This is a genomic window from Rhizobium sp. M1, assembly GCF_002531805.1.
Classification (GTDB): Bacteria; Pseudomonadota; Alphaproteobacteria; order Rhizobiales; family Rhizobiaceae; genus Rhizobium; species Rhizobium etli_C.
The window spans coordinates 1-115,343 of record NZ_NWSW01000013.1; the positions used below are offsets into that span (position 1 = coordinate 1).

The 115,343-nt window shown below is 60.0% G+C and carries 100 protein-coding genes, 1 tRNA gene and 3 pseudogenes (1 of these 104 running past the window's edge); 50 read left to right on the forward strand and 54 right to left on the reverse strand.

The window, feature by feature from the left end:
• The 4 genes and pseudogenes from CO655_RS13875 to CO655_RS13890 all read left to right on the forward strand — a co-directional run.
• Positions 1-197 (forward strand): annotated as a pseudogene (locus CO655_RS13875) (trehalose utilization protein ThuA); the annotation flags it as partial.
• Between the two features lie 9 nt (positions 198-206).
• A complete protein-coding gene (locus CO655_RS13880; protein WP_097665111.1) occupies positions 207-1,250 on the forward strand; it encodes a Gfo/Idh/MocA family oxidoreductase in 1,044 nt (347 codons plus the stop codon).
• A gap of 92 nt (positions 1,251-1,342) precedes the next feature.
• Entirely contained in the window at positions 1,343-2,878 is a 1,536-nt protein-coding gene (locus CO655_RS13885; RefSeq protein WP_097665112.1) for a winged helix-turn-helix domain-containing protein, read from the forward strand.
• Between the two features lie 94 nt (positions 2,879-2,972).
• Positions 2,973-3,164 carry a hypothetical protein gene (locus CO655_RS13890; protein WP_097665114.1) on the forward strand — a complete coding sequence of 64 codons (192 nt, stop codon included), beginning with the start codon at positions 2,973-2,975 and terminating at the stop codon, positions 3,162-3,164.
• 18 nt (positions 3,165-3,182) lie between these two features.
• On the opposite strand, the gene CO655_RS13895 is transcribed toward CO655_RS13890, so the two are convergent.
• The 6 genes from CO655_RS13895 to CO655_RS13920 all read right to left on the reverse strand — a co-directional run bounded on the left by CO655_RS13895 (position 3,183) and on the right by CO655_RS13920 (position 9,412).
• Positions 3,183-3,578 (reverse strand): DUF1236 domain-containing protein, encoded by a 396-nt coding sequence (locus CO655_RS13895; RefSeq protein ID WP_097665115.1) that lies wholly within the window; start codon positions 3,576-3,578, stop codon positions 3,183-3,185.
• 130 nt (positions 3,579-3,708) lie between these two features.
• The gene (locus CO655_RS13900) at positions 3,709-4,821 is read right to left on the reverse strand and encodes an ABC transporter permease (protein WP_097665116.1); all 1,113 of its coding nucleotides are present in this window, start codon (positions 4,819-4,821) and stop codon (positions 3,709-3,711) included.
• Between the two features lies 1 nt (position 4,822).
• Positions 4,823-5,950: an ABC transporter permease gene (locus tag CO655_RS13905; protein WP_097665117.1), complete on the reverse strand. Its 1,128-nt coding sequence runs from the start codon at positions 5,948-5,950 to the stop codon at positions 4,823-4,825.
• Positions 5,947-7,704, reverse strand: a complete 1,758-nt coding sequence (locus tag CO655_RS13910) for an ATP-binding cassette domain-containing protein (protein ID WP_097665118.1) — start codon at positions 7,702-7,704, stop codon at positions 5,947-5,949. The genes CO655_RS13905 and CO655_RS13910 overlap by 4 nt, the downstream gene beginning before the upstream one ends.
• Positions 7,701-8,714 (reverse strand): secretion protein HlyD, encoded by a 1,014-nt coding sequence (gene hlyD, locus CO655_RS13915; protein ID WP_097665119.1) that lies wholly within the window; start codon positions 8,712-8,714, stop codon positions 7,701-7,703. The genes CO655_RS13910 and hlyD overlap by 4 nt, the downstream gene beginning before the upstream one ends.
• Complete coding sequence (locus CO655_RS13920; RefSeq protein WP_097665121.1) at positions 8,711-9,412, reverse strand: CerR family C-terminal domain-containing protein; 702 nt, start codon at positions 9,410-9,412, stop codon at positions 8,711-8,713. Before CO655_RS13920 ends, hlyD begins: the two co-directional genes overlap by 4 nt.
• Positions 9,413-10,185: 773 nt before the next feature.
• Here CO655_RS13920 and CO655_RS13925 point away from each other — a divergent pair.
• Both CO655_RS13925 and CO655_RS13930 read left to right on the forward strand, forming a co-directional pair.
• A complete protein-coding gene (locus CO655_RS13925; protein WP_097665122.1) occupies positions 10,186-10,500 on the forward strand; it encodes a hypothetical protein in 315 nt (104 codons plus the stop codon).
• Positions 10,501-10,625: 125 nt separating this feature from the next.
• Positions 10,626-10,898: a hypothetical protein gene (locus CO655_RS13930; protein WP_097665124.1), complete on the forward strand. Its 273-nt coding sequence runs from the start codon at positions 10,626-10,628 to the stop codon at positions 10,896-10,898.
• 500 nt (positions 10,899-11,398) lie between these two features.
• Here CO655_RS13930 and CO655_RS13940 read toward each other — a convergent pair whose 3' ends face one another.
• Entirely contained in the window at positions 11,399-12,415 is a 1,017-nt protein-coding gene (locus CO655_RS13940) for an NAD-dependent epimerase (RefSeq protein WP_097665126.1), read from the reverse strand.
• A gap of 272 nt (positions 12,416-12,687) precedes the next feature.
• On the opposite strand from CO655_RS13940, the gene CO655_RS13945 reads away from it, so the two are divergent.
• A complete protein-coding gene (locus tag CO655_RS13945) occupies positions 12,688-13,638 on the forward strand; it encodes an endonuclease/exonuclease/phosphatase family protein (RefSeq protein WP_010028922.1) in 951 nt (316 codons plus the stop codon).
• A gap of 13 nt (positions 13,639-13,651) precedes the next feature.
• Here the strand turns inward: CO655_RS13945 and CO655_RS13950 are convergent, their stop codons facing one another.
• From CO655_RS13950 to CO655_RS33850, 3 genes are all read right to left on the reverse strand, one after another.
• Positions 13,652-13,957, reverse strand: coding sequence for a hypothetical protein (locus tag CO655_RS13950; RefSeq protein WP_010028923.1), 306 nt, complete (start codon positions 13,955-13,957; stop codon positions 13,652-13,654).
• A 135-nt stretch (positions 13,958-14,092) separates the two neighbouring features.
• A complete protein-coding gene (locus CO655_RS33845; RefSeq protein ID WP_176539245.1) occupies positions 14,093-15,520 on the reverse strand; it encodes a mannose-1-phosphate guanylyltransferase/mannose-6-phosphate isomerase in 1,428 nt (475 codons plus the stop codon).
• Between the two features lie 39 nt (positions 15,521-15,559).
• Positions 15,560-16,984 (reverse strand): phosphomannomutase, encoded by a 1,425-nt coding sequence (locus CO655_RS33850; protein WP_176539246.1) that lies wholly within the window; start codon positions 16,982-16,984, stop codon positions 15,560-15,562.
• Positions 16,985-17,209: 225 nt separating this feature from the next.
• On the opposite strand from CO655_RS33850, the gene ung reads away from it, so the two are divergent.
• The 3 genes from ung to CO655_RS13970 all read left to right on the forward strand — a co-directional run bounded on the left by ung (position 17,210) and on the right by CO655_RS13970 (position 19,595).
• Complete coding sequence (gene ung, locus CO655_RS13960) at positions 17,210-17,911, forward strand: uracil-DNA glycosylase (protein ID WP_097604225.1); 702 nt, start codon at positions 17,210-17,212, stop codon at positions 17,909-17,911.
• Positions 17,912-18,046: 135 nt separating this feature from the next.
• Positions 18,047-18,979, forward strand: a complete 933-nt coding sequence (locus CO655_RS13965; protein WP_010029926.1) for a VOC family protein — start codon at positions 18,047-18,049, stop codon at positions 18,977-18,979.
• A gap of 10 nt (positions 18,980-18,989) precedes the next feature.
• Positions 18,990-19,595 carry an alpha/beta hydrolase gene (locus CO655_RS13970; protein WP_097665127.1) on the forward strand — a complete coding sequence of 202 codons (606 nt, stop codon included), beginning with the start codon at positions 18,990-18,992 and terminating at the stop codon, positions 19,593-19,595.
• Between the two features lie 153 nt (positions 19,596-19,748).
• Here the strand turns inward: CO655_RS13970 and CO655_RS13975 are convergent, their stop codons facing one another.
• A complete protein-coding gene (locus tag CO655_RS13975) occupies positions 19,749-20,000 on the reverse strand; it encodes a KTSC domain-containing protein (protein ID WP_037116620.1) in 252 nt (83 codons plus the stop codon).
• 362 nt (positions 20,001-20,362) lie between these two features.
• Here CO655_RS13975 and CO655_RS13985 point away from each other — a divergent pair, with 362 nt between their 5' ends.
• Both CO655_RS13985 and CO655_RS13990 read left to right on the forward strand, forming a co-directional pair.
• Entirely contained in the window at positions 20,363-20,680 is a 318-nt protein-coding gene (locus CO655_RS13985) for a hypothetical protein (RefSeq protein WP_245423799.1), read from the forward strand.
• Between the two features lie 73 nt (positions 20,681-20,753).
• A complete protein-coding gene (locus CO655_RS13990) occupies positions 20,754-21,545 on the forward strand; it encodes a metallophosphoesterase (RefSeq protein ID WP_097604228.1) in 792 nt (263 codons plus the stop codon).
• Between the two features lie 178 nt (positions 21,546-21,723).
• Here the strand turns inward: CO655_RS13990 and CO655_RS13995 are convergent, their stop codons facing one another.
• Both CO655_RS13995 and CO655_RS14000 read right to left on the reverse strand, forming a co-directional pair.
• Positions 21,724-23,052 carry a UDP-glucose/GDP-mannose dehydrogenase family protein gene (locus CO655_RS13995; protein ID WP_097665130.1) on the reverse strand — a complete coding sequence of 443 codons (1,329 nt, stop codon included), beginning with the start codon at positions 23,050-23,052 and terminating at the stop codon, positions 21,724-21,726.
• 320 nt (positions 23,053-23,372) lie between these two features.
• Positions 23,373-23,972 (reverse strand): transglutaminase-like cysteine peptidase, encoded by a 600-nt coding sequence (locus tag CO655_RS14000; RefSeq protein ID WP_097665131.1) that lies wholly within the window; start codon positions 23,970-23,972, stop codon positions 23,373-23,375.
• Between the two features lie 306 nt (positions 23,973-24,278).
• Here CO655_RS14000 and CO655_RS14005 point away from each other — a divergent pair, with 306 nt between their 5' ends.
• From CO655_RS14005 to CO655_RS14025, 5 genes are all read left to right on the forward strand, one after another.
• Positions 24,279-25,685 carry an O-antigen ligase family protein gene (locus CO655_RS14005; RefSeq protein WP_097665132.1) on the forward strand — a complete coding sequence of 469 codons (1,407 nt, stop codon included), beginning with the start codon at positions 24,279-24,281 and terminating at the stop codon, positions 25,683-25,685.
• Between the two features lie 307 nt (positions 25,686-25,992).
• Positions 25,993-27,204, forward strand: a complete 1,212-nt coding sequence (locus CO655_RS14010) for a polysaccharide biosynthesis/export family protein (protein ID WP_097604232.1) — start codon at positions 25,993-25,995, stop codon at positions 27,202-27,204.
• An 81-nt stretch (positions 27,205-27,285) separates the two neighbouring features.
• Positions 27,286-28,002 carry a sugar transporter gene (locus CO655_RS14015; RefSeq protein WP_170964928.1) on the forward strand — a complete coding sequence of 239 codons (717 nt, stop codon included), beginning with the start codon at positions 27,286-27,288 and terminating at the stop codon, positions 28,000-28,002.
• Positions 28,003-28,053: 51 nt separating this feature from the next.
• Entirely contained in the window at positions 28,054-30,330 is a 2,277-nt protein-coding gene (locus CO655_RS14020) for a polysaccharide biosynthesis tyrosine autokinase (RefSeq protein WP_097665133.1), read from the forward strand.
• A complete protein-coding gene (locus tag CO655_RS14025; protein ID WP_097604235.1) occupies positions 30,330-31,037 on the forward strand; it encodes a hypothetical protein in 708 nt (235 codons plus the stop codon). Before CO655_RS14020 ends, CO655_RS14025 begins: the two co-directional genes overlap by 1 nt.
• A 275-nt stretch (positions 31,038-31,312) precedes the next feature.
• Here the strand turns inward: CO655_RS14025 and CO655_RS14030 are convergent, their stop codons facing one another.
• Positions 31,313-32,020, reverse strand: coding sequence for an Ig-like domain-containing protein (locus CO655_RS14030; RefSeq protein ID WP_097604236.1), 708 nt, complete (start codon positions 32,018-32,020; stop codon positions 31,313-31,315).
• A 671-nt stretch (positions 32,021-32,691) separates the two neighbouring features.
• Between CO655_RS14030 and CO655_RS14035 the strand changes: the two genes are divergently transcribed.
• The 4 genes from CO655_RS14035 to CO655_RS14050 all read left to right on the forward strand — a co-directional run bounded on the left by CO655_RS14035 (position 32,692) and on the right by CO655_RS14050 (position 38,655).
• Complete coding sequence (locus CO655_RS14035; protein ID WP_097604237.1) at positions 32,692-34,245, forward strand: right-handed parallel beta-helix repeat-containing protein; 1,554 nt, start codon at positions 32,692-32,694, stop codon at positions 34,243-34,245.
• Between the two features lie 461 nt (positions 34,246-34,706).
• Entirely contained in the window at positions 34,707-36,470 is a 1,764-nt protein-coding gene (locus tag CO655_RS14040; RefSeq protein WP_097604238.1) for a type I secretion system permease/ATPase, read from the forward strand.
• 15 nt (positions 36,471-36,485) lie between these two features.
• Entirely contained in the window at positions 36,486-37,826 is a 1,341-nt protein-coding gene (locus CO655_RS14045; RefSeq protein ID WP_097605050.1) for an HlyD family type I secretion periplasmic adaptor subunit, read from the forward strand.
• 133 nt (positions 37,827-37,959) lie between these two features.
• Positions 37,960-38,655: an SGNH/GDSL hydrolase family protein gene (locus CO655_RS14050; RefSeq protein WP_097604239.1), complete on the forward strand. Its 696-nt coding sequence runs from the start codon at positions 37,960-37,962 to the stop codon at positions 38,653-38,655.
• 39 nt (positions 38,656-38,694) lie between these two features.
• Here CO655_RS14050 and CO655_RS14055 read toward each other — a convergent pair whose 3' ends face one another.
• Complete coding sequence (locus CO655_RS14055) at positions 38,695-39,171, reverse strand: glycosyltransferase (RefSeq protein ID WP_010030047.1); 477 nt, start codon at positions 39,169-39,171, stop codon at positions 38,695-38,697.
• Positions 39,168-39,629: a glucuronosyltransferase gene (locus CO655_RS14060; protein WP_097604240.1), complete on the reverse strand. Its 462-nt coding sequence runs from the start codon at positions 39,627-39,629 to the stop codon at positions 39,168-39,170. Before CO655_RS14060 ends, CO655_RS14055 begins: the two co-directional genes overlap by 4 nt.
• Before the next feature lie 211 nt (positions 39,630-39,840).
• On the opposite strand from CO655_RS14060, the gene CO655_RS14065 reads away from it, so the two are divergent.
• On the forward strand, positions 39,841-41,937 hold the full coding sequence (locus tag CO655_RS14065) for an acyltransferase family protein (RefSeq protein WP_170964916.1): 2,097 nt from the start codon (positions 39,841-39,843) through the stop codon (positions 41,935-41,937).
• A 429-nt stretch (positions 41,938-42,366) separates the two neighbouring features.
• Here CO655_RS14065 and CO655_RS14070 read toward each other — a convergent pair whose 3' ends face one another.
• The 11 genes from CO655_RS14070 to CO655_RS14120 form a co-directional block, all read right to left on the reverse strand.
• Entirely contained in the window at positions 42,367-43,707 is a 1,341-nt protein-coding gene (locus CO655_RS14070; RefSeq protein WP_097604242.1) for an O-antigen ligase family protein, read from the reverse strand.
• A gap of 24 nt (positions 43,708-43,731) precedes the next feature.
• Positions 43,732-44,715, reverse strand: a complete 984-nt coding sequence (locus tag CO655_RS14075; RefSeq protein ID WP_097604243.1) for a glycosyltransferase — start codon at positions 44,713-44,715, stop codon at positions 43,732-43,734.
• The gene (locus tag CO655_RS14080; RefSeq protein WP_097604244.1) at positions 44,712-45,596 is read right to left on the reverse strand and encodes a glycosyltransferase family 2 protein; all 885 of its coding nucleotides are present in this window, start codon (positions 45,594-45,596) and stop codon (positions 44,712-44,714) included. Before CO655_RS14080 ends, CO655_RS14075 begins: the two co-directional genes overlap by 4 nt.
• 126 nt (positions 45,597-45,722) lie before the next feature.
• Complete coding sequence (locus CO655_RS14085) at positions 45,723-46,667, reverse strand: glycosyltransferase family A protein (protein WP_097604245.1); 945 nt, start codon at positions 46,665-46,667, stop codon at positions 45,723-45,725.
• 81 nt (positions 46,668-46,748) lie between these two features.
• Entirely contained in the window at positions 46,749-47,570 is an 822-nt protein-coding gene (locus CO655_RS14090) for a galactosyl transferase (RefSeq protein ID WP_097604246.1), read from the reverse strand.
• Between the two features lie 12 nt (positions 47,571-47,582).
• The gene (locus CO655_RS14095) at positions 47,583-48,614 is read right to left on the reverse strand and encodes a polysaccharide pyruvyl transferase family protein (protein ID WP_097604247.1); all 1,032 of its coding nucleotides are present in this window, start codon (positions 48,612-48,614) and stop codon (positions 47,583-47,585) included.
• A gap of 31 nt (positions 48,615-48,645) precedes the next feature.
• Positions 48,646-50,148 (reverse strand): lipopolysaccharide biosynthesis protein, encoded by a 1,503-nt coding sequence (locus CO655_RS14100; protein ID WP_097604248.1) that lies wholly within the window; start codon positions 50,146-50,148, stop codon positions 48,646-48,648.
• A 151-nt stretch (positions 50,149-50,299) separates the two neighbouring features.
• Positions 50,300-51,202 (reverse strand): exopolysaccharide glucosyl ketal-pyruvate-transferase, encoded by a 903-nt coding sequence (gene pssM, locus CO655_RS14105; RefSeq protein ID WP_097604249.1) that lies wholly within the window; start codon positions 51,200-51,202, stop codon positions 50,300-50,302.
• Positions 51,199-51,705: an acyltransferase gene (locus CO655_RS14110; RefSeq protein WP_097604250.1), complete on the reverse strand. Its 507-nt coding sequence runs from the start codon at positions 51,703-51,705 to the stop codon at positions 51,199-51,201. The genes pssM and CO655_RS14110 overlap by 4 nt, the downstream gene beginning before the upstream one ends.
• The gene (locus CO655_RS14115) at positions 51,705-52,856 is read right to left on the reverse strand and encodes a glycosyltransferase (protein ID WP_010033694.1); all 1,152 of its coding nucleotides are present in this window, start codon (positions 52,854-52,856) and stop codon (positions 51,705-51,707) included. Before CO655_RS14115 ends, CO655_RS14110 begins: the two co-directional genes overlap by 1 nt.
• A 31-nt stretch (positions 52,857-52,887) precedes the next feature.
• On the reverse strand, positions 52,888-53,961 hold the full coding sequence (locus CO655_RS14120) for an endo-1,4-beta-xylanase (protein ID WP_097604252.1): 1,074 nt from the start codon (positions 53,959-53,961) through the stop codon (positions 52,888-52,890).
• 204 nt (positions 53,962-54,165) lie between these two features.
• Here CO655_RS14120 and CO655_RS14125 point away from each other — a divergent pair, with 204 nt between their 5' ends.
• Complete coding sequence (locus tag CO655_RS14125) at positions 54,166-54,540, forward strand: hypothetical protein (protein ID WP_010033696.1); 375 nt, start codon at positions 54,166-54,168, stop codon at positions 54,538-54,540.
• Positions 54,541-54,587: 47 nt separating this feature from the next.
• Here the strand turns inward: CO655_RS14125 and CO655_RS14130 are convergent, their stop codons facing one another.
• A complete protein-coding gene (locus tag CO655_RS14130) occupies positions 54,588-55,436 on the reverse strand; it encodes a DUF6030 family protein (RefSeq protein WP_097605051.1) in 849 nt (282 codons plus the stop codon).
• A 520-nt stretch (positions 55,437-55,956) separates the two neighbouring features.
• On the opposite strand from CO655_RS14130, the gene CO655_RS14135 reads away from it, so the two are divergent.
• The 8 genes from CO655_RS14135 to CO655_RS14175 all read left to right on the forward strand — a co-directional run bounded on the left by CO655_RS14135 (position 55,957) and on the right by CO655_RS14175 (position 62,616).
• The gene (locus tag CO655_RS14135; RefSeq protein ID WP_097604253.1) at positions 55,957-56,589 is read left to right on the forward strand and encodes a class I SAM-dependent methyltransferase; all 633 of its coding nucleotides are present in this window, start codon (positions 55,957-55,959) and stop codon (positions 56,587-56,589) included.
• 231 nt (positions 56,590-56,820) lie between these two features.
• Complete coding sequence (locus CO655_RS14140; protein WP_010029858.1) at positions 56,821-57,246, forward strand: helix-turn-helix transcriptional regulator; 426 nt, start codon at positions 56,821-56,823, stop codon at positions 57,244-57,246.
• A gap of 9 nt (positions 57,247-57,255) precedes the next feature.
• On the forward strand, positions 57,256-59,100 hold the full coding sequence (locus CO655_RS14145; protein WP_097665134.1) for a peptide antibiotic resistance protein: 1,845 nt from the start codon (positions 57,256-57,258) through the stop codon (positions 59,098-59,100).
• A 21-nt stretch (positions 59,101-59,121) separates the two neighbouring features.
• Positions 59,122-59,334 (forward strand): hypothetical protein, encoded by a 213-nt coding sequence (locus CO655_RS14150; RefSeq protein WP_010030628.1) that lies wholly within the window; start codon positions 59,122-59,124, stop codon positions 59,332-59,334.
• Positions 59,335-59,376: 42 nt separating this feature from the next.
• The gene (locus CO655_RS14155) at positions 59,377-60,552 is read left to right on the forward strand and encodes a YcaO-like family protein (RefSeq protein WP_097665135.1); all 1,176 of its coding nucleotides are present in this window, start codon (positions 59,377-59,379) and stop codon (positions 60,550-60,552) included.
• The gene (locus CO655_RS14160) at positions 60,549-61,256 is read left to right on the forward strand and encodes a TfuA-like protein (RefSeq protein WP_097665136.1); all 708 of its coding nucleotides are present in this window, start codon (positions 60,549-60,551) and stop codon (positions 61,254-61,256) included. The genes CO655_RS14155 and CO655_RS14160 overlap by 4 nt, the downstream gene beginning before the upstream one ends.
• Positions 61,257-61,358: 102 nt before the next feature.
• Entirely contained in the window at positions 61,359-61,607 is a 249-nt protein-coding gene (locus CO655_RS14165; RefSeq protein WP_010029702.1) for a hypothetical protein, read from the forward strand.
• Between the two features lie 520 nt (positions 61,608-62,127).
• On the forward strand, positions 62,128-62,616 hold the full coding sequence (locus CO655_RS14175; RefSeq protein ID WP_245423803.1) for a hypothetical protein: 489 nt from the start codon (positions 62,128-62,130) through the stop codon (positions 62,614-62,616).
• 354 nt (positions 62,617-62,970) lie between these two features.
• Here CO655_RS14175 and CO655_RS14180 read toward each other — a convergent pair whose 3' ends face one another.
• The 8 genes from CO655_RS14180 to ampC all read right to left on the reverse strand — a co-directional run bounded on the left by CO655_RS14180 (position 62,971) and on the right by ampC (position 75,061).
• Positions 62,971-63,177, reverse strand: a complete 207-nt coding sequence (locus tag CO655_RS14180) for a hypothetical protein (protein ID WP_003542083.1) — start codon at positions 63,175-63,177, stop codon at positions 62,971-62,973.
• 1,190 nt (positions 63,178-64,367) lie between these two features.
• The gene (locus CO655_RS14185) at positions 64,368-65,486 is read right to left on the reverse strand and encodes a glycosyltransferase family A protein (protein ID WP_097604259.1); all 1,119 of its coding nucleotides are present in this window, start codon (positions 65,484-65,486) and stop codon (positions 64,368-64,370) included.
• Entirely contained in the window at positions 65,483-67,234 is a 1,752-nt protein-coding gene (locus CO655_RS14190; RefSeq protein WP_097665137.1) for an ABC transporter ATP-binding protein, read from the reverse strand. Before CO655_RS14190 ends, CO655_RS14185 begins: the two co-directional genes overlap by 4 nt.
• Complete coding sequence (locus CO655_RS14195; RefSeq protein ID WP_097604261.1) at positions 67,227-68,309, reverse strand: glycosyltransferase family 2 protein; 1,083 nt, start codon at positions 68,307-68,309, stop codon at positions 67,227-67,229. The genes CO655_RS14190 and CO655_RS14195 overlap by 8 nt, the downstream gene beginning before the upstream one ends.
• The gene (locus CO655_RS14200) at positions 68,306-71,305 is read right to left on the reverse strand and encodes a trifunctional glycosyltransferase/class I SAM-dependent methyltransferase/polysaccharide deacetylase (protein WP_097665139.1); all 3,000 of its coding nucleotides are present in this window, start codon (positions 71,303-71,305) and stop codon (positions 68,306-68,308) included. The genes CO655_RS14195 and CO655_RS14200 overlap by 4 nt, the downstream gene beginning before the upstream one ends.
• On the reverse strand, positions 71,299-72,477 hold the full coding sequence (locus CO655_RS14205; RefSeq protein ID WP_097604263.1) for a glycosyltransferase: 1,179 nt from the start codon (positions 72,475-72,477) through the stop codon (positions 71,299-71,301). Before CO655_RS14205 ends, CO655_RS14200 begins: the two co-directional genes overlap by 7 nt.
• An 85-nt stretch (positions 72,478-72,562) precedes the next feature.
• Positions 72,563-73,516, reverse strand: a complete 954-nt coding sequence (locus CO655_RS14210) for an NAD-dependent epimerase/dehydratase family protein (RefSeq protein WP_097665141.1) — start codon at positions 73,514-73,516, stop codon at positions 72,563-72,565.
• Positions 73,517-73,900: 384 nt separating this feature from the next.
• Positions 73,901-75,061 (reverse strand): class C beta-lactamase, encoded by a 1,161-nt coding sequence (ampC, locus tag CO655_RS14215; RefSeq protein ID WP_176539247.1) that lies wholly within the window; start codon positions 75,059-75,061, stop codon positions 73,901-73,903.
• Between the two features lie 123 nt (positions 75,062-75,184).
• Between ampC and CO655_RS14220 the strand changes: the two are divergent.
• A pseudogene (locus tag CO655_RS14220) lies at positions 75,185-76,053 on the forward strand (LysR family transcriptional regulator).
• Positions 76,054-76,092: 39 nt separating this feature from the next.
• Here CO655_RS14220 and CO655_RS14225 read toward each other — a convergent pair.
• Together CO655_RS14225 and CO655_RS14230 are read right to left on the reverse strand one after the other, a co-directional pair.
• The gene (locus CO655_RS14225; protein WP_097604266.1) at positions 76,093-77,085 is read right to left on the reverse strand and encodes a sugar-binding protein; all 993 of its coding nucleotides are present in this window, start codon (positions 77,083-77,085) and stop codon (positions 76,093-76,095) included.
• Between the two features lie 44 nt (positions 77,086-77,129).
• Positions 77,130-78,110, reverse strand: coding sequence for an NAD(P)-dependent oxidoreductase (locus CO655_RS14230; protein ID WP_097665143.1), 981 nt, complete (start codon positions 78,108-78,110; stop codon positions 77,130-77,132).
• A 79-nt stretch (positions 78,111-78,189) separates the two neighbouring features.
• Between CO655_RS14230 and CO655_RS14235 the strand changes: the two genes are divergently transcribed.
• From CO655_RS14235 to CO655_RS14245, 3 genes are all read left to right on the forward strand, one after another.
• Positions 78,190-79,110, forward strand: a complete 921-nt coding sequence (locus CO655_RS14235; protein ID WP_097604268.1) for an ATP-binding cassette domain-containing protein — start codon at positions 78,190-78,192, stop codon at positions 79,108-79,110.
• 41 nt (positions 79,111-79,151) lie between these two features.
• A complete protein-coding gene (locus tag CO655_RS14240) occupies positions 79,152-80,150 on the forward strand; it encodes an ABC transporter permease (protein ID WP_097604269.1) in 999 nt (332 codons plus the stop codon).
• Between the two features lie 368 nt (positions 80,151-80,518).
• Positions 80,519-81,061, forward strand: coding sequence for a GNAT family N-acetyltransferase (locus tag CO655_RS14245; RefSeq protein WP_097604271.1), 543 nt, complete (start codon positions 80,519-80,521; stop codon positions 81,059-81,061).
• Between the two features lie 62 nt (positions 81,062-81,123).
• Here CO655_RS14245 and CO655_RS14250 read toward each other — a convergent pair whose 3' ends face one another.
• The 4 genes from CO655_RS14250 to CO655_RS14265 form a co-directional block, all read right to left on the reverse strand.
• Positions 81,124-81,450, reverse strand: coding sequence for a GYD domain-containing protein (locus tag CO655_RS14250; protein WP_097604272.1), 327 nt, complete (start codon positions 81,448-81,450; stop codon positions 81,124-81,126).
• Between the two features lie 193 nt (positions 81,451-81,643).
• Entirely contained in the window at positions 81,644-82,189 is a 546-nt protein-coding gene (locus CO655_RS14255) for a TlpA disulfide reductase family protein (RefSeq protein ID WP_176539248.1), read from the reverse strand.
• 34 nt (positions 82,190-82,223) lie between these two features.
• Positions 82,224-82,643 carry a hypothetical protein gene (locus CO655_RS14260; RefSeq protein WP_141514314.1) on the reverse strand — a complete coding sequence of 140 codons (420 nt, stop codon included), beginning with the start codon at positions 82,641-82,643 and terminating at the stop codon, positions 82,224-82,226.
• 56 nt (positions 82,644-82,699) lie between these two features.
• Entirely contained in the window at positions 82,700-83,113 is a 414-nt protein-coding gene (locus tag CO655_RS14265; protein WP_245423805.1) for a DoxX family protein, read from the reverse strand.
• A 90-nt stretch (positions 83,114-83,203) separates the two neighbouring features.
• Between CO655_RS14265 and CO655_RS14270 the strand changes: the two genes are divergently transcribed.
• The 3 genes from CO655_RS14270 to CO655_RS33400 all read left to right on the forward strand — a co-directional run bounded on the left by CO655_RS14270 (position 83,204) and on the right by CO655_RS33400 (position 85,206).
• A complete protein-coding gene (locus CO655_RS14270) occupies positions 83,204-84,103 on the forward strand; it encodes a LysR family transcriptional regulator (protein ID WP_097665148.1) in 900 nt (299 codons plus the stop codon).
• A gap of 228 nt (positions 84,104-84,331) precedes the next feature.
• Complete coding sequence (locus tag CO655_RS14275) at positions 84,332-84,865, forward strand: DUF2314 domain-containing protein (protein WP_176539249.1); 534 nt, start codon at positions 84,332-84,334, stop codon at positions 84,863-84,865.
• 134 nt (positions 84,866-84,999) lie between these two features.
• Entirely contained in the window at positions 85,000-85,206 is a 207-nt protein-coding gene (locus CO655_RS33400) for a hypothetical protein (RefSeq protein WP_141514315.1), read from the forward strand.
• On the opposite strand, the gene CO655_RS14280 is transcribed toward CO655_RS33400, so the two are convergent.
• Positions 85,184-86,539, reverse strand: a complete 1,356-nt coding sequence (locus CO655_RS14280) for a DUF882 domain-containing protein (RefSeq protein WP_097665251.1) — start codon at positions 86,537-86,539, stop codon at positions 85,184-85,186. The two genes, CO655_RS33400 and CO655_RS14280, sit on opposite strands and share 23 nt — an antisense overlap.
• A gap of 540 nt (positions 86,540-87,079) precedes the next feature.
• Here CO655_RS14280 and CO655_RS14285 point away from each other — a divergent pair.
• Positions 87,080-87,607 carry a YHS domain-containing (seleno)protein gene (locus CO655_RS14285; protein ID WP_010028772.1) on the forward strand — a complete coding sequence of 176 codons (528 nt, stop codon included), beginning with the start codon at positions 87,080-87,082 and terminating at the stop codon, positions 87,605-87,607.
• On the opposite strand, the gene CO655_RS14290 is transcribed toward CO655_RS14285, so the two are convergent.
• The gene (locus CO655_RS14290) at positions 87,604-89,517 is read right to left on the reverse strand and encodes an adenylate/guanylate cyclase domain-containing protein (RefSeq protein ID WP_097665149.1); all 1,914 of its coding nucleotides are present in this window, start codon (positions 89,515-89,517) and stop codon (positions 87,604-87,606) included. The two genes, CO655_RS14285 and CO655_RS14290, sit on opposite strands and share 4 nt — an antisense overlap.
• 870 nt (positions 89,518-90,387) lie before the next feature.
• Between CO655_RS14290 and CO655_RS14295 the strand changes: the two genes are divergently transcribed.
• Positions 90,388-91,746 (forward strand): phosphatase PAP2 family protein, encoded by a 1,359-nt coding sequence (locus tag CO655_RS14295; RefSeq protein WP_245423807.1) that lies wholly within the window; start codon positions 90,388-90,390, stop codon positions 91,744-91,746.
• A gap of 1,522 nt (positions 91,747-93,268) precedes the next feature.
• Positions 93,269-93,541, forward strand: a pseudogene (locus CO655_RS14310) (SAM domain-containing protein); the annotation flags it as partial.
• 7 nt (positions 93,542-93,548) lie between these two features.
• On the opposite strand, the gene CO655_RS14315 reads toward CO655_RS14310, so the two are convergent.
• From CO655_RS14315 to xylF, 4 genes are all read right to left on the reverse strand, one after another.
• Positions 93,549-93,625: transfer RNA gene (locus tag CO655_RS14315), tRNA-Arg, on the reverse strand.
• 205 nt (positions 93,626-93,830) lie between these two features.
• The gene (locus CO655_RS14320; RefSeq protein ID WP_097604281.1) at positions 93,831-94,613 is read right to left on the reverse strand and encodes an ATP-binding cassette domain-containing protein; all 783 of its coding nucleotides are present in this window, start codon (positions 94,611-94,613) and stop codon (positions 93,831-93,833) included.
• Positions 94,614-94,627: 14 nt separating this feature from the next.
• Positions 94,628-95,941: a sugar ABC transporter permease gene (locus tag CO655_RS14325; RefSeq protein ID WP_097604282.1), complete on the reverse strand. Its 1,314-nt coding sequence runs from the start codon at positions 95,939-95,941 to the stop codon at positions 94,628-94,630.
• 260 nt (positions 95,942-96,201) lie between these two features.
• Positions 96,202-97,242, reverse strand: coding sequence for a D-xylose ABC transporter substrate-binding protein (xylF, locus tag CO655_RS14330; protein WP_097604284.1), 1,041 nt, complete (start codon positions 97,240-97,242; stop codon positions 96,202-96,204).
• Positions 97,243-97,471: 229 nt separating this feature from the next.
• Here xylF and CO655_RS14335 point away from each other — a divergent pair, with 229 nt between their 5' ends.
• Complete coding sequence (locus CO655_RS14335) at positions 97,472-98,695, forward strand: ROK family protein (RefSeq protein WP_097665151.1); 1,224 nt, start codon at positions 97,472-97,474, stop codon at positions 98,693-98,695.
• Between the two features lie 331 nt (positions 98,696-99,026).
• Here the strand turns inward: CO655_RS14335 and iolG are convergent, their stop codons facing one another.
• Complete coding sequence (gene iolG / locus CO655_RS14340; protein ID WP_097665152.1) at positions 99,027-100,019, reverse strand: inositol 2-dehydrogenase; 993 nt, start codon at positions 100,017-100,019, stop codon at positions 99,027-99,029.
• A 199-nt stretch (positions 100,020-100,218) separates the two neighbouring features.
• On the opposite strand from iolG, the gene CO655_RS14345 reads away from it, so the two are divergent.
• Positions 100,219-100,503, forward strand: coding sequence for a hypothetical protein (locus CO655_RS14345; RefSeq protein ID WP_097665153.1), 285 nt, complete (start codon positions 100,219-100,221; stop codon positions 100,501-100,503).
• On the opposite strand, the gene CO655_RS14350 is transcribed toward CO655_RS14345, so the two are convergent.
• Both CO655_RS14350 and CO655_RS14355 read right to left on the reverse strand, forming a co-directional pair.
• Positions 100,504-100,974 (reverse strand): hypothetical protein, encoded by a 471-nt coding sequence (locus CO655_RS14350; protein ID WP_097665154.1) that lies wholly within the window; start codon positions 100,972-100,974, stop codon positions 100,504-100,506.
• Between the two features lie 151 nt (positions 100,975-101,125).
• On the reverse strand, positions 101,126-102,130 hold the full coding sequence (locus CO655_RS14355; protein ID WP_097665155.1) for a LysR family transcriptional regulator: 1,005 nt from the start codon (positions 102,128-102,130) through the stop codon (positions 101,126-101,128).
• A gap of 270 nt (positions 102,131-102,400) precedes the next feature.
• Between CO655_RS14355 and chvE the strand changes: the two genes are divergently transcribed.
• The 6 genes from chvE (at position 102,401) to araD (ending at position 110,722) form a co-directional block, all read left to right on the forward strand.
• Positions 102,401-103,465 (forward strand): multiple monosaccharide ABC transporter substrate-binding protein, encoded by a 1,065-nt coding sequence (gene chvE, locus CO655_RS14360; RefSeq protein ID WP_097604301.1) that lies wholly within the window; start codon positions 102,401-102,403, stop codon positions 103,463-103,465.
• Between the two features lie 98 nt (positions 103,466-103,563).
• On the forward strand, positions 103,564-105,102 hold the full coding sequence (mmsA, locus tag CO655_RS14365; RefSeq protein ID WP_038690642.1) for a multiple monosaccharide ABC transporter ATP-binding protein: 1,539 nt from the start codon (positions 103,564-103,566) through the stop codon (positions 105,100-105,102).
• Positions 105,099-106,304 (forward strand): multiple monosaccharide ABC transporter permease, encoded by a 1,206-nt coding sequence (gene mmsB, locus CO655_RS14370; RefSeq protein ID WP_097665156.1) that lies wholly within the window; start codon positions 105,099-105,101, stop codon positions 106,302-106,304. Before mmsA ends, mmsB begins: the two co-directional genes overlap by 4 nt.
• A gap of 117 nt (positions 106,305-106,421) precedes the next feature.
• Positions 106,422-107,417 (forward strand): AraD1 family protein, encoded by a 996-nt coding sequence (gene araD1 / locus CO655_RS14375; RefSeq protein ID WP_097665254.1) that lies wholly within the window; start codon positions 106,422-106,424, stop codon positions 107,415-107,417.
• Positions 107,418-107,486: 69 nt separating this feature from the next.
• Entirely contained in the window at positions 107,487-108,920 is a 1,434-nt protein-coding gene (locus tag CO655_RS14380) for an aldehyde dehydrogenase family protein (RefSeq protein ID WP_097665157.1), read from the forward strand.
• A 62-nt stretch (positions 108,921-108,982) separates the two neighbouring features.
• The gene (gene araD / locus CO655_RS14385; RefSeq protein ID WP_097604306.1) at positions 108,983-110,722 is read left to right on the forward strand and encodes an L-arabinonate dehydratase; all 1,740 of its coding nucleotides are present in this window, start codon (positions 108,983-108,985) and stop codon (positions 110,720-110,722) included.
• A gap of 402 nt (positions 110,723-111,124) precedes the next feature.
• Here araD and CO655_RS14390 read toward each other — a convergent pair whose 3' ends face one another.
• From CO655_RS14390 to CO655_RS14400, 3 genes are read right to left on the reverse strand one after another with little or no spacing between them, the layout of a single operon-like run.
• Positions 111,125-111,949 (reverse strand): transglutaminase family protein, encoded by an 825-nt coding sequence (locus tag CO655_RS14390; protein WP_097604308.1) that lies wholly within the window; start codon positions 111,947-111,949, stop codon positions 111,125-111,127.
• A 12-nt stretch (positions 111,950-111,961) separates the two neighbouring features.
• Positions 111,962-112,903, reverse strand: a complete 942-nt coding sequence (locus CO655_RS14395) for an alpha-E domain-containing protein (RefSeq protein ID WP_097604311.1) — start codon at positions 112,901-112,903, stop codon at positions 111,962-111,964.
• Entirely contained in the window at positions 112,903-114,312 is a 1,410-nt protein-coding gene (locus CO655_RS14400) for a circularly permuted type 2 ATP-grasp protein (RefSeq protein ID WP_097604314.1), read from the reverse strand. Before CO655_RS14400 ends, CO655_RS14395 begins: the two co-directional genes overlap by 1 nt.
• A gap of 535 nt (positions 114,313-114,847) precedes the next feature.
• On the opposite strand from CO655_RS14400, the gene CO655_RS14410 reads away from it, so the two are divergent.
• Positions 114,848-115,343 carry the 5' portion of a DMT family transporter gene (locus CO655_RS14410; RefSeq protein ID WP_097665159.1) on the forward strand. The gene runs 407 nt beyond the window's last position, so only the first 496 of its 903 coding nucleotides appear in the window; the start codon lies at positions 114,848-114,850; its stop codon lies off the right edge, out of view.

Below are 115,343 nucleotides of genomic sequence, written 5' to 3' on the forward strand. Positions count from 1 at the left end.
GCCACGAGACCTATCCGACCTATCACGACGCCAATGTCCAGAAGGTGCTGATCAACGGCGTCAAATGGGCCTACAACCCGCAAGCGGCGTTGACTGCTATTACCGACGCTCCAAATGTGCCGGTAGAAAAGGCACTGGAGCCGATCGTCGAACGCGGTCCGAAACTGCATCAGGCCGGCGAAGCCGGTTACCGCTGAGGAGCATTCATGCGACTACTCGTTCTTGGCACGGGCGTGATGGCGAAAAGCCAACTCACCCACTTCAGCAAAATCGACGGCGTAACGGTGGTCGGCGCCGTCGACACCGATCCCGACCGGCTTTCCGCCTTCGCCGACAAGTTCGGCATCGAAAAGCGGTTTCTGTCGCTGGATGAGGCGATCGCCTGGGGTGAATTCGATGCGGCGACGAACATTACGCCCGACCGCATCCATCACCCGACGACTCTGGCGCTGATCGCCGCCGGCAAACATGTGCTCTGCGAGAAGCCGCTGGCGGAGAACTATCCGAAGGCGCTGGAGATGACGGAAGCGGCCGAAAAGGCCGGCATCATCAACATGGTCAACCTCACCTATCGCAATGTCGCGCCGCTGCAGCGCGCCCGCGCGATGGTGCTGGCCGGCGAGCTCGGCACGATCAAACATGTCGAGGCATCCTATCTGCAGAGCTGGCTCGTCTCGCGCGCCTGGGGCGACTGGCGCACGGAATCGACCTGGCTGTGGCGGCTGTCCACCGGCCATGGCTCGAACGGCGTGCTCGGCGATGTCGGCATCCACATCCTCGATTTCGCCGCCTATGGCGCCGCGACCGACATCGATCATGTCTTCGCGCGGCTGAAGACCTTCAACAAGGCGCCGGGCGGCCAGATCGGCGAATATATGCTCGACGCCAATGACAGCTTCACCATGTCGGTCGATTTCGCCAACGGCGCGCTCGGCGTCATCCATGCCAGCCGCTGGGCGACGGGCCATCTGAATGAACTGAAGTTGCGCATCTACGGCGAGAAGGGCAGCCTCGAGGTCATTCATCGCCCCGGTGGTTCCGAATTGCGCGGCTGCCTCGGCGAGGATGCCGAGACCGCCACCTGGAGGGAGATCGAGGTGACGCCGGTGCCGACCAACTACCAGCGCTTCGCCGAGGCGGTAGCAAGCCGCATCCAGCCGGATCCCAATTTCCGCCACGCCGCCAACCTGCAGAAAGTTCTCGACCTCGCCATGGTCACCGAGCGTGAGCGGCGCGAGCTGAAGGTCTGATGCCATCTTGATGGAAAGCCGTCGCCCCTGCGGCGGCTTTCCCAAGCGTCGTGCCGCTTTCAGTCCGTGATATTTTCGCGTTATGCTTCCATATGGGCAGCTCGACGCTTTCCTTTGGTCCGTTCCTTTACGATCCCGTGACAGCAAGCCTGTGGCGGGAGGGTAGGGCCGTTGCGACAGGGCCCCGGCCGGCGGCCTTGCTTGGCCTGCTGCTGGAGGCCGAGGGGCGCGTCGTCACCAAGGCGGATCTGATGGATCGCGTCTGGCCGGGGCTTGCCGTGGAGGAAGGCAACCTCACCGTTCAAATTGCCGCGCTCAGGAAGCTTCTTGGTGCAAGGCCCAATGGCACCGACTGGATCGTCACCGTTCCGAGAGTGGGGTATCGCCTGCCGCGCCAGGAGGATGCCGGGGCGGCAACGGTGGCGCCGCAGCCGCCGAGCGTGGCGGTTCTTCCCTTCGTCAATTTCGGCGGCGACGCCGATCAGGATTATTTTGCGGATGGCGTGGTGACGGAGATCATCACGGCGCTGGCACGGTTCCGTTCCTTTTCGGTCGTCTCGCGCAACTCCGCCTTCGTCTACAAGGGTCGCACAGTTGATATGCGGGAGGTCGCAGCCGAGCTTGGGGTACGCTACCTCCTTGAGGGCAGCATCCGGCGGGAGAACGCGATGGTGCGCATCAACGTGCAACTGGTCGATGGGGCAACGGCGGCAAATCTCTGGGCCGATCATTTCGAAGGCGGCATAGGCAGCATGTTCGCCTTCCAGGACCACATCACCGAGCAGGTCGCTTCGATCGTCGAGCCGGCAATCGAGATCGCCGAGATCCAGAGATCGCGGCGCGACCGGCCGAACAGTCCCGCTATCTACGACCTCTATCTGCGGGCGCTTGCCGGGATCATCGACGAGTCGATCGCTGGCAACGCCGCCGCCTATGGCCTATTGCGCGAGGCGCTCGCCATCGAACCGGAAAACGCAATGCTTCTGGCGCACGCCGCATGGGCGCTCGAACATCGCATCACCATGGGTTGGCCGAGGCTCGGAGAGGACGACGTGGCGGAATGCATCGGTCTTGCGCGCCGCGGCCTCCAGCATTCAGCCGGAAATCCCCGCGTGATGGCCCATTGCGGCATGGCCTTGCTGCAGACGGGCAAGGATTATGAAGGTGGGGTCGCCGTGTTGGAGGCGGCAGCGGCCGCCAATCCCAACGATCTGCTCGTCGCTGCCTGCTCCGGCATCGCGGCTCTGCACTGCGGCGATATCGATCATGCGCTCGAACGCCTGCATCGCGCCGTAAGGCTTGGGCCGCGAGATCCGGATGCGCGTTTCTCGCTGACGGGGATTGCGATGGCGGAGATCTTCCGCGGCAATTACGAGGCGGCGATTTCATTCGCGTCGCGCTCGCTGGCGCTCAACGCGCATTTCGACCCGACCTACTGGATGCTGATCGCGGCCCATGCGCATCTCGGCAATATGGGGCAGGCGCAGCAGTTCCTGCATGCGCTGGAAGCGATCGCACCCGATGTGACGCTGGAAGGCATCGCGGCCGGCCAGCCGGCCAAGGATCCCAGGCGCTTTGCGCCGGTTCTGGAAGGGCTGGCGCGCGCCGGGATGAGGGCGCGTGCATAGGTTTTTGGAAGTTTTGCAGCTTTTAGCGCGGCCTTAAGGACCCAATCCGCCGTTTGAGCGAGGCTCATCCCGTCGACGAGATGGAGGATCGGCGATGCTTTCAACCATCCAGATTCTATCGCTCAAACAGGGCAAGCTCTATGGCGATCGCATTCCACTCGATGCGTTGCCGCAAGGGTTCACGATACCGCGACGCCTTGCCGGCCTGTTCACGCTGATCGGCATGGCGCAAGCAAACGAAAAAGGCCCCGCCGAAGCGGGGCCGGAGGTAGCCGAGCCGCAGTAGGCGGCTTCGGCGATCTTATTATTCAATCACCTGCACCACGCGGTGGGTGCGGGGCTCGACGATCACACGGCGATCGTTGACGACGGTATAGGCATATTTCGGGTTGTCGGGCACCGGAGTGACGACGACATCAGCCGGAAGCGGCTTACCGACGACGATCGGTTGTTCGACGACCACGCGAGAGGTCGGGGCCGGCTGCTGTTCGACATAGGTGACGACCTCGCGCGGCGGCGGATCGATAACGGCGCCGGCAACACCGCCGGCCACGCCACCAACGGCAGCGCCTACGGGACCGCCGACAATCGCGCCGGTGATGGCGCCACCGGCAGCACCGGTGACGGCTCCGTCAGCCAGAGCATTGGTGGCAAAAGACGACAGCGCAAGGGCGCTGGAGACAAGTAGAATCTTGTACATTTTGCTTCTCCTTTGCTGGGGTTGCGTCTCGTTAACGACGCCATCTATTCGATGTTCCCGCTGCAAAGAGTCACGCTTTGGAAGGCTGATTCACATTCTGTGAGGCGGCTGAAGCATTGCCGGACGTCGATTATTCCAGCCGCCGGCGGAAGAGCCAGGCGGCGGCGCTGAGCGTGACGGAGGCGATCAGCGCCAGCGGGATCGTCTGGTTTATCACCTCGCTCAAGGGGATATCCTTGAGGAAAACGCCTTTGACGATCACCAGGAAATAGCGCAGCGGATTGATGAAGGTTATCGGCTGCAGCCAGCCTGGCATGTTCTCGATCGGCGTTGCGAAGCCCGATAGCAGCATGGCCGGGACCATGAACAGGAAGGCACCGAGGATCGCCTGCTGCTGTGTCATCGACAGCGCCGAGATGAAGAGGCCGAGGCCGGCGACCGAGCCGAGATAGAAGATGGCGCTGCCGTAAAGCAGGAAGAGCGAACCGCGCAACGGCACCTCGAAGAGGAAGACGGCTGCCAGGATATAGACGGTGATGTGGAACAGGCCGATCATCATCGGCGGGATCAGCTTGCCGATCAGGATCTCGTGCAGGCGTAGCGGCGAGACCATCAGCTGATCGAAGGTGCCGAGTTCGCGCTCGCGGGCGATCGACAAGGCGGTGACGATCAGGCCGATCAAGAGCGCGATGCTGGCGATCAGGTTCGGCACCATGAACCACTGATAGGTGAGGTTGGGGTTGAACCAGTTGCGGGGCATGGTCGAAACCATCTCGGGGCCGGTGCGCCTGCCTGCCGGCGTCTCGGCGGCAAGGGCCGCGCTGATCTGCGAGAGGTAGCCGGCGACGATCTGCGAGGCATTGGAACGGCGGCCGTCGAGGATCACCTGCAGATCGGCCGGCGCTTCCGCCTCGATGTTGCGGGAGAAATCCGGGCCGATTTCGATCGCTGCGATCACTGTCTGGTTATCGATTGCCACCTGAACTTCGGCCTGATCGGCGGCAATCTCGATACTGCGAAAGGTCGGCGAGCCATCGATGCGCTCGATCAGTTCCTGGCCCCAGTGGCCGCTGTCGCGGTTCAAGATCATGACGTCGACATTACGCACTTCGAGGGTCGCCGCGTAGGAAAAGACCAGTAGCTGGACGATCGGCGGTCCGATCAGGATGGCGCGGCCCTTGGGGTCGCGCAGCACGGCGAGCAGTTCCTTGACGATGAGGGCGTAGAGCCTTGTCCATCCCATCTCAGCCGATCCTCTTTCGGGTGCTGCGCGCCGCGAGCATGAACATGATGGCGCCGATCGTCAGCATGACGGAGATTGCCTTGGCGAACATCGGCCAGATGTCGCCGGCAAGAAACACGGTCTGCAGGCTGGGGATCAGGTAACGCGCCGGCACGATGAAGGTGATCCACTGGATGATCTCAGGCATGGAGTTGATCTCGAACAGGAAACCCGAGAGCAGGAAGGCCGGCAGGAAGGCGGAGATCAGCGCCAACTGTGAGGCGAGGAACTGGTTCTTGGTTGCCGTCGAGATCAGCAAGCCCTGGCCGAGCGCCGGGATCAGAAAGGCGGCCGACAGGGCGTAGAGGGCGGCGACGGAGCCGCGGAACGGCACGCCGAAGAGAAAGACGGCAAGCAGCACGCAGAGCGTCATCGAGGTGAGGCCGAGCAGGAAATAGGGCAGGATCTTGCCGGCGAGCAGCTCGACCGCCGTCACCGGCGTCGCCATCATCGCTTCCATCGTGCCGCGCTCCCATTCGCGGGCGACGACCAGCGAGGTCAGAAGTGTGCCGACCAGCGTCATGACGATGGCGATCGAGCCCGGCACGAGGAAATTGCGGCTGGTCAGCTCCGGGTTGAACCAGAAGCGCTGCTCGACCGTGATGGCGGGCTTGGAGGTGGCGACATCCGCCTGCCTCTGCCGTTCCCAATTGGCAATGGCGCCCTGCGCATAATTCTGCACGAAGTTTGCGGTGTTCGGATCGGAGCCATCGACGATCGCCTGGATGTCGGGCCGGTTGCCGGCGGTGTAGCGCGTGGTGAAATCGGCCGGAATGACGACGATGCCGCGCACCTTGCCGAGCACGAGATCCTCCTCGAACAGGCGCCGGTCGCGGCCGATCGCCACATCGAAATAACGCGAGGCCCGGAAGCTGGCCGCGAGATCCTGCGTCAGCGGCGTCATCTCTTCCACGATCAACCCGATGCGGGTGCGGGTGGTATCGAGCGAGACGCCATAGCCGAAGAGAAAGAGCAGGATCAGCGGGAGCACGAAGGCGATGAGGATGCTGCTCGGATCGCGGATCGCCTGAAAGCTTTCCTTGCGCACAAGGGCAAAAAGACGCCGAAGCCGGCCGCCGGAAGCGTTCATGCCGCATCCTCCGCTTCCGACTGCTGCACCAGCGCGATGAAGGCATCCTCCATCGTCGGGTCCGGCTGCTCTTCGGTCGCCACCCTGGCCTTCAATTCATCGGGCGAGCCGAGCGCGATCGAGCGGCCGCGATAGATCAGCGAGATGCGGTCGCAATATTCCGCTTCGTCCATGAAATGGGTGGTGACGAGCACGGTGACGCCTTTTTCGACCAATCCGTTGATATGCGTCCAGAACTCGCGGCGGGTGATCGGATCGACGCCGGAGGTCGGCTCGTCCAGGAAGAGGGCGCGCGGCTCGTGCATGACGGCGCAGGCGAGCGCCAGGCGCTGCTTGAGGCCGAGCGGCAGATCCTTGGCGGCCTCGCGGCTATGGCGGCCGAAATCGAAGATATCGGCGATCAGCGCGATGCGCTCGCGTCTGTGCTGGCCGCGAAGGCCGTAGACGCCGGCGAAGAATTCGAGGTTCTGCATGACGGTGAGATCGCCGTAGAGCGAGAATTTCTGCGCCATGTAGCCGAGCTGGTTGCGGGCCTCGGCGGCATCGCGGCGAAGATCGAAACCGGCGACGCGGCCTTCACCGCCGGTCGGCTTCAACAGGCCGCAGAGCATCTTGAAGGTGGTGGACTTGCCGGCGCCATTCGGGCCGAGCAGCCCGAAGATCTCGCCGCGGCGGATATCGAAGCTGATGTCCTCGGCCGCGGTGAAATCGCCGAAGCGCTTGGTCAGGCCCCTGGCCTCGATCACCGGCCGATCGCCCTCGGCCTTCAGCGGTTCCTGTGCTTCGGCCAGCCTGGAGCGGCCGCCGGGGCCGCCGCCCAGCATATCGACAAAGGCATCTTCGAAGCGCGGCGGGGCGGCAGTGAGCGTTGCGCTGCCGCCGGCCGTGTCGATATCGGGTTTCATGTCCTTTGCCGCAACGAGACGGATCGCCTCGCCCTGGATCACGCCGTCGATGACGCCATTGGCTTCAAGGAGTTCGGCGAGCACCTGCCGGCGGCGACCTTTGACGCCGGATACTCTGAAGACCCGGTCGCTCATGCGCTCGGTCATCTCCATCGGTTTTCCAGAAAAGAGCAGCTTTCCCTGGTTCAGAAGCAGCACATGATCGCAGGCTTCCGCCTCGTCGAGATAGGCGGTCGACCAGAGCACGCCGATGCCTTCCCTCGTCAGGTTCTCGACCATCTTCCACAGGTCGCGCCGCGAGATCGGATCGACGCCGACGCCCGGCTCGTCGAGCAACAGCAGGCGCGGCTTTTTCAGAAGCGCGCAGGCAAGGCCGAGCTTCTGCTTCATGCCGCCGGAAAGTTTGCCGGCAAGCCGGCCGGTGAAGCGTTTGAGGTCGGTGAAGGTGAGCAGTTCGTCGAAGGTGCTCGCGCGTTCGCTCTTCGGCAGACCGCGCAGATCGGCGTAGAGATCGAGATTTTCCTGCACCGAGAGGTCTTCATAGAGGCCGAAGCGCTGCGGCATGTAGCCGATCGCCGCCTGGATGCCGGCGGCATTCTTCCTGGTGTCGAAGCCGAGAACCTCAACCGTTCCGCTGTCGGGCAGCATCAGCCCGGTCATCAGGCGGATCAGCGTCGTCTTGCCGGCCCCATCGGGGCCGACGAGGCCGGTGATCGCACCGCCGGCGATCGTGCCGGAGACGCTGTCAAGGGCAGGGGGCGCGTTGCCGAAACGTTTGGTGACGCCGTCGATCCGGACGAGCGGCTTGTCGTCCCAACCTGTCTGGGAGGTGGTCTCGACGGCGGTCATCGTCCGCCTGCCGCAGACGCCGGAGGCCGCACGGTGACCGGCATGCCTTGGCGCAGGTCCGGACCTGGCTTGTCGATGACGATCCTCAGGCGATAGACGAGATCGGTCCTGAGCTCCGGCGTCTCCACCGATTTCGGGGTGAATTCGGCGACCGGCGAGATGAAACTGATGGTGCCTTCATAGGGTTTGTCGGGCGCCGTATCGGAGGTGACGGAAACCTTCATACCGGGGTGGATGCGGCCGAGATCGGGCTCGGCGAGATAGCTGCGCACCCAGACCGGTTCGGTCAGGGACAGCACAAAGACGGTGTCGGCCGGCGAGACGATCGCACCGTTTTCCCGCACCCGCGAGAGGACGACGCCGTCATTCGGGGCGCGAAGCTCGGTATCTTCAAGCGAGGTACGGGCCGAGGCCAGTGTTGCCTCGGCTGCCTTCAGCTGCGCATCGGCGGCGGCAATATCCTCGACGCGCGAGCCTTCCTGCAAGAGCTTCAGCGCTTCGTTGGCGGACTGGGAGCGGGCGGCGGCCATCGCCTTCGCGGCGGTCGCCTGGTCGAGGTTCGCCTCGGAAATGGTGCCCTGCGGACGAAGCTGGCGGGCGCGTTCATAGGCGAGGTTGGCGTTCTGCAGATCCGCGAGGCTCTCGTCATAGGCGGCGCGTGCCTGGGCAATCTCGGTCGGCCGCGGGCCTGCCTTCAGCTTGTCGAGCGTCGCCCGAAGAGCAGCCGCATTGGCCTCCGCCGAACGGACGGCGAATTCATAGGGCGCGGCGTCAAGTTTCGCCAGCGGTGCCCCCCTCTTGACGACATCGCCCTCATCGACGCGGAGTTCGGAGAGGCGGCCGTTGACGCGGAAACCGAGCGAGACCTGACGGATATCGACATTGCCGTAAAGGACGAATTCGCGGCGCGCCTCAGGCAACCAGCCGAGCTTTTCGGGCAGGCCGTACCACCAGGCCGCGGCCCCCGCAGCAACGAAGAGAAGGAGAGCGATGGGAAGGCTACGCCTCATGCGGCACCTTCCTTCGGCTGGCCGAGCACATCGACCAGTTCGGCGGCCAGCCCGCGCAGGATCTGCACCTGCTCCGGTCCAATGACGTCCCACTCCATCTGGGCGAGCACGGCAGCGTGAGTGACACGAAAGACGAGGATGCTGCCGAGAAGGCTGAAGGTGCGCAGGCGTACATGTTCCGAAGCCGGATCCTCACGCAGGATGGCGCCGATCAGCCGCCGGCCGATCTCGATCATCGGCCGCATGATGCCCTGATAGACCCTGGCGAAGGCTTCCGTCGGCTCCATCTGCTCACGGATCAGAAAGCGCGCCCAGGATTCGGATTCCTTGCCGACGAAAAGCGTCACCATGGTCTGGAGAATGTCGGTCAGGAAGCGCCGGGCTTCGGCCTCGCCGAGCGGTTTGCCTGCGGCCTCCAGGCTCAGCAGATGCGTGCCGATGCGCGCTCTCATATCGCCGATATGCGTGTCGATGCGGGCCATCAGATATTCGGCGGTGGCGATATAAAGGCCTTCCTTGCTGCCGAAATAATAGGGGATGGCCTGCAGATTAACACCGGCCGCTTCGGTCAGCTGGCGGGTCGATGCGCCGTCGAAGCCGTAGCGGCCAAAGACGTCGAGGGCGGCGGAAAGCATCTTCTGCCGCGCGACATCGGCGCGTGCCGAGGCTGGTGGTGGATTGGCCTTTTCCTTGATCATGAAGATTTTGTAACATGGCATGAAAAATAAGTCAATCGATTGATTATTTTTGGCAGCGCAGCGCCGCTCGTGTTGAGCCCGCATTCGGTGACCGACGGCAGCGCGGATAAGCAAAGGCAAAGAGGCCCGTGGGAACGGACCTCTCAGGGCTCTCGGGGTGAGAAGAGGAACCAAGCCTCGATTTGGCTGCCAACAGGGTAGCGATGCGACTATCGCTAATTTTCACGACACTGATATGTCTGGCGTCGGCCGGTTGCAAAACAAGCGGCCGACGCTTTTTCGTTGCTTCCCGGCCATGTTTTGACACAAAACCGCCTTGCTCTTTCCGTACCGCCGGTTCGATGCGTATTCAGATCTATATTATCGCGCTCCTGCTGAGCGCCATTATGTGGTCGATCTCGTTCGACGCGGCGCGAGAGTCCTATCACGCTGCCCAGAGTGCGGGATTGATGCCCAATTTGCACATCAACAAGAAGCTGGATCGCATTCTGTAGACTGCGGGCCGGCGTTCACACCATTGGCATTGCGCGTTTGGTCGAGGCGGCGTATCGGCCGGCGGATGCGTTCGCCATGTGCCCGGGCGCCTCTCGGTCCTCAATCCGAGAAAGCCGGAGAAAGTCAAATTTCGTAAAATTTGACCGATCCGCTTAAAAGCCCTGCAAATCCTGGCGTGTAGAGTGGTTTCATGAAAGCGGCCGAGGCGTGGACAGACGCGTCGATCGTTTGGAGCCGGACGGAGCGAACGCCGGCCGATCCACAAATGGGGACCTGACATGCAGAGAGCACTTGCCGCCATCGCTTTGACTTTGACCGTGACTGCCGCTGCCGGGCCGGCCTTCGCCGTCGGCCCCGCCAGCCTCGCACGCGATCTGATGTACACGTCCGCCATCGGCCATTCGCCAGAGGTTCCGCTGACGACACGCGCCGGTTTCGTGCGCCCGGTCGTTCCTTTCGTTCTGCGCAGCCCTGCTGCGGTCGAGGATCAGGGTTACGAACTCAACACCTATTCGCAGAGCCTGGCCGCCGTTGTCGACTATGTGTTGTGGAAGACGGTTGACGCGGTGCAGGCGGTGACGTTTCTGCGCTGAGATCGCGGCCCGACCTGATGCGCGTGCTGTGGGTAGCGGTGATGCCCCGGGAAGGTCCTTGATGGGTTGCCAAGGCCCCCGCGCGCGCTCAAAAACATCTGGTCACCGGGGCGGAAGGCATCGCTATGGTTGATCAGATTTCTCTTTCCGGGCTGTCGGAGGAAAGCTGGCGGGCGGTCATCGAAGCGCTGGCAGCGGCAGGATGGTCCGTGCGGAAGGGCGGCGGCCTGGACTTCTCCTGGGCTGCAGTCGAACGCGACGGGATGCGGATCGATATGGAATATGATGCATGGCAGGAGGGTGAAATGGTCTTTGCTAAAGCGGATGCGTCCATAATAAGCGGCGATCTTCCTGCCCAGTTGATTGCAAAACTGGAAATCGGATCGTTCCCTCGTTGATGCGGAGCCGGACGGCGAGCGAACACGCATCTCATGACTATCGAGGGCTTGCGATTACAGAGGTCGACGCGCCCATAACCCCTCAACTCGTGGATCGTCGAGCGATGAGAAGTCTTGCACTTACAGTTTGCGCTGTCTTTTCAGTCCTGGCTCTGAGCGGCGGCATTTTCCTCGGCGCTTTCCTGATTATGAGTCCTTCAGGCGGCGGCTTCTTTCCCAACCTTGGCGCTGTTCTGGGGCTACTGGTCCTCGGTACCGGAAATCTGGTCTCGAGCATCTGCAATGGTATCTATTGGTGCTTCGGTAGAGCCCCTCGTTGGCTTAGAATGGTTACGCTGGCACAGAGCCTGCCCACACTCCTGTTTGCGGGCTTGCTCATATTTGGGATGGACCCCGTGTCGTGACTGGGGAGCGATATTGGTCATGGACCGGGCTTCCCAAAGACTGCCCAAACCACGCCACGGAAGCCGGTTACGAACGCGGCTGAAAATCATCCGGATCTAGCCGTCGAGCTGGCCGCGCACATCGAGATACCATTCGACGAAAGCCTTGACGCCGACGTCCAAGGTCGTTCCCGGTTTGTAGTCCGTGAGCGCGACAAGCAGATCGGGGGCGGCGAAGGTGCGCGGCACATCGCCCTTCTGCATCGCCAGCATCTGGCGAATGGCCGGCCGGCCGAGCGCCTTTTCCACCGTCTCGACGAAAACCATCAGGCTGACCGGCTGGCCGCCGCCGATATTGACGACGCGGAAGGGCGCCTGGCGTGAAAGCGTTTCGACCGCCGCGTCGTCGAGGCGATTTTCCTCGCCGGGCGCAATGGCCGACAGCCTGACGATCGCTTCGACGAGATCATCGATATAGGTGAAATCGCGGCTCATATTGCCTTCGCCGTAGATCTCGATCGGCTGGCCCTCGAGCATGTTCTTGGTGAATTTGAACAGCGCCATATCGGGCCGGCCCCACGGGCCATAGACGGTGAAGAAGCGGAAGGCCGTGGTCGGAATCTTGTGAAGATGGGCATAGCTGTGCGCCATCAGCTCCATCGATTTCTTCGTCGCGGCGTAAATGGTCAGCGGCTCGTCGGCGCGATCGGTCTCGCGGAAGGGGACGGTCGCGTTGGCGCCATAGATCGATGATGTCGAGGCCAGCATCAGATGGCGGACTTCGACCCGCCGGGCGATTTCCATGATATTCCACGAGCCTTCGACGTTCGAATGTATATAGGCTTCGGGATTTTCCAGGCTGTAGCGTACGCCGGCCTGTGCGGCGAGGTGGATCAGGATGTCGGGTTTGGCCGCGAGGACAGCCGCCTCCAGCGCCGGCCGGTCCTCGAGCATCGCGACGACCGGTTTGAAGGCCGGAAACTGGGAGAGGGCCGCATGGCGCATCTCCTTGAGCTTGACGTTGTAATAGGGCGTGAGGCCGTCGAAGCCCGTTACCTCATGCCCCTCCTGCAGCAGGCGCCTGGCCAGATGAAAACCGATGAAACCGGCCGTCCCTGTGATGAAGTAGCGCATTCCCACCTTTTCTTGGCCCCCTGCCGACGGCAAAGAGCCGATTCCGTATCACGTGCCCCCCCTTACAAGATAAGAAGAGGCCGAGTCGATAGGTCTTTGAGGGGGAAGGCTGCGACACCTATGCCGGTTTCACGGGCGTCGGCGCGGTCTGCTTGGCGCATGCCATCGATATTGCTCATCTGCCGGGATGAGGCCCGATCGTTATGTTGCGTTGCAACATGCCGGCCTGCATGTTATGCCCGCCCAGTCGTCGGCAAGCGGAATCAGGATCGATGCGAGACATAATCTATTGGATTCTCTGCGCATTTCTGACCCTTGCCATTGCCATCGTGTCGCTGCGCTATGTCACGAACTTCTGGCTGTTGTCCTTTGTCTACAGCTTTCAGATCCATCTCGGGGTCATCTTCATTGCCGCCAGTCTGGCAATTCTGGCGGTCAAAAGGCAGATCTACGGCTTGGTTCTACTGCTCGCCTCGCTTTTTCTCACCGCTCACGGTTTCGTCATGTTGCGCGAATTCGCGCAGGATGATCAGCAGACGGGTGCCGCGCCGCTTTTCCGTCTGATGTCGTTCAACATCGCGATCGACAATTGGAAAAACTCGACGGCCCTTGCCGACATGGTGATCGCTTCGAACGCCGATGTCGTCAATTTGCTCGAAGCCAAGCCGCTGACATTTCATCTGCAGCGATTGTTCAAGGCCTATCCCTATCATATCGGCTGCGACAACGGCAAAGATAGCTGCGATACGCTGGTCCTCTCCAAACGGCCGTTCGTGATGCGGCAGGTCGCAAGCATCGGCAGTCTCAGGAAAGACAGGCTGGTCGTCTCAAGCGTCGACTTCGGCGGCCAAGCCATCAATCTCGTGTCGGCGCATCTGTCCAAACCCTATTACGACGACTACCAGATGGGCGAACTGGATGATCTCGGCAAGGCGCTCGGTTCGATTTCCGGCCCTCTGGTGCTGTCCGGCGACTTCAATTCGTCGGCGATCGCGCCCAGCATCCAGGGTCTTCTGCGCGAACAGAAACTGAAGACGCTTGCACCTGAACCAGCGACATGGCCAATCGCTGCTGGCGCCTTCGGAATCGCCATCGACCACATATTCGTGCGCGCGCCGCTTCGCCTGATCTCACTCAAACGTCTCGACGACAATCTCGGCTCGAACCATTCCGGTCTGATTGCCGAATTCGCTCTCGACCAGGAAACTTCACCGGTGAGGTGACGCGTGCGGCAAGTCAGAATCTCGATCGGCCGCCTTTCCGGTCGATCATCTGAAAGGTCTTGCCGTCGGTCTTCACGCTGACGCAGTCCTTCGACTTGTTGGGAAACAGAACGCAGATCTGGCCGTTGTCTATCTTGTAGCCATTCTTGTTGCCCTCGCGATATTCGTAGCCGTTGCTGGCTTCTTTCAGCTCCGAGGTGCCGGGCAGGTGCTGGCGAATTTCCGCCTCGCTTGCAACGCGCATATTCGCTGTCTGGGCGAACGCCATTGCCGGCAGCATCAGTGAAAGAAATCCGGCGAGGGCGGGCAGGGTACGCATCAGGGGATATCTCCGGTCATGTCTGTCGGCGCCTTCATTCTACGAGAACCCCGAGAGGAAATTCAACAGCAATGCTGATCGCGGCGGAACGGCGGCGCGTTGCCTCGAGCCCGCCAGCCGTTCCGAAAGCCCGCCTTACGTTCTACCGAACTCGTCGACGATGCGGATGATGTCATCCTCGCCAAGATAGGATCCCGTCTGTACCTCGATGAGTTCGAGGACGATCTTGCCGGGGTTGGCGAGACGATGGACTTCGCCGAGCGGAATGTAGACGCTTTCGTTCTCGCGCAGCATCCGTACATTCTCACCAACCGTCACTTCGGCCGTTCCCTTGACGACGACCCAATGTTCGGAGCGGTGGTGGTGTTTTTGCAGCGAAAGCTTCTTGCCCGGCGTGACGAAGATGCGCTTCACCTGAAAGCGATCGCCGTTGAAGATGGAGGTATAGCCGCCCCAGGGACGGTAGGACGTCGGGTGCGTTTCGGTGAACTTCGCTGTCGCCGATGTGGAGGCCAGCATCTTGACCAATTGTCCGACATTCTGGCTGTCCTTGAGCGGCCCGACGTAGACGGCGTCCTCGCTGGCGATGACGGCGACATCCTCCATGCCCTGGACGGCAAGATGCACGCCATGGGTCATGACCAGCGAATTGCGGGTGTTGACCACGGTCGTGTTTGCGGCAGCGACATTGCCGTTATCGTCGCGTTTTCCCGATTTCCACACGGCATCCCAGCTTCCCATATCCGACCACCGGAACGGCGAGGGGACGACAGCGGCCTTCGAGGTCTTTTCCATGATCGCATAATCGATCGAGATATCCGGGCTCTTGGCGAAATGATCGGCATCGAGGCGGGTGAAGTCGAGGTCGCGGCTTGCCTTGGAAACAGCCTTGCTTGCGGCTTTGAGCACCTCGGGCGCATGTTCCTGCAGTTCGGCAAGAAGTTCCGTCACCGGGAACATGAAGATGCCCGAATTCCAGTAGAAGCCACCATCGGCGAGCATCCGCTGGGCCTCCTGCAATGCCGGCTTCTCGACGAAGCGGCTCACCTTGTGAGCGCCGTTCTCCAGCGCGTCGCCGATCTCGATATAGCCGTAACCTGTGGCCGGTTCGGTCGGATTGATGCCGAAGGTGACAAGCCTGCCGTCGGCCGCCGCCTCGCGGGCGATGCGAATACAGTCGAAATAGCTCTTGTCGGCGAGGATTTCGTGATCCGAGGCGAGCATCTGGATGATGGCATTCTTGCCGAACAGGTCGGCGGCCAGCGTCGCCGCGGCAGCGACCGCCGCCGCAGTGTTGCGGGCGACCGGTTCGAGCAGGACGGCGGCGAGCGGACGGGCGAGCTCGCGCGCCTGCTCGGCGACCAGAAAGCGGAACTCTTCATTGGTGACGACGATCGGGGCTTCGTAGAGCTCGGGATCGGAAACGCGTTCGAGCGTCTCCTGAAACAGCGTCTTGTCGCCGACGAACTGAATGAATTGTTTCGGCGCGGTGGCGCGGGAAAGCGGCCAGAGCCGCGTGCCTTTGCCGCCGGCCATGATCACGGGAACGATTTTCTGCGTCATAGGCGTGTTCCTTGAAATAAACGGCTTATTCGTTGCATGTCAGCGGGCGGCTGCCCAGCCTCTTATTCTGTCGAGCCCGCTGTGCAGCAGGTCGAGGGCGGCGGATTCGCTCGCTGCTTCGACGTAGCAGCGCATTTCCGGAGCATTGCCGGACGGGCGGAAGTGGATGATGCCGCCATCTCTCAGTGTCACCCGAAGCCCATCGATATCGGATTTTGTCGCTACCGCGCCGATCGGCTGCAGGAAAGAGGCCAGGTTTTCATCCGAGGCGCGCAGGTATTCCATCAATGCCGCGCTCGTCTCGACGGGGAAATTCTCCAAACGATCGGCGGCGGCAAAGGGCAGCTTATAGGAGGCGGCAATGACAGAAAGCGGCTGCCTGCGGGCGGCCGCCAGCGACAGGATTGCGAGCATGGGAATGAAACAATCACGCGTCGGCAATGCGCGCAGTTTTCGGCCATTGATCTCGAACGTGGTTGCCGTCAGCAGACCGCCATTGGCTTCAAAGCCCATGACGTGATCGTCGCCGGCGGCCACTGCCTCTTCCATGCTTGATATGACGAAGGGCGAACCGACACGCGTGCGCCTGACGGCAAAAGTGCCGGCGGCCTCGATGCCGGAATTGGAGGTCACGGGCGTCACCACCGTGCGGGCTCGCAAGAAGTTGGCTGCCACCAGGCCGAGAAGGTCGCCGCGCAAGGGCGTGCCGGTTTCATCGGCAACCAGGGGGCGGTCGCCGTCGCCGTCGGTCGAAACGATTGCATCGAATTTATGCTCGGAGACCCAGCGCCTCATCAGCGCGATCGTCTCGTCGGAAACGGCTTCGGTGTCGACCGGTATGAAACTTTCCGAGCGGCCGAGGGCGATGATCTCGGCACCGTAGTGGGCGAGGACGTCGATCAGGAGATCGCGAGCGACCGTGCTGTGCTGGTAGACGCCGATCTTCAGCCCGGAGAGCGCACCTTGCGGAAGCAGGGCCGTGTTGCGTTCGAAAAACAGCTGCCGGCAGATCGCCTCATGATCTTCCATCTTGGCCGGCGCCTCGACCAGCGCTTTGCCGCTTCGTTCGATTTCGGCTGCCTGTGCGGTGATCGCCGCCTCGTCCGATTTGTCGATCTCGCCGTCCGGGCGATAGAATTTGATGCCGTTGCGGTCTGCCGGGATATGCGAGCCCGTGACCATCAGGCAGGCGGCCTTGCTTTCGAGGCCATAAAGGGCGAGGGCCGGCGTCGGCACATTGCCGCAGTCGAAGACACGGAACCCGAGTGCCGTCAGCGCACCGGCACAGTTCGCCGAGATTTCAGGGCTCGAATCGCGAAAGTCGCGTCCGATCAGAATGATGTCGCCGGCCCGTGCCTTGCCGGTCTCCAGCAGATATTTGCCGAATGCGGTGGCGTAGAGGGCGGAGGCGCGTCCTTTGAGATCGACTGAAAGTCCGCGAAGGCCGCTCGTGCCGAATTTCATGTGAAGACAAGCTCCGATTGTCACGATCAAAGTTCTACTCAGCCCACCAGCCGGCGTAAATACCGAAGCAGGCTTATAGTTAAACACGGACGGTGAAGTCACCAACAAGGTTTGCGCCCGCTCGCCAGGTTTCGATGGTCGCCGCGAGACCGACAGCCATTGCGGCCTCGGCCTATTTTGTTAGAACCGTGTATCCATTGTTTGTCCCATATCGAAGGTTTGCCGATGAGCGATACATCCGTCAGTCTCGAGGAGAGCTGGAAGTCCGCCCTCGAGGGGGAGTTCTCAAGCCCCTACATGCAGCAGCTTAAATCCTTCCTGGTCGCGCAGAAGCAGGTCGGAAAACGGATATTTCCCAAAGGCAGCGAATATTTCCGTGCTCTTGACCTGACACCGATCGCCAACGTCAAGGCCGTCATCCTCGGTCAGGATCCCTATCACGGGCTAGGGCAGGCGCATGGATTATGTTTCAGCGTCCGGCCCGGCGTGCGCATACCGCCGTCGCTCGTCAATATCTACAAGGAGATGGAGGCGGATCTTGGAATAGTGCCGGCACGTCACGGTTTTCTCGAGCATTGGGCACGGCAGGGCGTGCTCCTGCTGAACAGCGTGCTGACAGTCGAGGAAGGGCAGGCGGCGGCCCATCAGGGCAAGGGTTGGGAACGCTTCACCGATGCCGTCATCCGCAAGGTCAACGACGAATGCGAATCCGTCGTCTTCATGCTCTGGGGTTCTTATGCCCAGCGCAAGGCCGCCTTCGTCGATACGGCGCGGCATATGGTGCTCAAAGCGCCGCATCCGTCGCCGCTTTCGGCCCATAATGGCTTTTTTGGCTGCAAGCATTTTTCCAAGGCGAATGCCTTCCTGCAGTCCCGCGGGCGGGCGCCGATCGACTGGCAGCTGCCGGTCGATCCCCATAAGTCCTGAAGTGAACACACATGGATCTGTGTTCACAAAAAGGAGACAATGCGTTTTGGTCTGCACGTCTATTCCGGAGGCCTGACCGAGCGCATTTATGATCCATCGAAAGCCCGCAAGCGGCGGGCGAGAAAGGGGTCTCACATGCTCGATCAAATCAAGGGTCTGCACCACGTCACGTCGATGGCGGAGGACGCCCGCACCAACAATCAGTTCTTCACCAATGCGCTCGGCCTTCGCCGCGTCAAGAAGACGGTGAATTTCGACGCTCCCGATGTCTATCATCTCTATTATGGTGACGAGACCGGTGCGCCAGGCACGATCATGACCTATTTTCCCTTCCCGAAGATGGCACAGGGCCGGCCCGGTACCGGTGAAGTGGGTACGACCGTGTTTTCGGTTCCGCAAGGTTCGCTCGGCTTCTGGAACGATCGCTTTGCCGCACTCGGCGTCGGCGGCCTGAAGAGCGATGAAAGCTTCGGCGAAAAGCGGTTGAACTTCTCCGGTCCCGATGGCGATGGCTTTGCGCTCGTCGAGGTCAGGGACGATGGCCGCCAGCCGTGGACGCATGGCGGCATCAGCGAGGATTATGCCATTCGCGGCTTTCACTCCGTCGCCATGCGGCTGCGGGATGACGGCGCCACCGCCGAACTGCTGAAGTTCATGGGCTATGACGTCGCCGAGGAAAGGGACGGGGTCAAACGGCTGATCAAGCCTGACGGCAATGGTGCGCATCTCATCGATCTCGAGACGATGCCGAATATTGCCCGCGCGCTTCCCGGCGCCGGCTCCGTCCACCATGTCGCCTTCTCGGTCGAAAACCGTGAAAAGCAGCTCGAAGTGCGCAAGGCGCTGATGGACACCGGCTATCAGGTGACCCCGGTGATCGACCGCGATTATTTCTGGGCGATCTATTTCCGTACGCCGGGTGGCGTTCTGTTCGAGGTTGCGACCAATGAGCCCGGCTTCGACCGCGACGAGGATACGGCTCATCTCGGCGAAGCTCTGAAGCTGCCGCAGCAGCACGCCCATCTTCGAGCGTTGCTTGAACAGCATCTGCAGCCGCTGGAAGCGTAAGGAGGGCGGCATGATGGAAATCGGATATGTGCACCGGCTGCATGCCGGCGCACCTGGCAAACCAATTCTGATCGTGTTGCATGGCACCGGCGGCGACGAAAACCAGCTGTTTGATTTCGGCCGACAGCTGCTGCCGGAAGCGACGGTTCTTGCTCCGCGCGGCGATGTTTCCGAACATGGTGCTGCGCGGTTCTTCCGGCGCAGCGGTGAAGGGGTCTACGACATGGTCGACCTTTCACGGGCGACGGAGAAGATGGCCGCCTATGTCAAAGCATTCGCTGACGAGTACCAGGCTTCCCGCATTTTCGGCCTGGGCTTTTCGAACGGCGCCAATATTCTTGCCAATGTGCTGATCGAGAAGGGTATCTTCGACCTGGCGGTGCTGATGCACCCGCTCATTCCGTTTCAACCGGAAGCCCAGTCGACGCTTGCGGGAAGAAAGGTGCTGGTGACGGCCGGGCGGCGGGATCCGATCGCCCCGATGGCCGTGACCGAAGCATTGTCGCAACACCTGAAAGGCCGCGGCGCCGAGGTCGGCACGGTCTGGCATCCTGGTGGCCATGAGATCGCGCCGCTCGAAATCGATGCAGTTCGCGATTTCTTCAGCGGCTATTGATCGATTTTGCCGCCAATCGGCGACGGCCGAATTGCGGGGCCGGTGAAAACCAGTCCCGCATCATCGCCAATAGAGGTTCCACCAAGTGCTCTAACTCATTAATTGAGAACAGGATTCAGATGTTAGGCCAGCCGGGCCTAACATCATCCTATTCTAGGGACGAGGAGGATATTTGCCCCTGATTGCCTTCATATAAAAATTCCCCGGCGACTCCGCCATCGTCAAGCCGACGACGACGCCTTTGGGAACCCCTTCATATTCTCGCCTCTGACCGTTGGTCAGATAGACCCGCAGATGCCGGCTGTCTTCGTCGTAGGTAATCGCCTCGATAAGTTTCGAATCAACCGCAGTTTCCACTTTGCACCCCGCAGTTTTGGATCTGAGATTCTTGATCAAGAATGTCATTCGCGCTCGCAACGCGCCATCTTTATGCGGTGTCGCAGGGTCGTCAAGCGTGATCTGCTTTAACGTTCATTTTTTCCTGACGCCTCTCGTTTTAGTTGATTAATACAGCTTTTTCGAAGACCCGGCCTGTGGAAAATTGACAGTCTCCGGTTCTTCCAGGCGCAGAAATATTGGGTGATGCAGCTAAATTTTGAAGAATCTGCTAAATAAACACAAGATTAACCAATCGTTAACCATCCTATATTAAGAGACTTGAAAATATTAATCGAAACATCTTCTCAATTATGGGTCAATACGACGTGCCGTTGTTCGTGGCAGCCGTTTTGCTATGCCCGCCGAGCGGTGTGAGGAACCCTGACCACGTGCCGCCGACAACCGACGGGCAGGCGAGATTCCTCGCATTCTCGTCGGTCCATCGCGACGCGAAAATCGTTCAAGCGCTTAGCGCCCAGATGATGACCGCGCAGGAGCCTCTTGCGCTTTCCATCGGGCGCGAGGAGGATGGACGATCGTCATTGCCCGATGTGCTGGACGCGCAGCATTCGGCCGCGACCAGCCAGGCGAGCCTGGTGCAGGCGGTTCAGCAAAAGGGCGATGGGTCCGTCGTTTTGAATGTGGCAATAGGTTCCGGCTACAATGTCGACGCGGCCGCGATCAGGCCAACTTCTTATGATCACTAAACTTCGTGCCGTTGCGGCGATGGGTGAGAAATGGATCAGTTCCGACAGCCCGCCACGCGGCCGGGTTTCACAAATGGGTTACATGTTTAACTATCTCGTCCCGTGGCGACAACAGATACCGATACTGACTGGCAGCCATAAAAAGCGCGATCGGCTGACATTTGCCGAAGGCGATTTCGCCGCGGTCTATGCGATGAGCGATGTCCACGGATGTTATAGCGAACTCGTCGAGGCGCATCGCCGCATCGAAGCGGATGCCGAGCGCATCCCGGGACCGAAACTCATTCTCCTGCTCGGCGATTATGTCGACCGCGGGCCGGATTCGAGCGCGGTGCTGGAATTCCTGAGCAAGCCGCCGCCGCCGGGATTTCAGCGTCTCGCACTATGCGGCAATCACGATGCGGAGCTGGTGAAGCTCTATCGCAAGCCGACGCGCCTTCTTGAATGGCTTGGTTTTGCCGGGACGGAGACGCTGAATTCATACGGCATCGACATCGAGCATCTGCTGCAATCGGCGGCCGGAAACGAAATGATCGCCCGCGTCATTCACAACATGATACCGGAGCGGCATATCCAATTCCTGGAATCGCTGCCGATCATGCTGCAGATGGGAAGGGTCGTCTTTGTCCATGCGGGCATCAGACCTGGCATCGATCTCAAGAGACAAAAGGACAGCGACCTTATGTGGATCCGCCAGCCCTTTCTGGACGAAGGGCCGCAGCTTCCTTTCCTCGTGATCCATGGACATACCCCGGCGCGAATCCCGACATTCGGTCCGCAACGCATCGGTATCGACACCGCGGTTTCGGCGACGGGCCGCCTGACCGTACTGACGATCAAAGGGACGCGGGTCGGACTGCTGTAGAACAGGAGGGCGTGGTGTCGTGCGATAATCGCCTGCGGTGTTCGCCGGCGCGCTTTTGCTGGGTTTTCACCCATGTCGTTGTCCCGGAGCCACTGCAGGCTTCCGCACGTCATGCATTAAAAAACGCCGCGGAATTTATGTTCCGCGGCGTCAGGATGTCAGATCTCAGCAGACCTTATCAGGAGTTGGTCGTTTCCTGGAAGAGATTGGTGCCGATGCCGGTGTAGGTGAAGCCGTGTTTGCGGACCTCGTCGCTGCGGTAGATATTGCGCAGATCGACCAGGACCGGAGCCCGCATCGACTGCTTCAGGCGGTTGAAATCGAGCGCGCGGAACTGGTTCCATTCGGTGACGATGACCAGCGCGTCCGCGCCAGCGGCTGCTTCATAGGGGCCGCTCGCATACTCGATATTCTCGATGACCTTGCGGGCGTTCTCCATGCCCTCGGGATCGTAGCCGACCACCTGGGCTCCATTGTCCTGCAGGGTCTGGATGATGGCGATTGCCGGGCTGTCGCGCATGTCGTCGGTATTCGGCTTGAAGGTCAGGCCGAGGATCGCGATCTTCTTGCCGCGAATGTCGCCGCCGACCGCCGAAATCACCTTGCGTCCCATCGCCCGCTTGCGGTTGTCGTTGATCGAGATCGTCGTCTCGATGAGACGGACCGGCGCGTCGAAATCCTGCGCGGTCTTGGCCAGGGCCAGCGTATCCTTGGGGAAGCACGAGCCGCCGTAACCCGGGCCGGCGTGCAGGAACTTGGCGCCGATACGGCCGTCGAGACCGATGCCGCGCGAAACGTCCTGGACATTTGCATCGACCCGTTCGCAGAGATCGGCGATCTCGTTGATGAAGGTGATCTTCATCGCGAGGAAGGCGTTGGCAGCATATTTGATCAGCTCGGAGGTGCGGCGGGAAGTGAAGACCAGCGGCGCCTGGTTGAGATAAAGCGGACGATAGACTTCGGTCATGGCTTCGCGGGCCCGGTCGTCGTTCAGACCGACGACGATGCGGTCGGGGCGCTTGAAATCTTCGATCGCCGCGCCCTCGCGGAGGAACTCGGGATTGGAAACGACGGCGACATCGGCTGTCGGATTGGTTTCGCGGATGATGCGCTCAACCTCATCCCCGGTCCCAACCGGTACGGTCGACTTGGTGACGACGACGGTGAAGCCTTCTACGTAGGTCGCGATCTCGCGCGCCGCCGCATAGACGTAGGAGAGATCGGCATGGCCGTCGCCGCGCCGGGAGGGCGTGCCGACCGCGATGAACACGACGTCGGCGCCACGAACGCTTTCGCCGACATCCGTCGAAAAGGACAGGCGGCCGGTGCTGGTGTTTTCGGCGACCAGTTGATCGAGACCTGGCTCGTAAATCGGAATGCGGCCTTCGCGAAGGGCCTCGATCTTACTCAGATCCTTGTCGACGCAGATGACGTCGTGGCCGAAATCCGCAAAGCAAACGCCTGAAACGAGGCCGACATAGCCTGATCCAATCATCGTGATGCGCATATTTCCCTCAAATCATTAGAGTAGAACGTCATGCTGCGTCGCAGCATGGCCCCGTCATACTTAATCTGGGCGAAAAGACAACATCGAAGATCGCCTGGTCGCCCAAATCGGAATTCCAACCCAGGGCGCTGCGGGGCGCGCCAGCTGCCCTGTCGACAGCAAAAACATAGGTTTGTGTGGGAGATATGACAAGTCGGGCCGCGCATCGGAGCCGGTTCGACTTCAACCCGGAACGGGTGGATTTAATTATTTGGATGTGGGCATTGCGGAGGCCAAGGCACTTCACGGCTTTGCCGGAATTGCCCCAGCCGCGCCCGTTTTTACAGGCGATACCAGACGTAGGGGTCGGTATCCGATTGAATTTTGTCCCAGCGCAGATCGGTATCGCGCCAGTTCTTGATGCTGCTTTTCCTGTTGTCGAGCACCAGGTCGCCCTTGTCGGTTCTGACCACAAGGACGGCGTGTCCTTCGCCGGAGGGCGTATAGGCCGTCGCAATTCGCAAAGCGCGCGATGACCAGCCCATTGCCATCAGCCGGCTGCGCTTGGTCAGCGCAAAATCCTCACAGTCGCCGCTGCGGACGTTCACCTTCCAGACATCGCCGTTCAGTTCGTTGCGCGGGTCGTTCCTGCCGATCATCGTACGATTGACGGAGTTGTTCACATCCTTCAGCTGCAGCATTTCCTTGTCAGTCAGCGCCAGGACCGACAAACCATTGTTGTCGCGGCATTCGGCCGGGTTCTGGGCGCAGAACAGCACCTGAGCGAAGGGCGGAATGATCGTTCCTTTTTCAGAGATATAGCTCACCGCCGAACCGCTGGTCAGGCCGCGGGCGAAACCTGCGGGACCGGCGGCAAGTGCAGAGCAGGCATTCGCTGCTGTAAAAGCCAGTGCCAGAAGTGTAATGAACGTCTTCTTCATCTCTTAATCCCCGTTCAGGGCAACCGATTGAGATCAGGCTTGCCTTTTTTCTCAGTCAATGGCATGGCGGATTGGTGATCTGCCAAGTATTGGGCACAGAACGTCTGTCCCGTTTCTGCCGCTTGAAGGAGCATAATCGGGGCCGGTCTCGATTGGCTTAAGCCGTTCGCAACAATTTTAAACGATGTGGAATTCTGTTGCACTTTAGCACGCAAGCGTTTGATATGCAACTTATGTTAGTCCGAGTATATTAACCGTGCTGGTTGTAGGCCCTTCATTCCCGCTGCTGCTGGTGAGCGAATTCAAATGTTGTCCAATCTCATCAACAGGCAGATCTTGCGAGAGGCGATCCTCGTTGCCTTCATCGGCCTGGTGATACTGACACTCATTCCGTTCGGAAGCGTCACGCCCTTTCCCTTCGCCTTTGCCGCAATCGGAATGTTTGTTCTGGCGATTATTTCGGGGCTGCTGTTCGGGGAGCCGAGGCAGACCAGATCGGTGTTCAGCATCACTCTGTTTCTGCTGATTGTGCTGACGGGCTGGATGTTCGTCCAGACGATCGAACTGCCAGCCCATTGGCTGGCAAACCCTGCCTGGAACGCTGCGCGTGACCTGGCAGGCGTGCAATACGCGGCGATCTCCGTCGTGCCGGCCGATACACTCGCCTCGATTCTGTGGGTGGCTCTGCCTTTCGTGACCTTCCTGACCGGGCTCGTCTTATGCGATACCGATCAACGAGCGCGGAAAGTTCTAGCCAGCCTCGGGCTTGCGGCGGGCATTATCGCCGTTTTCGCCCTGATCCAGTTTTCGATGTTTCCCCGCATTCTGATCGTTATCGAAAAACGTGCCTACCTCGACAGCCTGACGGCCGTCTTCGTCAACCGCAATACCGCTGCGACTTTCCTCGGGCTGGGAACGCTGTTGATGCTGACCCTGGTCAGGGATATTGCCCGTTCCTATTCAAGCCATCCGCCCGGCGAGCCGGGCCGAAACGTCCTTCTCTTGAGGACGTGGATCTACATTCTGCTTTTGTGCGCATGTTTCACCGCCCTGATGCTGAGCCGCTCACGCGCCGGGATATTCGCGACCTTTGTTGCCGCTCTTATCTACTTTCCATGGCTTGTCATCAATTGGAACAGCTCGAAGCGTTATAGAAGAACGACGCCAACATGGCGGTCGATATTAAAATTTGTCTCGGCGATTGCTTTCGTCGGGTGGTCGCTGATCATATTTGCCGGCCAGGCGATTTTGCGTGCGCAGGAACGGCGGCTCGAGGACGACGATCGTTTCTGCATCCTGCCGGGTATATGGCGTGCCATTTCGGATCATTGGCTGACGGGGACGGGTCTTGGCAGCTTCCGCACCGTGTTTTCTGCCTATCGCGATCCGGCCTGCGGCATTTTCGGGATCTTCGATCGCGCACATAATTTCTACCTCGAAGGTTTTCTGGGCCTTGGCATATTATTTCCGATCGCGGCGGCGATTGTCTTCTCAATGCTTGCCAGAGTGTTTTGGCGGGGGCTCGCTCAAAGGCGCCGCGGGAGACATTATGTTCTTCTTGGTGTGGCGGCGACGGTTTTGGTCACCCTTCATGGCGCGGTTGATTTTTCGCTGCAAATACCGGGCTTTGCGGTATTTTTCGCCGCTTTCCTGAGTGCTGTCGTTGCGATCAGCCTTGGACGCAACAATGGGGAAGCGCAACGGCAAATATGAGTGGTCGCTCAACAGCGAATGATCTGAAGGCGGTTTCGTGAAGGTTTTTCGAAAATGCCCATTGTGCAGTAACGCGCTGTTGACTCTGAAACGCAAGAGAACTTATAGCGGGTGCAGCCTTTAGATCGTTGCCGGCGGGAGAAAAGCCGGATTGGATCGTTTTCGCTGGATGAAGGGGCTTGGCGTTGCCAGCTTGCCACAGTTAGAGGAATGTTAATCCGCCTACAGTGATTATTGGTCGGCGATTGTCTTGTATTATGTGAGATTGCAAGGCAGTAGCTTCAGGGGCGTCAACACAGGTTATTCTATGGGTTGTTTTCCTATCGGTAGTACACGCGTCGCCATTGTTGTAGCGCTAACGAGTATATTGGCAAGCTGCACGTCGTTGCCAAGATCCGGTCCCGATCACAAAGATGTTGATCGAGGCGCGGCAGTGAAAGTGACAACGAAGGAGCGTCGCGTCGGTATCGACTACGCCCTGGTTGATCTCAGTAAGAACGTCCTGCCCTATTTCACCATGGCGCAGCCGACCTCCTTCAAGGGTTTCGGTGGGGGTCGCGGCAGGGCGCCTGAAATTCCGCTTGGTTATGGCGACGTCGTCCAGGTTGCTATCTTTGAAGCTCAGTCCGGTGGGTTGTTCATTCCGTCGGATGCCGGCAGCCGACCCGGCAATTACATTTCTCTGCCGGAGCAGACTATCGATAGAAACGGAACGATCACGATTCCCTATGCTGGTCGCGTTCCGGCCGCCGGTCGCCTGAAGGAGACCGTGGAGCAGGACGTGGAAGATCGGTTGGCCAGCCGTGCGATCGAGCCGCAGGTGGTTATTACCACGACGACCAACCGTTCCAGTCAGGTGGCTGTGCTCGGTGACGTCAACAATCCGCAGCGCGTCACGATCAGCCCTGCCGGTGAGCGCGTTCTCGATGTCATTTCCGCCGCGGGCGGTTTGACGACCAACAACATTGAAACGAATGTGACGCTGCAACGGCGCGGCAAAACCGCTACCGTCGCATACAATACACTGCTGAAGAACCCGGCGGAAAATATCTATGTCGCGCCGGATGATACGATCTCGGTCGATCATGAGCGCCGCACCTATCTTGCGCTCGGCGCCACCGGCGTTAGCGGCCGCTTCGATTTCGAAGAGTCCGACCTGACCCTGGGAGAAGCTATCGCCAAGGCAGGCGGACTGCGCGACGATCGTGCGGATCCCGCGCAGGTTCTACTCTATCGCCTTGTCCCAAAGAAAACGGTTGCCGCGATGCATGTGGATGCGACGAGGTTTGCGGGTGATACGGTTCCGGTGATCATTCGCGCCAATCTTCGCGATCCGGCAACCTTGTTTGCTGTTCAGCAATTCAAAATGGAAGACAAGGACGTTATCTATATCTCCAATTCGGACTCTGTTGAATTGGTCAAGTTCCTTGACATCGTAAACTCGGTATCGTCGACTGTTGCCGGTGTGTCGGACGACGCGAACGATACCCGTAACGCAGTCCGCGATCTTGGAAATTGATTAAAATGGGCGGGCCGGCGTCGATCGTGAAAGATCTCTGTCGGCGGCCTGTCTCAGTTAGCGGATTTGATGAAGGAAATTATGGTTATGGCAAGGTCGGCTGTTTATCGTAGGCTTGCATATGGCGGCATTGTGGTCGCAATCCTTACTGGCATGACTTCGAGCGCTTTTGCTGCTGCTTGTCTGGGACCAGCAAATTTAGCCCCGGTCGACATCAGCGGATTTACGGCCAATCCCGCCGTTCTGCTCGACATGTCCGATCCGTTGGTTTTGTCATCGCGCGTACGCGCATTGGTCGGCAGCAGCAACGACGCCCTGGCGCCGGTGATCGAGCAGGCCAAGAAGGCCAATGCTGCACAGATGGCAGCTATCGGCTCCGGCCTTGGGCGGGCTGCCAACAGCTGCCAAGTGTCGGACCCGCAATTCAAGCTCGCGATCGAAAAAGCGGTTGCCGAAGCGGCCAGCGCCGATCCGAATCTTGCGCCGCTGCTGACAGCCTTTGCAAAAGTTCTGGCTGAAGGGGCGACTGCGGCGCTCGGTCCGGGTACCGGCGCGCCTGCCGCAGCATCCGGAATCGGCAACGACGGCTCGATAGGCCAGACTGGCCCCGGATCGGATGGCGGTACACCTTTTGACGGCAGCGCCACGACCGCCGGTACGCTGCAGGTTTCGAATGCGGGTGACGGGGACAGTTCATCGACGAGCTCAACCACGATCATTATCAGCTCTGGTGGAGCGGGACAGTCGTCAACCGACCCGACGCAATCGACGAGTGAGAGCGTCCCCGTCACACAATAGCTGGAATTGCCTGTAGATCTTAGCGCTTGACGCCTTAGTTGGAGATCGAAATTGCTGTCGCCAGATAAACTTACGCCGCGTATCGACCCTTCCCGCGATACAGGAAACGAAGCTGATTTCATCGATTTCGACAAGCTTATCGCAATTGTCCGCCGGCAGTGGCGGATCGTGGCGGCGTGCGCTTTCGCCTTTGCCATCCTCGGTGTCGTCTATGTACTGACTGCAGTACCGGTCTACACAGCCGAGACCAAAGTGCTGATCGACCGCAGCGACAATCAGATGATTAACCAATTGGCGGCATTCGGCCAACTGGACGATGACGAGGGGACGGTTCTCAGTCAAGTCGAGCTGTTGAAGTCCGATGCGATCGCCTATGCGGTCGTCGACAAGCTGAAACTTGTCGACGATCCGGTGTTCACGGCACAGAAGAATTCACTCTTTTCTGTCGCAACTGTGAAATCCCTGCTGAATTTTCGCTCCTGGTTTGCCGATGACGTGGCGGCTGCTCCCGATGCGGAATTGAAGCGGCGATATGCTGCGGAAACTGTCGCCGGAAATATCGATGTTGAGCGTGTCGGCAAATCCTACGTGCTCGACGTCAGCTACACCTCGCAGTCGCCGGATCTAGCGCGTGATATCGCTGCCGCCATCGCCGATGTTTATCTGGTCGATAAACTCAATTCGAAATATGAAGCGACGCGCCGGGCCGGCGAGTGGCTGCAGGAGCGCATCGAAGAACTCCGGCAACAAGCGTTGGACACAGACCTTGCCGTGCAGAAATTCCGCAGCGAGCACGGCCTTGTCGAGTCCGGGTCTGGCAACTTGCTCAGCGAGCAGCAGCTTTCCGAGTTGAACAGCCAGTTGATCAAGGCTCAGGCCGAAACGGCGCAGGCCGAAGCGAAATATACCCGCATCAGGTCGATTATCGAGGCCAAGCAGACCGATGCGATCGTGACCGATGTGCTTGACAGCTCGATCTCAAATGATCTTCGCAAGAAATATCTGGAAGCGTCGAAGCTCGAGGCAGAAATCGAAGCCCGGCTTGGTCCGGACCACGTCCAGGCAGTTCGGCTTCGAGCGGAAATGGCCGAGTATGAACGGCTCATGTTCGACGAGCTGAATCGCATTGCCGAGAGCTATCAGAGCGAGCTAACGGTTGCGCAATCCCGCGAGAAATCGCTGCGCGATAGCGTTGACAAGGCAACGGGTGTGGCCGCAACCGCAGGTGAGACGCAGGTACAACTTCGTGAGCTCGAGCGGACGCGGGATACTTATAAGAATCTCTATCAGAGTTTCCTCGCGCGCTACCAAGAGGCGATCCAGCAGCAAAGCTTCCCGATTACCGCCGCCCGTATCATCACGACCGCGGAGACGCCGACGAAGCCGAGCGCGCCGAAAAGAAGCCTCGTCATCGCTTTCGCCATGTTCCTGGGATGCGCGTTCGGTAGCGGCATTGGAGCTTTCCGGGAGTTCCGTGATCGCTTCTTCCGGACTGGTGACGATGTCAAGGATATGCTCGACGTCGAATCCCTTGGTGTCATGCCGCTGATCGAGAACAACGTCGAGGATCCGACGCTCGTCGATCCGGGGAACCCGCGAAGCATCGCCAGGGGCGGCAAGACGACGACCTATGTCGAGGAGCATCCGCTATCGGCATTCGCCGAGACGCTTCGCAGCGCGAAGATCGCCATCGATATCAGTGCGGCGGATCAGCGCTGCAAGGTCATCGGCGTGGTGTCGAGCCTGCCGGGCGAAGGCAAGTCGACGACAGCCATCAACTTTGCCAAGCTTCTGGCAATGCAGGGCGCGCGTTGCCTGCTGATCGACGGCGATATGCGAAATCCGGGAGCGACGCGGGCCATCGGCCGCCATGCGGAAGCCGGCTTGCTTGAAGCGATCGTCGACAATCGCCCGCTGAAGGATCTCATCCTTCTCGATCCGAAAACAAAGCTCGCATTCCTGCCGACGGTGGCGCGATATCGCGTTCCGCATTCTTCGGAGCTGCTCGCTTCGCGCGGCATGGATCAACTTCTTGAAATGGCGCGCCAAAGCTTCGACTACATTATCATTGACTTGCCTCCTCTGGCTCCCGTGGTGGATGCGCGCGCCATCAACCCTAAGCTTGATGCCGTCGTTTTCGTGATCGAGTGGGGCAAGACATCGCGCAAGGTGGTTCAGTCAACCTTATTGTCCGAGCCGGATCTCTATACGAAATGCGTTGGCGCCATATTGACCAAGGTCGATCCGTCGCAGATGAAGCTCTACCGGACATTCGGCTCCAGCGAATATTATTATAAGCGTTATTCGCGATATTATACTGAAAGCTGATGCTCGGCCGCCGTTTCGTTTCGCCTATACGCATCGTTTTCGTTATTTTCGCCGCCATCTGCTCGGTGCTGGCTGGCCGAGAACTGTACGCTTCGATAAAAACGGCTAGCATCTCAATCGTCGCCGAAAGGATCGAGCGAGGCGAGACCATTACGAATGAGGTAGCGGCCAGATATGCGGCGCGCACCATGGAGGTGGTCGACGGACATTATTGCCGATCTGACATTGTCGCCGCCGGCGTCACCCTCGTTCTGACACAGCTCGACCGTCAGAAGGTCGGTGTCAACTACGATGCTTGGGCCACCGCGGCGTCGAATGCTCGCCAATATCTACAATATGCTCTCTCGTGCATGCCGACGAATAGCAATTTTTGGCTTCGACTTGCGGCCGTGCAGTCGGAAATCGCGGAGGAACCGGTCTCGATCGCGGAAATGATGAAGCGTTCAGTTGCGCTCGCGCCCCACGACCAAGGAATGATTCTGACGCGGTTTTATTTCTGGAACGATTTTACCAGCGTAACGCTGCTTACGGCGAAGAATGCACTTGAAAGCGATCTCACAACAATGCTGAAACTTGGCGATCGCTGCATGGTCAATGCCGTGATTAAAGAGATCAGTCCGCAACTCCGCCCGGTCTTCGATCGAACCTGGACGAGCCTCGGGGAAAGAGCGACGGCGCGGTTTCGACAGCGCTGTAGCCGGGGATGACAACAAAGCGCCAAAGCGTTTCCATTTTTTCGCCAGCCGCGACATTCGCGACCTACTGATTTGCGGAATTCGGGAGGCAAATCGCTCTCGCGCTTCTGCCGGAATAGTGTCAGAGAAGTAAGCTCAGCGTTTAAAACCAGCAATACCAGGGCAATCTTGAACTGTGGGCGACCGAGCCGACGCGGCATCGGGTTAGGCACACGCCTGCGGATGACGGGCTCACCCGGCTGCAACGCCCGCTGCTGTGCCCCGGGCGCTGCGTCTTGAGGGGCGACTCAGACCTCGGCGCCGCCGGAAACAACCTCGGTGCCGGTAATGTTCAGCGTCAGAATGCCGACGTCGGTGTGACCCGAGCCATCGGAGATCTTATAATACTGGACGGTTTCCGTGACCTGATCGCCCGGAGCGATATCCTGTGTCAGTTCATAGGTGAACGCGCCGTCCGCCTTAACATGGAAGGTACCATACGTGCCGGCGATATCGGTGGTCGCGCTCGGATTCCCGTTTACATTGGTGCCGTCGAATTGACGAAGGTAGAGCTGACCGGTGTCGCTGGCAAGGTCGTTGTCCAGAGCATTGCCGCCGATGAGGTCGCCTTCGTTGAAGCTGTAATGATCGTCGACTGCGACCGGCTTGACCTGGGCTACACCCTGAATATTCAGAGTGAACAGGCCCACATCGGTGTGACCGGCACCGTCGGAAATCTTGTAGGAAACCTTCTCCTGAAGCAATTCGCCGTTGGTGAAGCCGACCTTGGCAGCATCACTCAGAACATAGGTGTAGCTGCCGTCGGCCTTGACGTAGAAGGTGCCGTAGTCGCCTTGGATCGCCGTGACCTGGCCGGGCTGTTTGGCGCCGACGCCCTGCTGGTCGAAGAAGCGTAGGAAAAGGTTGCCGTCGGACGTGTCGTTGCTGAGGAGATTTCCGGAAATAACGTCGGTTTCCAGAAATGTTGCAGTATCGTCGGTTGCGTGAATAGCCATTAGTCTCTCTCCTTGAAATTGATCCTCGCCGGTCATTTTTGACTTCAGCAAGCCGCCCGATTAATGATATCTTAATACGTGGAGTCAAGTGCATGGTTAACAAGAGATTGACATCTTTGAGTGTATTTTATCAATAATAACACACGTACAATGTGCATAAGCTGATGAAAGACTTAGATATAATTGCTTTAATAATAAGTGATTGTCTCAATTTTTCATGCCGTGGTGGATGTTTCTTCTCACTGAAAGAATCTTTCTGCAGAAGCAAATGTAATTAATATGACGGATTGTTTATTCTGCTGCGGAGCGCGCGTCTAATCACTTTGGATTATAGGTCGTTTCTGAAAGCCCCCGGCAGAGCATCTGCAAGACAACGTCTATCATATTGCTATAATCTAGGTTTATCAGGGAAATTGACCTGCGGCGGCGTTACTCAGCCCAAAATCCCGCTTGCTCCGGATCACCGGGTGGTGCCTGCGTCCGGCCGAGTAAACCGGGTCTCCATCGCGGCGCTGCAACCTTGTCGCGATGGAGTATACTGAATACACCAAGTAATTTATATTAAAGGAGCAAGAATTATTGCGAGATATCGCGCATTTTAGTGTTTCATTTTAGCAGCCGGAGAGAGGTCCGCGGTTAGAAGATTTTCCATTACCCTGGGAGATCGCAGCATGACCGTCTATTACGTGAATTCGTTGACAGGATCCAACAACAACAACGGAACCAGCGAAAATTCTGCCTTTGCGACATTGTCTGCTGTTGAATCTTTAAGACTAAACCCGGGCGACAAAGTTCTGCTTGCTGCCGGAAGCGTGTTCAACGAACAATTCGACTTGAAGTATTCGGGCAGCGTCAGCGCTCCGATTACCATCGGCAGCTATGGCATCGGTGATGCGCCGGTCATTCACAGCAGTAACAACGGCATCCACGGGTCCAAGGCTTCAAATATCGTTATCGAGAATATCAAGATCGCCGATACCGGCGCTAATGCGATCTATGCTGGCAGTGTATCCAATTGGATCGTGCGGAACGTCGAAGTGTCGAATACCGGTCTGGCGGGAAAGCCCGGCTCGTTGAGCTTCCAGAGCAGCCAGAATATTACGATTGAGAACAGCACCCTGACCGGTGTGCATTCTGACGGCATTTGGATGGACAAGGTTAAGGGTATTACCCTTTTCAACAATACCGTGACCAACAGTCAGGGGAGCGTGGCTGACGCTATCCAGCTTAACGACAGCAGCAATATTCTGATCAAGGACAATCATCTCGAGCAGACGCAAACCAATAGCGCCAAGGGCGTTCTAGTGCTGATCAGGGCTCAGGATGCCGTGGTCGAAGGCAACACCCTTATCGGTGGGGGCTTCGGGCTCAGTGCTCAGGCGGGCACGAACATCGCCATCCATGACAATGACATCTCAGGATATGGCGGCTACAGCTGGTCTTACGGCATTGGCCTCGGCGATTCGGGCGATGCGAAAAACTACGATATCAGCGGCAACTACCTGCATGACGGCGTGTATGGCGTCTTGGTCAGCGCCGTCGGCAATCCCGGTTATGTCCGCGAGAATATCGTCGTCCACGACAATGTCTTCGACGGACTGTCCTCCTCGGCACTCAAGGTCGACAGATCCGCGTCGGGCTCCTTCTATGACAATATCATAGATAGTTCTGTGTCGACGCTGACGATGCCCGCTGCAATTGCAGCCCAAAAGACATTCACGATCGGCGAAAACAAGACACTTGAGCAAGCGCAGGCGGAGCTCAACAACGCCGCCGGCGGCACGACCGGTGATCCGCAGGTCAGCTCTCCTGCGCCTGTCGCGGAACCCCTGGTCTCCCCCGTGCCCGCCGCCACCGCAAAGATTGTCGCCGTACATGACCACCTGAAGATCACGGAAGATGCCGGTAGCGGCTATCACGGCAACCTGCTCGAGAACGACAATGCGAGCAACGGCACGATACTGCTTCGCCGCTTCGGCGACAGCGCGGTCGACAAGCACGGGCTGACGCTGACCGGGAAATACGGCGTCATTCACGTGGAGCGCGATGGCGATTACAGTTACACGGTCGATGCCACCAAACTCGCCGGCCTCAGCGGCAAAGTCAGCGAATCCTTCCAATACAAGATCTCCGATGGCGCCTCCCATATCGACGCCGACAGTTTGACCGTCTCCATCAATGTCGACACATTCCACAGCAGCCACGTCTCGCATATGCTTTCCTAAGGCCCCGGCATGTCCCCCGCCGAGGCCGCTCGATTTCCGTCCGAGTTCCGTCTGCCGGACTGGAGTGTGCGGGATGAGCGGCGGCAAAATGTTCCGCCGGCGTGAATAAATCGAACTATAGATTGCATTTATAGTTAACACGGTAGTAGCTACCGAAGCTAACGCGCCACGGTTTCGCCGCTTTGGACCATTATTGGGCGACTTGCGCTTTTCACTTGCTTGTGACGGTATGCTTATCGTACCGTTAAAGTTAGGGCCTCTGAAATTGTTCGTGATAAATTTGTATTTTTGGTCACGTTTCGGTGGGATTCATGTACTAGTGTAGGAGCGTGCCAACGGGTTCGGCGCCGATGCCGGGTCCGAGGGCAGCCATGTCATAATCGGGCCTGAGGGGCCTGCAACTGCAGTGTGTTTCGCGGCGTATTCGCTGCGTGCGCGATGCGGCAGGAGAGGATTGCTTCGTGTTTCAGAGTTCAACAGCTGACGTCAATGAACCGTCCAAAGCCTTGCGGAAATGCAAAAGTGGGCTGATCTTCATTGGCATAGCCAGCGCGCTTGTTAATATCCTCTACCTTACAAGTTCATTTTTTATGCTTGAGGTGTATGACCGGGTCATCCCCAGCAAAAGCATACCGACGCTGGCTGCCCTGGCAATACTGGCATTAGTTCTTTACGCCTTTCAGGGAGCGTTCGAAGTTCTGAGAAGCAGAATGCTCGTCCGCGTTGCCGGTGCCCTTGACGAGATGATGAACGGGCGGGTGTTTCGGGCGCTGATCAAGGCGCCGCTGAAGGTCAAGATCGGCGGCGACGGGCTGCAGCCCTTGCGGGATTTCGATCAGATCAGAACCTTTCTGTCCGGCATGGGTCCGACGGCGATGTTCGATCTGCCTTGGCTTCCCTTCTATATCGTGATCTGTTTCCTGTTCCATCCGGCGATCGGATATATCGCCATCGGCGGATCGCTGGTGCTCGCCATCCTGACGTTCCTGACCAACCAGGGTACGCGCACACTCTCTAAACAGCAGTCGGAAGCCGCCAATATGCGCAACGCTTTTGCGCAGAGCTCGATCCGCAACTCCGAGGTCATCCACGCCATGGGCATGGCGGGCACCATGGCCGAGATCTGGGACCGCAAGAACGGCGAATACCGGCATATCACCCGGCAGGCATCGGATGTCGGCAATGGATATGCGACGCTTTCGAAGATTTTCCGTATCGCCCTGCAATCGGCAACGCTGGCGACCGGGGCGATCCTGGTCATTCAGGGACAGGCCTCTTCGGGTATCATCATCGCCGGCTCCATCCTGACATCCCGCGCTCTGGCGCCCGTGGAAGCAGCGATCGGAAATTGGCGCGGTTTCGTGTCCGCCCAGCAGAGCTGGGGCCGGCTTGCGAACCTGCTGAAGACAATTCCGGAGATGCCGGCTCCGCTCGCGCTTGCGGCGCCTTCCAAGCAGGTCACGGTCGAGGGTGTAGCCAGCGGACCGCCGGCCGGCCAGCGGCTGGTCATTTCCGATGTCAGCTTCGGTCTGCGTGCAGGCAGCGCGCTCGGCGTCATCGGTTTCAGCGCCTCGGGCAAGTCGTCGCTGGCGCGGGCGATGATGGGCATCTGGCCGACGGTCAGGGGATCCATTCGCCTGGATGGCGCGGCACTCGACCAGTGGGACGGCGACGCACTTGGCCGCCATATCGGTTACCTCCCGCAGGACGTGGAGCTTTTCTCGGGCACCGTCGCGCAAAATATCTGCCGCTTCGCCAAGGAGATGTCGCCGGAGGCGGTGGTTGCGGCGGCGAGGGCTGCCCGCGTTCACGATCTCATCCTGCGTCTGCCGAACGGTTACGAGACCGACATCGGCGAGGGCGGTGCGGCGCTTTCGGCCGGTCAAAGACAGCGTATCGCGCTTGCGAGAGCGCTTTATGGCGAACCGTTCCTGGTCGTGCTCGACGAGCCGAATTCCAATCTCGATGAAGAAGGCGAGCGGGCGCTGAGCGCTGCGATCATGAGCGTGCGGGCACGCGGCGGCATTGTCGTCGTCATCGCGCATCGCTCCGGCGTTCTGGCTGTGTGCGACTTCGTGCTAATGATGCAGGAGGGCAGAATGATCGCATTCGGTCCCAAGGAAGAAGTTCTGGCGCGGGTGAGCCGACCGGAAGCGACGCGCACTCCGATTGCCGAGCGCGTGGCTCAGCTCAAAGTCGTAGTCGACGGCAATGCGGCCGAATAGGCCGGAAGGACGATGATGAGCAAAGTCACTATTGAATCAAAACGATCCCTCAACCGTCACGTCGCCGTTGTCGGCGCGCTGTCCATCGCGCTGGTGTGCGGCATCGGCGGCTGGGCGGCGACGACCGAGCTTTCCAGCGCCGTTATCGGCGAAGGCGTTGTCGTCGTCGACGGCGATGTCAAGAAGGTCCAGCACCCGACCGGTGGCGTCGTGTCGAAACTCCTGGTCGCCGAAAATGACCATGTGGCGGCTGGACAGGTGTTGATACGGCTCGATGGGACGGCGACCAGAGCGCAGCTCTCGATCGTCGAAAGCACGCTGGCGCAGCTTTATGCGCGTCGTGCCCGTCTGAAGGCAGAGCGGATCGGCGCCGATTCGTTCGAGGTCGAGGAAAACATCAGCGATTTGATGACATCCAGCGCTGCCGCATCCAACAAGGCGGCCTCCAGAAATGCCGCACGGGATCTTCTCGACGGCGAACAGAAATTGTTTGACAGCCGCAAGTCGGCGCTCGTCGGCATGAAGAGCCAGTTGGCGTCGCGCAAGGACCAGCTGGCCGAACAGATCAAGGGTCTGGTCGTTCAGATCAACGCCACCAATGATTCCCTCAGCCTGATCGAACAGGAACTGGAAGGCGTGGATGCGCTCTACAAGAAGGGACTGGTCACACTTCAGCGCTTGAACGCGCTCAAGCGTGCACGCGCCGACCTTCAGGGCAATAGCGGCCAGGAAATCGCCGCAAAGGCGGAGGCCGAGGGCAAGGCGATCGAAATCGATCGCCAGTCGATCCAGCTGGACGAGGATCGTCGTTCGGAGATTGCCAAGGAACTGACCGATGTCGAGGCGAAGATAGCCGAAAATGAAGAGCGCCGTGAAACCGCGCTCGATCAGCTCCGCCGCCTCGATATCACCGCGCCATTGAGCGGCAGGGTCCACGAACTTGCCGTTCATACGGTCAACGGCGTCATTGAGCCGGGCCAGACGCTGATGCTCGTCGTTCCCGAAAACGACGATCTGACCGTCCAGGCGAAGGTCGCCACCCGCGATATCGACCAGCTCCATGTCGGGCAATCCGTCGATGTGCGTTTCAGCGCCTTTGATCAGCGCACGACGCCCGACGTGCGGGCGGTGATCACCTCGATTGCACCTGATATCGTCAAGGATGAGCGCACGGGGATCAGCTACTATCCGCTGCGCGTCAAGCCGGAGGCGCAAAGCATCGCGAAGCTGAAGTCGATCAAGCTCTATCCCGGCATGCCGGCCGAGGTCTTTATCAAGATTGCCGACCGTACCGTCATCTCCTATCTCACCAAGCCGCTGACCGATCAGATGCAGCACGTCTTTCGTGAGGAATGATCGGCGGCTTCTGCGCGCCGCTGCTGCATATCGCAGCCTCTGAGGTCAGCTTTGCCCATCCGGCTGGGGGCAAAGCTTGCCTTGCGCCATGCTGGCGGGTGACGGATAGCGCCCGCCGCGATATGGTCCCTTCATGATATGTTTGCGGCTTTGGCAAGGGGTGCCGGTGGAGAGACGACTGGCATGGGCGCTGGTTCTGTTTTTGGCCGGCCTCGTCATGGTTTCAACGACGGGGAAGAGTAATGCCGACAACCTTCCGCCTGTGAAAATCGTGGCTTTCGGAACATCGCTGACAGCGCGCGGGGGATGGCAGGCCGGACTTGAGGCAAAGCTTGCCGCCTGCCTGCAGAGACCCGTCAGGGTCGAGAGCGTCGCCAAGAGCGGCGAGACGTCGGCCTGGGCCTTGACCCAGCTGGACCGCGTCGTTGCCGAGAAGCCGGATATCATCCTGATCGAGCTCTACGCCAATGACGCAACCGTGCACCGGTTCGTGTCGCTGGCGCAAAGCCGAAGGAATATCGGCGAGATCCTCGAACAGTTGCATCGGCGCCTGCCGCGGGCACGGATCATCCTCATGGCAATGAATCCGTTTTCGGGACTGCGGGGGCTGATCCGTCCCTTCGTCGGCAGTTATATCTCGGCCCATCAGGCGGAGGCACGGAAGCGCGGTGTGGAGTTCGTCGATCACCGGCCCGGCTGGGAGCGCCTGAACCCGGATGAACTGGCGGCCGCAATTCCCGACGGCGCGCATCCGCGGCCCGAAATTGCCGCCAGGATTATCGTGCCCGAACTCGTCGGACACATCGCCGGCCGCGATTGCGGAGACTGAATCTCCGCCTTCTCGAGAGGGTTGCGGCCGGTCGCGGGCTCAGCCGGCCGCGAGATAGCCCTTCAAATAGTTGACCAGCGACGCCCGGCCCGCATCGGACGGATCGTCATGAGAGGGACTGCTGAGGTCCTGAAGGAGATAATCCTTGAGCTCGTCATCGTCATGCGCGACATAGATGCCCGGCCGGTCGATGAGCTGGCTGACGGTCGCAAGCTGATGATCGTTTCGGTGCTCGCCAAGGGCTGCCTTGCGGGGAACGAGAATGATCGGTTTGCCGAAACGTTTCGCCGTGAGCACGGTGCCGATGCCCGCGTGAGAAACGATCACGCTCGCTTCGCGAAAGACCCTGTCGAAGTCGGCAGGTTCGATATTCTTGATCCATTTCATGTTTTCAGGCGTGTAGGTGCCCTTGCCGATCTGCGCCAGAACCGGCCGGGTCAATTCTTTGGCGAAGGCGTCGACCGCCTTGACGAGGCGATCGAACGGCAGCTGCGTTCCGACGGTGACCAGGATCAAAGGACAGCTCCTGCGTAATGCGGGCCGTCCGGCCGCGACAGATGTTGCCATTGCGTCAGCCAGAGCGTCGCGATATGGCCGGCCAGTTTTCCCGAAAGGGACAGCTTCTCGACATTGGCGACGCTATCGATCCAGATCGTGCGCTTGCCCATGAGCCTGCCGGCCAATAGGCAGAACAAGCCCGGGGCTGCTCCCGTGGACAGGACGACGTCGGGTTTCAGCTTGAATACAATGTAGAATGCGCTGAAAAAGCACTTGATCGACATAATGATCGAGTCGCGGCTGCAGTCAGGCAAAACCAAGCCATTGCTGATCTCGTATTTTTTCAAGAGACCGGGAATGGTGGTGGCAAAAAAAACCTCGCTGCCTTCGAAGGCGGCTCGCATCGCCATCATCTGTTCCCAGTGCCCACCTCCGGACGAAGCGGCAAGAATTTTCCGTCGTTTTCCGTCAGTCATATCAGTCCATCCTCGCAATATTTTACGGTACGCGCTGCTATGGGGATCTCAGCATAGTTAGATGTCACGCCGTTGCGAATCGTTCACATTTTGTGAACCATGCACTAGAGAAAATTTGCTATTGCAATGCATCATTTTTGAATGCAATGCAATGTGGCTCGACCAACACGTCCCCGCGAGTGACAGTGTATCGCCTCGAAAGGACAAACAGATGCACAACAATCCCGTACGTGCTTACCGTCCCGATATAGATGGTCTTCGCTCGGTCGCCGTCGTTTCCGTTGTGCTATTCCATGCCGGTCTGAGCTCATTTACGGGCGGATTCGTTGGCGTCGATATTTTCTTCGTCATTTCGGGATATCTCATTACAGGGCATATTTATGGCGACATTCTAAAATCGGAATTCAAATTCACAAGATTCTACGCCCGACGAGCCCGGCGGATATTGCCGGCCTTGTTCTTCGTATTGGGCGTCTCTTTTTTGATCGGTTTTTTGCTTCTGTCTCCTGGCGAATTCAGGAAATTTTCGCACAGTGCCATTGCGGCCATGTTGGGCGCCTCCAACATCTATTATTGGCTTTCCAGCAATTACTTCTCGCCGGCATCCGATCAGCTGCCGATGCTGATGACCTGGAGCCTCGGCGTGGAAGAACAGTTTTACATGGTTTTTCCGTGGATCATTTTGTTCCTGAACCGCTACGTCAAGCGGGTCATCCTTCCGGCAATCGCAACGCTTGTCGTACTTTCCTTCATATTTTCTGTCGTAGCTCTAAAGATCAATCCGGCTTTCACCTTCTACCTGCTTCCGACCCGCGCATGGGAACTGGGAATTGGTGGCATCCTCGCTGTCATGGAGACAAAGGGGATGCGTCTCGATCGAGGGAGAAGCGCGGTCGTCAATGCCATTGCTTTGATCGGCGCGATGTTGATTGTCGTGCCGATCTGCGTCTACAACGATTCCACACCTTTTCCCGGTGCTGCGGCGCTTTTGCCGGTTCTCGGGTCGGCGCTGCTGATTGCGACCCCAAGCTCGATCGTTGCTTTTGCGCTCGGTTCGCGGCCACTCGTTTTTATCGGCCTTGTCTCATACTCCTGGTATCTTTGGCATTGGCCGCTTTTGAGCTTCGCTAGCGTCGCGTCTGTCTGGCCGTTGCAGCAATCGAATGCTTTAGTCATCGTTGGGATCTCATTTATCCTGGCGGTTCTGACGTATTATCTCGTGGAGAAGCCGTTTCGACGCCCGGGTGTTTCCGATGACCGGACACTTTGGCGCTATGCAACCGCCCTGGCAGTTTTCGCTCTTCCTTTCGCGCTGAGCGCGCTGCTGGCCGGTATCCCGCAGAGATTTAACCCCCAGGTCGCGAAGATTGAAGAGATCGCCGGCGATCGTGAAGCGTGCCTGGTATCCTATGGCGCAACCTCCCCACTCATGGGTCGCAACTGCGAACGTTCAGGCAACGGCGAGCCTGCGATAGCCTTGATTGGCGACAGCCATGCGGCCGCACTTGCGCCCGGATTGAGAGCCGTCGCGCAAGAGCGGGGCTACCAGCTTTACGTCTTTACCAAATCATCCTGCCCGCCATTGACCGACGCCACGCGCTATATGCCCAACCACCCGCGCCATGCGGCGGAATGCTCGACCTATAATGCCAAGGTGATGGATTTGCTGCGTGAAAACGACGCGATCAAGAAAGTTATCCTGGCCGGATACTGGTCTGCTCCGATGCGTGAAGCAGAGAGCGGCTCCCGCTACATTCTGCCAGGCGCCGATGGCGCGGAGCAGGCCGAAAATAAAAATGGGCCGACCTTAGAGTCGGCACTTGCGTCGCAGGTCGCGCAATTGCGGGCAATGAATAAGGATGTCGTCCTTCTGCAAGACGTTCCATTGTTCAACTTTAACCCTGTTCGTGCGGTGCTGCAGCGTGCGATACCCTTCAGGTCGGCGTTTGGAGGATGGCTCGACGGTGATCGCGATTTGACACCGTACGATGCCCCGATGAATGCCGTCGCAAATTTCAAGGATCCAGTCAGGGATATCATCACCCGCGTCGCGGAGAAATCACCGCCTGGCGTCGTCCTGATCGACCCTTTCGACGCGCTTTGCCCGCGAGCTCGATGCAGTTTTTCCACTGTCGACGGAGCGCCGTTGTTCATAGACAATCAGCATCTATCGACTCTCGGTTCGGAAGTTGCTGCCCGGGCGGTCCTTCCGGTGGAGGATGAGGAGAAGATGAGGACGACGTCTTTTTCCGATAAGCAGTCTCGGCTGACTGGTGTTGTGAAAGACACTGATACGCCGGTGCGTTGAGCGGAATAATGCCGATCGCGCGTTTGAATGTACCCATTTTTCCGGAATTTGGGCCGCTGAGTTCGCCTACGCTTCCCGCATGAACAATGGGCGGCACTCACGTCGTCACATCCCGCAACGGATCCTTCCAGGGGCGATTCGATAGGTGTCCCTGTCATCGATGACCTCCGAAAAATTGGAGGCCATGGATTGAAGGTCGAAGAACAGCGAGCTTATGGTGCGCGAGAGCATGATGCCGAAGAGTGTGCACGACGGGCGACTCCGAAAGATCGCGGCGCGCTTTAAGCAGCAACAACCTTAGCTTTGAGCCTGGTCGATTTCAGGTGGCGCCCCACAGGCTTTTCGACGGACAGGTAAATCAGAGAGCTCTAACTTTAATTTGAAACAGAATGATTTTAGGCTGCCTCGTCTATCATTCGTTCTAGACTTCTATCCGCTGGGTGCGTTCGTCGATGAACCACCGCTCTTCAATCTGCTTATCGGAAGGGAGACAACGAGGTAAGGCCAAAGAATAACCGGTGCCAGCATCATTCCCGCCTCCGTCATTGAGCCAACCACGATCAGAAGAATGATTGCAACTTCTTTGGAGTGCGTGGCGCGAAGTTCCGTGGAACGTTGAATCGTCACGAGACGGCCAACCAGACGCTGAAGAACAAAAGCTGTCCAGGCAATCATTCCCGGAACCCCGATGTTGAGGGCAAGTTCCAAGTATGTGTTATGGGTGGAGCGCGCATCGAAGGTCAACTCGACATATTGCTCCATAACTTCCGGTTGACGGAAAACAGCGAAACCGTACCCAAGAAGAGGGCGGTCATATACCAGCGGCATCAGCTGTTCCCAAATATTGGTGCGCCCGGAAAAGGTAAGATCTTTTCCGAACGCGTCTGCAATCATCTGGGCAACGCCAAGATAGGCAAATGATGCTGCAGCCCCAATGAAGAGGCAGAAGAAGAAAACAATGAAAGAGCGCGCCAGCGAGTTTCTCACGGTTTGCATCATACGCGAGCCCATCAACGTGGCCACGCCGATGGCAACCATAACCACTGCCGTCGAAGATTTGGAAACAACGATGAGGAGGAGGGTAAACAGCAACGCCGCCCAGCGCAGGAGTTGGCTATAGCGCAGTGGTCCCTTCGGCATTCCTACCGAGAGCATGGTTATGAAACTGACGGCACAAAACTGACCGAGGCCGTTCTTGTGGTAGAACAGGCCCTTTACCATGCCGGCGTAGGATCCTGCCATGACAGCATATCTTGGAAGGGCAATGGTATACAGAACGTTCGCAAAGGCGGCGAAAATGCCAAAAGTCGCCAGAAGCCGGAAGGTTTCAACGCTGCCGTATCGATGTCTGTAAAGCAATGGCGGGATTGTCAGAACGGCCACAGCGGCAATGCCGCGTATGGATGCGCCAAAGCTAATCGAGACCGCAAGAGAAAGAAATGAAATTACAGCAACGGCGACAACCAGAATCGGTACCCTGCGAAAATAAGAAAGGAAACGATTTGGCTCCAGCACGAAGTAAAGACCGATCAGCGGAATGAGGCTGTACAGCATCATTTTCTGCGGAAACGGATCAACGGCTGCATCTTCATTGAAGTTTGTGGGATAGCCGTACCACATTCCGGTTGTCCGCAAGAGTGTCAGATAGAACATTCCCGTGAGGAGCACGCGGACGAGCGTTTCTTTTCTGATGCCGCGACGTGGCCGCGGGCGGACGGCTGGCCGAACGCTGATATCCTTGTCCGAAACGTAAGAATGGCCGAAACTCATCGGAGGGCACTCCCGCAAGCAGTATCAGAGGGCGGCATCGGGCCTGTATTCCTGGTATGCATGTCCTAGGATCCCGTTGACCATGCCGGCGCCGCGCAGAACATGGGTGAGCGCGCGCATGCCCCAATAGGGTGAAACCAGGATTGCCGGCAGCATGGCCAGTCCGAGTATCACTCTCGTCGCACCATAGGCCGCGCGATAGAGCCGGCGCTTGAGGTTGCCATGCAGGACTTCGCTGACAGCGAAGGTATTGCCGAGCCGGTATTGCCGCTGCAGCACCCACTTCCAGGTCATGCGGCTGGCCGGAACGATATCATAGACGAGTGCCTTGTCAGCCCAGAAAACCTTCATGCCGCGGCGAATAGCCTGATTGAAGAAGAGATAGTCCGTGCCGCCGGTGAAGCGCATCTTCTCTTCGAAGCGCAGGTTCCATGAGCGGATGAGTTGATAATCGAACATGACATTGTTCGAGGCCGCATAAGAAATACGCTGGCCATCCTTGTTCTTCTTGCGCTCGAAAACCCTAGCTTTGATGAAATATTCCGGCGGACTGTCGGGATAGACCGGCTGGACGGGACCGTAGACACAATCAGCGCCGTTTCTCTCCCGTGTCTCCAGCATCGCGTCCAGCCAACCATCGATCGGCCATTCGTCATCGTCGAGAAAGCAGAAGAGCTCGGTGCCGGCAGGGGCTGAATCCAAGGCACGGTTGCGCGCGAAGGGTATGCCCTGGTTCGGTTCGACGACATAAATCAGATCGTAGGCGTCTGTCCCGCCGAAGCCCTCGACCATTGTTCTTGCACTGCCGGCGGCATCATTGTCGACGATCACCATGGTGAGATGATAGGGGCGAGCCGGATGCTTTGTCTGGCGTGTCATCACGTCGAGCAGTTTGGCAATCCCGTCCAGACGCCGATAGGTCAGTACGCCGACGGCAATGCGCAACGGCGACGCGTTCGGTTGATCGGCGCCGGCAGATGAATGCTGAGAAATGTTTTGCTGGTTCATGACTGTCCTCTGCGCAGCATATTTCCCAAACGCTTGCGCGCTGCCATCAAAGCCACTTCGGTTGCGGCATCATCGCCGAACGGACCGCCGGCCAGGATGTTGCGAGCTTCGCTCCTCAGTTTCAAGAGCGATGTCGCTTCGGCAATGCCACCGGCTACGAGGCTCTTGCCGAGCGCATGCAGCCCGTCATAGCGGCGCGCCAGTTCCAATCCGGTCGCGATCATGATCCGCGGGCGCAGTGTTTTTGCCCTGCTCGTTCCCGTATAGCGGTTCGACGCATGGATGCGCTGAAAGGTCAGCGGTGTTTCGACGATGGCGCCGCGGCCGAGATAGGCGGCGGCAAACTTGATATAATTGTCGCTGAGGACGACATCTTTCGCGACAGACATTGGCAGGATCTGGGACAACAGGTTGCGGCGGAAGCTCAAGCCTGATGTCGGGACGGGAAGCGATGGAAAGCCGCCTTTGCGCAACGTTTCTCGCTTGTCGAACAGCGTCACTCGCAGTTGGGCGGGAGGCGGATCGCCTTCAGTGGTCGTCACGCGGTCGAAGCACCAATCGATCTCGTTGCGGTCATAGATCTCGGCGATGCGCGAAAGTTTGCCGGGCAGAAACGCATCATCGGCATCGAGGAGAAAGAGGATATCACCACTTGCGGCCGCAAAACCCGCGTTGAAGCTCGAAGCCTGGCCGCCGTTTTCCTTCAAGACGGTCAGGATTCGCTCGCCATAGGAGCTGAGAATCTCTCTGGAATCATCGGTGGAACCATCGTCGACCACAATTACCTCGAAATCGGGATAGGCCTGCGACAGAACGCTGTCGATGCATGCGCACAGGAACTGACCATAATTGAAATTGTTGATGAGCACCGAGAGTTTCAAACTACCGTCTCCTACAGCGCCGCGCGTCTTTTCAGATGCGCAAAAGGTGCCGTAACACTTTGAGTTGCTGCACAGTTTTATTCCCAATCGGTTCCGATTTAAGGAATTATGCAGTAGGCTAATCGATCATCTTGCCAGCGTCTGAGGCGCATATCGACGAATTCCGGCGCGATAGCCACGCATGTAGTAATATTTCCAGATTGCCCAGAAACGTTTCTTCGATTGCGGCAGGAGATAAAGCATCGCGGCCCGGAAGGCCCATTGCGCGCTTTCGATCCAGGTCGGAAGCGGAACTCCGCTTAACCTTACCCCTCCAGGAACCTCATCGGGAAAGAGCGCCGGCATGCCGTAGCCAAGCCGCTCGCCTCTCTTCTGGACCCAATCCTCCGTGACGCTCGATGCTGGAATCCAATGGTGAACCACGGCCTCGGCGCATCGATAGGATTTGGCGCCATTTGCCGCCAGGCGAATGATGATTTCCGCATCTTCACCCATGGCGAATATTTTTCCGGGAAGAGGACCGATATCTTCGCGATAGCGCACGCTTGTTCCAAGCAGTTCTCGCCGAATGATCGTATTCGGGCCCCAGACTTTTGTCGGGTCGCACGGCCCGCTTTGCGTTTCATCGACGATCGCAAAGGTGGAACCCATGGGAATCCACTCGATAAAAGGGTCTTTTGGCTCCTTTTCCCAATCGGGGACGATTCTGCCGCCGAAGACGCCATAACCCGGATGGGCAGCGGCGCAATCGACGATCGCTTTCAGCCAGTTGGGTTCGGCGCGAACATCGTCATCCGTAAAGACGACGAGATCTCCCTTCACCCGATCCAAAGCCAAGTTCAGCGCGCCCGACTTTCCCGGCTTGCGCTGCTGCAGGATGGTGATGGGAAGCTTGTCGCTATAGGATTTCAAAAGATCAAACGTGCCGTCATTGCTGTTGTTGTCGACGGCAATCAATTCCCACCGATCACGGGGCAGCTCTTGGCACACCAAGGAATCCAAAGTGTGGCGCAGACGGCGGCTGGCGCCATTGTAGGATGAAAAGAGCACGCTGACGAAGAGATCCGACATCATTTGCCAACCCTTTTGGTGAAGTCGAAAGAGAAAAGCATCATGTTTTGGCTGCCTATGCGATATTGGACGGATCGGTCTCTATGCGGGATTCGACCGCGTCCGGCCGAAGAATTCGCGTCGATAACCGTTGCCGAGAACCCTCAGCTTGCGAAAATTGCGCAACAACCGGCGCGGCTTAAGGAGTACGCCGCGATTGAGGAAATATTGCCGCATCAGGCTCGGCGCCCGGCTATGCGATCCGCCATGGGCGACACGGTAGACCGCGCCCCGGAAAGGAAGCTTGGTCAGCGGCGCGCCGCGTTGGGCAAGAATATCCGCAATGCGGACATGGCTGCCCAGCATCGCCTTGATCCAGTCGAGCGACGCGTCTTCAAACCGCTGCGGCAGTTCATAGAGATCGGCGCGAATGATCAGGGAGGTGCCGCAGAGATGGCTGAAATCGTCATGGCCGAGCAGAAAATTGCCGCCGTCATCCCAGATGTAGCCGTTGTCGATTGTCCATCCGTTGGCGTTCCGGTTTTCCGATACGTATTGAACGATCCGGGAACTGACGAAATCGTCGTCATCGACAATCATGAAAAAGCGGCTGTCTGCGGCATTCAGCATACCGCTCAGCACGCGCCGACCCTTGTCGGCACGGAAGGCATCGAGGAAGTCCTCCTTGCTGCCCTTTCCGAGTTCGTGCATGTCGTTCGGCGGAAACGTCACGCGGACGGCGGAGAATTTCTCCGGCAGATCAGGCAGGTCGGCCCCCTCGTTTGCGACGATGATGCCGCGCCAGTCTCCATTGGTCTGGTTGGAGATGGAGGCCACGGTCTGGCTGAGATTGGCCTTCAGCTTGCTCCAATCGCGGGAATTGTCCTGATGTCGGACCGGGATGATGAAGGTAACGAGTGGCATCGAATAACCCCCTTAAGCCCGCAAGCTCACAGCTTCTTTTTCGTCGACACGCCCCTTGGCCGCCTGTTGACGCGCCCACTCGATCCCGTCTTCGAGCGAGGTTGCCTTGTATGAAAGATCCGTTCCGCCGGAGAAAGCATTCATAAAGCGGCGAATCTTTCCATAACTATTGTCCAGCACCGCATGCGGGCGGCCGAGCAGCAGCGAGCAGATATGGACGTGCAGACGGTCGGTGACGATTGCGCGGGCACGCGAAATCTGACTGATGCCGCGTTCGAATCGGTTGTGGGCAGCCGCGTCCAGCCTGCGCAATGCAACTTCGCTGGGCTTCAATGCGAGATAGGCGGAAGCTACGCCAAGCTTCTTGGAGATATTCACCTTCCGCTTGGACTCCGTGATCCAGTCTTCCACAGGAATATCGGAAGGTATCTTGCGATCGGTGCCGCCAACCCGTTCCGCATCTTCCCTCAGCATGGCGAGGACGGGAATTTGCGTCGCCCTTTCCGGAAGCGCGCCGATGGCGAAAGCCATATCGGGGCATAGCCGCACCGTGCAGTCGAAATGTTTCTCGGAAAATTCCTTCGATTCTTCGTCGCGCACGAGCAGTACGAAATTCTTGTGGCGCCCGATTGCCCGTTTGGACTGTTCGATACGCTCAGGCGAGCTGTAGTGGATCGACTGCGGGAACTGGACGATCTGCCGATCGGGGAAGCGCTCCATAATCGCTTCACGGAAATCCTGATGGGCAACCCAGATATCGCCGAAATTGCCGCCGCCGTGTATGAAGATCGGGCCCGTGGGCACGCGCCTTTTCAGTTCGTCGGCGGAGAAGTCGTACAGCCTGGAAACATAGTCCGGGCGCTTGCCGAAGCGATTTTTGAGATAGGCCATCTCACCCAGCCAGATCGCCGAGTCGCCACAATTGCGGATGTCGGGGAAGTCGAGAATCGCGAGCGGCTCGTCGCGCGAGACATAGTCCTTCAGGCAATCATGGATCATGCCATTGAGTTTTGCGATCAGCTCAGATCTGGATAGGCTGGTCATTCTGCCTCACTTGTTAAGGTTCGTTTTAGCTTTAAGCCGACTTGGGAACGGCAATACGTTTGGCTTTTGACAGGAACTTGACGACGATACGCTGAACTTCGGTTTCCGGGCCATTTGGCTTCTTCATCGCGAGCCAAAGGACAAAGCTGGAACCGATATAGATGATGCCGCCCGTGATGACGAGGATGGCGAGATATAGGGCCAAGTGCAGCTTCTCGGTGGGCATGCTGAATATATGCGACAATCCCCAGACGCCCGCGGCCATCAAGGCGACGCTGGCAAGCGCGCGGAAATTAGCCCCCAGTTGCTGGAAGAACGGCAGGTTGATCAGGCGCTTGACGAGAAGCATGTTGACCACGGTGGAAATCAGGCCCGTCAGCACGCGCGCATAAACCACGCCTGTAAGTCCGCCAATCATGAGACCGGCGATGATGATGGGAACGCGAACCACCAGCATCTGCGTGTCGCGGATGAACAGCATCTTGGTATGGCCCTTGGCCATTCCGAGCGGCTGGACGAGCGAACCGAGGGTCTGCAAGGCGAAGACGGATGCGAGCGCCTGAACGATGAAGATCGCGGGCACCCACTTCTCTCCGAGGGCAAGCCGCATCATCGGATCGGCGACGACAGCCATGCCGATACCGGCTGGAAGCGCCACGGCCGCCAACAGCGCCTGCGCACGCTGATAGGCCGCGACAAGCCGGACCGGATCGTTGCGGACCTTGGAAAAGCCCGGATAGATCGTCTGGTTCAGCGGCGCCGTCGCCTCGCGCGTCGGCAGCGTCGAAAGCGTGTTGCCGACCGTGTAATGGCCGAGCTGTGTGGCGCCGAGCATCTTGCCGATCAGCAGATATTCGATCCGCCAGTTCAGCGTGTTGACGATCTGTCCGGCCGTCAGCCACACCGAGAAGGAGAACAATTCCCGTGCATGCCGGAAGGTTATGCGCGGCCAGAAGGGCAGGACCGTATAGGATACGATGATGTTGGTCACCTGATAGGCGAGGGTGCCGATCACGAGAGCCCAATAGCTCTGATAGATGGCGGCAATCGCCACCGTCACGACGAAGCCGACCAGCTTTTGCGAGACGTTGAGGACGAATTCCTGCCAGAAGATCAGATCGCGCTGGAGCATGACGCGGCGCGGATTAGCAAGACCGCTCAAGAGCAGGCTGAAGCTCAGGGCAAGCATGACGCTCGTCAGGCGCGGTTCGTTATAAAACTCGGCGATCGGGTAGGACGAGGCGGCAAACAACAGCGCGAGAATCGCGCTTCTCGTCACGCTCAACGTCCAGACCGCGCTGAAGTGCGTTTCGCTCGGTGACTCGTGGCGGATAAGCGCCTGGTTGAGCGAGAGTTCGGTGACCGAACTCAAGATGACCTGGATCGTCGTGGCGATGGCGACGAGACCAAAATCTGCCGGCACGAGATACCAGGCGAGCACGAAGGTGCTGAGTGCCGAAAGCCCGTTGACGATGGCGCGGGACAGACTGAGCCACATGCTGCCTTGAATCAATCGGTCGGTAACGCTGCTCATGGGCGAACGGCTCCTGAGGTCTGGGATATTGACCATCTAAGCGGACTGCACGCCCATCCGGAGTGCTGCTCTCCCTTGCGGGAGCAGAGGGTGTTGATGGTGTCGGAAAGCATCATGCCTTCTTGCCTCGTCAGGAACCGGGTTTGCGACATCACAGGGCGCTTGCCGTTTTCTTCGAAAAATCGTGCTTCAGCCGGTCCAGCTCGACCAGCATTTTCTCGTGCGCTCTTACGATCGCCTCATCGGAGCTGAGCTGCCCCGGCTTTTCTGCTACCCGCTGCAGCGTCTTGACGGTCGAGCCGAAGACATAGTTGCCGGTCAGCTGCCGGATGCGGCGATGACGGAACGTGATGTTCTTCAACAGAGATGTGTTCTTCCGGACCAGCGACGCGCCTGCTTCGACGAGGTTCGACGGGCCGATCGGATCGAAGTCGATCTCCAGGTCGAGCGCACTCGCCCAGTCATACCATTTGGCGCGATTGCCCGGTGCGATCGGCCGGATCGCCCGCCAGGGAACGCGCAACGCATCGGATATGATGCAGCCATGCATCGCCTCGGAGACGACTTTATGCGAGGCACTGATTTCGGTCAGAACCTTTTCCACAGACCAGCGCGGATCGATATAATGGATGCCCGCAAGATCGCAGACCTTGTCCCAGCTGCCATACATAGCGCTTTCGTAATGCGGCATGAAGGAGACCGGATAGCGCTTCTCGATGCTTTTCGCATCCCAGCAGCTGCGCGTCAGAATGCCTGAATCGCCCATGGCATAGCTCGGATCGATGCCGAGGACCTCGGCGGTCTTCTTTCCGCGCACGAAATAGAACGTCCAGTTGCCGTCGACTTTCGGCGGGTTGGTATAGCCGCCATAGCCCGAACCGAAGACGATCTTCTGCATGTTCGGATCGAAATTGTCGTAGAGGATCGAACCGATCCCGAGAAAGAGCTGGCCTTCGTCGTCGTCGAAGAATCCGGGCAGCAGACGCTCCCAGAGCCAATGGTTCAGTTCGTCGCCAAAATTCTCGTGTTTCCCGCGGTAGGCAAACATCTTCATCGTGCTTCTCCAGTCGGCAAGTGCGTGACGATCTGCGAAACCGTCTCGTCTTCGCGCTCCATGCGTCCGTAACGCGAAATGATTTTGATGTCGCTGCGGATTATCTTGGCCGGGTTGCCGGCGACGAGCGAGCGCGGCGGCACGCTCTTGGTCACCACCGAGCCGGAGCCGATGACGCATTCATCGCCGATCTCGACGCCGGGCAGGATGATGCTGCGGGCGCCGATGAAGCAGCGTTTGCCGATCCTCGTGTGCAGATAGAGACCCCGCGTCAGATCGTGGGTCAGGATCGCGGCTTCGAAGGCGACATAGGTTTCCGCGCCGATATGCAATCCTTTCGGGTTGGTCTTATCGAACCGCACGCTGAGCGAAAAGCTTGCCGTCGGATCGATGTCCATTCCCCAGAATTTCGTATAATAGAGCCACTTGGCCCTGACGATTCCGTTCCGCAGCGGCCGAAATACGTTCAGTCCCCACTTCGGCTTCTTTCCTGTCTGCACCATCAAGTCCGACCCCGGCTGGAAAATTCGTCTAGCACGGAACTGTAATAGTCCTCGAGCATCCCCGTTTGGCGACGTATGTCGAAGCGCTCGGCCACCAGAAGCGGTGCCCGCGCGCTGAAGGCTGTCCACAGGGCCTGATCGTTGAGCAGCCTTCCGACCGCTTCCGCCATTCCCGCGACATCCCGCTCCTCCACGAGATAGCCAGTTTTCCCCTCCTCGATCGCTTCGCCTACGCCTCCCGAGCGGAATGCGACGACCGGAGTGCCGACGGCCTCGGCCTCGAGATTGGCGAGGCCGAACGCTTCTGCGTGACCATTGTCGAGGGTCACGCTGCCGTGGAGATAAAGCTCTGCACTGGCCAGCAGATCCCTTATCTCAGTCTGCGACAGATTTTCATGGATCGTGACGCTTGGCAAGGAACGACGCGCCAGCGCCTCGATTTCCTCTTTCAGCGGTCCCTGACCCACCATGACGAATTCGACCGGTGTGCCGGTCGCCGCCACGCGCGACAGCGCGTCGATCATGAAGCGGTGGCCCTTATAGTCGACGAAACGGGCGATGGAAACCACCAGTCCCTTTTTTCGGGGGCGGGGCTCCATTTTGAAGAGATCGAGATCGATGCCGATGTGGTGGCGATAGACGCGGTCGGCACGGAAGCCGAGCGCCAGCAGCCGGTCGCGAATGAAATCGGAAACGGCGATGTTCCAGCTGTTCCAGCCGGCCATTTCGCTGCGGCCCTTGGCGAAGAAGCGCACCTGATTGAAGCCGCCCGGTTTTTTCGGATCGCCGCGATAGGTGGCGTCGAATCCGTGAAACGTCGTCACGAGCGGCTTGCCGGCGGCCCGCGCTAAGGGCCCGATGACATAGCCGTTCTTGCCGAAATGCGCGTGAACGAGGTCGGCCTGGCCGATCGCGGGAAAGAGGAAAGGCAGGCCGATCTGCGGAATTTTCAACAGAAGTTCACCGGCCCGCGCGATCGGCGACCGGCGGATGTCGTGAACCGGAACAGTGGATTTTTTGGTGTGGGCCGAGGAAATTCGCGTGCCGGCAAGAATTTCAGCCTCGAACGAACGAAACGCTACCGCCTGATTGAGAACAAATGCCTGGCTGGCAGGCAGAAATTTTTCCACATAAATAACTGCCTTTTTCATGAATCTGTCGATGTCTCCGTTGTCTTGTGCATCACATCGCCTCTATTGCCTGCCTGATGCCATCAGCTGAACTGCGCGGCGCGTTGTTTTCATCGTAAAGATTAATGCGCTTCGTGCAGGCTCCATCGGCATCGGTCCCCGTTTCATCGGGCTCGCCGTATTTTTCCGACATGCCCCATACGGTGACGCCTTGCAAGTCGCCGCGTTCGGCCGCCACGGTGATCACGTCGCGGAAAATATCGGCGTACGCGGCCTGCGTGAAGCCTTGGTCGTGCTTCAGGAAGTGGCAGGACGCATCGAGTTCGGTGATATAGACACCAATACCCATCTCCTTCAGAGCCGCGCAGAATCGCCCCATTCCCTCCGGATCTATCCGGTCGAGGCCCGGGCGGATATGCGCCTGCAGCCCCACCGCGTTGATCGGCGTCTTCCTGGCGACGAGATCCTCGACGATTTTGAGAATGTGCACGCGCTTCTGTTCGAAGATGGCGGATTTTTTCTCAAGATGCGTTTCGTTGAGAACCAGCGTCGCACCCGGATCGGCCTCATGCGCCATATCGAAGCTCATGCGAATATAATCGTCGCCGAGAAGGCGTCGGAAAACACAATTCCGCAGGTCGGGCGCATCATATTCCAACGGCTCGTTCACCACATCCCAGGCATCGATCGACCCCTTATAGCGAGCGACAACCTGTTTTATATGACGGTTCATGACCGTCCGAAGCGCTTGCGCGTCGGTGATCTCAGATACCCAGTCCGGGACGCGATACCAAATCAGCGTATGCCCATAAACCCTCATGTTGTTTTTTTGCGCGAATGCAACCATCTTGTCGGCGCCCGCGAAGGAGAAGATGCCGGGGCTCTTTTCCGTCGCTTTCCACTTCAATTCGTTGCGCGGCGTTATCGAATTGACGTTCTCGACATAGAGTTCGCGGGCGCCCGGATCGCCGATATTTTTCAGGTCGATTGCCGATCCGAACCGGAACGATTTGCTGTCGGCAAGCGCACGCAGCCCGGCTTCCGCCGGCACCCTGGCCAGGACCGCGCCCGCCTGGACACAAGACAGCGCGAGCGGAAGCGAAGCGAGGAACCCTCTTCTGTTCATTCGATCCCTCGCTGTGGGCTTTTCTCATGTCCGCGACCGAACTTGCGGCTGCCGGGTCGGCTTGCGGCGGTTCCGTCCCGAGTTGCGTTTGCTTTGGTGGAGTAATGCAACCTCAAATATACTTTCCCAGGAGCGAATACTGTGAGTATCCGCTAGACTTTTCAGCCTGTGCCAAGATATAGATCTTCCCGGAGGACGCTCGTGATGGAAGATTGGTTCAGCTACGTGATGAGCGTTTTCCATATGGCATTTCAAAATGCCGTTTTTTTTATGGCGACCCTTCGAAACGCTCTCGCTGTTCTCGATGACCTGTGGTTCGCAGCCGTCGTTTCCGGGGTCTTCGGCGTGTTCGTCATCCTCCTGGCAGCGCTCGTGGGGATGTCCCGGCGGCTGGGTCGATCGGCGGATGCCATTCGCCTGCTGAACAACGACCTTGCCCAGGTCACGCAGGATCTGCATGTCGAGCGTGTGTGGCGCCTGGCCGGCGGTGACGGCAGCGAACGACCGAGCGGGGACAGTTTGAAAGAGCTATACAAAATTCTGGCCCGGCATCACGACGATGCAAGCCGCATGGCCTGATAGGCCGGTTCATGGCGTGCCGCGTCCGCGGCTGCTCATTCCCGATTTTATTGCCTTGATGCCGGCGCCGGTTGCGCGGGGTCGGTCCCGATCATCGGCTCCGGCGATGGAAGCCAGGTTCTGTCGGAAAAGTAGTTTCTCGTTCTCTTCTGGGGTCCCGAGGCCGCATCCAGCGAGAGCGTAAAATTGTAACGATCCGGATTAAGCACCTCGCGGCTGAAGGTGATGCTGGCGCCGAAGCCGTCTTCCTTGATGTCCCGCAGATTCTTGATTGCGTTCAACGCCTCATGAAAGTCCAGCCATTGCGGTTGGCTCAGCATGACCTCGAAAATCCGCAGGATGTTCGGGTCGAGCTGGCCATATTGGTCAGTCTCGGGATTGACGATCTTCACGCGCATGTTGTTGATCGTGCCGGCAGCGTCGCCGCGAACAATGACGAAGATGGAACTGGGAAGCTGATCCTTTTCACGTTTGCCGCTGTGTTCGAAAAAGCATTCGAAGGTATTGGCGTTGAAGCTCGCTGCCGCCCATTCGCTGGTTTCAATGCCGGCGTTGCGCAGGGCCGCGCACATTGCGGCTCCTGAAACGCGCCACGTCCGGAGAAAGGTTGATGCGGTCTGCGCCACAGGCGGTTCGGTGGCATGCAAGGGCAGCGTGACGGAGACCGGGGGCGCCGGGCGGGGAAGCGCCTTTGGCGGCGGCGGCTTGACCTCATATGAAAAGAGACCGAAGCCGAAATAGCGATCGATCGTTCTCAAGTGCTTCATGTCGTTGGAAAGAAGCACAGTTCCCATGATGAGCGAGAGGGAAACCGTCAGCAGCAACCAGAAGACCACGGGAATCCGCGGTTTTCCCACTGGCCGTTTCACATATGCGGGCGACGAATTCTCGGGCAAGCTCATCTTCTCCGATACGCGAGAAGGGTTTCGATCGGGTAGTCTTGATCCAGCAGTATACATCCATCCGTTAAATATCTTTGGCTTGCGTTCGGCATTCTGACCCGTTGGGCGTGTCATCGGCAGGAAGCGCGCGCTTCCTATTTTGGCAGAAGCGTTTTGAGCTCCCTGGACTTGATACTCTCCTATGCGCCGACCCTGCGGCAACGGCGAAGATCGCGGATGATCCATGGCCGTGACTGGCAAGCGGGTCGCCGCAGTCTGGTTTGCTCCTCAGCCTCTGCGGGTTCTTCTTGCTGTTGTTGGCGGCATTTTAGAATCGCCGGATCCGATTCAATTTCAGTGCGTACAGTCATCTGTTGATGCTGCCATCTTTGTCTTATCTTCGCGCAAAGGTTAAATTTCTTATTACAAAACTACAGGTTATATTCTTGGTCTACATCCTGTTTTGCCGGGTTTTACCCAATTTTCGACGTATTCTTCTATAGGGTCTGCCGCGCACTTGCAGAAGGAGAGGGATATGTCCGTCGAACTGGACGCGACCACCTATATCCACGCCAAACCGACAACCGCGCATTCCTACATCCTGCCAGCTGTACTTGGAGTGCTGGAGGGCCATTTTGCCGGTACGGCGAAGGCCGATGTCTTCGATCTGGGCTGCGGCACGGGCGGGGCGGCCGCAGCTCTTGCGAAAAAGGGATATCGCGTCGTCGGCGTCGATCCTTCAAGCGATGGCATCGCCAAGGCCAATGTCAATTACCCCGGGCTGCCGCTGAGTGTCGGTTCGGCCTATGACGAGCTTTCCGGGGAATACGGCACCTTCGACGCTGTGATCAGCCTGGAGGTGGTCGAGCATGTCTATGATCCCAAGGCATTCACCTCGACGATGTATGATCTGGTCAAGCCTGGCGGCATCGCCGTGGTATCGACGCCCTATCACGGCTATCTGAAGAATGTCGCCCTGGCGGCGCTTGGGAAGATGGATGATCACTTCATGCCGCTGAGGGATCATGGACATATCAAGTTCTGGTCGAGAAACACCCTGAGCACGCTGCTGCTCGATGCCGGTTTCCGCAGTATTCGTTTCGAATATGTCGGAAGGATACCTGCTCTTGCCAAGTCGATGATCGCCGTGGCTGAAAAGCCTCTTTAGGGAGACAGGGGCTGCGGGGCCGATTTCGACAATCCGTCCCCGCTCTGACTTTCTTGATAAGGAACTCCTTATATATATGTGTCATGGTACGCGCCTGCGGTAATCCACAGGTTGTTTCCACTGTGCGCGGCGCTGAAAAAAATCCTTACAAAATATTTACTTTTAGTTGCATTTTTGCTCAAATTCTCCATTATACAGCGGGCGTGCTGATAAAGCGGGAGACTTATTCACATGAAGGCCAAATCGCCGAATTCCATCGACGTCTATGTTGGCAACCGCGTGAGAGTTCGGCGAAAGACGCTCGGGATGACCCAGCATGGTTTGGCTGAACTTCTGGGCATTACCTTTCAACAGATTCAGAAATACGAAAAAGGGACGAATCGCATCGGCGCCAGCCGTCTTCAGCGCATTTCCGAGATTCTTCGCGTGCCCGTCGGCTTTTTCTTCGAGAACGGCGGTTCCGGACCGATCGAAGGTGAGACGAGCGAGTTGAACAAATTCCTGTCGTCGAAGGAAGGACTGGCGCTCAACAAGGCGTTTATCGCCATTGAGGATCCGAATATCAGGCAAAAACTGGTGGCGCTGGCCAGAAGCCTGGCGGTTTCGGGCTTGCCCGACATCGACAGCGAGCTGCAGGACCCGGTCGTGCACAACTGAGGATGGATCGTGCTTCATCTGCAGACATTTGGCGATCTGCGGTTGACCGAGACGAATGGCGAGCTGGTTCGCTATCCGATCAAAGGTCTGTTGATGATGGCCCATATCTATGCCGGGGCGAGCCCTGAGCTCAGCCGCTATGAACTGGCACAGTTTCTATGGAGCGACGTCGAGCCGGAATTGGCGCGGCTCAACCTGCGCAAAATGCTGTCCCGCATCCGCGAGATGGACAGCGGGCGCGCCGAGATAGCCTTCGATTTCACGGCCACGACGGTTCGGCTCAACATGCAGGCGGTTTCCAGCGATCTGGATGTCTTTCGGGCCGGCGGTGCGCCGCTGGATCGGCTGCAGGCGATCGCGGAATTGGCCCAGCGCGGTTTCATCGGAAATATCAAGCCGGCGACAAAGCCGATAGATGCGTGGATCAGGGCGCAGCGGGACGCCCAGGCGCTGCAATTGCGTCAGGCATTGCTGGAGGCGCTGCCCGAGGTGCAGAAGCCCGGCGCGGCGCGCATCATTTCGAGCGCCGCCCTGCAAATCCTCGAGCGGGATCCGAATGACGAGCAGGTGAGGGCGCTGCTGCACCAGATATCCCGCGGCTCGTCGTTTTCCGAGAGATTGGCAAATGGCGACGGCCATCCAAGGGTGGAGGTGAAGCGCTCCGAGCCTGGCAGCCAGCCGGCCGACATCGAAAGCATATCGGCGGCTCCGCTGATCCTGCCTCGTCTGGTGTTGCTTCCCCCGACAGCCAAGCATGCCGATGCCGGACTTGCCCTTGCCACCGCCCTGATCGAAGACGTCACCATAGAACTGTGCGCACTTCGAAACATTTCCATCGTCGCGCCGCATACGGCCGGCCAGATCCGCCGCGACTCCGAGAAGGCGGCGGTAGTCGCACGGCACTCGATCGCCTATCTTCTGGACACTCGACTCTCGGAAGAGGGGTTGTTCGCGCAGCTGATCTACTTTCCTACGGATGAGATCATCTGGGCCAACCGCTTTGCGATGACGCGCGCTACATTGCCGCGCCACAGGCGGGTGATCGCCCAGCAGTTGACCGAGTCGGTGGCCCGCGAGCTGGCTGAAAACGAGGAGGAGCGGTTACGTTTCGAAGCCAATCCTGGGGCCTATCACGCTTACCTCGTCGGCTCGAGCTTGATGAGCAAGCTGACCTTGCCGCATATCCGCCGGGCACGGAAGGCGTTCAAGCAGTCGCTGTCGCATAAGGCGGATTTCTCCGCCTCATTTACCGGACTGGCGAGAACCTTCACCAGTGAATGGCTCGTGACGGCGCAGGGAAACAACGAGCTGCTGCATCTGGCAGAGCAGAATGCGCTTCGGGCGATCGAGCGGGATCCGGCGTCGGCGGCGGGCCATCGCGAGCTTGGCGTCACCAAACTCTATCTCGGCGATGTCGATGCCAGTGTCGCCTCACTTCATCTGGCGGAGGAGCTCAGCCCGCATTTTGCCGACGTCATCTACAGCCATGCCGACACGCTCGTGCATGCATCCCGCCCCAGCGATGCGCTCGCCAAGATCAGAAAAGCGATTTCGCTCAATCCGATCGCGCCTGACGCCTATCTCTGGTGTGCCGCGGGAGCGAGCTTCTTTCTGGAACAGTATGAGGAGGCCATCGCCTATGTCGAGGCGATGAAAGACAAAGCGCCGGCCCATCGCATCGCCGCGGCCAGTTGCGCAATGATCGGCGATCGAAAACGGGCGCTCTTCCATCGTCAGCGTGCTGAAAGCATCAACCCGGTTTTCGACGTCGAGAAGTGGCTCGCCATCGTTCCGTTCAAGGAGCATTGGCAAAAAGAGCTGTATCGGGAGGGCCTGTTGAAGGCCGGTTTTTAACAATAACTTAGGGGCATTTACATGGCGAAAGTTGTCATTATAGGAATACCGGGCGAGGCTGGTCTTTGGCTCGCCGATCTCAACGCGGGCACGGTTACGCCGCTCAATCCGACGGGGGATTTGGCGACTGCGAGCAGCCTTCGCAAAGCCGGTGGTACATTCGTGAAGGGCGTCGATTTGGCTGTCGCCGTTTCGTCGGCGCAGGTCGCTCTTTCCGGTCACGTCGACGGCTGAGCCGGCATTCTGACGGACCAGTCCATATATTCCGATAGGATCATTTCGCCGCGGGAAACCCTTTCCCGCGTCGAGCCCTTGTTGGCCAGATTCGGGGTTACCAGGGTGGCGCGACATACCGGGCTCGACGACATCGGGGTCCCCGTCTGGTGTGCATATACCCCGAATTCGCGATCAATCGTGATTGCTCAGGGGAAAGGCCTGACCGATGTCGATGCCAAAGTGTCCGCGGTCATGGAAGCCCTGGAACGGGCCGTTGCCGGCGAACCGTTCGTCGATCGGCTCCGCAGCAGCGCGTCCGGCCTGCGGGCGATGGGGCACAAGATCGACACGCTGGACTGCCTGATCGCCATCCATAAACCCGACCTCGGGCCGGACGAGGAGACGGATGGGGTGGCCGGCATCGATATTCTCACCGGCAGGAAGATTTATATCCCCGTTGAAGCGGTGGTGCTCGACCGTACGCGCGATGCCCGATACTGGATGTCATCAGACGGCCTGGCCTCGGGAAACAACCTCGAGGAGGCGATTTTTCACGGTGTGCTCGAGCGGATCGAGCGGGACGCGCATGTGCTGTGGCAAGTCAGCGCGGAAGCGGATCGTTATGCCGGCTGCGTCGATCCCCGCGGTTTCCAGGATGGCGCCTTGGGCCGGTTGATCGACAAGATCGAAGCGTCGGGATTGACGCTTAGGCTCTTCGATATCACCAGCGACCTCGCCATTCCCTGCTTCACCGCCATGCTGGGCCCCGGGGACTGCGTTCCGGACCCGCGGCATCGCCACGGCGGCAGGGACATCCGCCTTGTCGAGGTGACAGGCGGCACGGGGGCCCATCCGTCTCCCGTGCGCGCGGCCATTCGGGCGGTAACGGAAGCCGTGCAATCGCGGCTCACCTATATCAGCGGAGCCAGGGACGACATTTCTCCGGCCACGTTTACAAGATCCTTGCCGCCGCTGATGCGGCGAGCCTTCGACGCGGTTCCCGGATCGCCGGGCCCAGCGCCGCAACATCGGCCACGGAATCTCACGCAGATGCTGCAGCATGTTCTGGAGGCTTTGCGGACAAAAGGGATCGGCTCGGTCATCGCCGTGCGCCTCAGCGAGGACACGCTTCCCTTCAGTGTCGTCAAGGTCGTTATTCCCGCGCTCGAAAATCCGGAAGGGGAGCGTGCCCGGCGGTTGGGAACACGGGCGCTGGCGAGGGCGATCGGCTTTTGAAGATCATTTTCGCAGGTCCCAGTCTTCCCGACGCAGCCGCGCTTGCCGGCGAGGCGATACGTGTCCTGCCGCCTGCGACGCAGGGGGATGTTCTGGCTGTGGCGGAACAGGGTGCCAATGTCATCGGCCTGATCGACGGTGGCTTCGAATATGCCGCGCCGGTCTGGCATAAGGAAATTCTCCGCGCTCTCTCGCTTGGCGTGACGGTGCTGGGGGCGGCAAGCATGGGCGCGCTGCGGGCTGCAGAATGCCATCCGTTCGGCATGATCGGGATCGGCCGCATTTTCGAAGACTACCGGTCGGGCCGGCTGGTCGATGATGCCGCCGTCGCGCTCGTGCACGCGCCGAGCGCGCTCGGCAGCAAACCGTTGACGGTGCCGCTGGTCAATGTCAGCGCCACGCTCGATGCCATGGAACGGAATGAATTGCTTCCAGGAGGCGTGCGCCGGGAGCTTGAAAATGCCGCCAGCGCGATCTTTTTCAAGAGGCGGACGTGGCGGGCGATCATCGAGCAATGCGCGGGCATAGCCGCGCGGGACCGTCCGAAACTATTTTCGGCCCTTGTCGCGCATTCCGTCGATCAAAAACGCATCGATGCGCTGGAGTTATTGAAAGCCGTGCAGGCAGCCGCAGATATCCGCGTGAATGCCGATTTGTCCTGGAAACTGCACGAGACCGCATTTCCTACACGGCCCGCATTGTGAATCGAATGCAGCAATCGTCACCGGGAGTTGTGTCACGCTTTTTTCACGGGCTTGGGCACGCCAGCCCGCGTATTGTTCCTTCAATTCGTTGGAGAAATGGGCATGGGCGTGACATCGGCTGCTAACATAGATGCTGACCTCAGGGCGGAAGAGGCTCTGGACGAACTGGTCGCACTGGCGCGAATGATCGCCTATGCGCGACAGGTTGCTCAGGATGTCAAACTGCCCTTCGCGACGAATTGCCTCGATCTTGCTCTCGAGGCGGTGAAGCAGGAAGTCGGGGAGGGGCTGACCAGGGATCTGGCTGAATTGAGCTCCCCGGTCCCGCAAGTGAGCGTACAGAGGCATTAGTCTGGCTTTCGGAGCTCTCGAAGGGCTAGAGCCTTTCCTGGTTAGATTGAAGCATTCTGCCGGAGCAGGTTTTCGTCAGAGCAGAGGCGATTGGCGATGGGCATACCCCAAGGTACGTCCGAGCCGATCGCCTCTGATCCTGGCTAGAGATGCCCGGCCCACCGGCCGCACCGCTTCGCTATGGCGAAGCGATCAGCGCGTCCGGCGATTTTCAGTCTTGCAGATTTGCCAGGCAAATCTGCGGGAGGGCTGGCTGAAACGGGCCGGCTGATCGACCGGCCGGCTTGGCCGTAGAGCGGGGCTACGACGCGCGCCGGCCGGTCGATCATCCGACTCCGTTTGAGCCAACAGAATGATTCAATCTAACCAGGAAAGGCTCTAGGTCGGACGCCAACCCACCGCGACCGAAGTTGCGCAAATCGCAGGGGATTGACTCATCTCCGAGCAAGGCTACGGTCTTCTCTTCCAGGGGGAGAGGTGCCGCGTGAAATTCAGCTGCTTTGTGCGAGGCGGGAAAAACATGTCACGATCTCTTCCTGCGATCGCCGCTCTTCTCGCTCTGATCCCGGCCGCCGGCCATGCCAGCGAGGCGCGGGGAAAATCGACGCCTCCTGCTGCGAAGGGCTGTGTGGAAGTCAGTGGAACGGCCTTGAGCGGAATGGCCGGAGGCCCAGCCTATTCGGCAGCCGAGCTCAAATGCGGCGCTAGGCTCTTGCTGGTGCTGCAGCGCCAGACCGGCAGGGATGGAAACCTTCCCGTCTGGAGCACGGTCGATCAGGTGACGATTGTCAAGCCCAGCCCCCGCCACGAACTTCTGCAACCGGTCTATTGCTCGTCGAGCCGGTTTCCTCAGGACTTCGTCTTCGCGCTCGGCAGGATGGTGGAGCAGCCGGATGGCTCCCATCGATCGGAGAACGTCGTCAAAGCCTGGAGGGTCGATATCAAGCGCGAAAGACTGGCCGCGATTCCCGTCGATGGTCTGCATTGCGCGCTGGACCCGGCCGATTGATGGGGCGACAACACCGTTGGCGAAAAATCGCCCCTACTCTCCGCCCACATCCTTAGCCGCCCTGGAGGGGCTTCGGAGGGTTGAGGCCGGCCACTGGTGTCTCTGCGACAATGGATGAGTGCTGCCGGGATAGCAGCGCAAGCGATCTGTTCGGAAATCGATTTGATTGTAGCTTGGGAGAAGGAGTGGGGCTTGGGCTGCCGCTTGTTCGGGCTGTATTCGATACCCGGGCACAATAGACACTCAAAACGTACGGTAAGCGGTTTCGTTGACGTTGTCTCCGGGCGGGGAGACGGCGGCGAGTTCGGTCTCAGTGGTCGTCTGATGATCGGCCGGGCCGGCCGATCCCTGATCTCAATGGGTCAAATTGCGCTTCTGGGCCAGCAGTAAAATGTAATCGTCGGCAATGTCCGCGATGGCCATTGCGACTTCCGCCGGATCGCACCCCTCGACCTTCGTGTTTGCAATGAACTGATAAACCGCCTTCTCGATCTGCTTCCGGCAGATCATCACGCGTTCATCGTAACCAAATTCCGGAATCTGCGATGCTATATCACTCATCAGGTCGGCTCCTCACTACTTGCAGTGACCATGACACAAATTATAAGTTGAGCAAGCAAATGCTTTATGAACGGTTAATTCAATGACGCGGTGCGACCATTTCGACACAGATTTGGTCAGTCAAAAGCCATTTCGGTGTGTTGAATTGAGTGAAGTCTTTCGCGCAGGCGGATTGACTGTTCATGCCGGGAGTCGCTCGACGACAGTGGGTGCCTCTGAGCCTGCGGCTCTTTGGTCTCGGGCCGCCTGGCGGATTTGAAGTGACCGGTCGAAGGCATTGCCAATGCCGGTCTATCCGCAGCGGGATGACCTGCCATAATCCTTTGATTTGTCAAGATGTTAAACCTCCGTTCGCCTTCACGATCGTCATTCTCCGAAGTTGAATTGTGTTGCGCATTGTCGATGCCGGCTCATGCCGGGATTGTCGGATTTGGTCCTGGCTGCTCCTTCCCAAGTGTTGCCTGGCCGCGCCTTTGCGACGAAGGAAGGAGGGAAAGAATGTGAGGATGTCTTATGTTTTTTCGACAAGAATGTAAGGCGGCGCCGTTGAGCGGCATGTGCAAATAACTTTGGATAATAAATAAGATAAAATTAAAATTTTATCAAAAGGTAAAAATATATATTTCAGATAATGGTTGTATTTAAGGGTTGATTTTGTGATGACTGAACTGTTTATGGTTAATATCGGCAAGATGTGCTTATTTCAATAATAAAGATGAGCTCGTCTATCACTTTATAATAATGACATTATCTCTATGGGGCGAATTTGCTATCCGGTAATTTCGTCGCCAAGCCGAAGCACTTGGCGTTGAGCGCGAGCCGGGTCATTGCTTGTGGATATACAGATTTTTGAGCAAGGCCATCGCAACAGGGAATATCGCTGTCGGCGCAGCGCTTCTTTATCCGATGCAGCGATCATAACGGCTGCCCCGCGGCAACCTGTTCCTCGCAAAGTTGAGGACCCGCCGGGGTGGTTGACGGGTCCTCTGGTAGGATTTCTTGCTCAGTGCGTAGCTATGATTGCGCTTAAGCTTGATATTGTCACAGCTTATTATCGGAAGATTATAGTTTCCCACAGTTTTGTCATTTTCGTGACGATAAATATTCTGCGCCGTGTTCGATTTGTACTGAATAATTAAGAAATAGTTGACAGCGGAGCGGAGGTGCCGGCCTTCAGAACCGGAAATGCTCTATCTCTTCGAGGTCGCAGCGCAATCTCCGTCGCAACGGTCGATCTCCGACAAGCGCCGGAACAAGGCCTTCGTTCGGAAACGTGACCATCCGCCAACCAGTGGGATAACAGGGTCTATTTCCTCGAATTTTTTGAATTTCTTCTGCTTGTGCCGCCAGAGCGGCCGGGCTTTCGACAACGCCCTGTTTGCGGCTCTGGCGGCTTTTGAAAAGATCAGCTTGATGATGACGCTGGCAGCAAGCAATGGACTATGACGATAGACGTGCTTGAGCGAGGCTGCGGCGCTGTACCAATCTTTCAAAGCCGCAAATTTTGAGAATGCATAGAGGTGGGCCGAGGCGCGGGCGCAGCTGACGACGAAAGCGGGAAGCTGCGGATTGCGGGCGACGCATCGCTCATAGACGGCCAGAAGCGATCGCGCCATTCGGGATCTGTCGGCAGACATGGCCGCGGCATGAACGCGATAGCCCACCAGGCCGAGTGGCACCGCCTCGATCTTGAAATGCTCGGCCGTACGGAGTTCGAAATCGAAGTCTTCGCATCCTCCGATTCCCTGATTGGCATAGCTCGGATCGTAGCCGCCGATCTTGTCTATGACGGCACGGCGCACCATGAAGCCGCTGCCATTGCCGACGAAGCGGAAGACGAGATGGCGGATGAGAATGGACTCCCGGGCGCTGAGCGACGAGCCGGACCGCGTGCAATATCCCTCGGAATCGACCATACGGTGAAGGGCATAGACCGCACCCCAGGCCTCGGGCAGGGGATGAAGCGCCGACAGCATTCTTTCGACATATGTCGGATGCCAGAGGTCGTCCGCATCCAGGAAGGCGAGATAACCGGCCCTCGATGCTGCGATCCCGGTATTGCGCGCCGCGGCGACGCCGCGGTTTTCCGTCGACAGAAGCCGGATCCTCGGATCGGCGGCGGCGAAGCGGCGGCAGATGGAGGCCGTCTCGTCGGTCGAGCCGTCGTCGACGACAATGATCTCCAGCGCCTTGTGGGTCTGATCGATGACGGACTGAAGCGTCTCGGCGATATAGTCTCTGGCATTGTAGGCGGGGATCACGACCGCCACCAAAATTTCCGACGTGGTCGACATCTCCATCGCCGTCACCCGAGTTTGGATGCGAGTGTTGGCGGGCTTAGATCGATCTGGTTCTTCATCATCCTGGCGACCGCAGGGCGATGGCTGACGACGATCAGCGTTCGACCGGCATCCTCCTTGATTGCCGAAAACACCCGCATTTCGGTATTTTCGTCGAGCGCGCTCGTGGCTTCGTCCAGGAGCAGGATCTGCGGCCGGCCGGCCAGCGCGCGCGCCAGGCCGATGCGCTGGCGCTGTCCGCCTGAAAGCCGCACCGCCTCGTCGCCCAGCCATTCGTCGAAACCTTCCGGCAGATTTTCGATGAATTCCGTGGCGCAGGCGACATCGGCGGCCCACCTGACGTCCTCATCGGAGATATCGCGACGGAAGCGGATGTTGTCGAAAACCGTGCCCTCCATCAGTTCGACATCCTGGCCCGAGACCGAGAGCAGGTGCAGCCAGCTCGCGCGGTCGACATCGGCGAGGTCCCTGCCGTCGATCGTGATCCGGCCTCGCGTCGGCCGGGTGAGATCGAGGATCATGTTCAGGATTGTCGTTTTGCCGGAGCCGCTTGGTCCGGTCAGAGCCGTCGTTTCGCCTGCCTTGATCGAAAAGTTGAGGTTTTGAACGGCCGGGGCATTCGCCTGCTCATAGGTGAAGGAGACGTCGTGGAAGACGATGGCTTCCGCCAGGCGGGGGACCGCCACGCCTTGCGCCGCCTGCTTGGCGTCGTCCTTTTCGGAAAGCAGCGCCAGGACGTTCTGCAGCGACGCTTCCATCTCGTAAAGGCGCAGGATCTGGGAGTCGAATCCCTTGATGTGCGGCTGGAGCCTGTAAAGAAGGATGGTGGCCGAAAGCGCTGCCTTGAAATCCACCGGCAGGAATTCCGAGGACAGGATGATCGTCAGGATGACCCCGAAGGTCAGGATTTCGCTCAACAGCGAGGTCGCCGCCCCCATCCAGTCCGAGTGGCGCCAGGTCCGGCCGACTTCGTTCGATAGTGTCGCGAAGAGCTGCTGGTGGCGCTGCTCGAGGCCGAAGCTTTTGACCGCCTTCAACGTCTGCAGCGTGGTCCAGCTCAGCTGCGTCAAGGCTTCGACGGCGGCCAGCGCCGAAGCGCCGAGACGCCGATAGGCCCCGGCAAAGAACCCCAAGGCGAAGTTATGGACGAAGCCGAAGACAAGCCCGAGCAAGGCGATCGGCCAGGCCATGACAAGCATGCCGATGCCGAAGATGACGATCGTGCCGAAATTGACACCGAGGCGCACCAGGCTCGCATGGGCCGAGGATACCGCATAGGCTTCGGTGGCGATCACATTGATCAGATCGCTGCGCTCATAGTGCTGAAAGCGCTGGAACGGGATGGTCAGGATCTTGGCGTAGAGACGGTCGCGCATGCGATCGCTGATCTTGTGGTTGATCGCGCTGGTGATCAGCGAGTTGACGAATCCGAGAAGAATGCGCAGCAGGATGGAGGCGATGAGGATACCGATCAGCACCGGTTTGGAAAGACTGAGGTCGACGCCGCCGAAAATCGCCGGAAGCCCGGCAACGGCGGAGCCGGAACCTGTGCCCTGCTGGCCGAGAATAAAGACCAGGCTCACCAGAAAAGTGATGCCGACCATCTCCGAAAATCCGGTGAGAATGCCGAGGATGATCATCACCGTCATCTTCAGCCGCAACGCCGGCACGAGCTGCAGAAGCTCGCGGTAGCGGGCCGCGATGACCATGTTGTAGGCGCCGGCCGGCCGGGAGGCGGATGTGCGAAATCTATTCATTGTCGGCCATCCGCGACGATGTCGGGCTGAGCACGCCGCCGAGCGGTATGAAACGATCGCTGAACAGCGTGCCCGCCTGCGGAACGGCCGCACCGGCAAAGCCGGTCTTCGATCGGGCCGAAGGCTTTCGCAGGAGCTGTTTTGCAATGCGCACGCCATGGCGTTTTGCCAGGCGAAAGCTCTGCCGCAGGCTATGGACGATCAACTGCGGGCCATATTGTCCCGCCATCATCGGCGCCAGCTTCCTGAGCTGGGCGTAATCGCGGTTTGCAAGGGCCTTGTTGAAATACCAGTGCGTCGTGTTGAATTTGGCGGTCTCGATATCACGCCGCAGATGCGGGTAGCGGTCGATCATCGGTGCCATCACCAGGGCGTGGGATTTCAGCATCCGATGCGCGTTGCTCGACATGTTTCCCCGGGTAAAGCGATAACCGGTGAGGAAATCGGGAACCAGCGCAAAGGGCAGGCTCTCGGCCAAGGCCAGATAGAGCTTCAGATCCTCGCAGCCCTCGGCGCCGCTGTCGCGCAGCCCGGCGTCGTAACCGCCGCAGCGCAGAACCTCGGCGCGCGGCATCAGCGGCGTGCTGCCATTGCCGATGAAGTTTTCCCGCAGCAGCGGTTCGAAGATGTTGCCTTCATGCAGGACCGGGCGTGAATGGCCGAAAATGACGCCGTTTTCGTCGATCGCCGCATACCAGTTGTAGGCGATGCCATGGCCGCCGGGAAATTTTCGCAGCGACTGCAGCTGGCGCTCGATCTTCTCGGGATGCCATATGTCGTCGGCATCGATAGGCGCCACATAGGCGCCCCGCGCCTCGCCGATGCCGTGGTTGCGGGCGCGGGCAACGCCGCCATTGGCCTGCCGGAGGATCCGGACACGCCGATCGATAAGGCTATAGTCGCCCGCAAGCGCGAAGGTGCCGTCCCGCGATCCGTCGTCGACCACAAGGATTTCGAGCTTGTCGTAGGATTGGTTCGAGACGCTTTGCAGCGTTTCGAGAAGCGTCTTTTCGGCGTTGTAGGCCGGGATGACGACGGTGATCAGAGGGGTCGCTGCGGTGGTGATGATTGTCATCCGATAAAGGCTCCGGGCAGGCCCATCAATGCGGGGAAGGCTTCAAGCGGCCGGTCGCCGCGGACTTCGAGGCGCGGCAGGCCGAAGACATTGTCGGAAAAGGCGGCTGTCGCGGCGCGTGTGGTGAAGCCGATCGTATAGCCGGCAAGGGAAAGAATGTCCGGCACCCTGAAGTCGGTGGCGCCGTAGGGCAGCGCGATCGAGACCACGGAGCCGCCGAGCCGGCTTTCCAGCGCATGGCGCGACCCCAGGGCTTCGGCGAGCAAGGCATCATTTTCCATCGCGCTCGCCGGTGTGTGAGAGGCGAGATGGGAGCCGAAGCTGATGCCTTTCTGCTGCAGTTCCAGAATATCCGGCCACGCCATCAGCGCCGCCGGCTCGCCATGGGCACAATCCCAGTCCGAGCGGCCGCCGACCTTGTCGGTGACGACGAAGACGTCGGCGCTGAAATCATTCTCGGCGAGGATCGGGAAGGCGTTGGCGCGGAAATCCAGATAGGCGTCGTCGAAAGTCAGCATGACCGGCCGGCCCTGGATCGGCTTGCCGCTGCGCAAAAGATTGGCGAGCGACGGCGCCGTGACCGCGTAATAGCCGTGCCGGCGCAGGAATTGCATCTGCTTGCGGAACATTTCCGGCGGCGTGCGGTAGCGCCGCAGCGCGGCGGGGCCATCCTCGGCGATCCGGTGATACATCAGGATGGGGACCGAGGTCGTCACCTCGGTTGCCCATGCCGCCTCGCGCGCGACGCCCGCCGGTCCCGAGATGATGTGCTTTGCCACATCGACGTCCATCGGCGTTCCATGCGACTCGATCCGCAGGACGGGATCGGCCGCGGCCGCTTTGCGGAAGCGGTGGATGGCGTAAAGCGCGGTGTCGATCGTCTCTTCGAGGGCAAGCCCGGCCTGTTCGACCAGAACCCGTCTGATCGTCTCGACCCCGAAAGGATGGCCCCAATCGAAACCGGTTCGGCCGGGCTCGTCCTGGCGCAGATGCGCATGGGCGGTGATCAGACAGCCCCCCGGCTTCAGCGCCGCCGCCATCTTGCGGCATACACCGGCAAGCATCTCCTCATCCTTCATATAGTAAAGCACTTCCGAGCAGAGGATGAGATCCTGATCGGGTGGAAGCTCTTGTCCGACGAAGTCGAGAACCCGGAGCTCGACATTGGAGAGGTCGCGGCAGCGTTTGGCCGCCCTGTCGATCGCCCGCTGCGAAATGTCGGTGGCCGTCACGCGGCCGACCGCGCGTGCCAGCTTCTCGGTGAAGATCCCCTCGGCGCACGCAAGTTCCAGGGCCGTTTCGGTCCCCTGCGGGATCAGGCTCAATGTCTGTTCATATTTGACCTGCTCGTAGACCGACAGGTAATTCCAGGGATCCGGGCGTTCGAAAATCTGCTCCCAATAGTCTTCTGCCGACTGAGCCTGGTTAGCCCGCTGTTCCTTCGCCGGCGCCGCGGCCGCTGCACGTCGCACCGGCGGCAGGCCGCCTTCGAGATCGCGCAGGACGGCGGACAGGCGAGCGTCATTATCCTGTCCGTCGCCTGGCGCCCGGGCAAGGACGGCATTGCGGCCGGTCCGCGCCAGAAGCCTGTCGAGCCGTCCGCGCCGCCGTCCGCTGCGGAGGATGAGGCCGCCGAAGGTGCGGTAGCCGCGCAGTGCCTCCCTTGTCCAGGCAGCCGCATAGGCGAGGGTGGGCTGCCGCTCGAGATGTTCTCCCGCCTGCATCTCCTGCAGGATCAGCCGGATCTGCGCCCGGATCGACAGATCACCCCAGAGCGGCCCGACGAAGGTGCCGACATGCTCGTCGCCGGAAAAGCCGTGCATGATCAGCGTATCGGCCTGCTCGGCCCGGGCGATCCTGGAAAGGGTGCCGAGCTCGACGCTCACCACCTGGATCGTGCCGAGGGTGAAGGATCGCCGAAGGTTGCCGGCGGAGAGCTGCCAGGCGGCGGCTTCGAGGATCTTGCGGCCGGTGCCGGGCAGGGAATGCCGCTGGATCAGCTGGACGAGCAGACGGAAAGTCGGCCACCATTGTTCCGGCGCATCGATGAGATCGTCGGCCCGGTCGGGCAGGAGGCCGGTCTGCAGGCCATGCAGGATCACGCCGGCGAAGAAGCTCTCATAGCCTGCGGCATCCGGCATGTCCGGCAGCAGGGCGGCGAGGGTCGCTATATCCAGGCTCGGATCGTGTTTGGCCGCGATGACCCAGACGAGCATGCGCAGCCGACTGACGGCGGGCGTGATCCAGCCGGTCTCCGGACCCTCGGCCGGCAAGCCGTGCTGCCGGCGCAGCGCCTCGGCCTTCGTCGTCACGCAAATGGCGTCACGCACCAATTTCGTCGGATCACCGGAAAGCGAGCCCGGCTTCATGCGATAGAAGGCCAGGCAGGCGTCGACACGGCGAAATTCTGCGCCTGCAAAGGCCATGCGCAGCCAGAGATCCCACTCCTCGCAGGTCTGCAGGCTCTCATCCATGCCGACGACCCGCTCGAAAAGGCTTTTGGGAAAGACCACTGTATGAATGGCGAGCGCACAGAAGGACGAGAATTCGCGCCTGGCGGCATCGCCGGCGAGCAGGGGCGCCTGTTCCACCGGCATCGGCCGGCCGTCCGGGGCGACCCGGCGGTAGGAGCAATAGGCAATGGCGGGCGGCGAGCTATCTTCGGCCATCGGCAGCATGGTTTCGATGAAGGTCGGGTCCAGCCAGTCGTCGGCATCGAGCATGCAAAGCAGGGGGGCGGCGGCGAGCCGGGCGGCATGGTTTCTGGCCGCCGCAGCGCCGGCATTGGCCTGGCGGGCGGTGACGATGCGGCTGTCGGCTGCGGCAATCGCCTCAAGCAGCTCCCAGGTGCGATCGCTCGAACCGTCGTCGACCACCACCGCCTGCCAGTTCGATTTCGTCTGCCGCTGCAGGCTGGCAAGCGCTTCGGCAAGCGTGTCCTCGGCGTTATAAGCAGGAATGAGGAAGGAAATGTCCGGCGCCACAGCTGTCACCATGCGCGCATCTTCCAGCGGCGCAGAACGTAGAGCGCGCCGTTGACGCTGCCGAGCATCTCTTGCTTCAGGAAGAAATCGTGCGAGGTGGCGCCCTTGCGCAGGCGTTTGCGCAGCCTGCCGGCAAAATATTTCGGGAAGGAGATGAGGATGCGCCGGAGGTTGCCGCCGTTGCCGGTGTTCTGATACTGCACCAGCAGGGCGGCGATATGGCCGCTCATATATTGCTGGATCTGCCTGGCGAGCCCCTGCATATCCTTGCGATGAAAGTGCCAGGAAACCGCGGTCGGCTCGTAGCGGCAGACATGGCCGTGATGCAGCAGCCGGTTCCAATATTCGGAGTCGCCCGAGCAGCCGGCCGCGCCCATATCGAGGCGGACGTCGAACAGGCCGATCTCGTCGAACACCTTGCGGCGGAAGGCCTGGCTTGCGCCGGCGCCGATCGTCCAGACCGGCGCGCCGTAGCGCTTGTGGCTGTCGTAGAAATCCCGGCCGAAATCCTGCCTGATGTAACCGCGGCCGAAACCCCAGTGCTTTTCGAAGATGAACTGCGCCGGCGTTGCGAGTTCTCCGGGCAGGATCAGCCCGGTGACGCAGCCGATCTCCGGCCGGTCGAACGCCTTCATCAGGTTCTCCAGCCATTGCTGGTGGAGAACGACGTCGTCATCGGTAAAGGCGACGAATTCGGTTTTCGCCGCGCCGATGGCGGCATTGCGGGCAAAATCCAGCCCGACCCGGTCTTCGCGGACATAGGTGGCGCCCGCGTCTTCGACGACGCGGCGGGTTGCATCGCCTGAAGACGCATTGTCGACCACGATGATCTCGGCCGGCTTCAGCGACTGTTCGGGGATCGAGGCCAGGCACCGGCGCAGCTCTTCCGGCCGGTCCTTGGTGCAGATCAGAATGCTGACGTCGCGATTTTGCAGCGCTGTCTGCGCCACCTGGCGCGCATGCGCGAGCGTCTCCGGCCGCACGACACGTCCGGCAAGCTCGGCCGCGGCCTCGGCCCCATCGACATAGGCCTGTCCGACGGGCAGGCCGTCGGCGAGAAAAATCACGAGCCCGGGCGATATCGGCGCCGCGCCGGCATCCGGCTGATGCGAGGCGAGATCGAGATAGTGAATCGGTACGGGAAAATTGACAGTCGCCAGATCGGACGGAATGATTTCCTGCATCGTTACTCTCTCAACGCACAACGAGCACAGGCCGGCACAAAGCCGGGCCCGGAATGCGGGAAGGGCCTTGAAACCCGCGCGGCTATTACGCCGCGCCAACCTTTATCTTTTCTCTGAACCAGTCGAGCGTCATCGCCACGCCCTGTTCGTAGCTGACCTTGCACGACCACTCGGGCATGACGGCGTAGGCTCTCGTCAGGTCCGGCCGCCTGTTGGTGGGATCCTGCGGCGGCGATGGCTCGAAGACGATCGGCACGCCGCCGACCAGCTTGGAAACATATTTCGCGACTTCGAGAACGGTGATCTCGCGGTCGTTGCCGATATTCAGAGGCCCCTTGTAGTCGGTCTCGTTGATCCAGAAATAGCGCGCGAAACCGTCGACGATGTCATCGACATAGCCCCAGCTGCGCGACTGCTTGCCGTCGCCGAACACGGTGATCGCGCGGCCCGCAAGCGCCTGGGTGACGAAGTTGGAGACGGCGCGGCCGTCGTCGGGCCGGGTGCGGGGACCATAAATATTGAAGGGGCGGATGACTTTGACGTTCAGCCCCTTGGTGCGCTGCATCTCGAACAGCAGCGCTTCGGTGCATCTCTTGCTCTCGTCATAGGACGAGCGCGGCCCCGTACAGTCGACCTGGCCCTTGTAGGATTCCGGCTGCGGCGACACCAGCGGGTCTCCGTAGATTTCCGAGGAGGAGGTGTAACCGAAACGCCCGCCCTTCTTCAACAGGTCGAGAAGCCGGAAGGCGCCGAGCAGGTTGGCCGAGATCGTCCTCTTCGGTTCCTTCATGTACCAGGGCGGTGATGCCGGCGAGGCGAGATGGTAGATCTCGTCGAATTTTTCCGATGTCTGCAGGGTCTCGACGTCCGATTTCACGAAGTGAAAACGCGGATCCCTGATGTGCGAAATATTCTCGAAAAGTCCTGTCCAGAGATTATCAACAACGACGAGCTTCTGAACGTCATTCCTAAGCAAAAGCCGATCGCATAGATGCGAACCGATGAACCCTGCTCCGCCAGATATCAATACGCTTTTCACTGGATTGCGCCCTCTTGACTTGAAGGAAGGTGATTATTCATTAGCATCACCTGTAAGAACTGGCAATTACCTCGAAGAATTCTGAAAAATACTCGCCTATTAATCTTAATTGTTAATCCGCATTACCCTGAGTAGTATTAATCCTATTCGGGGACAGGGCGGCGACCCAGGGTTTGTACGTGCTGCCGCGCCCCTCGATTTTCGCAGTGTATTTCGCAAGATTGTGGCCCTGTTGCGTCGCAGCATGTTCGTCACCGGCAAATTCTCTATCACACGGACGAAGGCGCGCATCGGGCTAAAGTCCGACTCTTAATCGGACAGCGCATCGGTTCGGACGCTGGATCCGGCAGTCAGCCTCTCCCGCGTCCGTGACGATGTTTTCGATCAATCGGCCGCAAGCGCCGTCAATACCCGGTAGGCCGCGGCAACCCGATCCTCGTTGGGGTAGTTTTTGTTGGCCAGGATGACGATGCCGACGCGCTCGGTGGGAATGAAAGCGACATAGGCGCCGAAGCCGTTGGTCGAGCCGGTCTTGTTGATCCAGACATCGTGACGCGGCTTCATCGGCGGCTGCAGCGCAGCGACCGGGATGGTCTTCAGCATCGCCGCCGAATTGCCCTCGAGCAGACTCTGCAGGGTGACGGGATAGGCATATTGCTCCCAGATCAGGTCCTGGATCATCGCCCCGACGCCGAAATATCCGGTGTGGGTCTTGTCGATCGCCTGCTGCAGTTTTCCGTCGAGCTTCGCCAGGCCCATATTTGCGCCGACGAAGCGGATCATGTCGCCGGCGGTGGATCTGACGCCATAGGCCTCGGCGGAAAGCAGACCCGGCGTCAGCCGTGCCGGCTCGCCGCTGCGCTTATAGCCCTGGGCGTAATCGCCCTGCCGCGACTTCGGCACGTTGATGAAAGTGCTGCTCAATCCGAGCCCGGGAAACAGCCTGCCTTCCATCAATTCCGCGAAATCGCCGCGCATGGCTTTCGCCGTGATGAAGCCGAGCATGCCGATGCTCGGATTGGCATAGCTGCGTTGGGTTCCGGCGGCGTAGGAGGGGTGCCAGGCCGCAAGATATTCCATCAGCTGGCCTTCGCTTTTGATCTCGTCGGGCACCTGCAGCGGAAAACCGCCGGCCGTATGGGTGGCGAGATCGATCAGCGCGACATCGCCGAACGGCCGTCCCTTCATCGCGGGAAGATGTTTGGCCACCGGGTCGGACAAAGAGAGGTCTCCTGTCGCTTCGGCGTAGGAGGCGAGCGTCGCGGTGAAGGTTTTGCTGATCGAGCCCAGTTCGAAGAGTGTGGCCGGCGCCACCGGTCTGCCGGTCTCCTTCGATTCGACGCCATAGGTGAAGATGTGATCCCGGCCGTCGACGGTGATGCCGACGGCCACCCCCGGAATGGCGTATTTTTCCATGATCGGCTTGATCGCCGCATCCGCGATCGCTCTCACTTCAGCCTCGTCGGCGGCAGAGGCGCTTGCGCAAGCGCATGCCGTGAGCAACGCGGCCGATAAAAATTTTATGCCAAGGTTTTTCACAATCATCCTCCAAATCGCCAGGGCGGTCGCCATGAGCGCAAAACGCGCCCGAGGAGGCGTTTAGCGGCCCTGTTTTCTAAGGACAAACGATGATATCTCGCAACAGCTGCAAGAAATTCTAGGGCTTAGATGGTTCGCCAATTCCTCCCCCTGAACGGCCTCAGAGCCTTCGAAGCCTCGGCACGGCATCTGAGCTTTACCCGCGCCGCAATCGAGCTTTGCGTCACCCAGGCGGCCGTCAGCCAACAGGTCAAGGGGCTGGAAAAGCGGCTGGGGGTCGCACTGTTCCAGCGTCTGCCCCGCGGCCTGAAAATCACCGCGGAAGGCGAGGCGCTGCTGCCGACGGTGACCGCCTCCTTCGACCAGATGGCGACGACGCTCGACCGGATCGAAGCCGGGCAGGTGCGCGAATTGCTGTTCCTCGGCGTTGTCGGCACTTTCGCCGTCGGCTGGCTCCTGCCGCGCCTTGCGGATTTCCAGCGCCGGCATCCCTTCATCGACGTCCGGGTTTCCACCAACAACAACCGCGTCGATCCCGCCGCCGAGGGGCTCGACTTTGCCATCCGCTTCGGCAGCGGCTCATGGCACGGGACGGAGGCGCAGCGCCTGTCCGAAGCGCCGCTCTCGGCGCTTTGCATTCCCAAACTGGCGGAGGATCTGCGGTCGCCGGCTGATCTCGCCGGCGCAACGCTGCTGCGCAGCTACCGCACGGATGAATGGAGCACCTGGTTTGCGGCCGCCGGCGTTCCGCCGGCCGACCAGGTGAATGCCGGCATCGTCTTCGATTCCTCCGTCGCCATGATGGAGGCCGCCCTCCAGGGGCTCGGCGTCGCGCTGGCGCCGCCCTCGATGTTCTCCAGGCATCTCTCGTCAGGGCGATCGTCCAGCCCTTCGCCACCACCATATCGCTCGGCAGCTACTGGCTGACGCGCCTGCAGTCACGGCCGGTCACCCCGGCCATGCACGCCTTTTCCGATTGGCTCTTTGCGCAAGCGTGATGTCCGGAGCGTCCGCTCGGGCGGACGCTCCCAGCCGCATCACTTCTGAATGCAGGTGTCCACCGTATCCTTGGTGCACTCGTCAAGCCCGGTGAAGACAGGATCGTCGACCTTCTTTCCCGCGATCAGGTCCATCATCACGGTCGGCGCCTTGTAGCCCATTTCGAACGGCCGCTGGCCGACCAGGGCGGTCACCAGCCCTTCCTTGGCGATCGCCACTTCGTCGCCGATCGTGTCGGCGGCGCCGATGACGAACTCGTTCTTGGCGATCTTGTCGGCCATCGGCTTGAACAGGTCGCGATAGGGCTGCGGGGCGCCGAACAGCGGCCAGCCGCCCATGATGCCGAAGGCGTCGAGATCGGGATTGGCGGCGAGGATGTCGGTCATCGCCTGCACGCCCTTGGCGCCGTCGTCATTGGTAAAGACCGGGCAGCCGGCCACCTCCGTCCAGCCGCCTTCACCCTTCAGCGCCGCAAGCCCCTTCTGGCCGCTCAGCGTATCGCGCATGCCCTGGGCGCGGCGCAGGATGTTGTCGGCGCCGGGATTGCCTTCGATGGTGCAGATCTTGCCGCCGTCCGGCTTGGCCTTCTTTATATATTCGCCGATCTTGGCGCCCATCAGATAGTTGTCGGTGCCGAGATAGGTCTTGCGCAGAGCGGAATCCTCGGCCGCCAGATCGGCATCGAGCGTCATGACGGGAACGCTCGGATTGGCCGTCTTCAGCGTCTGGGCGATCAGCTTGGCGTTCGACGGCGAAATCGCGATGGCGGCCGTATCGGCCTTACCCAGCATATCCTGGACGATCTGCGCTTCGCCGGCCTCGTCGGAGGTCGATGCCGGGCCGGTATAGAAGCATTCATATTCGGCCGAGGCGTTTTCCTTGTTCCACTTCTGGCAACCCTGGTTGATCGCCTCGAAGAACGGGTTGTCGAGGCCCTTGACGACGATGACCAGCTGCTTCTTGGCGGCCAGGGCCTGTCCGGCCGTCAGCGCCAACACGGCCGCAGCTGCAAGCAATAATGCCTTCCTCATAGCTTCCTCCCTTTGAAAGGCGGACATGATTGCCCGCCGCTTGATCAGCCGGGATACCAGACGATGCGAGGCTCCTCCCTTGACCGCTGGTATTCCCAGGCCGAATTGATAAGCTTTTCGAGATCGTAGTCCGGGCGCCAGTCCAGCAGGTATTTCGCCTTGCTGTTGTCCATCCAGTTGGAATGAAACTGGCTTGCGATGTCGACGCAGCCGAGCCCGCGCGTGCGGGCGAGGTAAGCGGCTACTTCCCCATAATCGACGGGACGATCCATCGCGATATTGAAGAGTTCTCCCTTGGCGCGCGGATTGTCGATCGCCGCCAGGATCGCTGAAACGAGATCGTCGACATGCACGAAATTGCGCTTCAGCGGTCGCCCGTCGGCATCGCGCAGCAGCGGCACCGTGCCCTCGCGGGCGTAGCGCTCGGCCTCGGGCGGCAGAACAAGCGTCTTCCAGTTCGGCCCGCCGAAGACATCGTCGCCGAAGGACAGCGAATATTTGAAATCGTCCTTCTCCATGATCCAGGGTGCGCGCAAGCAGCAGGTATTGATGCCGTATTGGATGGCGAACTGCTCGAGCATCACCTCTTCCAGCACCTTGGAGAGCGCGTAGCAGCCGGGATAGGCGCGATGCGGCGCCTTTTCGGTCACCGGCCCGTCATGGCGGTAGAAGAAATGGCCGATGCCGGCATCGCCGCCGATCAGGATGAACTGCTCAGCCGTCGAGCTGGTGCGGAAGGCTTCGAGCAGCCAGAACAGCCCCTTGACCGTCACATCCATGACGTCGGCGGAGGTTTCCTTGCAGGTGGCGAGGTGCAGCACATGGGTGACGCCCTGCATCGCCGCCGCCGCGACAGCGCGATCGGCGATCGAACCCCTGACCACACTCAAACGGTCGGTCTCATCGAGCGCGCGATTGTGACAAAGCGCGCGGATCTGTGCATTGGAAAATCTCGGCTCGTCAAGCAGCCCAGTTATGAAGCGCCGCCCGACCTTGCCCGTAGCCCCGGTGACAAGGATCAGCATGCTCTCTCTCCCAGCAACAGCTAATATCCGCCCGTTTCCGGCGTCAATCTGTATTTATCGTACAAAATAGATTTTTGTGATGAGGGGCCGTTTTAGCGGACATTTGATTGACGATTCCTGGTGCTTTTGCATTAATGAACATAATCGCTTTTCCGGGAGGAGATCGGTCGAGCGAGATCGCAGGCGTCTCACTGGCAGCCGGGTATCGGCAGCCGGCGGCGAAGGCAGGCCTGCAGCTTGCGGGGAGGGTGGTCGGCTGGCAGCGGTTCTCGAACTCACCAATATCTCAAAGCATTTCGGCGCCATCCAGGCGGTCAACGACGTGTCGTTTACGCTCGAAGCCGGCCAGGTCGTCGGCCTGATGGGCGATAACGGCGCGGGCAAGAGCACGCTGGTCAAGATGATCGCCGGCAATTTCCGCCCGAGCGAAGGCACGATGCGCCTCGAGGGCAAGGAGATCGTCATGCACCGCCCGGTCGAGGCGCGCCAGCACGGCATCGAGATCGTCCATCAGGATCTGGCGCTCTGCAACAATCTGACGGCGGCCGCCAATGTCTTCCTCGGCCGCGAGCTCCGGCGCGGCATCGGCCCCCTGAAGGTCCTCGATTACAAGACGATGTACCGCCGCGCCGGCGAGATCTTCAAGGAGCTGAAATCGGAAACCCGCCCGCGCGATCTCGTCAAGCAGATGTCGGGCGGCCAGCGGCAGGCGGTGGCGATCGCCCGCACCATGCTGTCGGAGGCGAAGATCGTGCTGATGGACGAGCCGACCGCGGCCATTTCGGTGCGCCAGGTGGCCGAGGTCCTCAACCTGATCCGTGAGCTGCGCGACCGCGGCATTGCGGTCGTCCTGATCAGCCACCGCATGCCCGACGTTTTTACCGTCGCCGACCGGGTCATCGTCATGCGCCGCGGCCGGAAGGTCGCCGACAAAACGATCGCCGCAAGTTCGCCGGAGGAAGTGACGGGTCTGATAACCGGCGCCATCGAGCAGGTCTGATCGGCAGAGCTCGGTTAACGCGACAGAAAAGAAGGTCAACGATGGCAGTTACCCTCGACCAGACGATTGCACAGAAACAGCGAAGCCGGCTGTCGGAGTTCGTCGGCAGCCAGACCTTCTGGGTGCTCATCGCCGTCATTCTCGCCTGCCTCTTCCTCTCCGTCGCCACCGATTCCTTCGCCACGGCGAAGAACCTCTACAACATCACCCGCAACGTCACCTTCGTCGCCATCATCGCGCTCGGCATGACGCTCGTCATCATCACCGGCGGCATCGATCTGTCGGTCGGCTCGGTGCTCTGCCTCTGCAGCATGGTGCTGGCGGTCACCATGCATGCCGGCTACGGCATCGAGATCGGTATCGCGGCGGCCATCGGCACGGCGCTCGTGGTCGGCGCCTTCAACGGCGTGATGATCGCCTATCTCGATTTTCCGCCTTTCGTCGTTACCCTCGGCATGCTGTCGGTGGCGCGCAGCCTCGCGATGGTCGCCTCCAACAACACCGTCGTCTTCCAGTTCGGCCCCGATCACGACAAGCTGTTGGCGCTCGGCGGCGGCGCCTGGTTTCTCGGCATCGCCAATCCTGTTCTCTACATGGTCATCCTGGCGCTCTTGACCGGCTTCGTGCTGCGCTGGACGCGCTTCGGCCGCTATATCTTCGCGATCGGCGGCAATGAACATGCCGCCACGCTGACCGGCGTTCCCGTACGCAGCATCAAGGTCGCCGTCTATATGATCTCGGCGCTCTCGGCCGGCATTGCCGGCATCGTCCAGACCGGCTGGCTCGGCGCCGTCACCACCAATATCGGCGCCGGCATGGAACTCCAGGTCATTGCCGCCGCCGTCATCGGCGGCGCCAATCTGGCCGGCGGCATCGGCACCGCCTTCGGCGCACTGGTCGGGGCGGCGCTGATCGAGGTGATCCGCAACAGCCTCGGCCTGCTTGGCATCAACGCCTTCTGGCAGGGGACATTTATCGGCGGCGCGATCGTGCTGGCGGTGCTGTTCGACCGGATCCGGAATTTGAGGCAGAGCGAGTAGCCGTATTCCGGGGTTTCGGCAGGTTTGACCGTCGGTGGGTCTATTGGCGGCGGCGCGCGTCTGAGGGACATTCCCGGAGAGGATCCACCTGCGCCGACAATCCGGAGATGCGCCTGCGGATCAGCCGCACGAACCACCAATCCGGATCGCGAAACCGAAGTCTGGCCGCCGGTCGACGTTTAGCCGGGAACCTTCTGTTGCCCCTTTGGTTGAAGATTTGAGCGTGATCGCCGCGGTAGTCCGGCCGCAGGATCGCACTTCAATTCAACGCTCCCGCTTGTTATAATGACCAAAGGCGCGGCTGCCCCCATAGATGCAAGACGTGCCGCAGACTGGCCAACCGGGCTGCCAAGTCAAGGCCGGCGAAAATGGAACAAGAGCTACTCACGCATCGACTGGCCAGCCATAGTGATCTGGCCGACCTCAAATTGTTGATGGATGCGGCAATCTCAGAGAACCAGAAACCCTTTCTGACGCCCGAACAGATTTCGTCGAGCCGAGCCTTCATGGGACTCGATAGCCAGTTGATCGAGGACGGCACGTATTTTGTTGTCGAGATCGGCGGCGTCTTGGCGGGCTGTGGCGGGTGGAGCCGACGAGCAACGCTGTATGGCGGAGATCGCACTCCCGGCCGCGATGCTGCTCTGCTCGATCCTGCTCACGACGCGGCGCGCATAAGGGCGATGTACACGCACCCGAACTTTACTCGGCGCGGCGTGGGGCGGCGGATCATGGCTCTCTGCGAGGAGGCGGCGCGCAATGAAGGCTTTCGTAATATCGAATTGATGGCCACCCTATCCGGTGAACCGCTCTATCTTGTTTGCGGTTATCAAGCCATCGAGCGAGTGGAAGACAGCCGCGGCGGTGCAAATGTGCCTCTCATAAGAATGAGAAAGCCGCTCGAGGCATAGGATTGCCCCAACTCCCAAGCCTTGCCGGGTCGATGAACTCTCAGCCTGGTATTGTGCTGCGCCTACGCTCCCGGCGGGCGATACCGGATCGACTTCGCCTTTTCCAAGGCTCGGATCGTGTCCTCGACGTCGAGGAGGACAGTGGTCTCAATCGATCTGAGCGCACCTCCCGCGCCGATCGCAAGCGTGACAGCCGCCATCGACACATTGTCGGGCGCCTCCCACAAATTCCACCCGTCATGCTCGCCGAAAGCGTACCAGAACCCGTGCAGCTTTCCGCCCACGGATTCAATATAGCTCCGTGCCGCCTCCCGGCGATCCTCGGGCTTTTCGATCATGCGCGCCCAGGTCTCGGGCGTGTAGCTGAAACGCGTGAGATACATGGCCATGGTTTGCCTCCTCCGCCAGAGCGATACAGTAAACGCTCAAGCCGAGAGGAATGCCAGTCACTCGATGGGCGTATTGGGCTCTCCTTGCAAGCCGCCACAATATGCGCTCGCTTCGATATCACTTCGGTGATTGGCAGCATGGTTGTGCGCGCCGCGCCTGAGACATCGTCCAGTGAGCGCGGCCGCCTGCCGACTATTGATAATATCGAAGCAGCCGGATTGCTGCCTCGCTTGTCCAATCGGCGCTCCCGGTGATGTAGCCGGCGATCGTCGCGTCGGGCTGCACCAGATAGGTTATCGGCATGCCGAGGGCCGATGACAGGTTCCCGTGTATGGGGGCGGGCCCCGCAACCTCTCCCAACGGATCCAGAAACGTCGGCAGATCGTCGACACCGAGTTCGCGCATAAACTGAGCTACGATTTCGCGGTCAAGTTTGTCGGTGCTGATAGTCAGGATCCTCACGGTCTTTCCGGATCGGCGGTGCAACGCGGCGAGGCTGCGCAAATCCTCGCGGCAATTTGCACACCACGTCGCCCATATGCTTATCAGCGTGACCGCATCTGAGCGGGGTTCCAGAACCCCTACCGCGCCATCGGCCTTCCTAAGACGAACGGGGCTGAGCTTGCGGGCTGGCTCGATCATGGTGAACTGACTGCGGGCGGTCTCGAAGACGGGAGGCGCGTCGAACGTCCGTGACAATGCTGACGGCGCATGTCCGATCGCCGTCAGCAGGCCCATGCTCAACTGCAACATCGATCGTCGCGTCACAGTGTCAGGCATGGATATAACACCATCCAGCCTCCTGCAGTTCTATCAGGCGGACAACTCCGTACGGCACGACGGTCGTACCCTCGACGAGTTGCAGTTCATGCCCCTCCCGCTGCTCGGCGATGCTCTTGGAGGAGCCGCAGATGGTCAGAGATATTTCGGGTATGGCCTGCCGCAACATCGTCAAAGCATCCAGCAGGGGAGACTTGTCCTGCCGGAATAGCGCGATGCCCGAGGCGTTCGCCAGGATCTCTATGGCAAAAGGCTCGTTCTTCTCGGAGTAGGACCGTGACACGTTCAGAGAACCGCTGATCGCGTGGCGCATCACGGCTTCGTCTGCACTGTCGACCTGGAACACAACGCGATGTCGATGAACCTCTGAGGCGCCTGATGATGTGGATGCGGCTGCGGCGGTGACAATCACGCCCGCGCCCCCGGACACCAGACGACGCCTTGTTATGGATCGCAATCCGGAGGGCATCAGGATCGCTTCCCCAGGGAGGTGAGGCGCGTGAACTGATCGCGGTGCAATACGGTGATGGTCGCGGTCACAATAAGAAGCAGGACCGCTCCGCCAGGATTATTGTGCAGGACAAAGAGATGCGCCACTGTCGCGCAGACCATTGTCAGGGAAAGCAGCAGCGCACCGAAGGCCGTCAGCCCGGGCGCGAGCAGCCCCACGCATCCGATGAGTTCCACCGTCGCGGTGACATAGCGGAAGCCTTGGCCCAGGCCAATCTGCTCGAACATGTCGATACTCATTTGGGCGCCGGATAGCTTCGCAGCGGCGGCGGCGGCGAATGCTGCCGCGGCAGCGATCCGTAGCGTCCAGGACAGGCCTGATCGGGTTTTGGAAGGTTTCGGTATCATCCGAGATGCGACTTGGGCCGGCATTGGCTTCTCCTTTGAAAGATGTGCCAAATTAAATCCTGCCGAATTATCGGAAAAGCCTATATTTTAAGATAGAAACAATCGGAAATTCTAATGATAGACAATCTGTCGCTCGACCAAATCCGCACCTTCATCGCCGCGGCGGATGCCGGCAGCTTTTCTGCCGCGGCGAAGGAATTAGGCCGCTCACAATCGGTCGTGAGCCAGACGTTGGCAAACCTCGAAGGGCAGTTGGGTGTCGTTCTGTTCGACCGCTCAACGCGCAAGCCCAAATTGACGCTTCAGGGGAACGTCCTGCTGTCGGACGCTCGGTTGATTGCGGAGAAGATTGACTCCCTGAAGGCGCGGGCGAGGGATCTTTCCGAAGGGCTTGAGGCGGAACTATCCGTCGTGGTCGACGTGATGTTTCCTCAGTCGCTTCTGACAGACGCTATCGCCTGCTTTAGCCGAGAATTTCCAAGCGTATCCCTGCGGCTCGGCGTCGAAGCCCTGGGAGCGGTCGTCGCTCCGATACTCGCTGGAACGTCCGCGATGGGGATCGTCGGAACGTTTCCGGCGCTTCCCGCAGGGTTGGCAGCCGAGCGGCTGCTCGGCGTACCCATGCAGATCTACGTCGCGCCCAGCCACCCGCTGGCGTCGAGGCAAAGCCCTATTCCCAAGACTCTGCTTCAAACACATCTCCAGCTGGTGTTGACCGATCGTTCCGAACTTTCGAGCGGACGGGAGTTCGGTGTCGTCGCGGCCAAGACATGGAGGCTCGCCGATCTGGGTGCCAAACACGCCTTCATCCGGGAGGGGCTCGGCTGGGGAAGCCTTCCTCGGCATCTGGCTCAGGACGATGTGGAGCGCGGACGGCTCGTTGCGCTCGAGATCGAAGATTATCCGATAACGCCATTCGTAATGCCGATGTTCGCAGCCTACCGCATGAGCGCCCCTCCCGGTCCGGCCGGGCAATGGCTCATCCGACGGCTGAAGGAAACCGAAGCCGGATGAATGAACGCCCACGGCGTAAGGCAAAAATCGGAGACGTGCGATTGTCGAAGAAGCGATGCCCACGGTGGTCGCTTGCAATGGATCACCTTCAAGAACCGATCCCAACCCAGATCGACTGGCCGATGCCACATTCGGCGAGACCAGCATCCAATTCCAAACCAAATATTGAAGATCAACCTGAGATAGCTATGTTGCGTCGTATAGTCACAACAATTTAAGGCCTATCGAATGTTGCGCAGTGTCATTTCACTCCTCTCAATGCTTGTGCTCTCCATTCCGGTCATTCCCGCCGAACACGCGCTGGCCCAAGACAATCCAAACGTCCAGCTGATTGCGCCCGGCGATCCGGCCATGGCCAAGGCCCATGAGAAATCGATAGGGGAGTTGGACGGCTTTCTCGAGAAACTCCGCAACCCACCGGCGGGAACCGAAAATTACAGCCTCAAGCTTGGTTTCAAGGACAAGGACAAGAGCGTGGTCCTGACCACGGACCAGATGGCGCCGGATGTGGAATTCATGTGGGTCTACCAGATCGAGGCGTCAGGTGACCATTTCACCGCTCTTCTGGGCGATAGGCCGGAATACATCCACAACATCAAGCAAGGGGACCGCGTCGCGTTCGAGAAGTCTGATATTTTCGACTGGCTCTATGTCGAGAAAGGGAAAATCAAGGGCAACTATACCGCCTGCCCGCTGCTGTTGGCCGGTCCGAAAGAACAGTTGGACCAATATCGCGAAATCTACGGCATTGTCTGCGACTGACCGCACGCCGGCTGGACGAGGCAAAAGAAAGCCCCGCCGAAACGGGGCAATCAGGGGAAAGGACGGGATCGCGCAGGAAGGAAGAGCGGACGGACCCAAAATGGGGCCACCTTTGCGATCCCACGGCTATAACGATGAGCGATCCGCCAGGTTCCGGTACGCTATCAGACGAAGCTAGGGGCATCGGCGGCCACGACCTCACCCGAACAAAACTGGCCGCCCGCCGCCATCTTCTCGAAGCCATCTGCTTGCCGGCTGGCGAGGTGACATTCGAACGTTTTTTGTCGCGGGCGCAGCGCATTAACCTGACGAATGCGGTCAACCCTCCGGGGGCGATGTAAACCGGCCGGCATCGAACGGGCCTCTGCCTGCGACCGGGGTAACATCCTCAGCTGACGTCGTAACACTCGCCTCACGATGAACCGTGCGGGGCGAGACACGAGGCGTGCTCAATCCCATCGCTTCGCCGGGAGAATGCAGCGCCCATTTCATCAGCGCCGCGTCGGACGTCGATCCGAGGAAATTCGCTTCTTCCCACGACGCGGTCATGGGCAGAGAGGCGATCATAGCAGCGCCCGGCCTGGCGGTCTCCGCTGCAGCAAGGCGGGGATGGAAGCGGGCGTGGGCCGGCAATGCCGTGGCCGGTCTCCCCGGAAGTGCGGCAATCGGGCCGATCGAGGCGGTCTTGAGTTCGTGGTCCGCGCCCGCGTCATGCGCAAGCGCAGGCGGGCGCATCGCCGGTATCGGAATCGGCAAGGATGAAACATCCGGAGCGGCGTCTTCGTCATCCCGCTCGCCTGCGCCGGTCTGCAGCGCGAGCGCATTCAACGCCCGGCTTTTCGGCGTCGGCAGAAGCGCCGTTACGAGCTTGCCGTTGGTGGCGTCGCCGCCCGGCGGGGTCGATGCTCCCGCGTCCTCGTCGTCGCCAGCGGTGCTGGCGATCTCTATCGCGGTGGAACTGACGCGCTTCCGGTAGTTCGCAACCGCCTGGCTATATCCCGGCAGCGGCCGGCCATCGGCCGGAAGATGCATCGTCTTCCCATTCGGGAAGATCCGGGCAAGTTCCTGCCGCGACATGCGGGGCCAGGCCCTGACATTGCCGACATCGAGATGGACGAAGGGCGATCCCGAGGTCGGATAATATCCGACACCGCCGACCTGCATCTGCATGGCAATCGCGCGCAGCGTCGTAAGCTTCACGCCCGGAACATAAAAATCCATCGCCTTGCCGAGCATGTGCTGGCTCTTCTTGGCGACGCCAGTGCTGCGCGAACGGTTGCGGAGCATGTTGTTGGTGGTAGGGGAGCGATAGGCCGAAACGACGTGGATATAGTCCTTGCCGCCGCTGCGCTTGTACACCTCCCAGACCAGGTCGAGCAGCCGCGGATCCATCCGGGTCGGCTCGTTCCTTCGCCAGTCGCGCAGAAACCGATTGATCTGGGCAAGGCCTTTGGGATCGAACTTACCGTCGCGCTTATAGGTGATCGTCGCCTTCTCGCCCGTATGGGTAAAGAACAGCTTCAGGGCGCGATCCTCAGCCGAGGCCAATGATGCGGAACCGACAAGCGCGGGGAGCGCAAACAGAGCCGGCAGAATGGTCTGCGCTGCGATGCGTTTTGCACGCGACAGAAGCGTGGCAATTCCGCCTGACAATCCTTGCACTGAATACTTCAACGCCAACAACCCGTCCTAAACCAAACACGCGACGACGGGCGGGAACTCCGCATCCATCACGCTCAGTAAGCCAGCTTATGGTCAACAAATTGCTAATGAGCGGATGCGAAGGTCGGTGAGTTGCGATGCGGGTGGTCTGCGGCGTAAATCCCGACTCGATGATGTGCGTGGCAACTATGCGCCAGTTGCGGTTATGACAGTCATGGCAGGTGGCTGCTATCCCGCCGTCGAAAGTAAGGGCTCTATCCATTAAGCTACACCGTCGCTTTAGGACCGAACAATCCTGTTGTATTTTGCTTCGACACCGGATTGTTGACCAACTTTGAGCCAATTTTCGAAAAGTAGATCGACCCTTGCGGCTGCGGATTTTTTGACCAAGTTCGACAGCCAAAGCCAACGTCTCAGTTTCATGCCGCTCGGACTCTTCACGCCATTCTTCTAGCGTTATACGGCTCATTTGACTTGCCCACGCGATAAAGGGGCCGTGCTAAGCGTGTTGCGGCCGAGCGCTACATGAGCCATAATTAGTGCCCGAACGGAATGACGCAGACGGCTTCGTTTGCTGCGGGGCTGTTCGCGGCCCGGGAAGGGCAAATCAGGGAATTCGCCATGCACAATGTCTCTCGGCGAAATGCAATTCACCTCGTACTGGCGATCGCAGCCGCCCTGTTTGCGACCTCGATGCCCTCTTTTGCCACGGAAGCGGTTCCGCTGGCGATCAAGGGTTATGACCCGGTCGCCTATTTCACCATCGGAAGCCCCACGCGCGGGCTGCCGGAGATCGAGTACGAATGGGACGAGCACCGCTACCTCTTCGCGAGCGCCGAGCATCGCGAGCTTTTCAAGGCCGATCCTGTTCGCTACGCGCCGCAGTTCGGAAATTTTTGTGCGATGGCGCTGGCCATGGGCGAGCTCGACGAAGCCAACCCGGAGAACTGGCTGATCAGCGACGGCAGGCTATATATTTTCGGCAAGCCGGCCCCGATGGGACCCGCGCTCTTCCAGGAGGATCTTGCTGCGAACATCGCGAAGGCCAACCAGCACCGCGCGCTACTTCAAGGACATTAGCGGTTCATTCTCCCGGCCGGTGGCAGGTCAGCTGTGACGGGGTAGAGGCGGGCCTTGCGGAATCCGTCGCGCAGATGTTCGAGATCGCCAGAGTTTAGAAACTTGGTTCCGAACTCCTGCGGGTCGAAGGTTGGGTCGATGCGGCGTATCATCGTCACGACACGCGCAGCGTCCTCCGCTCGGTTGTGTTGTGCATAGGCGGCCGCCAGTAGAATACGGCTGAAGTTCGCGCCTGCGGTTGTTCGAAGATTAAGTTCCGCCTGTTCGATCGCCGCGTCGTAACGCCGTTTCAGATAGTAGGCCAGGCTCAGCGCAAAGCGATCGATCGCATTGAGATCGGGGTCGATACGCTGCGCCTGCTCCAAGGCCTCGATCGCCCCATCCGTCCGTCCCAGCCACAACAGGATGGTGCCGCGCCCGGCAAGGCCGTGGGCATCGTTCGGATTGATCGTAATGGCGCGCTCGAGCTCCGCCTCTGCCTGGTTGTATCTCTGATGAAAGAGGTGGATGTGGCCGAGAATGATACGCGCGCGCACCTCGGAATCATCAAGTCTCAGCGCCTTGATTGCCAGTTCCTCGGCACGGCTTAGGAAGGCGGTTGGCGATTCCGCCCAGCCCATCGAGCTTGCAATGTGATAGGTTTCGGCAAGTGCTGCATAGGCGGCAGCGTAGTTCGGGTCAAGCTCGATGGCGCGTCTGAGCATGGCGCGCGCCTCCACATTGTTTGCGTGCGTCGGGCGCTGCAATGCCGGCCTGGCGCGCAGCACGTAATCATAGGCTGCGAGATTTTCGGTTGGTTTTGCGAACACCCGATTTTGTTCGATCTGCGTCAAGCGAATCGCGAGGACTCTGACAATGTGAGTGACAATGTTGTCTTGCAGCGCAAACACGTCCGCCAGCGCCTCGTCGAAGCGCGCAGACCAAAGCACTCGTCCCTGCCTTGTGTCGACGAGTTGCGCGATGACCCGCACACGGTCGCCAGTCTGGCGGACGCTGCCTTCGACCAGATAGCTGACGGCGAGACCGCGGCCGATCTCCTCCGGGCTTGCGGGCGTTCCCTTGTAGGGGAGGACAGCGTTCCACGACATCACGGTCAGCGCGGAGAACCGACCGAGTGCGTTGATGATATCCTGCGTCAATCCATCCGCGAAATGCTCACGAGCCGACTCGTCGCTGTTGTTCAGGAACGGGAGAATGGCGATCGCGGGTTTCGTGCCGACTTCAGCACTTTTTGTGAATTGATCGCCAGAGCGCAGAATGCTGAGAAATTTCCACTCAGGGCCAAGACTGGTCCACAGCGCGCCTACAATAAGCAAACTCATCAGAGCTAGAGCGGCGAACAATCCCCGGCGCCAGCCGGCGAGCGCCGGAGCGGCCGTGGCGTCGAGCCGCACACGAAAGGTGCGCACCGGCCGAGCGATGTTCTTGAGTTTCTGTTCGCCGATATCCTCAAAGGCAATGTCGAGCTTGCCTTGCGCGTCTTCCTGCACGCGGCCCGAGACGCAGATGCCGCCAGGCTCCGCGAGCCCCTCCAAGCGAGCCGCCACGTTGACGCCATCCCCGAAAATGTCGTCACCCTCGATGATGATGTCGCCGACATTGATGCCGACGCGGAACTCGATCCGTTGTCCTGCCGGCACCGCGACATTGCGTTCCGCCATGCCGCGCTGGATCTCGACGGCGCAGCGAACGGCCTCGACCACACTCGCGAACTCGACCAGCATCCCATCGCCGGTGGTCTTGACAATCCGCCCGCGGTGTTCGTTGATCTTTCGGTCGACCAGAGCACGCCGATGCGCCTTCAGTTGGGCGAGCGTACCTTCCTCGTCGTTGCCCATCAGCCGGCTGTAGCCGGAGATGTCGGCCGCTAGAATGGCCGTAAGTCGCCGCTCTACATGCTCGGTTGACAATCCAACTCTCCCCGGTGCGCTTCGGCCACCTGTTTCCGATAGCTCTGGGCTAAGCCCCAAGGTGCCCCCAATCGAAGGCGAGCGTCTCGCCCACCGCTGGGGCGGTGGACCGCGAACGCTATGACCTGCTCGGCCACACCCTCACCGATCTTTTGGCCCGCAACCACATCGGAGCGAAAATGGACGCCGGCCCACATGCGCGCGTCGGCCGCCTGCTTGGCCGTCACGCTCCATCAGCGCGGAGTAGCCCACCACATCGGCAGCAAGAACGGCAGCAAGCTTGCGATTCCCGACGGCGTTCTTTAAGACCACTTATGCCCGAGGAATGCACCGTAGCAGAAGTCGGAGGCATTGTATTGCCGCAAGGCCCTTTGCTGTGCATGCACCGGAAGGTCTGGAATGGGTCAAAACCGGACGTCGCGCTACACGATTTTGGAATGTACATCCCGATTGGCGCGCCGGAGAGGATGAAAGTTGGCACCTTAGCGCCAATAGGACCCGCATTTGACGTTCAATGTAAAAGGTTGGCACTCGGTGCATCGCTCGTAAAACAACGAGCCGATGCTGTTTCACACTGTCCGCGGTCGACCATTCCTGGTTGACCGTAGCTCAACCAGGCGTCGCTGATGCCATTGGCAGCCATCGAAAAATGACCGCGGCGAATAAGACTATAAAGTACTTCCGAAATAGCGATCGACCGAACTTTGCCTCTTCGACCGAGATGCGGCGCATAAACAGCCATTCGGCTTAGAATTTCACAACGCTGCCGTGCTCTAACTTGATCCTTTTATTGAACAGCGCCTCGCCGTATAATTAGACTTTGCTAAAATGAAGATAGAAGGGCAGCGGGGCAACGTATGGGAGGCTCACATGCTTAGCGGCTTTGGCAAGGCCTGCGCGGTAATCCTTTTTTCAGGGAACTGTGCTTTCGCCCAATCGGATTTGATAGAACCAGAGGCTGGAACGTGGAAGACGTGGGTAATCACGTCTGGCGAGGACTTCCGAGTCCCACCGCCGCCCGACGCCTCCGCCGCAGCAGCCGAACTGGCGCGGATGCGGGATCTCTTGGCGCAAAAGGATCCGGCTGCCGCCGACAAAATCACCTTTTGGGACGCCGGCTCGCCTGGGTACCGATGGATCGATCTGGTCAACAATCGCCTTCTCGAAAACCAGCAGATTCCAAATGCGCACCGCGTCTACACCTATTTGACGATGGCGATGTACGACGCCACTATCGCTGCGTGGGACGCGAAGTACTTCTACAATCGGCCGCGCCCGAGCGAGGCGGATGCGACACTGCCGACTGCGCTGCCTACGCCCCGCAGTCCCTCCTATCCATCTGAACACGCAGCAGCCGCCGGAGCCGCCGCGACCGTTCTTTCTTATTTCTTTCCCGAAGAGACATCGTCGTTCAAGGCAATGGCAGAAGAAGCGGCACAGTCGCGTGTGCTTGCCGGTGTGCAGTTCCCAAGCGATTCTTCCGCCGGTCTGGAGTTGGGGCGGAGGGTCGCAGAGCAGGTGATTGCGCGGGCAAAGGCCGATGGCTCCGATGCAGCGTGGACCGGCACTGTTCCGACCGGGCCGTGCATGTGGGTCGGGAGCAAACCCGCCAATGTAACCATGCCAAACTGGAAGCCGATCGTGCTGGCAGCAGCCGATGAATTCAGGCCGCCGGCGCCACCCGACTGCCAGTCCCCAGCTGTAAAGGCCGAGACGGATGCAATCCGACAGTTTGAACGAAAATTCCCTAATAGCTACAAAGCGTTCTACTGGCAAAGCCCATCCGGCCTGTTCACCGACTGGTATGACTATGCCAGCAAGTGGATGTTCGAGGACAGGACGGATACGAACCCGCCGCGTGCCGCGCGGGCTTACGCGATGCTCGCAACGGTCTATTACGACGCCTACATTGCAAGCAACGACGGGAAGTACGCCTATTGGTATCTGCGGCCCAACATGCTTGACGCGAGCATCACTCCCCTGTTCGCGGTGCCAGCCCATCCCAGTTATCCGTCGAACCACTCCACGCTTTCAACTGCCCGATGCGAGGTCCTGGCGTACCTGTTTCCCGGCCATGCGGAGTTCGTCCGCGCGGTTGGCAAAGAGGCGGGCGATTCCCGCGTCTGGGCTGGTATCCACTATGAAATGGACAACCAGGCCGGTGCCGCACTTGGCAAAGCGGTGGCGGCGAAATTCATCGAGCGGGCAAAAACGGACGGGGCGGACTAGCGGAGGAAGCAGGCAGGATACGATCTCGACCGTTTGCAAATAGTACCTCTCGCAGTTGGTCGAGCATTTCTTTTGCACCGACGAGATCGCGAGTATCGAGACCCCGCGGCGCATCAGCATAAACAGGTGTGAGCGAGCCGCGAGCCGCTCGGTCGTTCCCATGGTCGTGAATTTGCCGCGCGGCGCCGCGCGGCTCGCGAACACACCGAAAGTCCGGAAATTGGCGCAAAGCTGCCTACCGCAACGCTGCCCGCGGCCTCTGCAATAGCAATGTCCGCTTTTGGCGAATGGACGGGGCTGCAGGAATGACTGCCATGCGGCGCAAAGCCGCCATCGCTGCGGTGCCCAGTTTTGTTCTGGAGTGGTGGTGAGGCCCGTCGCCTGACTTCGAACGACAGGCGAGCGGTCCTTAGCAGGCAGACATGTTCGGGTACTTTCCGGACGATCGCGGCGAGCAGGCCTAGTCGGTCCGAAAGATCCGCCAACTCAACTGTATAATCCGGACTATCTAGTCATATTACTTAAGAGCTAATTGATTGATTGTTGCATGTATTTTAGTATTCAAAATCCGAAAAATATAGTCCGTCTCCTGTTCCAAGCTGCGGTCGCAAAGCGGTTCGCTATGGGGAGCGGCTCTCCAATGGGAGATTGCGAGGCATAGCTAGCCGTGGGAGCGGTAGCCTGCCTCCTCTGATCAGAATCGAGACATCCCTTTTAGCGTCCGCCGGAGACGGCATCGAGGATTTGCAGCGGTTGGCGACCTACGCCAGAGAGGGAGCCAGCACAGCCGAAAAGGCATCCTCTGGCGTTCCTGAGTCAATGACTCTCATCAAGGAGTATGACCATGTCCAGACTTATACTTCCGGTTTTCACCGCGCTAGCGCTTCTATTCGCTGGGCTTGTGCCGACGTTAGCAGCTAGCAGCAACTCACGGGACGAAACCACAACCATGGGTGAAAGCGGTAAGCCGCCGCCGAACGACAACGCTGGAAGCAGCGGTGGCACCAAGGATACCTCAACGAATAAGGGCAATCCCGACAACACCAACTGCAACGACTGCGGTTCGAGTGGGCCGGGCAACAAATGAGATATCTAGACAACACTAGGTCGGCTGCGTTCTAAGATATAGGCAAAGTCAGCCGTGTCCAGCCAACCAGTGCCACGTCTGCCTCAAGATTCGTAGTGTCGCGCCGGCGGAGGAAGGCGCGACGCTGCAGGCTTGTTACAGCGCCTTGCGCCTCGGGCCCCAGTTCGGCCAGGGCTGCCAACGGCTTCATCGCCGATGGCGCACGCATCCGGCGATCCGACGAAACTGCCCCTTCAGGCGATCAAAGGTGGGCTAGGCGTCGACACGGCGGTGTACCACGGTCTTCGCGGGCAAGACACGATTGAGCCGCCGATGTCGCCGATGAGTTCCGGAGGCGCAAGCGGAATGAACGTCGATGAGACGATTGAGGATTGACTCCGTCAACTCGGTCTCTGCCAGTATGCTGAGGCCTTCGTCAAGAATGACGTTGATCTTCGAGCGCTCCCTCATATCGCGGAATCCGACCCCCAGGAGCTCGGTGTCTCGCTTGGCCACCGGAAGATTATTCTAGCTGCTATCAATCGACTTGCGCAGTCACGCCCGGCCGAACAGCCTCCTGCTTCAGCCGCTTCCGAAACCACGCCCGAAGCTGCGTCTCAGCGTGCTCTTCCGCGATCTGGTCGGGATCAACAGCGCTGTCAGCGCAGCTCGATCCTGAAAGCTTGGTGGCACATATGCCAAGCCATTTCGCTATCATGGCAAGCGTGAGAAGAAGTGGCGCACCCGACAGGATTCGAACCTGTGACCTTTGGAATCGGAATCCAACACTCTATCCAGCTGAGCTACGGGTGCATGCCTGAGGCGGTTTGAATCGCCTGTCCGATGGGTGGTTCTTAGCCTAGCTTGCGGCCGGCTTCAATCGCGAAATTCCCAGAAATACCGATGCTTGCGGTTTTGCAGGGTGTTTTTATTCGTCAGCTGTGGGGGCTGACATAAAAACTCCGCCGGCCTCGCGGGCGGCGGAGTGGGTTTTCTGAGGCAGGGCGCCTGACGGCCCTCAGATCTGCATGGCGCCGGGGCCGGGGATGGCTTTCGGCGGCACCTTGCCGAGGATGATCATGCCCAGCACCTCGTCCTTGGTCACATCCTCGGTGCGGGCGTGGCCCACCACCTGGCCGTTCTTCATCACCGAGACGCGGTCGGCGAGGTCGAAGACGTCGTGGATGTCGTGGCTGATGAGGAAGATGCCAATACCTTCCTTCTTCAGCTGCTTGATCAGCTCGCCCACCTGCGCCGTCTCCTGGGGGCCGAGCGCTGCCGTCGGCTCGTCCATGATCAGGATGCGGGCGTTGAAGAGGATCGCGCGGGCGATCGCCACCGATTGCCGCTGGCCGCCCGAAAGCGCCTTCACCGGCTCCTTGAAGCGCTTGAAGTTGGGGTTGAGCCGCCCCATCACTTCGCGCGCCGAGGCCTCCATCGCCACGTCGTCGAGCGTGCCCCAGCGGGTCTTCAGCTCGCGGCCGAGATAGAGGTTGGCGGCGGCGTCGACATTGTCGGCCACGGCAAGCGTCTGGTAGATCGTCTCGATCCCGTATTTCTTGGCATCGCGCGGATTGCGGATGTCGGCCGGCTCGCCGTTGATCAGGATCTCGCCCGAGTCGCGCTTGTAGGCGCCGGAGAGGATCTTGATCAGCGTTGATTTGCCGGCGCCGTTATGGCCGAGAAGGGCGACCACTTCGCCGGGGTAGAGATCGACCGAGGCATTGTCCACGGCGTGGATGCCGCCGAAGGAGATCGAGATGTTTTTCAGTTCCACGAGGGGAGTGCGTTGATCAGCCATGTCTGGGGCTCCTCTCACTTGGCACGGGCGCGATAGACGGTGTCGAGCCAGACCGCCACGACAAGGACGGTGCCGACGACGACGCTCTGCAGCGGGGTGTCGACATGCGCGAGCACCATGCCCGATTGCAGCGACTGCATGACCAGCGCGCCGAGCATGGCGCCGGCGATCGTGCCGGTGCCGCCCGCCAGCGACGTTCCGCCGATCACGGCGGCGGCGATGGTGTAGAGCTCGTCGAGCGTGCCCTGCGAGTTCGTCGCCGCATTGAGGCGGGCGGTGGAAATCGCCGCTGCAATGGCCGCGAGGACGCCCATCAGCGCAAAGATGCGCACCGTCACCCAGCGGGTCTTGATGCCGGCGAGCTCGGCCGCCTCGGGGTTGCCGCCGATCGCGAAGACATAGCGGCCGAAGCGCAGGCGGGTGGCGATGAAGGTCATGATGATGCCGACGATGATGGCGATCAGCACCGGCACGGCGATGCCGTAGGGAATATCCAGGCCGGTTTCCGGCCAGGGGATATTGTTGGTCTCGGCATATTTCTTGGCGATGTTGATCGGCCAGTAATAGCTGTTGGCGATCGAGACGGCGCCGAGGATCAGCACGCAGCTCAAGGTGGCGAGGAAATATTCCGCCCAGATCGGCCGGCGCGGAAAGCCGAAGCGGCGGCGCTGCCGGCGTGAGCCGATGATGCTGGCGATGACGAAGAGGCAGGCGGCGATGCCGACGATCCAGCTCCAGGTGGCGCCGATCGAGCCCTCCGCGCCGCCGCCCATGATGCGGAAGGTCTGGTCCATGGGGGCAACCGTCTGGCCGCTGGTGACGAGCCAGGTCGCGCCGCGCCAGACCAGCAGGCCACCGAGGGTGACGATGAAGGAGGGAACGTTCAGGAAGGCGATGATCATGCCCTGGAAGGTGCCGATCAGGCCGCCGGCGATCAGGCCGACGATCAGGGTGATCACCCAGGTGAAGGGGCTGTCGAAGCCGATATACTCAGGCAGGATCTTCGCCTGGGTCACGCCCATGATCATGCCGCAGAGGCCGAGCACGGAGCCGACCGAAAGGTCGATGTTGCGGGTGACGATGATCAGCACCATGCCCGTCGTCATGATCGCGATGTCGGTCGTCTGGACCGAGAGGTTCCAGAGATTGCGCGGCGTCAGGAACAGGCCACCGGTGATGATGTGGAAACCGATCCAGATGATGACGAGTGCGCCGATCATGCCGAGCAGGCGTGTGTCGATTTCGGTGGCGCGGAAGAAGCGGGTCACCGGATTGGCTTCCGCCGTTCGCGGCCCGCTTGATGTGGTGGATTTTACCATTTCGGCCATGGGTTTGCCGTTCCCCCATTGTGTTTGGACGGGTGCGCCGGCGTGCCCGAAACGGTCGGCGGCGTCATCGTCCGTTCTTCAACTGACCATCGTGATGCTTCCGGAAACCGTGGCGTGGCGTCGCGACACCCTTCCGGCAGGGAATGCAAGTCCGCGATGGCGCGGCGGGGCGGAGGAACTGCATCCTTGGAGTTCGCATCCGCATCCGGCGCCGCAACGGTCTTTCCGCTGCGGCGCCGGCAGTTCAATCTCGAGCTTTCTTACTTGCAGGCGGCGACCGTGTCGGACTTCACGCCCTGGCAGGCTTCAGCCTTGGAGATCCAGCCGGCGTCGATGACGACGTTCAGATTGTCCTTGGTGATGGCGAGCGGCTTCAGGAAAACCGACTGCATTTCCACGCCCTTCGGCCCGCCCTTGAAGGCCTGTGCGCCGTCGATCTTGCTCATGTCCTTGCCGCCGGCGAGGTCGAGAGCGATTTCGGCTGCGCGCTTGCCGAGTTCGCGGCTGTCCTTCCAGACGGAAACCGTCTGCGTGCCGAGAGCGATGCGGTTCAGCGCCGCCTTGTCACCGTCCTGGCCGGAAACCGGAACGGAGCCGGCGAGGCCCTGGGCGTCGAGCGCTGCGATCGCGCCGCCGGCCGTGCCGTCGTTGGAGGCGACGACGGCGTCAACCTTGTTGTTGTTGGCGGTCAGGAACTGCTCCATGTTGCGCTGGGCGTTCTCCGGCAGCCAGCCGTCCGTATAGGCCTCGCCGACATTCTTGATCTTGCCGGCATCGATCGCTGCCTTCAGCACTTCCTGCTGGCCCGAGAACAGGAAGTCGGCATTCGGGTCGGAGGACGAGCCCTTGATGAAGACATAGTTGCCTTCCGGCTTCGCCTTGAAGACGCCTTCGGCCTGCAGGCGGCCGACTTCCTTGTTGTCGAAGGTGATGTAGAAGGCGGCCGGGTTTTCGATCAGGCGGTCGTAGCCAACAACCGGAATGCCTTCGGCGGCGGCCTTTTCGATCGCCGGGCCGATGGCGTCGGAATCCTGGGCGAGAATGATCAGCGCGTTGGCGCCCTGCGAAATCAGCGATTCGACGTCGGTCAGCTGCTTGGCGGCAGAAGACTGCGCGTCAGCGGAAATATACTTGGCGCCCTTGGCTTCGAGAGCCTTCTTGATCGCGGCTTCGTCCGTCTTCCAGCGCTCTTCCTGGAAATTCGACCAGGAAACGCCGACGACGAGATCGGCAGCCATGGCGGCGGTGTGCACGGAAACGAGAATGGCAGCGCCCGCCATCAATTTCAAAATAGACTTCATAATGTCCTCCCGAGTGGAGTTGCGACCGGCCCAGCCCATGCTTCCTCCGGCCACCGCGATACACCTGTCGAGGAAAGTTCGGATTATTTTCTCGACAGTCGAGAAATTTGATGTCAGAGATTTTTTCAACTGTCAACACTGCACTACCGGCTTAATTCGCTTGCGCAACGGCGGTCGGACATGCAGTGGAAACCACGGGTGGAGCAAGCAGGAGGAGAGGGCGGCATTCATGCTGACCAAGTCGAGCACGGAGCTGGTCCGGCAGAGAAACAGCGTGCTCGTGCTGTCCGTGCTGCGCCGTCACGGCGCGCTCGCCCATACCGAAATTTCCGATTTCACCGGGCTGTCCTCGGCCACCATCTCGGCGATCACAGCCGATCTGGAACGCGCCCAGATCATCGAAAAATCCGAGCAGCAGGCGGCAAGCGGCCGCGGCCGGCCGCGCGTGCTGCTCCGGCAGCGGCGCGATTGCGGCTATCTCATCGTCGTCATCATCTCCTCGGATGCGGTGCAATATTCGCTGGTCGATTATGCCGGCAAGCTGATCGACCGGTTCAGCGAGGAGCGCTCGCATGATCCCTCAGGGGCTGGCCGCTTCGTGGAGGGCGTGCGCACCGGCCTTTTGCGCATCCTCGATCGCTCCCGCATTACCCAGGAAAAAGTCCTGCTGATCTCGATCAGCAGCAAGGGCCTGGTCGATTCCACCGAGCCGGTGCTCGTCTGGTCGCCGATCTTCGGCAGCGACCAGATCGATTTCGAATCGGCGCTGCGGCCGGATTGGCAGGCCAAGGTCATCCTCGATAATGAGACGCTGCTGGTCGCCGCCGCACTCGGCGCGCGCGAGGAGATCGTCAAGGGCGCCGATTTCCGCTCGCTCGCCGCTCTTTCCCTCGGCCACAGCATCGGCCTCGGCATCGTCCGGCGGGGAGGGCAGACCGGGCAGGAGGTCTCGGCGCCGAATTTCGGCCACATGCTGCACATGGCGGGTGGCGGCCTCTGTCGCTGCGGCACCCGCGGCTGCATCGAAGCCTATGCCGGCTTCTACGCCATCCTGCGCGGCGCCTTCGAAGTGCCGCTCGATACGATCCCCGCCAAATTCGTGCCCGTCGCCGAACTCGACAAGATCGCCGCCAAGGCCCGCCAGGGCCACCGCACCTCCGCCTTCGCCTTCCGCCAGGCGGGGCTTGCGCTGGGCAACGGCCTGTCGCGCATGCTCAGCCTCACCGAACGCATGCCCATCGCCATCACCGGCCCCGGCACGCGCTATTACGACCTGCTGCGCCAGGGCATCGAAGAGGGCCTCGGCCAGTCGCATATCGTGCGCATGGAAGGCATGCCGGAAATCCGCATCGTCCCGGAAGAGCCCATCCTGGTCTTCGAAGGCCACCTCAACCGGGCGCTCTCGGTGATCGACCAGGATATTGTAGTCTCAGGCGTTCAGGGCGGGGAGTAGTGGTTCCCCCTTCGCCCCAGCGGGGAGAAGGTGCCCGAAGGGCGGATGAGGGGGCCACAACCGCCGACAGAGATTTCTTTAAGTCTCTGTCATAATACTGTTTTAGGCCTTGGAGCAGCTGGTAGCTTGGACCGGCCAGCCTTGTGTCCGCGGCCCCCTCATCCGACCCTTCGGGCCACCTTCTCCCCGCAGGGGCGAACGGGACAGGCACCGTCTCACTCACCCTTTTCCCTGTGAGGAGGGGCCTTTTTGAGCTTAGCCCAATCAAACGCAAAACGGCCGGGCGTGTGCCCGGCCATCTCATGCATGACTGGCGGTCGGGAGAGGGCCGTCAGCCAACCTTGATCAGTTTGCCTTCCTTGACCGACTGCACCGCGGCGTCGGCAAGCGCCAGCGCTGCGAGACCGTCGGCGCCGGAGGGCGAGATCTTCATGCCCTTTTCGATTGCGGCGATGAAGGCGGCGATTTCGTTGGCGTAGGCTTCGGTGTAGCGGGTCATGAAGAAGTCATGCAGCGGCGGGCGGGTGTAGCCGTCGCCGTTGGCGACTTCGATCGAGACCGGGCGCTGGTTTTCGGCCGCGGCCATGCCCTTGGCGCCGTGCACTTCGATGCGCTGGTCGTAGCCATAGGTGGCGCGGCGGGAGTTGGAGATGACGGCCTGCTTGCCGGAGGCGGTCTGCAGGATCACCGAGACGCTGTCATAGTCGCCGGCTTCGCCGATCGCCTTGTCGACCAACACGGCGGCGGTCGCCAGCACCGAGACCGGCTCTTCGCCGAGCAGGAAGCGGGCCATGTCGAAATCGTGGATCGTCATGTCGCGGAAGATGCCGCCCGAGCGCTTGATATAGTCGACCGGCGGGGCGCCGGGATCGCGCGAGGTGATCGTCACCATCTCGACATCGCCGATCTTGCCGTCGTCGATCACCTTGCGCACCGCCATGAAATGCGGATCGAAGCGGCGGTTGAAGCCGACCATCAGCTTGGCGCCGGTCTCTTCCACCACCTTGATGCAGGCCTTGACGCGGGCGACATCGAGATCGATCGGCTTTTCGCAGAAGATCGCCTTGCCGGCGCGGGCGAAGCGCTCGATCAGGTCGGCATGGGTGTCCGTCGGCGTGCAGATGACGACGGCGTCAATATCTTTGGCGGCCTCGATCGCCTCGATGGTGCGGACCTCGCAGCCATAGGCCGAAGCGATGGCTTCCGCCGCCTGCGGGAAGGCGTCCGCGACCGCAACCAGCGTCGCGTTGGCGTCGCCGCTGACGGCCTTCGCATGTACCTTGCCGATGCGGCCGGCGCCGAGAAGACCAAATCTCACTGTCATTGCAACCTCCCTTGAATTCGGAACAAATAAACCGAATTGCCAAAAATCTGGAATTTTCATTCCATCTTCTCTGCGTCGCGTCAAGCCCGCGGCTCTTTCACATTTGCAAGATTCAAACTAAAGACAAGCGCGACACCTGACCACAATGGGTGCGACACATGCCGGGGGCATGTGTGACATATTGGACTGTGGGGCACAGATGCAACTGATCGATCCGAACCATCCGGCATACCGGCGCCTCTGGGTGCGGATTGCCATCGTGGCCGTCTGCTTCGGCTGGGCTGCGGTCGAGATCATCGGCGGGGATCCCTTCTGGGCCGTCATCTCGGCCGGGGCGGGCGCCTATGCCTATTATATGCTGTTCTGGAGCTTCAATCCGCAGCCCGAGGTCGCCGAGCCTGCAGCCATGCCCGACGCTGACGACGACGAAGAGCCCGCGGCGCCAGCCGCGGACAAGCCGTCGAAGGACGGGCAGGCGGAATAGTCAGCGCAATCTCCTGAGCGCCTCGTCGATCAGGAGATTGGCCAGCATCATCCGCTTCGTCGCATTGTCGCGGAAGGGCACGGCGACGCCGTCGGGATGATTGGCGCGTGCGAAGGCGCGGCGCTTCTCGCCGAGCGTCAGCGGCGTATCGGTCGCCGAGATCGCCAGTTCGGCGGCAACCTCTTGCGGCGCCGTGCGGGTCAGGTGATCCGGCATCACAGGCTCGGGTGGAAGCAGAGGCGCCGGTTTTTCCGCGGGCCCGGCTGCGGCTTCGTGTTCCAGATTGTCGAAATAGGCTTCGCCGATCCGCTGCGAGGCGGCCGAGACACCCTCCATGACATCGAAGGCGAAGCCGGTGCCGAGGCCCGCCACACGGTGGCCGGCCGGCGCTTCGGCGTCGTCTTCCACCGACTCGTCCTGCGCCTTCAGCCGCTCGAGCACTGATTGAAATACCGACTGTCCGAACAGCATCCCGCTTCCTTGAAGAGCATTCCGGCGTCTGCGATCGGCCGACGTGCTCTATTTTTTCACGCAATTTCCGGACGCAAAAAACCGCTGCGCATTTGCCGAAATTGCTCCGGCGCACATTAAGACCGGCCAAGATGGCGCCGGGCTTGCGGACCTATCCCGCCTGCTTCAGGCTTTCCTCGAGGATTATGTCGTAGAGCAGTCGTGCGCTCGGCGGCAGCGCCCGCTCGCTTGCCGCGATCAGGCTGTAGGGCTTGACGTTGATGTCGAAATCGATCGGCAGCACGCGCACGTCGGAGGCCTTGGCGCCCTGGCTGGCAAGGAAATGGGCGACGTCGACGGCGACGGGGGCGATCGCATCGGTTTCGCAAACGATGGCGCAGGTCAGCAGCAGCGAGGAGGTGTTGACGACATTTTCCGGCAGCGCCACGCCGCGCGCCAGGAAAATGTCCTCGATCGTGCGGCGCAGCAGCGTGCCCGGCGGCTGAAACACCCAATCGTAATCCCTGACGTCGGCAAGGCTGCTCACCTTCTGCTTTAAAAGCGGATGGCTCTTGCGCACGATCAGGCAGGCGCGTTCGATGCCGATCTCCTTGACCTCGAACAGGCGCGGATTGAGATCGTCGGGAATGCGGCCGATGATGAAGTCGTGGCGGGCGGCGAGCAGCTCGCGGGCGAGCACGTTGCTGGTCTCCACCTGGATGTTGATCTCGATGCCGGGATAGGCCTTGCGCACCCTGTTGATCGCCGGCACGACGAGGCTCATGGCCGGCGCCGTCACCGCGCCGATGAAGACCGAGCCGCCCTTGCCGCTCTTCAATTCGCCGATCTCGCGGCTCGCTTCGCGCAGCTCCAGCAGGATCTTCCTGGCACGTCTGGCAAGGGCCGCGCCGAAGGTCGTCAGCACCACGCCGCGGGCCACCCGCTCGTAGAGCTGAGTCTTGGTGATTGATTCCATTTCGGACAGCATGCGCGATGCGGCGGGCTGCGAAATGTTGAGGACTTCCGCAGCTGCGGAAATCTGTCCGCTATCTTCGATTGCGACGATCATGCGCAGGTGATTCAGCTTAAGTCCTGCCCGTAAAAGGCTGTCATCGCCGAAACTGTCGCTGTGGATATCGACGTGATCCATCGAAATGGGCTCTGAAACGATCGTCATGGTTGCAGCCTCCCACTGCGCTCCATCAAAAGTAATACTTTTTAACGATATACCAAAATTGTTATGCACATTACCACTTATTCTATTTGACAGTTATAGGAATCCATACCAGTTTGCCGCCGTGTGCTGGTTGGCACTCAACACGTGTGAGATCGTGGAGGAGACCTACTTCGTTTCTCACCATCTGAAGTAACTATCCAATACGGAACCTGCCACAGTTTCGGGGCGGGCGATTTTTCGTCCGCTGCTCTATTAACAAGGGAGAGAGAAATGAAATCCATTATCTCATTGATGGCTGCGGCTGCCTTCGGCGTCGCTTCGTTCGTTATGCCTGCTATGGCGCAGGACAAGGGGCTCGTCGGCATCGCGATGCCGACGAAGTCCTCCGCTCGCTGGATCGACGACGGCAACAACATCGTCAAGCAGCTCGAGGCCGCCGGCTACAAGACCGACCTGCAGTATGCTGACGACGATATTCCGAACCAGCTGTCGCAGATCGAAAACATGGTCACCAAGGGTGCCAAGGTTCTCGTCATCGCTTCGATCGACGGTACGACGCTTTCCGACGTTCTCCAGAAGGCTCACGACGCCGGCATCAAGGTCATCGCTTATGACCGCCTGATCCGCGACTCGGCCAACGTCGACTACTACGCCACCTTCGACAACTTCCAGGTCGGCGTTCTGCAGGCGACCTCCATCGTTGACGCCCTCGGCCTCAAGGATGGCAAGGGCCCGTTCAACATCGAACTCTTCGGCGGTTCGCCGGACGACAACAACGCCTTCTTCTTCTATGATGGCGCAATGTCGGTCCTGCAGCCCTACATCGATAGCGGCAAGCTCGTCGTGAAGTCCGGCCAGACCGGCATGGACAAGGTCGGCACCCTGCGTTGGGATGCGGCTACGGCCCAGGCCCGCATGGACAACCTGCTCTCGGCCAACTACACCGACGCCAAGGTCGATGCCGTCCTGTCTCCCTATGACGGTCTCTCGATCGGCATCATCTCCTCGCTGAAGGGCGTCGGCTACGGTTCGGCTGACCAGCCGCTCCCGATCGTTTCCGGTCAGGACGCCGAAGTCCCGTCGGTCAAGTCGATCATCGCTGGCGAACAGCACTCGACGGTCTTCAAGGACACCCGCGAACTCGCCAAGGTCACTGTTGCCATGGTCGATGCCGTCATGTCCGGCAAGGAGCCCGAGGTCAACGACACGAAGACCTACGACAACGGCGTCAAGATCGTTCCGTCCTATCTGCTGAAGCCGGTTTCGGTCGACAAGACCAACTACAAGCAGATCCTGGTCGACGGCGGTTACTACACCGAAGACAAGCTGAAGTAAGTTAAACACGAGGCCGGAGCCCGCGTGCTTGCGGGTTCCGGCCTTCGATTTTATGATCGCCAAGCCGCTCGGCGGCTCAAGGCGCTGGAACTTTGACTATGGACAATACCATCCTCGAAATGCGGAGCATCACCAAGACGTTCCCGGGCGTCAAGGCGCTGGAGAACGTGAACCTCAAGGTTCGCCAGGGTGAGATCCACGCATTGGTGGGCGAAAACGGGGCCGGCAAATCGACCCTGATGAAAGTGCTATCGGGCGTCTATCCGACAGGAAGCTATGAAGGCGACATCGTCTATGAAGGCGAGACGCGTCACTTCAAGGTCCTGAAGGATTCCGAAGAAATCGGCATCGTCATCATTCACCAGGAACTGGCGCTCGTGCCATTGCTGTCGATCGGCGAAAACATCTTCCTCGGCAACGAGAACGCCAAGAAGGGCGTCATCAGCTGGGAAGAGACGTATAACCGCACGAAGCAGCTGCTGCAGAAGGTGGGCCTGCGCGAATCCCCGAATACGCTGGTAACCGATATCGGCGTCGGCAAGCAGCAGCTCGTCGAGATCGCCAAGGCGCTGTCGAAGAGCGTGAAGCTGCTCATCCTCGACGAGCCCACAGCCTCGCTCAACGAGAAGGACTCCGACGCGCTGCTCAATCTCCTGATCGAGTTCCGCAATCAGGGCATCACCTCGATCATCATTTCCCACAAGCTGAACGAGATCCGCAAGGTCGCCGACCAGATCACGGTCCTGCGCGACGGCATGACCGTCAAGACGCTCGACTGTCACGCCGACGAGATCAGCGAAGACATCATCATCAAGAACATGGTGGGCCGCGACCTTGCCGACCGTTATCCGCCGCGCTCCGTGCCGATCGGCGAGACGATCTTCGAGGTGAAGAACTGGAACGCCTATCACCAGCATCACCGCGACCGCCAGGTGCTGCACAACATAAACGTCAACGTGCGCAAGGGCGAGGTCGTCGGCATTGCCGGCCTGATGGGCGCGGGCCGCACCGAATTCGCCATGAGCGTCTTCGGCAAGTCCTACGGGCACAAGATCAGCGGCGAGGTCTTCGTCGACGGCAAGGCCGTCGATGTCAGTACCGTGCGCAAGGCGATCGATGCAGGTCTTGCCTATGTCACCGAGGACCGCAAACAGCTCGGCCTCGTGCTCAACGACACGATCCTGCACAATACGACGCTCGCCAATCTCGACGGAATTTCGAAGAACAGCGTCATCGACGACATCACGGAGATGAAGGTTGCGACCGATTACCGGTCGAAGCTGCGCATTCGCTCGCACGGCATCTTCCAGGAAACGGTCAATCTTTCCGGCGGCAACCAGCAAAAGGTGGTGTTGTCGAAGTGGCTGTTTTCCGATCCCGAGATTTTGATCCTCGACGAGCCTACCCGAGGCATCGACGTTGGCGCAAAGTACGAGATTTATACTATCATCAACCAGCTTGCCGCCGATGGGAAAGGCGTTCTGATGATCTCATCGGAAATGCCCGAACTGCTTGGCACTTGTGACCGCATCTACGTGATGAACGAAGGACGCATCGTCGCCGAACTGCCGAAGGGAGAAGCAAGCCAGGAAACCATCATGCGCGCTATCATGCGCTCAGGGGAGAAGAGACAATGACTCCGGTCAACCCAGCAACCGAGGAAAGCAACGTCGTTTCCGTTGCCGACTACATCCGCGGCAACATTCGTGAATACGGCATGCTCATCGCGCTCGTCGCGATCATGGTATTCTTCCAGTTCTACACCGGCGGTATTCTCTTCAAGCCGGTCAACCTGACGAACCTCGTCCTGCAGAATTCGTTCATCGTCATCATGGCGCTCGGCATGCTGCTCGTCATCGTGGCTGGGCATATCGACCTGTCGGTCGGTTCGATCGTCGCCTTCGTCGGCGCGCTCGCGGCAATCTTCACGGTGACATGGGGCATGAATTTCTGGGTCGCCGGCCTGATTTGTCTGATCGTCGGCGGCATTATCGGCGCTGCGCAGGGCTATTTCATCGCCTATCACCGCATCCCGTCCTTCATCGTGACGCTCGCAGGCATGCTCGTCTTCCGCGGCCTGACGCTGACGGTGCTGGCCGGCAAGAACATCGGCCCGTTCCCGAAGGAATTCCAGGTCATCAGCACCGGCTTCCTGCCGGGCGACATGATCGACATCTTCGGCACGCCCGTCCAGTCGACCTCGCTGACCCTGACCGTCATCCTGCCGGTCATCCTCTTCTACCTCGCCTGGCGCCGCCGCAAGGTGAACGAAAGCCATGGCATCGATGTCGAGCCGCTGGGCTTCTTCATTGGCCAGAACCTGGTCGTTTCGGGCGCCATTTGGTGGCTCGGCTATCAATTGTCCAGCTACAGGGGCCTGCCGAACGTTCTCGTCGTCATGCTGGTGCTGATCGCGATCTACGCCTTCGTCACCAAGCGCACGACGATCGGCCGCCGCATCTATGCCATGGGCGGCAATGAAAAGGCGACCAAGCTTTCGGGCATCAACACGCAGCGCCTCAGCTTCTACACCTTCGTCAACATGGGCGTGCTTGCGGGCCTTGCCGGCATGATCGTCGCGCTTCGCCTGAACTCGGCAACGCCGAAGGCCGGCGTCGGCTTCGAGCTTGACGTGATCGCGGCCTGCTTCATCGGCGGCGCCTCGGCTTCCGGCGGCGTCGGCAAGATCACCGGCGCAGTCATCGGTGCATTCATCATGGGCGTCATGAACAACGGCATGTCGATCGTCGGCCTCGGCATCGACTTCCAGCAGATGGTCAAGGGTGCGGTGCTTCTCGCCGCCGTGTTCTTCGACGTCTACAACAAGAACAAGGGCTGAGCGCCGACAGGCGCCAGCCCCGGCATTCGCAGTCGTATGAAAGATGGATTCCGGCTCCTGATGGGGCCGGACAGGCGGAGCTTTTCTGTCTTCGCGGAAACGAGAAGGATCAAAGTCGTGCTTATTTCCCAGATCAAGGGTGCCAACGGAGAGATCGTCGTCGCCGTGCGCGAGCAGGGCGGCGCGGCGAGATCGGTCAACAATGCCGGCAGCGTCTATCAGCTGGCGATGGAAGCCGCCGACGGCGGCAAGTCGCTTGCGGCAATCATCGAGGCGCATGGCTTCGGCGATGCCGTCGATCTCGAGAAAGCCTATGCGGAAGGCCGCTTCCTGCCGCCGATCACCCATCCTGACGCCGCCCATCTGCATCTGACCGGCACCGGCCTTACCCATCTGGGTTCAGCCGCCACCCGCGATTCGATGCACAAGAAAACCACCGAGGCGGCCGAGGAAACGCTGACCGACTCGATGAAGATGTTCAAGATGGGTCTCGAGAACGGCAAGCCGAAAGCCGGCGAAAAGGGCGTGCAGCCCGAATGGTTCTACAAGGGCAACGGCCATGGCACTGCCGCCCCCGGTGCGCCGCTCGTCTCGCCCTCCTTCGCGCTCGACGGTGGCGAAGAGCCTGAAATGGCCGGCATTTACGTCATCGCCAAAGACGGCTCGCCCTTCCGCATCGGCTTTGCGTTGTCGAACGAATTTTCCGATCACGTGACCGAGCGGATCAACTATCTCTTCCTTGCCCATTCGAAGCTGCGCCCGGCAAGCTTCGGCCCTGAGATCCGCATCGGCGCCGCACCGGAGGATATTCGCGGCACCTCGCGCATCAAGCGCGGCGACAAGGTGATCTTCGAAAAGCCCTTCCTGTCAGGCGAGGCGAACATGTCGCACACCTTCGCCAATCTGGAATATCACCATTTCAAATATGGCCTCTTCCGGGTTCCGGGCGACGTCCATGTCCATATGTTCGGAACGGCGACACTTTCCTTTGCTGACGGCATCAAGACGGAAGAGGGCGACCTCTTCGAGATTGAAGTCGCCGAATTCGGCCTGCCGCTGCGCAATCCGCTGAAGGTAGCGGCCGAGGAAGAGATTTCCGTCAAGCAGCTCTGATATTCGAGGCCAGGCCCGCGTCCGCGGCCGGCCGTTGTTTGTAAACGGTGAAGGAGGCTTGTTGAGCCCATGACCATTTATCAAAACCTGATCGCCGGCGAATGGGTCGGCACGAACGCGACGAAGAACATCAATCCGTCCGACACCAACGAAGTCGTCGGTCTCTATGCCGACGGCAGCGCCGAAGACACCAAGAATGCCATCGCCGCTGCCAAGGCCGCCTTTCCGACCTGGTCGCGCTCGGGCATCTGGGAACGCCATGTCATCCTGAAGAAGACCGGCGACGAGATCATGGCGCGCAAGGACGAGCTCGGCGCGCTGCTCGCCCGCGAAGAAGGCAAGACCCTGCCGGAAGCCACCGGCGAAGTCATCCGCGCCTCGCAGATTTTCGAATTCTTTGCAGGCGAAGCGCTGCGGCTTGCCGGCGAGGTCATCCCGTCGGTGCGTCCGAACATCGGCGTCGAGATCACCCGCGAAGCGCTCGGCGTCATCGGCATCATCACGCCGTGGAATTTCCCGATCGCCATCCCCGCCTGGAAGATCGCCCCGGCCCTCTGCTACGGCAACACCATCGTCTTCAAGCCGGCCGAATTGGTGCCCGCCTGTTCCTGGGCGATCGTCGACATCCTCAACCGCGCCGGCCTGCCGAAGGGCGTGCTGAACCTCGTCATGGGCAAGGGCTCGGTCGTCGGCCAGGCCATGCTGGAAAGCCCTGATGTCGCCGGCATCACCTTCACCGGCTCCACCGGCACCGGCCGGCGCGTTGCCGCCGCCTCCATCGAGCATAACCGCAAGTTCCAGCTGGAAATGGGCGGCAAGAACCCGATGGTCGTGCTCGACGACGCCGATCTCTCCGTCGCCGTCGAAGCCGCCGCCAATTCCGGCTTCTTCTCGACCGGCCAGCGCTGCACCGCTTCGTCGCGCCTGATCGTCACCGAAGGCATTCACGACAAGTTCGTCGCGGCCTTGACCGAGAAGCTGAAGACGCTGGTCGTCGACAACGCGCTGAAGGCCGGCACGCATATCGGCCCCGTCGTCGACGAGCGGCAGCTGAAGACCGACACCGATTATATCGAGATCGGCAAAAAGGAAGGCGCCAAACTCGCTTTCGGCGGCGAAGTGATTTCCCGCGAAACGCCCGGCTTCTACCTGCAGCCGACACTGTTTACCGAAGCGACCAACCAGATGCGCATCTCGCGCGAGGAGATCTTCGGACCTGTCGTTTCGGTGATCCGGGTCAAGGACTATGACGAGGCCCTGGCGACGGCCAACGACACGCCGTTCGGGCTTTCGGCCGGCATCGCCACTACCAGCCTGAAACATGCAACGCATTTCAAGCGCAATGCCGAGGCCGGCATGGTCATGGTCAACCTGCCGACGGCAGGCGTCGATTTCCACGTGCCGTTCGGCGGCCGCAAGGGTTCGTCCTACGGTCCGCGCGAGCAGGGCAAGTATGCGAGCGAATTCTTTACCGTGGTCAAGACGGCCTACACCCTGGCTTGAGACATATCCGATGACCCGGGCCGTACGAGGCGGCCCGGCAATTCACCTGAAGGACAGAGACGATGAAAAAGAAAGCGGAATGGCCGCGCAGGCTGAGGTCGCAGGAATGGTACGGCGGCACGAGCCGCGACGTGATCTATCACCGCGGCTGGCTTAAGAACCAGGGATACCCGCACGACCTGTTCGACGGACGGCCGGTGATCGGCATCCTCAACACCTGGTCGGATATGACCCCGTGCAACGGTCATTTGAGGGAGCTCGCCGAGAAGGTGAAGGCGGGCGTCTGGGAGGCCGGCGGTTTCCCGCTCGAGGTGCCGGTATTCTCGGCTTCGGAAAACACCTTCCGCCCGACCGCGATGATGTACCGCAACCTCGCCGCGCTCGCGGTGGAAGAGGCGATCCGCGGCCAGCCGATGGATGGCTGCGTGCTGCTCGTCGGCTGCGACAAGACCACGCCCTCGCTGCTGATGGGCGCGGCCTCCGTCGACCTGCCGTCGATCGTCGTCACCGGCGGGCCGATGCTGAACGGCTATTTCCGCGGCGAACGCGTCGGCTCCGGCACGCATCTGTGGAAGTTTTCCGAAATGGTGAAGGCCGGCGAGATGACGCAGGCCGAGTTCCTCGAGGCGGAAGCCTCGATGAGCCGCTCTTCGGGCACCTGCAACACGATGGGCACCGCTTCCACCATGGCTTCCATGGCCGAGGCGCTCGGCATGGCACTGTCAGGCAATGCCGCGATCCCGGGCGTCGATTCCCGCCGCAAGGTGATGGCGCAGCTGACCGGCCGCCGCATCGTGCAGATGGTCAAGGACGATCTGAAGCCTTCCGAGATCATGACGAAGCAGGCTTTCGAAAATGCCATCCGCACCAATGCGGCGATCGGCGGATCGACCAACGCCGTCATCCACCTGCTCGCCATCGCCGGCCGGGTCGGTATCGATCTGACGCTTGATGATTGGGACCGTTGCGGCCGCGACGTTCCGACCATCGTCAACCTGATGCCGTCGGGCAAGTACCTGATGGAAGAATTCTTCTATGCCGGCGGCCTGCCTGTCGTGCTGAAGCGCCTCGGAGAGGCCGGCCTCCTGCACAAGGACGCGCTGACGGTCTCCGGCGAAACCGTCTGGGACGAGGTCAAGGACGTCGTCAACTGGAACGAAGACGTCATCCTGCCGGCCGAAAAAGCGCTGACCTCGTCGGGCGGCATTGTCGTGCTGCGCGGCAATCTCGCGCCGAAGGGCGCCGTGTTGAAGCCTTCGGCCGCCTCGCCGCATCTCCTGGTCCATAAGGGCAGGGCTGTTGTCTTCGAGGATATCGACGACTACAAGGCCAAGATCAACGATGACAATCTCGACATCGACGAGACCTGCGTCATGGTCATGAAGAATTGCGGGCCGAAGGGCTATCCCGGCATGGCCGAAGTCGGCAATATGGGGCTGCCGCCGAAGGTGCTGAAGAAAGGCATCCTCGACATGGTGCGCATCTCCGACGCCCGCATGTCTGGCACGGCCTACGGCACCGTCGTGCTGCACACCTCGCCGGAAGCGGCGGTCGGCGGGCCGCTTGCGGTCGTCAAGACCGGCGACATGATCGAGCTCGACGTGCCGAACCGTCGCCTGCATCTCGACATTTCCGATGAGGAGCTGGCGCGGCGGCTTGCCGAATGGCAGCCGAACCACGATCTGCCGACATCGGGCTATGCCTTCCTGCATCAGCAGCATGTCGAAGGCGCCGATACCGGCGCCGACCTAGACTTCCTCAAGGGATGTCGCGGAAATGCTGTCGGCAAGGACAGCCACTGAGCAGTGACGCATCCGAAATTGGATCGTTGAAAAGGCGGGGTGAAAGTCCCGCCTTTGGCTGTTTGCGAAGCGCGAAGCTATTCCGTCATCATGCTCGCGGGGGCGAGAGTACGTGCTGCGAGAGCGTGCGAAGGACGGAGAGGCTGCGGCAAATCTCTTCTCCCCTCGGGGAGAAGGTGCCGGCAGGCGGATGAGGGGGCTACACGGCGTGCCTTTTCCACAAGCCGTTCCGCCAAGCCGACGGCAATGCCTACCCTAGACGTAGATTAACCAGTGCTGTCGAAGTACGTATAGGCGTTCTTGAAAGACCAGCGCCGGCGGCCCCCTCATCCGCCCTACGGGCACCTTTTCCCCGAGGGGAGAAGGGAGAAACGAGAGGCCGCGTTCTGTCCTTCGGAGCCCTCAGCTCTGGCTTTGGCTTTGCATCTGTCCCCCGTTCTCGACCTTGACGGTCACCGACAGGGTTTCGCCCGGCGTGCCGATGCGCATGCCGGAGATCGGCGCGGCGTCGCGGTAGCAGAGGCCGGAGGCGATCCTGACGTAACGGGCATCCGGGCAGATCTCGTTGGCGGGATCGAAGCCGACCCAGCCAAGGCCGGGAATATGGGCCTCGGCCCAGGCATGGGTCGCCGCCTGTTCGACCTTCTCTTCCATCATCAGATAGCCCGAGACATAACGGGCTGGCACCTGCAGGGCGCGGGCGGCGGAAACGAAGATATGCGCATGGTCCTGGCAGACGCCGCTCTTCTTCTCCAGCGCCTGTTCGGCCGTCGTCGCGGCGTTGCTGGTGCCGGGCTTGTAGTCGACAGTCTCATGGATTACCGCCATCAGCGCATGCATGCGGGCAAGCTCGTTGTCGCCGTCGACGCTCTTGACGAGTTCCTTGATGAGCTTGCCGCCCTTGGTCAGCGGCGTCTCGCGCAGGAAGAGCCAAAGCGGGCAGAAGCCGGTGTGCGGGCCGGTGACGCCGTTATTGTCCGCCGTCTCGACCTCGCCCTCGGCCAAGATGCGCGTCACGTGCTGCGCGCCTTCCAGCGAGACCAGATTGACGTGGTTGCCGTACTGGTCGTCATACTCCACCTCGGGCGTGGCGCCCTCGACGTTCAACGACCATCCGAGCACCTTCTGAGCAGCGGTTGTCGGCGGCGTCAGTCTGAGGCGCTGCAGCGAGAACTGCGCCGGTTCGTCGTAGCGGTATTCGGTGAGGTGGCTGATCTTCAGTCTCATGGTCTGATCCGCTTAAACGTAGAACCGGTAGCCGTCGGAAATCTCCGCGCCGAGCTGGTTGTTGCGCGAGACGAAATCCTCCAGGAATTCGTGCAGGCCCTGATCCATGATGTCGCGGATCGCCCGGGTCTGCAGCGTGGTACGGATCGCGTCGGCGGTGTCGTGGGCAGGCAGCCGCGCCTCGTAATCCTGGGCGAGATAGCCGAGATTGCTGACGATCTTTTCGTAGCAATAGGCAAGCGAACGCGGCATCTGGACGTTCAGCGTCAGGAAGTCGGCAATGTTCATCGCCCGGTATTCGCCGTCATAGGCCCAGCTATAGGCGCGGTGGGCGGAGACCGAGCGCAGGATCGATTCCCACTGCACGTTGTCGAGCGAGGAGCCGACGGCCGAGACCGAAGGCAGCAGCACGTAATATTTCACGTCGAGAATGCGGCTGGTATTATCGGCCCGCTCGATGAAGGTGCCGATGCGGGCGAAATTATAAAGCTCGTTGCGCAGCGTCGAGCCATGGAAGGCGCCGCGGATGAGGCCGGCGCGGCGCTTGATGACGTCGATCACCTCAGGCAGGTCGGCGGCCTTCACGCGCTTTTCAAGCAGCGCCTTCAGCTCGATCCAGCATTCGTTGGTCGCTTCCCAGGTCTCGCGCGTCAGCGCGGTGCGCACCATGCGGGCATTGTTGCGGCCGGATTCGATGCAGGACATGACGCTCGACGGATTGGCGCGATCGCGCAGGAGATAGTCGATCGCTTCGGCGTTGGTCAGCTTGGCGTGGCCCTCGTCATAGGCCTCGCGCACGCCGGCGCTTTGCAGCACGCCATCCCAGTTGTCGTCGCCGGCGCTGCTGCGGGTCAGCGACATGCGCAGCCCGGCATCGACGAGGCGGGCGATATTTTCGGCGCGCTCGATGTAACGGAACATCCAATAGAGGCCGTTTGCGGTTCTTCCGAGCATCAGTCCTCCAATACCCAGGTGTCTTTGGTGCCGCCGCCCTGGCTGGAATTGACCACCAGAGAGCCCTGCTTCAGCGCCACGCGGGTGAGGCCGCCCGGAATGATCTGAACCTTGTCCGAGACGAGCACATAGGGGCGCAGATCGACATGGCGCGGCGCGATCCCCTTGTTGACCAGGATCGGCACGGTGGAGAGCGAGAGCGTCGGCTGGGCGATGTAGTTGTTCGGCTTGGCCTTCAGTTTTTCGGCGAAATCGGCACGCTCTTTCTTCGACGCCGTCGGGCCGACCAGCATGCCGTAGCCACCGGAGCCGTGGACTTCCTTGACGACCAGCTCTTCCAGGTGCTCCAGCACGTATTTCAGGCTTGATGCTTCCGAGCAGCGCCAGGTCGGCACGTTTTCGAGCAGCGCCTTGCTGCCGGTGTAGAATTCGACGATCTCCGGCATGTAGGAATAGATCGCCTTGTCGTCGCAAATGCCGGTGCCGGGCGCGTTGGCAATGGTGATGTTGCCGGAGCGGTAGACGTCCATGATGCCGGGGATGCCGAGCGCGGAATCGGCTCGGAAGGTCAGCGGATCGAGGAAGTCGTCGTCGACGCGGCGGTAGAGCACGTCGATCGCCTCGTAGCCGCGGGTCGTGCGCATTTTCACCTTGCCGTCGATGACGCGCAGATCAGAGCCCTCGACCAGTTCGACGCCCATCATGTCGGCGAGGAAGGAATGCTCGTAATAGGCCGAATTATAGATGCCCGGGGTCAGCACCGCGACGCGCGGCTTGCCGGTGCAGCCGGGAGGCGCGAGCGAGGCTAGGCTCTGGCGCAGCAGATAGGGATAGTCTTCGACGCGCTGCACCTTGTTCTCATGGAAGAGTTCCGGGAACATCTGCATCATGGTTTCCCGGTTTTCCAGCATGTAGCTGACGCCGGAAGGGGTGCGGGCATTATCTTCAAGCACGTAGAACTGGTCCTCGCCGGTGCGTACGATGTCGGTGCCGACGATATGGGTGTAGACGCCGCCGGGCGGGCGGAAGCCGATCATCTCGGACAGGAAGGCGACATTGTTCTCGATCAGCTCGCGCGGAACGCGGCCGGCACGAATGATTTCCTGCTTATGGTAGATATCGTCGAGGAAGGCGTTGAGCGCGATCACCCGCTGCTCGATGCCCTGGGCAAGTTTGCGCCATTCGCGGGCGGAGATGATGCGGGGAATGATATCGAAGGGAATGAGCTTTTCGGAACTGTCGGCATGGCCGTAGACCGCGAAGGTGATGCCGGTCTTCCGGAAGATGTTTTCCGCATCGCGGGACTTGGCAATCAGATGCGACCGGTCTTGGCTATTGTACCACTCAAAATATTTTTCATAAGGCGGGCGAGGATTTTCGTCCCCGGTAATCATTTCATCAAATGCCAAAGGTGCGGCTCCCCTTTTTTGTTCATTTGAATACAACGCAAATTGCAATGCAAGAACCATGCGCAGTTCGGGGAAAAGATTTTGCGTTGCGGGAAAGAGGCGGATTTCCGGGCATTTGAGGTGATGCCGCAAATGGTGGGGATGGTTATTCCGTAAAGACTGCTCAAAATGTGAGCAGATGATGGTTTTTCGCTCGGCCGGTATGTGGAGGCGCGGCCTTTCCACACACTCCTCATTCCTGTGCCCGTCACAGGAATCCAGCCGACGCGCGTCCGCGCGGCGAATGACTCGAGTCTCGATTGAAGAGAGTCTCCCGCGCCCAAGGACTTGGGCGCGCTGGATCCCTGTGACGAGCACAGGGATGAGGGTGGATGGGGTGCGTCGGCGATCCTTCGTGACCGTCGCATAGCGTCGGATTGCAGACGCCAACTCCAACCATCAGCCAAATTTCAAATAAGCATCAACGCTTCGCCTTTGACTGCGACCGTCGGCTGCAGCTATCAGCATGGCGAACTCTTTTCCGCTGAGCAGCCCCATGTCCCTCGACCGCTTCGCCCCCGCCGTTTTCGTCCTGCTCTGGTCCACGGGCTGGGTGGTGGCGAAATATGCGGCGCTGCATTCCGAGCCTTTCACCTTCCTTTCGATACGTTACGCGCTGTCGGCCTTGGCGTTCCTCGCCTTTTGCCTGGCGACCGGGGCGCAATGGCCGAAAAGCCGGGCGACGGCGCTGCGGGCCGTTTATTCCGGTTTCTTCCTGCACGGGTTTTATCTCGCCGGCCTCTGGTGGGCGATTGCCAATGGCGTGCCGGCCGGCATATCGGGCATCATCGCGGCGCTGCAGCCGTTGTTGACGGCGATGGCGGCTCCGTTTCTCGTCGGCGAGCGGTTGCAGCAGACGCAGAAACTCGGCCTTGTCTTCGGCTTCATCGGCATTGCCATTGCCATTTCGCCGAAACTTCTCGATCCGGCGACCGCCGATCTCACGCATGCGGCCCTGCCGCTGGCGATCAACCTTATCGCCATGGGGGCCG

Excerpts from the sequence above, each read along its gene's own strand:
- CO655_RS13880 (WP_097665111.1), top strand. The coding sequence starts at position 207 with ATGCGACTACTCGTTCTTGGCACGGGCGTGATGGCGAAAAGCCAACTC.
- CO655_RS13885 (WP_097665112.1), top strand. The coding sequence starts at position 1,343 with ATGGGCAGCTCGACGCTTTCCTTTGGTCCGTTCCTTTACGATCCCGTG.
- CO655_RS13890 (WP_097665114.1), top strand. The coding sequence starts at position 2,973 with ATGCTTTCAACCATCCAGATTCTATCGCTCAAACAGGGCAAGCTCTAT.
- CO655_RS13895 (WP_097665115.1), bottom strand. The coding sequence starts at position 3,578 with ATGTACAAGATTCTACTTGTCTCCAGCGCCCTTGCGCTGTCGTCTTTT.
- CO655_RS13900 (WP_097665116.1), bottom strand. The coding sequence starts at position 4,821 with ATGGGATGGACAAGGCTCTACGCCCTCATCGTCAAGGAACTGCTCGCC.
- CO655_RS13905 (WP_097665117.1), bottom strand. The coding sequence starts at position 5,950 with ATGAACGCTTCCGGCGGCCGGCTTCGGCGTCTTTTTGCCCTTGTGCGC.
- CO655_RS13910 (WP_097665118.1), bottom strand. The coding sequence starts at position 7,704 with ATGACCGCCGTCGAGACCACCTCCCAGACAGGTTGGGACGACAAGCCG.
- hlyD (WP_097665119.1), bottom strand. The coding sequence starts at position 8,714 with ATGAGGCGTAGCCTTCCCATCGCTCTCCTTCTCTTCGTTGCTGCGGGG.
- CO655_RS13920 (WP_097665121.1), bottom strand. The coding sequence starts at position 9,412 with ATGATCAAGGAAAAGGCCAATCCACCACCAGCCTCGGCACGCGCCGAT.
- CO655_RS13925 (WP_097665122.1), top strand. The coding sequence starts at position 10,186 with ATGCAGAGAGCACTTGCCGCCATCGCTTTGACTTTGACCGTGACTGCC.
- CO655_RS13930 (WP_097665124.1), top strand. The coding sequence starts at position 10,626 with ATGGTTGATCAGATTTCTCTTTCCGGGCTGTCGGAGGAAAGCTGGCGG.
- CO655_RS13940 (WP_097665126.1), bottom strand. The coding sequence starts at position 12,415 with ATGCGCTACTTCATCACAGGGACGGCCGGTTTCATCGGTTTTCATCTG.
- CO655_RS13945 (WP_010028922.1), top strand. The coding sequence starts at position 12,688 with ATGCGAGACATAATCTATTGGATTCTCTGCGCATTTCTGACCCTTGCC.
- CO655_RS13950 (WP_010028923.1), bottom strand. The coding sequence starts at position 13,957 with ATGCGTACCCTGCCCGCCCTCGCCGGATTTCTTTCACTGATGCTGCCG.
- CO655_RS33845 (WP_176539245.1), bottom strand. The coding sequence starts at position 15,520 with ATGACGCAGAAAATCGTTCCCGTGATCATGGCCGGCGGCAAAGGCACG.
- CO655_RS33850 (WP_176539246.1), bottom strand. The coding sequence starts at position 16,984 with ATGAAATTCGGCACGAGCGGCCTTCGCGGACTTTCAGTCGATCTCAAA.
- ung (WP_097604225.1), top strand. The coding sequence starts at position 17,210 with ATGAGCGATACATCCGTCAGTCTCGAGGAGAGCTGGAAGTCCGCCCTC.
- CO655_RS13965 (WP_010029926.1), top strand. The coding sequence starts at position 18,047 with ATGCTCGATCAAATCAAGGGTCTGCACCACGTCACGTCGATGGCGGAG.
- CO655_RS13970 (WP_097665127.1), top strand. The coding sequence starts at position 18,990 with ATGATGGAAATCGGATATGTGCACCGGCTGCATGCCGGCGCACCTGGC.
- CO655_RS13975 (WP_037116620.1), bottom strand. The coding sequence starts at position 20,000 with ATGACATTCTTGATCAAGAATCTCAGATCCAAAACTGCGGGGTGCAAA.
- CO655_RS13990 (WP_097604228.1), top strand. The coding sequence starts at position 20,754 with ATGGGTTACATGTTTAACTATCTCGTCCCGTGGCGACAACAGATACCG.
- CO655_RS13995 (WP_097665130.1), bottom strand. The coding sequence starts at position 23,052 with ATGCGCATCACGATGATTGGATCAGGCTATGTCGGCCTCGTTTCAGGC.
- CO655_RS14000 (WP_097665131.1), bottom strand. The coding sequence starts at position 23,972 with ATGAAGAAGACGTTCATTACACTTCTGGCACTGGCTTTTACAGCAGCG.
- CO655_RS14005 (WP_097665132.1), top strand. The coding sequence starts at position 24,279 with ATGTTGTCCAATCTCATCAACAGGCAGATCTTGCGAGAGGCGATCCTC.
- CO655_RS14010 (WP_097604232.1), top strand. The coding sequence starts at position 25,993 with ATGGGTTGTTTTCCTATCGGTAGTACACGCGTCGCCATTGTTGTAGCG.
- CO655_RS14015 (WP_170964928.1), top strand. The coding sequence starts at position 27,286 with ATGGTTATGGCAAGGTCGGCTGTTTATCGTAGGCTTGCATATGGCGGC.
- CO655_RS14025 (WP_097604235.1), top strand. The coding sequence starts at position 30,330 with ATGCTCGGCCGCCGTTTCGTTTCGCCTATACGCATCGTTTTCGTTATT.
- CO655_RS14030 (WP_097604236.1), bottom strand. The coding sequence starts at position 32,020 with ATGGCTATTCACGCAACCGACGATACTGCAACATTTCTGGAAACCGAC.
- CO655_RS14035 (WP_097604237.1), top strand. The coding sequence starts at position 32,692 with ATGACCGTCTATTACGTGAATTCGTTGACAGGATCCAACAACAACAAC.
- CO655_RS14045 (WP_097605050.1), top strand. The coding sequence starts at position 36,486 with ATGAGCAAAGTCACTATTGAATCAAAACGATCCCTCAACCGTCACGTC.
- CO655_RS14050 (WP_097604239.1), top strand. The coding sequence starts at position 37,960 with ATGATATGTTTGCGGCTTTGGCAAGGGGTGCCGGTGGAGAGACGACTG.
- CO655_RS14060 (WP_097604240.1), bottom strand. The coding sequence starts at position 39,629 with ATGACTGACGGAAAACGACGGAAAATTCTTGCCGCTTCGTCCGGAGGT.
- CO655_RS14065 (WP_170964916.1), top strand. The coding sequence starts at position 39,841 with ATGCACAACAATCCCGTACGTGCTTACCGTCCCGATATAGATGGTCTT.
- CO655_RS14070 (WP_097604242.1), bottom strand. The coding sequence starts at position 43,707 with ATGAGTTTCGGCCATTCTTACGTTTCGGACAAGGATATCAGCGTTCGG.
- CO655_RS14075 (WP_097604243.1), bottom strand. The coding sequence starts at position 44,715 with ATGAACCAGCAAAACATTTCTCAGCATTCATCTGCCGGCGCCGATCAA.
- CO655_RS14085 (WP_097604245.1), bottom strand. The coding sequence starts at position 46,667 with ATGTCGGATCTCTTCGTCAGCGTGCTCTTTTCATCCTACAATGGCGCC.
- CO655_RS14090 (WP_097604246.1), bottom strand. The coding sequence starts at position 47,570 with ATGCCACTCGTTACCTTCATCATCCCGGTCCGACATCAGGACAATTCC.
- CO655_RS14095 (WP_097604247.1), bottom strand. The coding sequence starts at position 48,614 with ATGACCAGCCTATCCAGATCTGAGCTGATCGCAAAACTCAATGGCATG.
- CO655_RS14100 (WP_097604248.1), bottom strand. The coding sequence starts at position 50,148 with ATGAGCAGCGTTACCGACCGATTGATTCAAGGCAGCATGTGGCTCAGT.
- pssM (WP_097604249.1), bottom strand. The coding sequence starts at position 51,202 with ATGAAGATGTTTGCCTACCGCGGGAAACACGAGAATTTTGGCGACGAA.
- CO655_RS14110 (WP_097604250.1), bottom strand. The coding sequence starts at position 51,705 with ATGGTGCAGACAGGAAAGAAGCCGAAGTGGGGACTGAACGTATTTCGG.
- CO655_RS14115 (WP_010033694.1), bottom strand. The coding sequence starts at position 52,856 with ATGAAAAAGGCAGTTATTTATGTGGAAAAATTTCTGCCTGCCAGCCAG.
- CO655_RS14120 (WP_097604252.1), bottom strand. The coding sequence starts at position 53,961 with ATGAACAGAAGAGGGTTCCTCGCTTCGCTTCCGCTCGCGCTGTCTTGT.
- CO655_RS14125 (WP_010033696.1), top strand. The coding sequence starts at position 54,166 with ATGGAAGATTGGTTCAGCTACGTGATGAGCGTTTTCCATATGGCATTT.
- CO655_RS14135 (WP_097604253.1), top strand. The coding sequence starts at position 55,957 with ATGTCCGTCGAACTGGACGCGACCACCTATATCCACGCCAAACCGACA.
- CO655_RS14140 (WP_010029858.1), top strand. The coding sequence starts at position 56,821 with ATGAAGGCCAAATCGCCGAATTCCATCGACGTCTATGTTGGCAACCGC.
- CO655_RS14150 (WP_010030628.1), top strand. The coding sequence starts at position 59,122 with ATGGCGAAAGTTGTCATTATAGGAATACCGGGCGAGGCTGGTCTTTGG.
- CO655_RS14165 (WP_010029702.1), top strand. The coding sequence starts at position 61,359 with ATGGGCGTGACATCGGCTGCTAACATAGATGCTGACCTCAGGGCGGAA.
- CO655_RS14175 (WP_245423803.1), top strand. The coding sequence starts at position 62,128 with ATGTCACGATCTCTTCCTGCGATCGCCGCTCTTCTCGCTCTGATCCCG.
- CO655_RS14180 (WP_003542083.1), bottom strand. The coding sequence starts at position 63,177 with ATGAGTGATATAGCATCGCAGATTCCGGAATTTGGTTACGATGAACGC.
- CO655_RS14190 (WP_097665137.1), bottom strand. The coding sequence starts at position 67,234 with ATGAATAGATTTCGCACATCCGCCTCCCGGCCGGCCGGCGCCTACAAC.
- CO655_RS14195 (WP_097604261.1), bottom strand. The coding sequence starts at position 68,309 with ATGACAATCATCACCACCGCAGCGACCCCTCTGATCACCGTCGTCATC.
- CO655_RS14200 (WP_097665139.1), bottom strand. The coding sequence starts at position 71,305 with ATGGTGACAGCTGTGGCGCCGGACATTTCCTTCCTCATTCCTGCTTAT.
- CO655_RS14205 (WP_097604263.1), bottom strand. The coding sequence starts at position 72,477 with ATGCAGGAAATCATTCCGTCCGATCTGGCGACTGTCAATTTTCCCGTA.
- ampC (WP_176539247.1), bottom strand. The coding sequence starts at position 75,061 with ATGATTGTGAAAAACCTTGGCATAAAATTTTTATCGGCCGCGTTGCTC.
- CO655_RS14225 (WP_097604266.1), bottom strand. The coding sequence starts at position 77,085 with ATGAGGAAGGCATTATTGCTTGCAGCTGCGGCCGTGTTGGCGCTGACG.
- CO655_RS14230 (WP_097665143.1), bottom strand. The coding sequence starts at position 78,110 with ATGCTGATCCTTGTCACCGGGGCTACGGGCAAGGTCGGGCGGCGCTTC.
- CO655_RS14235 (WP_097604268.1), top strand. The coding sequence starts at position 78,190 with ATGAGGGGCCGTTTTAGCGGACATTTGATTGACGATTCCTGGTGCTTT.
- CO655_RS14240 (WP_097604269.1), top strand. The coding sequence starts at position 79,152 with ATGGCAGTTACCCTCGACCAGACGATTGCACAGAAACAGCGAAGCCGG.
- CO655_RS14245 (WP_097604271.1), top strand. The coding sequence starts at position 80,519 with ATGGAACAAGAGCTACTCACGCATCGACTGGCCAGCCATAGTGATCTG.
- CO655_RS14250 (WP_097604272.1), bottom strand. The coding sequence starts at position 81,450 with ATGGCCATGTATCTCACGCGTTTCAGCTACACGCCCGAGACCTGGGCG.
- CO655_RS14255 (WP_176539248.1), bottom strand. The coding sequence starts at position 82,189 with ATGGGCCTGCTGACGGCGATCGGACATGCGCCGTCAGCATTGTCACGG.
- CO655_RS14265 (WP_245423805.1), bottom strand. The coding sequence starts at position 83,113 with ATGCCGGCCCAAGTCGCATCTCGGATGATACCGAAACCTTCCAAAACC.
- CO655_RS14270 (WP_097665148.1), top strand. The coding sequence starts at position 83,204 with ATGATAGACAATCTGTCGCTCGACCAAATCCGCACCTTCATCGCCGCG.
- CO655_RS14275 (WP_176539249.1), top strand. The coding sequence starts at position 84,332 with ATGTTGCGCAGTGTCATTTCACTCCTCTCAATGCTTGTGCTCTCCATT.
- CO655_RS33400 (WP_141514315.1), top strand. The coding sequence starts at position 85,000 with ATGAGCGATCCGCCAGGTTCCGGTACGCTATCAGACGAAGCTAGGGGC.
- CO655_RS14285 (WP_010028772.1), top strand. The coding sequence starts at position 87,080 with ATGACGCAGACGGCTTCGTTTGCTGCGGGGCTGTTCGCGGCCCGGGAA.
- CO655_RS14295 (WP_245423807.1), top strand. The coding sequence starts at position 90,388 with ATGCTTAGCGGCTTTGGCAAGGCCTGCGCGGTAATCCTTTTTTCAGGG.
- CO655_RS14320 (WP_097604281.1), bottom strand. The coding sequence starts at position 94,613 with ATGGCTGATCAACGCACTCCCCTCGTGGAACTGAAAAACATCTCGATC.
- CO655_RS14325 (WP_097604282.1), bottom strand. The coding sequence starts at position 95,941 with ATGGCCGAAATGGTAAAATCCACCACATCAAGCGGGCCGCGAACGGCG.
- xylF (WP_097604284.1), bottom strand. The coding sequence starts at position 97,242 with ATGAAGTCTATTTTGAAATTGATGGCGGGCGCTGCCATTCTCGTTTCC.
- CO655_RS14335 (WP_097665151.1), top strand. The coding sequence starts at position 97,472 with ATGCTGACCAAGTCGAGCACGGAGCTGGTCCGGCAGAGAAACAGCGTG.
- iolG (WP_097665152.1), bottom strand. The coding sequence starts at position 100,019 with ATGACAGTGAGATTTGGTCTTCTCGGCGCCGGCCGCATCGGCAAGGTA.
- CO655_RS14345 (WP_097665153.1), top strand. The coding sequence starts at position 100,219 with ATGCAACTGATCGATCCGAACCATCCGGCATACCGGCGCCTCTGGGTG.
- CO655_RS14350 (WP_097665154.1), bottom strand. The coding sequence starts at position 100,974 with ATGCTGTTCGGACAGTCGGTATTTCAATCAGTGCTCGAGCGGCTGAAG.
- CO655_RS14355 (WP_097665155.1), bottom strand. The coding sequence starts at position 102,130 with ATGACGATCGTTTCAGAGCCCATTTCGATGGATCACGTCGATATCCAC.
- chvE (WP_097604301.1), top strand. The coding sequence starts at position 102,401 with ATGAAATCCATTATCTCATTGATGGCTGCGGCTGCCTTCGGCGTCGCT.
- mmsA (WP_038690642.1), top strand. The coding sequence starts at position 103,564 with ATGGACAATACCATCCTCGAAATGCGGAGCATCACCAAGACGTTCCCG.
- mmsB (WP_097665156.1), top strand. The coding sequence starts at position 105,099 with ATGACTCCGGTCAACCCAGCAACCGAGGAAAGCAACGTCGTTTCCGTT.
- CO655_RS14380 (WP_097665157.1), top strand. The coding sequence starts at position 107,487 with ATGACCATTTATCAAAACCTGATCGCCGGCGAATGGGTCGGCACGAAC.
- araD (WP_097604306.1), top strand. The coding sequence starts at position 108,983 with ATGAAAAAGAAAGCGGAATGGCCGCGCAGGCTGAGGTCGCAGGAATGG.
- CO655_RS14390 (WP_097604308.1), bottom strand. The coding sequence starts at position 111,949 with ATGAGACTGAAGATCAGCCACCTCACCGAATACCGCTACGACGAACCG.
- CO655_RS14395 (WP_097604311.1), bottom strand. The coding sequence starts at position 112,903 with ATGCTCGGAAGAACCGCAAACGGCCTCTATTGGATGTTCCGTTACATC.